Consider the following 102,224-nt stretch of genomic DNA (forward strand, 5'->3'; position numbering starts at 1 on the left):
GTTCTCCGCGGTTCTCTGTCTTTGCGTCGCCGCGACCGCGTGGTTTCTGCTGGCCCGGCGCCTGTCCGGGGCCTCGGTCCCGGGTGGTCTGGGCTTCAGGAGGCCTGGCTGGCTTTCCGTCGCCGAGGCGGGCCTGGGTCTGCGTTTGGGCTTGGGCTTGCGCTTGGGCCGGTGATGCCGGTCCTGCTCCCGGTGCCCGGCCCTGAGCTTGCCCCTGTCCCTGTCCTTGTTGTCCCTGCTGTGCCTGCGGCCCCTGTTGTCCCTGATCCCTCGGCGTCGGCGGGGCCGGGACGGCCCGTCGCGCTTCTCCCATACCCGGAGGCGTCCGTGGCGGCGCCGGCTTGGGGCGCGCGGTGGGCAGACCCCTCGTCTCCGGCTGCGGACGTCGGCTGTGGCGCGGTGTCGCGCCGAGGTCTCCGGGCTTGGGGCCGCCCTTGCGGCCGAGGCTCTCAATGGTCATCAGGCTGCCGCCTTCGTCGCGATCGAGTGTCAGTGGGGACGGGTAGTGTCCTTAGGTATGCCCGAAGGTCACGTGATTCACCGTCTTGCCGGCAAACTCGACTCGGTCTTCACCCCCGAACATACCTCTGAATCGCCGTTGTCCGAGGTCAGCAGCCCGCAGGGGCGTTTTGAGGCCGGTGCGCGGCTGGTGGCAGATCTCCCGTATGCCGGCTCCGAGGCGCACGGGAAGCATTTGTTCATCGGCTTCGGCCCCGATCGTTGGATCCACGTCCACCTGGGTTTGTACGGCAAGTTCCACGTCGCGGAGGAACCGCCCGGCCCGGTGGTGGGCCAGGTGCGGCTGCGGATGGTGGGCAAGTCCGGCCACGCCGACCTGCGCGGGGCCTCGGCGTGCGACCTGTACGGCCCCGACGAGCGCACCGCCATGCTGCGCCGCCTGGGCCCGGACCCGCTGCGCGCCGACGCCGACCCGGAGCTGGCCTGGCGCAAGATCTCGGCCAGCTCCCTGACCATCGCCGAGCTGCTGATGGAGCAGCCGGTGCTCTCCGGCGTGGGCAACGTCTATCGTGCCGAGGTGCTGTTCCGCGCCGGACTCGACCCCTACCGCAAGGGCCGCGACCTCACCCGCGAGCAGTGGGACGGGATGTGGGACGATCTGGTGGTCCTGATGGCCGAGGGCGCCCGGATCGGCCGCATCGACACCGTCTGGCCGCAGCACACGCCGGAGGCGATGGGGCGTCCGCCCCGCAAGGACGATCACGGCGGCGAGGTGTACGTCTACCGCCGCAACGGCCAGCCGTGTCTGGTGTGCGGCACGCCGGTGGCGACGGCCGGAGTGCGCGATCGGAATCTCTTCTGGTGTCCCACTTGTCAGAAGGCCGCAGCCTGAGGGCTAAAAGGATCTTCGAACCCGATGATCGACCGCGTACCGTGACGAGTCGGTGTTCGCAGGGTGACGAAGGGGCCGTACTCCCGATATGGTTCGCGCATGACCGCGGACTCGGGGAATGGGCAGTCCGGCAGACGCACGGCCACCAAGCGGCGCCGGCGTTTCGCCGGCGGCCGACTCGCCGAGGGCAGGACCGGTCGCTGGCTGACCGATCACGCCATGGCCTCGGACCTGTACCTGCTGCCCGCGCTCGGGATGGTGGCGGTCGGCTTCGGGATGCTGACCGTGGCGTTCCCCGAGGCCTGGACCCCGGCGATGCTGGCCCTACCGGTGCTGGCCGGCGGCCTGCTGATGAAGCTGCGCGGGCAGTTGCTCCTGCTGGTGATCTGCATCGCGGTCCTGATGGCCGTGTCCTGGCACCGCGAGCGTGCCGGCGTGGCCTTCGGCTCAGCGCTGGCCGTCTTCGCCACCGCCGCTCTGGTGATACTGACGTCCCGCTCACGGCTCCGGCTCGGCGTGCAGGGCACCCGCGGCGAGGCGATGCTGCTGGACCTGCGGGAACGCCTGCGAGCGCAAGGCCTGGTGCCGCGCCTGCCGGCCGACTGGCACGTCGACATGGCGATCCGGTCGGCCGGCGGCCAGTCGTTCGCCGGCGACTTCCTCATCGCCGCGCTCTCGCACCCGGCGTTCCCGGCGCAGCGGCGCCCCGAGCTTGCGGCGACCGCGATCGGGACGAGCAGCATGCCGGGCGCGTCAGGGGCTGCGAGCCAGATCGCCGGTTCCGCACAGACGGCCGTCGCCTCCGATCCCGACCCCGGCTCCCACGCCGCACCGGCTCCTGACTCCGACGAACCCCCCACCCAAGGCCAGACCCTCGAACTCGGCCTCGTCGACGTCAGCGGCAAGGGCCTGGCAGCGGGCACCCGAGCACTCCTGCTCTCGGGAGCCTTCGGCGGCCTCCTGGGCACCGTCCCCTCCCGCGACTTCCTGGCCGCGGCGAACAAGTACCTCCTGCGCCAGGACTGGGACGAAGGCTTCGCCACCGCCGTCCACCTCGTCGTCGAACTGGAAACCGGCCACTACCGCTTCCACAGCGCAGGCCACCCCCCGATCGCCCGCCTGACGGCGAAAACCGGCCGCTGGTCCACCGAAGAAGCCGAAGGCCCCCTCCTGGGCATCCTCGACGACGCAGAATTCCCCGCCACCGAAGGCTGCCTCGACCGAGGCGACGCCCTCCTCCTGTTCACCGACGGCCTCGTAGAACGCCCCGGCCGCGACCTCGACGAAGGCCTGGACCGCCTCCTCGGCGCCGCCGAAACCCGCCTCACCACCGGCTTCACCGGCGGCGCCGACCGCCTCATCAACGAAGTGGCCCCCAACGTCAAGGACGACCGCGCCCTCGTGGTGGTCTGGCGCACGTAGCGGCGACCGACGCGCGCGGGTGCGAGGCCGGGAACGGCGCGGCGCTCACCGCATCGGACCGGGAACCGGGGTGAGAAGGAGGCACGGAGTGTGCCAAGATAGAGGCACGCGCGGCGCTTCGGTGCCGCGGGTGCGGATGTAGCTCAATGGTAGAGTCTCTGCCTTCCAAGCAGATTGTGCCGGTTCGATCCCGGTCATCCGCTCGCTAGCTACCAGCGGAAACGCTGACGACAGAGGGCCGTCCTGATCGGGACGGCCCTTTTGGGTCTCAGTTTGGGTCTCACCCGTCCCACGTCCACTTCGTCGTTCGTCTGCCCCGGCGGCTTCCACAGGAACCCGTCGAACCCGCCGATGGTGTCGGCAACGTTCCGACGCCAGTAATTCGGTCCGAGCTCGCCGACCGTGACCAGCACAAAGGGCCACCCGATCCGGGTGGCCCTTCCGCGTCTCAGCCTTCTTGCGACCGTTGCGCCTCAGCCCGAGGCGCCGGGTAGGGCCGGGAGCACGCCGCTCTTCTCGTAGTCGCTCATCATCTCGATGCGGCGGACGTGGCGCTCCTCGTTTGAGAACGGGGTGCTGACGAAGACCTCGACGAAGCGCGTGGCCTCGTCCTCGGTGTGCATGCGGGCGCCGATGCTGACGACGTTCGCGTTGTTGTGCTCGCGGCCCAGCCGCGCTGTTTCCTCGCTCCAGGCCAGGGCCGCGCGGATGCCGGGGATCTTGTTGGCGGCGATGGCCTCGCCGTTGCCGGAGCCGCCGATGACGATGCCGAGGGCGTCCGGGTCGCCGGCGGCCTTGCTGGCCGCCAGCATCACGTACGGCGGGTAGTCGTCCTGGGCGTCGAAGGCGTGCGGGCCGCAGTCGACGGCTTCGTGCCCGGCGGCCGTCAGCCAGGTCACGAGGTGGTTCTTCAGGTCGTAGCCGGCGTGGTCGCTGCCGAGGTAGATGCGCATATGGAGGATTATCCCATCCGGAGGCCGCCCGGCCGAGCCGGCCACCCGTTCGGCCGATTGAGATGCGTGGTGCGGTGGTGCACTGTTGTTCTGGTAGTCAATCATGATCGTGGAGTGAGCGGAGTGGCACCGGACCGAAATTGACCGAAGGGGGGACAGCCATGGAGCGATTCTCGAGATTCGTGCTCGCCAACCGGCGCGCGATCGCCGCGCTGTGGCTGGTGCTGTTCCTGGCCGGCGGTTGGTCCTCCTCCATCCTGTCCAAGCACCTGAATCAGAGCTTCACCATCGCCGGCACGCCGTCGGTGGCGGCGAGCGACGCGCTGGTGGCGCAGTACCACGTCGGCGGGGGCTTCGATCCGCTGGTGCCGGTGTTCGTTCTGCCGCCGGGGCAGACCCCGGAGGCGGCCCGGCCCGCGCTGGAGCCCGCGCTCGCCGCTGTTCCCGGGCGCGTCGTCGACTACTACAACACCGGTGACCGCGCCTTCCTCGGCGCCGACGGCCGGACCATGTTCGCCCTCGTCTTCACCCCCGCGATCGGGGACCAGGTCAAGGACGCGAAGACGCAGACCGACGCGGCCCGCGTCCTGCCGCACCAGCTCGCCGCCGCGGCTCCGGCCGGGACCCAGGTGCACGTCACCGGCATCACCCCGTTGTCCTCCAACGGCAGCGGCGGCGGCAACGGCGTGCTGACCGAGGCCCTGCTCGGCGGGGCCGGCGCGCTCATCGTGCTGGCCTTCGTGTTCGGGTCCTTCCTCGCGCTGCTCCCGCTGATGATCGCCGCTGTCTCCATCCTGTCCAGCTACCTCGTGGTGCTGCTCCTGACCGAGTTCATGAAGGTGCAGGCCGTGGTGCAGTACATGGTCGGTCTGATCGGGTTGGGCGTGGCGATCGACTACTCGCTGCTGCTGGTTACCCGGTGGCGCGAGGAGGTGGCGCACGGCGCCGACAACGAGGCCGCCGTGCACCGCGCGATGGCCACGGCCGGCCGGGCAGTGCTGGTCAGTGGGCTGACCGTGGCGCTGGGCCTGCTGTCACTGATCGTGGTCCCGATCCAGTTCATGCGCTCCATCGGCATCGGCGGCATGCTGATCCCGGTGGTCAGCGTGGCCGTAACGCTGACCCTGCTGCCGATCGCGCTCACCGGCTTCGGCCGCCGCCTGGACTGGCCGCACCTGCGGCACGAGGACAAACCCAGCCGCGCCTGGACCGCGTGGGCCCGCTGGGTGGTCCGACGACGCTGGGCGGCCGCCGGCCTGGCGCTCGTCGTGCTGGTCACGCTCGCCGTCACCGCGCTCGGCATCCACGAGGGCGACCCGACGACCGACTCCCTCGCCAAGTCCGGCGACGCCCGCCAAGGGCTCGTGGCGCTGCGTGCGGCGGACATCCCGAGCGGCGTGCTCAATCCCTACGTGGTCCTGACCCCGCCGAACACCGAACCCGCGGTGCTGATGCCGGGCAACGGCATCCACGCGGTCGTGCCCGTGACCACGCCGCCACCCGGTACGGAGAAGACCCCCACCACCCGGTGGCCGATGACGGTCGTCCTCCCCAGCGACGAGGCCGCGACCAGCCAGGGCCAGCACGTCGCGAAGCTCACCCGCACCACCCTCGACCACGCGATCCCCGGCACGCTCGTGGCTTCCAGCGCTCTGGCCAACATCGACAACATCCACAAGATGTACGGCCAGTTCCCGCTCCTCCTGGCCGTGCTGGCCGTCCTCACATTCCTTGTCCTGGCCCGCACCTTCCGCTCTCTGCTGCTCCCAGCCAAGGCGGTGCTGGCGAACCTGCTCTCAGTCGCCGCGGCCTACGGCGGCATGGTCCTGATCTGGCAGGACGGCCACGGTTCGCACGCCATCTGGGGCGTCCCGGCGACCGGCGGCATCCCGTTCTGGATCCCGATGATCGTCTTCGCGTTCCTCTACGGCCTGTCGATGGACTACGAGGTCTTCATCCTGTCCCGGATGCGCGAGGAGTTCGACGCCGGAGCCGGTACCGACGAGGCTGTCGTCGTGGGCCTGGGCCGCACCGGCCGCCTGGTCACCAGCGCCGCCCTGATCCTCTTCCTGGCGTTCGCCGCCCTGGCCAGCGCGCCGCCGACGTTCCTGAAGATCTTCGCCACCGGTCTGGGCGTCGGCATCCTGCTGGACGCCACCGTCGTCCGGGCGCTGCTCGTGCCCGCGCTCGTGTCCCTGTTCGGGCGCTGGAACTGGGTGCTGCCCGGGTGGGCCGCTCGCGTGCTGCGGGTGAGGCCGTCGCCATGAAGTCGCCATGAACAGGAGGTCGATATGGATGCTGATACCGGAGCGATCCGTGGGTCCCGTGAGCAACGACACGCCCGGTACCTCCAGGTCCGTCCTTGTGCCGCCATGATCGTGGCGCTAGCGTCCGCAGAAATTCGCACCGCTAGTTTCCCCGGGACGGCCCAATGAGCGTGCTCACTTTCACCGACCAGTACATCGGCGGCAAATGGATCCCCTCGGCCTCCACCGAGACGGTCGACGTGCTGAATCCGGCCACCGAAGAGGTGATCGCCGCGATCCCCGCCGGCGGCGCCGCCGACGTGGACGCCGCGGTGGCCGCGGCCCGGTCCGCGGCGCGCGCCTGGGGCGCCAGCCACAAGGACTACCGGCTGGAGTTCCTGGGCCACCTGGTCGCCAAGCTCGCCGAGGCGCAGCCGGAGATCGTCGAGACCGTGGTCGCCGAGCTCGGCTGCCCGGTCGGCTTCGCCACCGCGGTGCAGGCCGGGCTGCCGTTGGGCGTGGCCGAGAGCTACCTGCGCATCCTGGCCGACTACGAGTTCGAGGAGCAGGTCGGCAACTCGACCGTCTACCACGAGCCGGCCGGCGTCGTCGGGGCGATCACGCCGTGGAACTACCCGCTGCACCAGATCGTCGCCAAGGTGATGCCGGCGCTGGCGGCCGGGTGCGTCGTGGTGCTGAAGCCGGCCGAGGACACGCCGCTGACCGCGCGCCTGTTCGCCCGGCTGATCGACGAGGCCGGATTCCCGCCCGGCGTCTTCAACCTGGTCACCGGGACCGGCGCGGCGGCCGGGGCGGCGCTGGCCGCGCATCCGGACGTCGACATGGTCTCCTTCACCGGCTCCACCGCGGTCGGCCGGCAGGTCGCCGAGCACGCCGGGCGCGGCGTCAAGCGGGTGGCGCTGGAACTCGGCGGCAAGTCGGCGTGTGTGGTGCTGCCCGGCGCGGACCTGGCCAAGGCGGTCAACGTCGCGGTCGCCAACGTTTTCAACAACTCCGGCCAGACCTGCTCGGCCTGGACGCGCCTGCTGGTCCCCGAAGAGCAGTACGCCGAGGCCGTGACCATCGCCGCGGCCGCCGCGGCCAAGTTCGTGCCCGGCGATCCGACCAGCCCGGAGACCCGGGTCGGCCCGGTGGTCAACGCCAAGCAGCGGGACCGGGTCCGCGGCTACCTGAACGACGCCGTGGGCGAGGGTGCGCGGGTTGTGGTCGGCGGCGCGCAGGCTCCGGACGATCTGCCGACCGGCTTCTACGTGCGTCCCACGGTCCTGGCCGACGTCACCACCGATATGGCTGTGGCCCGCGAGGAGATCTTCGGCCCGGTCATCTCCGTGATGTCCTTCCACGACGCCGAGGACGCGCTGCGCATCGCCAACGCCACCGAGTACGGTCTGGCCGGCGCCGTGTGGGCGGCCAACGACAACGAGGCTGTGGCCTTCGCGCGGCGGATGGACACCGGTCAGGTCGACATCAACGGCGGCCGGTTCAACCTCGCGGCACCCTTCGGCGGCTACAAGGGTTCTGGCGTCGGTCGTGAGCTGGGTCGGTTCGGGCTGGAGGAGTATCTGCAGACGAAGTCGCTGCAGTTCCGCGTCGCCTAGGACGACGTAGGGAGCCGCGGATCAGCGGCAGATCACACGAGCCCGAGGAACCCGGGGTCCCCGACGCCGATCTGCTCCGCGAAGTCCGCGGCTATCCCCAGCACGCCGGCCATCGGCACGGTGCGCCGGCTGGTCGTGGCGTCCTCCGTCGGCTTGCTCCACAGGAACGGGAACACACTGATCGCCTGCGTCGGCCCTGCCGCAGCGGTCTCCTCGCGCCATCCGTCCCAGCGCAGCGCGTTGTAGAACCCTTCGAGTCGCTCGGAAAGCAGCCACGCGAGCCACGCCGAATGCCCGATCTCCAACGCCTCCCACGCCAGCGTGTCCGGCGCGAAGTACGTCATCTGCCCCGGCTGCCCGGGCCGTCCCGAGGCGGCCGGGTCCATGCCGTTCAAAGCGAACACGCCTCCGAGCACGTCATGCGCGACGACCAGCCCGGCCGGCGCCTGCCACCCGGGGTCGAAGGTCTCGGGGAAGCCGTTGACCTGGGCCACGCTCGGCAGGCCGCCGTCGTGCCCCGGGCCGCCGCCGTAGACCCGGACCCAGCCGTCGTCGACCAGCAGGCCGCCGCAGTTCAGGGTCAGTCCGCCGAGCATCGACCGCGCCGTGACCTGGAGTTGGTGGAGCCCGCGGGTGCTCTCGCGGGGGTCCGGGGCGAAGACGGTCAGGGGCATCGGGCAGTCCGCGAACAACGTTTGGAGCTCCGGCCACGCCGGATCCTCGACCTCGATCAGCTCGGTGAGTTCTCGCATCCGCCCGATCATGGCAGATCTGCCCGGCGTTGCCGACCCCGCCGCCGCGCACCCCGGCCCGCCACCGTCCCCGGCCGCGCGATGACGGTAGCGGCACTCCAGATCTCAACCCGAGAAGGATGACCGCTACCATCTCGGCCACGGGGCACCGACACCCCCGACGACCTCGAAAACTCCGGGAGGGCCGAGCATGGCCGCGAAGTGGGCCGCGATGTCCAAGGGCGTACGGATACTGCTCGCCGCAGTCCTTCTATACGTTGCGGAATCGATCCTCATAGTCGCGACCGACGCCGACGCCAACAACGGCTATGCCAGTGTCCTGATCGGCGCGGTCACCTCCGCCTTCGGTGCCTTCCTCGCCGCCGCCGCGCTGCGTACCGACTACCTGAGCGCCCTGCGTCTGCGCTGGCGGCTGCGTTCCGGCGCCGAGCGCGCCACCGCGACCGTGGCCGCGGTGGTCTCCTTCCACAACAGTGACTTCACCTATCCGGTCTTCGAGTACGCGACCCCGGACGGCGCCACCCGCCGGCACGCCGACGCTTCCAGCCGCGCCCTGGAGGTCGGCGCGACGGCCGAGGTGCGCTACCTGCCGGCCGAGGCCGACTTCGCGGTTGGGCCGCTGAGCCGTTTCAACATCACGGTGTTCGCGGTGCTGGCGGCCCTGGGTCTGGTGTTGCTGGTGATGATGCCGCTGATGACGGTGCAGGCCCTGTTCAGCTGACCGCGGAGAGCCGCCGTGACGCACGAACCCGAGGTAACACCGAAGACATCTTCCGACGCCACACTGGCGCGGTGAGCGCACCGATCATCACCGTCGCCGAAGTGCCGTGGGAGCACCCGCAGGCGGCCACGCTGCGTGATGCCCAGCGCGCCGAGATCGACGCGATGTACGGCCCGGGCAGCGAGCCCGGCGTCGCGCCTTCGGCCGGCGACATCGCCCTGTTCCTGATCGCGTACGTCGCGGACGAGCCGGTGGGCTGCGGGGCGCTGCGTCCGCTGGAGCCCGGTGCGGCTGAACTCAAGCGCATGTATGTGGTGCCGGACTGGCGCGGCCGGGGCGTTTCCGGAGCGGTCCTGGCGGCGCTGGAGCAGGCGGCGGTAGTGCGCGGCTGGCGCACGCTCCGGTTGGAGACCGGGCCCAAGCAGGCCGCCGCGATCCGCTTCTACGAGCGCTCCGGGTACGTGCCGATCCCGGGTTTCGGGGCGTATGCGGATGAGCCGACGTCTCACTGCTACCAGAGAGAGCTGTAGCGAGTTCGGGGACCGTTTCCTTCAGGGGCGGCACTCCGGGTTACGATGGGGCTTCGTATCCCGTCCACGCGCGACGCCGCGCCATGACTCGAGGCTGCCGGGCCGGCAGCGCCGCAAGGAGACCAGCAGTGAAGAGCGCTGTCGAGACCCTGGACCCGACTCGGGTCCGGCTCACCGTTGAGGTCCCGTTCGAGGAGCTCAAGCCGAGCCTCGACGCGGCCTACAAGAAGATCGCCGAGCAGGTCTCGATCCCGGGCTTCCGCAAGGGCAAGGTCCCGGCCGCGGTCATCGACCAGCGTTTCGGCCGCGGCGCCGCGCTGGAGGAGGCCATCAACTCCTCGCTGCCGCAGTTCTACGGCCAGGCCGTCGAGGAGAACAAGATCGAGGTCGTCGGCCAGCCCGACGTGGACCTGGCCGAGTTCGAGCCGGGCCAGGACCTGAAGTTCACCGCCGAGGTGGACGTGCGCCCCGAGTTCGACGTGCCGGCCTACGACGACATCGAGGTCGAGGTCGAGGACGCGACGGTGGCCGACGAGGCCGTGGACGAGCGCATCGAGGACATCCGCAAGCGCTTCGGCTCGCTCAAGGAGGTCGAGCGGGAGGTCGCCGACGGCGACTTCGTCACGCTGGACCTGGCCGCCTCGATCGACGGCGAGGTGCTGGAGGACGGCACCGCCAAGGGCATGAGCTACGAGGTCGGCTCCACCCAGCTCATCGAGGGCACCGACGAGGCGATCATCGGCAAGAAGGCCGGCGAGACCGCCACCTTCACCTCCAAGCTGCTCGGCGGCTCGCACGCCGGCGAGGACGCGACCATCGAGGTCACCGTCACCGCGGTCAAGGAGCGCGAGCTGCCCGAGCTCGACGACGAGTTCGCCCAGCTGGCCAGCGAGTTCGACACCATGGAGGAGTTCCGCGCCAACGTCCGCGAGACGTTGGAGCGCTCCGAGCAGTTCGAGCAGGTCGCCTCGGCCCGGGACAAGGTGCTGGAGGTCCTGCTGGAGCGCGTGGACATCCCGCTGCCGAAGTCGGTCGTGGACGCCGAGCTGGCCTGGCGCAACGAGGCCCTGGACCGCCAGATCGCGATGGGCGGCATGACCCGCGAGGGCTTCTTCAAGCTGCAGGAGAAGACCGAGGACGAGTACAACGCCGAGCTCGCCGACGAGGTGCGCGACGGGGTCAAGGCCCAGTTCATCCTGGACAAGCTGGCCAACGCCGAGGAGATCTCGGTGAACGAGGGCGAGCTGACCAACCACCTCATCCAGCGCGCGTCCCAGGCCGGCATGCGCCCGGACGAGTTCGCCCAGCAGATCTCCTCGGCCGGGCAGATCCCGGCCCTGGTCGGCGAGGTGCGCCGGGGCAAGGCGCTGAACCTGGTGCTGGAGGCCGCGAAGGTCAAGGACGCCGCCGGCAACGAGGTCGACGTCAAGAAGATCAACGCCCCCGACGTCGAGGACACCGACGGCGAGAACCCGGACAGCCACGGCCGCGCGCCCGAGGACGAGCACTACGGCCACAAGCACGACTGATCGAACAGCCGGGTGTCGAACACCCGGTACGACGAAAGCCCCGCTCCTGCGCAGGACGCGGGGCTTTCGCGTATGCCGTCAGCGAACAAGGGCCGGGCCGCCGACGCCGTGGGGGACCGGGGCGTTAGGGTCGTCCTAGGACCGGCGGCGATCACGAGTCGAGGGTGTCACAGGGCTCGACGGTGCTCGTTGTACCGGTCCGCGCATTCCGCTTCCGACGAACCAGGCAGGGTGAACCTATGACGACGCCGCTGACCCCGATGGCCCGTGCGGGCGTTGACAGCCCGCTCGGCCTGAGCGACCAGGTCTACAACCGGCTGCTGCGCAACCGGATCATCTTCCTGGGCACCCAGGTCGACGACGACATCGCCAACTCGCTGTGTGCCCAGTTGCTGTTGCTGACCGCCGAGGACAGCGACAAGGAGATCTACTTCTACATCAACAGCCCCGGCGGCTCGGTCTCGGCCGGCCTGGCGATCTACGACACGATGATGTACATCCCCAACGACATCGTGACCGTGGGCATGGGCATGGCGGCCTCGATGGGCCAGTTCCTGCTCACCGCCGGCACCCCCGGCAAGCGCTTCGCGCTGCCGAACACCGAGATCCTGCTGCACCAGGGCTCCGCGGGCATCGGGGGCTCCGCGGCGGACATCCGGATCCAGGCCGAGCGCCTGCTGCGCAGCAAGAAGCGGATGGCCGAGCTCACCGCCCAGCACACCGGCCAGCCGCTGGACAAGATCGAGCTGGACTCCGACCGGGACACCTGGTTCAGCGCCGTGGAGGCCAAGGAGTACGGCCTCATCGACGACATCATGACGCACGCCAACGACGTCCCCGGCGGCGGCGGCACCGCTTCTGAATTGCAGGCCTGAGGCTCCTCGCAGCTCCGCCTGACCCCTACCCGGCCGCCTTCTCCCGGAGGACCCCTTCCATGAACGACATGATCTACCGCGGGCCCGAGCACGACGCCCGTTACATCGTCCCCAAGTTCAGCGAGCGCACCAGCTACGGCTTCCGCGAGTGGGACCCGTACTCGAAGCTGTTCGACGAGCGGATCATCTTCCTCGGCGTGCAGATCGACGACGCCTCGGCCAACGACGTGATGGCCCAGCTGATCACGCTGGAGTCGATGGACCCCGACCGGGACATCTCCATCTACATCAACAGCCCCGGCGGCTCCTTCACCGCGCTCACCGCCATCTACGACACGATGCAGTGGGTCAAGCCCGACATCCAGACGGTGTGCATGGGCCAGGCCGCCTCCGCGGCCGCGGTGCTGCTGGCCGCCGGCACCCCGGGCAAGCGCCTGGCGCTGCCCAACGCCCGGATCCTGATCCACCAGCCCTGGAGCGAGGGCGGCCGCGGCGACCTGTCCGACCTGGAGATCCAGGCGAACGAGATCCTGCGGATGCGCACCGTCATGGAGCAGATGCTGGCCAAGCACAGCGGCCGCGACGCGGACCAGGTGCACAAGGACATCGACCGCGACAAGATCCTCTCGGCCGAGGAGGCCAAGGACTACGGGATCATCGACCAGGTCCTGACCTCCCGTACGGACTCCCTGAACATTCGATGACCGGTTGCGGACACTGATATATCGGCGGAGTGACCCGCCACGGGCCGTGGCATCGGATTATCATTCGATGCCACGGCCGATGCGCTCGCGATTGTCGAGCGCTCACGCCTCGCCGGGGGTATGAGCGGTACCGTCTTGGGGGACAGACTACGAAGCGCCTACCGGCGCCCAGGAGTGGGTCCAGCACCGGGATCTTCACAAAGGAGAAGCTCCACCGTGGCACGCATCGACAACGCCGACCTGCTGAAGTGCTCTTTCTGCGGCAAGAGTCAGAAGCAGGTCAAGAAGCTCATCGCGGGCCCCGGCGTGTACATCTGCGACGAGTGCATCGATCTGTGCAACGAGATCATCGAGGAGGAGCCCGGCGAGCCGGCCGCGGCCCGGGGCTTGGCGGAGCTGCCCAAGCCCAAGGAGATCTACGACTTCCTCGACGAGTACGTCATCGGCCAGGAGAACGCCAAGAAGAGCCTGTCGGTGGCGGTCTACAACCACTACAAGCGGGTGCAGGCCGGGGACTACCAGCGCGAGCGCGGCGGACGCCGCGGCGAGCAGATCGAGCTGGCCAAGTCCAACATCCTGCTCCTGGGCCCCACCGGCTGCGGCAAGACCTACCTGGCGCAGACCCTGGCCCGGATGCTCAACGTGCCGTTCGCCATCGCGGACGCCACGGCGCTGACCGAGGCCGGGTACGTCGGCGAGGACGTCGAGAACATCCTGCTCAAGCTGATCCAGGCGGCGGACTACGACATCAAGAAGGCCGAGAGCGGGATCATCTACATCGATGAGATCGACAAGATCGCCCGCAAGGCCGAGAACCCGTCGATCACCCGCGACGTCTCCGGCGAGGGTGTACAGCAGGCGCTGCTGAAGATCCTCGAAGGCACGGTCTCCTCGGTGCCGCCGCAGGGCGGGCGCAAGCACCCGCACCAGGAGTTCCTGCAGATCGACACCACCAACGTGCTGTTCATCGTCGCCGGGGCCTTCGAGGGCCTGGACAAGATCGTGGACTCCCGGGTGAACAAGCGCGGCATGGGCTTCACCGCCCAACTCCGCTCCCGCTACGACGTCGACACCACCGACGTGTTCGCCGACGTGCTGCCCGAGGACCTGCTGAAGTACGGCATGATCCCGGAGTTCGTCGGGCGCCTGCCCGTGGTCACCTCGGTCCACAAGCTGGACCGCGCGGCCCTGGTCCGGATCCTGGTCGAGCCGCGCAACGCGCTGATCAAGCAGTACCAGCGGCTGATGGAGCTCGACGGGGTGGAGCTGGTCTTCGAGGACGACGCCGTCGAGGCCATCGCCGACCAGGCGATCCTGCGCGGCACCGGCGCCCGCGGACTGCGCGCGATCATGGAGGAGGTGCTGATGTCGGTGATGTACGAGGTCCCCAGCCACTCCGACGTCGGCACCGTGGTCATCACCGGCGAGGTGGTGCGCGAGCACGTGCTGCCCACGCTGGTGCCGCGGGACCAGCGCGCTCTGAACGAGCACGGCCGGCGGACCGGGACGCAGCAGAACCTGAACGAGCGGCGGGACCGGTCGGCTTAGGTTCGGCGCACCTGTCTTGTAAGCAGGCGGTTGGCGGTTCGCTTCGGCGAGCCGCCAATTTCGTTCTGCGGTAGGAATCGATTCCTACCGGGGTAGGATAGGGGTATGGCGACCAAGTTGAGCATCTCCCTGCCGGACGACGATGTGGCGTTCCTGGACGAGCTGAACGCCGCGTCCCGCTCCGCGGCTGTCCACAAGGCCATCGACCTGGCCCGCTCCCTGCGCCTGGTCGACGACTACGCCGCCGCGTACGACGAATGGGTCGGCTCTGGGGACGCCGAGCTGTGGGACACCGTGCTCGGTGACGGGCTCACAGACGTTGAGTAGTTCCGTGCCCGCCATGCGCCGCGGCGACGTGTTCTGGGTCGATCTGGACCCGGCGCGCGGCAGCGAGGCCCCCAAGAGCCGCCCGGCCGTCATCGTCTCCAACGACGGCGCGAACACCGCCACGCACCGCCACGGCCGGGGCGTCGTCACGGTCGTCCCCGTCACCTCGAACACCGCGCGCGTCTACCCGTTCCAGGTCCTCATCAAGGCCGCCGACCACCCGGGACTGCGCGCCGACTCCAAGGCCCAGGCCGAGCAGGTCCGCACCGTCGACGTCTCCCGCATCGGCCGGCGGATCACAGCCCTGAATCCGGAGACCGTGAAGCGTCTCGACGCCGCGCTGCGTCTGCACCTCGCGCTGTAGTCCGATACTCGGCGGAAACGCCTCCTGGGCACCGATAAGCTTGTCTGCGTGAATGAAACCACCACTCCAGCCGCCCAGGGCGCTGCTGACAGCGCCGCCACCACTCTGCCGACCGCGTACGCGCCGGTAGAGGTAGAGGGCGAGCTGTACGAGCGGTGGGTAAAGAACGGCTACTTCACGGCCGACGCGGCCTCCGACAAGGAGCCGTTCACCATCGTCATCCCGCCGCCGAACGTGACCGGGTCGCTGCACGTGGGCCACGCGCTCAACCAGTCGATCCAGGACGCGATCATCCGGCGCAAGCGGATGCAGGGCTACGAGGCCCTGTACCTGCCCGGGATGGACCACGCCGGCATCGCCACCCAGAACGCGGTGGAGCGCGAGCTGGCCAAGGACGGCCTGTCCCGGCACGATCTGGGCCGCGAGGCCTTCGTGAAGAAGGTCTGGGAGTGGAAGGCCGAGTACGGCGGCAAGATCCTGGGCCAGCAGCGCCGGCTCGGTATCTCCCTGGACTGGTCGCGCGAGCGCTTCACCATGGACGAGGGCCTGTCGCGGGCCGTGCAGACCATCTTCAAGAAGATGTACGACGACGGTCTGATCTACCGCGCCGAGCGCATCATCAACTGGTGCCCGCGCTGTCTGACTGCGCTGTCCGACATCGAGGTGGACCACCACGACGAGCCGGGCGAGCTGGTGTCGATCCGCTACGGCGACGGCGAGGACTCCATCGTGGTGGCGACCTCGCGCGCCGAGACGATGCTCGGCGACACCGCGGTGGCCGTGCACCCCGACGACGAGCGCTACCAGCACCTGATCGGCAAGGAAGTGGCGCTGCCGCTGACCGACCGCCGGATTCCGATCGTGGCCGACGAGCACGTGGACCCGGCCTTCGGCACCGGCGCGGTGAAGGTGACCCCGGCGCACGACCCGAACGACTTCGAGATCGGCCGCCGGCACAACCTGCCGATGCCCACGATCCTGGACGAGCACGCGAACATCACCGTGCACGGCCCGTTCCTGGGCATGGACCGCTTCGAGGCCCGCCCGGCCGTGGTCCGCGCGCTGCGCGAGGACGGCCGCATCGTCGGCCAGAAGCAGCTCCTGCGCCCCGTGGGCCACTGCTCGCGCTGCGACACCGTGGTGGAGCCGCGGCTCTCGCTCCAGTGGTGGGTGAAGGTGGAGACGCTGGCCAAGGCGGCCGGCGACGCGGTGCGCGACGGCCGGGTGCAGATCCACCCCAAGGAGATGGAGCCGCGCTACTTCGCCTGGGTCGACAACATGCATGACTGGACGATCTCCCGCCAGCTGTGGTGGGGCCACCGGATCCCGATCTGGTACGGCCCGAACGGCGAGGTCGTGTGCGTGGGCCCGGACGAGGAGCCGCCGTCGGAGCCGGGCTGGTATCAGGACTCGGACGTGCTCGACACCTGGTTCTCCTCCGGCCTGTGGCCGTTCTCCACGCTCGGCTGGCCGGGGCAGACCGCCGATCTGGCGAAGTTCTACCCGACCTCGGTGCTGCACACCGGCTACGACATCATCTTCTTCTGGGTGGCCCGGATGATGATGTTCGGCCTGTACGCGATGGACGGCGTGCAGCCGTTCCAGAAGGTGGTGCTCTCCGGCCTGGTCCGCGACCAGTTCGGGAAGAAGATGTCGAAGTCCAAGGGCAACGGTGTCGACCCGCTGCTGTGGATGGACAAGTTCGGGTCCGACGCGGTGCGCTTCGGCCTGCTGCGCGGCGCCAACCCCGGCGCGGACCAGGCGGTGGCCGAGGACTGGATCGCCGGCGCGCGCAACTTCGCGAACAAGATCTGGAACGCCACCCGGTTCGCGATGATGAACGGCGCGTACGTGCCGGCCGAGCTGCCGTCGGCCGACCGCCTCACGGTCGAGGACCGCTGGATCCTGTCCCGCCTCAACGAGGTGGTGGCCGAGGTGGACGGCCTCTACGAGGACTTCCAGTTCGCCAAGGCCATGGAAGCCCTCTACCACTTCGCGTGGGACGAGGTCTGCGACTGGTACATCGAGCTGGCCAAGCTCCGCCTGCCGATCGGCGCGGCCGCGGACGACCCCGACGCACAGACCACGCGCGCCGTGCTCGGACACGTCCTCGACGTGATGCTGCGCCTGCTGCACCCGGCCGTGCCGTACGTGACCGAGACGCTGTGGACGGCGCTGACCGGCCGCGAGTCGATCGTGATCGCCGAGTGGCCGACCGCCGACCTGACGCGGGTCGACCCGGACGCCGAGGCGGTGATCGAGGCGGTGCAGGAGGTCGTGACCGAGGTGCGGCGCTTCCGGACCGACCAGGGCGTGAAGGACGCGCAGCGGGTGGCCGCCCGGCTGACGCTGACCGATCCGAAGCTGGCCGGGCAGGAGCCGGCGATCCGGCTGCTGAGCCGGCTCACTGCTCCGGCGGAGGGCTTCAGCGCCACCGCGACCCTCGCCGCGACCGGCGGCAAGGTGGAGCTGGACACGTCCGGCACCATCGACGTCGCCGCCGAGCGCAAGCGGCTGGACAAGGGTCTGGCCGCCGCGCGCAAGGAGGTCGAGCAGGCGAACGCGAAGCTCGGCAACGCCGAGTTCCTGGCCAAGGCGCCCGACGCCGTGGTGGACAAGATCCGCAAGCGCCTGGCCGACGCCGAGAGCGACATCGCCCGCCTGGGCGCCCAGCTCGACGCGCTGCCCGCCGCCTGATCGGTTTCAGCGACAGCGATAAGGAACCATCGAGTTCATGGCGAACAATGTCGACCCGGAGCTTCAGGAGCAGTTCGAGGAAGTCGAACACGAGCTCCTGGAGCGCTGGCCGGAGACCAAGATGGACCCCACCCTGGCACGGGTGCGGGCCCTGACCGAGCTGCTGGGCGACCCGCAGAAGGCGTACCCGGTGGTCCACATCACGGGGACCAACGGCAAGACGTCCACCGCGCGGATGATCGAGACCCTGCTGCGCGAGCTCAACCTGCGCACCGGCCGGTTCACCTCGCCGCACCTGGAGTCGATGAACGAGCGCATCACCCTGGACGGGGCGCCGATCCCGCTGCGGCGCTTCGTCGAGGTCTACGAGGACATCCGGCCCTACGTGGACATCGTGGACGCCTCGCAGGAGTTCCCGATGTCCTTCTTCGAGGTGATCACCGGGATGGCGTTCGCGGCCTTCGCCGACGCCCCGGTGGACGCCGCGGTGCTGGAGGTGGGCCTGGGCGGCACCTGGGACTGCACCAACGTCGCCGACGGCCAGGTCGCGGTGATCACCCCGATCGACGTCGACCACGCGCACATCCTCGGCGACACCCCGGCGAAGATCGCCTCCGAGAAGGCCGGGATCATCAAGGAGGACGCGGTCGTCGTGATGGCCCAGCAGCCGCTGGAGGCGGCTGAGGTCATCCTGCGCCGGGCCTCCGAGGTGCACGCCACCGTGGCCCGCGAGGGCATCGAGTACGGGGTCGTGGAGCGCCAGCAGGCGCTCGGCGGCCAGCAGATCACGATCAAGGGCCTGGCCGGCGAGTACACCGACGTCTACCTGCCGCTCTACGGCGAGCACATGGCGCACAACGCGGCCACCGCGCTGGCCGCCGTCGAGGCCTTCCTCGGCGCCGGCCGGGCCCGCACCCCGCTGGACCCGGACGTGGTCCGCGAGGCGTTCGCCAAGGTCACCTCGCCGGGCCGGCTGGAAGTGGTCCGCCGCGGCCCCACGGTCATCCTGGACGCCACGCACAACCCGGCCGGCGCCCGCGCCACCGCGCAGGCCCTGGCCGACGACTTCACCTTCGACCACCTGGTCGGCGTGGTCGGCGCGATGCGCGACAAGGACGTCGCCGGGATCCTGGAGGCGCTGGAGCCGGTTCTGAACGAGATCGTGGTCACCCAGAACACCACCGAGCGCGCGATGCCCGTCGGTGTGCTCGCCGAACTGGCCGGCGAGATCTTCGGCGCCGAGCGGGTCCACGAGGCGCCCCGCCTGGACGACGCCATCGACCTGGCCATGGGCCTGGCCGAGGAGGCGATCCCGGCCGGCACCTCCGCCGGTGCGGGCGTCATCGTGACCGGGTCGGTGGTCACCGCGGGGCAGGCGCGTACCCTGCTGGTGCGGGACCGCGCCGAGCGCGTCGAGGACCGGCACACCTTCGAGGACGTCCAGTTCGAGGACGCCGAGAAGGAGGACTTCGACGACCGCGACCTGGACTTGCTCGGGGAGCGGCGGGGCGGCGAGCGCGACGACGAGTTGTCCGACGCTGGGTTGGATTCTGAAGACGAGTACGGCGGTGACGACCGATGATGGTCCGGCGGATGGCAGCCTCCGTGCTGTGCTTCGAGGTGTTGGTGATCCTCTTCTTCGCCCTGGTGGCGATGAAGCTCTCCGACCTGAGCTCGGGCACGGTCTGGGCGATCTGCGGACCCGGCATGGTGGTGGCCGCGCTGCTGTGCGGGATGCTGCGCAAGCCGTGGGCGTACTCGCTCGGCTGGGTGCTTCAGGGCGCGCTGATCCTCGCAGGCTTCGTGATCACGGACATGTTCTTCGTCGGGGCCTGCTTCGCGCTGCTCTGGTACTGGGCGCTCAAGGCCGGTCGGCAGATCGACACGGAGAAGGCGGCCGCTTACGCCGCCTATGAGGCGGCTCAGGCAGCACAGGCGGCCGAAGAGGCAGAAGCAGAAGCGCCGGCGGCGCAGGCGCCGGCCGCGAGTTCCTGAGCCGCCGCTCGCAGAGCTCGCAGAACGCGGGCGTTGCCGGCTGTTACCCGAGCCCGGCGCCGAATGCCACCACCACGCTGGCGAAGCGCTGACCGCTTCACCAATTCGGGCTAATCAGGCCATTTGCGCCATCCGTCCGGGTATTCCCTCCACATGCTCTACCCCGAGGCCCTGGCCGTGGACCGCCACACGGCGACCGTCGGCTCGCGACGTGATCTGCGCAACCGCCTGGTGGCCGGGGCGGTGGTCGCGGTCGCCGGCGTGTTCGTGGTCTACCTGCTCGCCGTGCGGACCCGGTGGGGGCAGGACTTCGAGAACGCGGCGCTGGCCGGCGCGCGGCAGCACCGCAGCGGGAGCTGGTACGAGGACGCCGATCGCTGGCTGAACCGGCTCACGGCGGAGAGCTTCGGGGCCTCGCTGGTCGTGATCGCGGCGGTCGGGCTGCTGCGGCGGCGGTTTCTGCTGGCGCTGTGCGGGGTGCTGACGGCCGGCGGCGCGGTGCTCGCGGCGCGGTTCATGAAGGGGGCGCTGCCGAGCCGGCCGGTGTTCGGGGCGGATGCGCTCGGCGCGATTCACGCGGCGGGCGGCGCGGCCGGTGCCGGTCACGCGGTCAACGCCGCCACCGCCGCGAGCGCGGCGAGCGCGGTCGCCGCACCGAACGCGGCGGCGCACGACGCCGTCGCCTCGGTCGCCGCCACCATGGCCCACGTCGCCCTCGCCCAAGCCACCTACCAGCCCCCGAACACGCTCCCCTCAGGCCACGCCGCGGCGGCGATGGGGTTGTTCTTCGCGGCCCTCATCGTGATCAGCCGCCGCTGGTACGTCCCGGTGACCCTGCTCGTGCTGCCCGGCGCGGCGCTGGCCGGCGTGGCGACCGTGGCGGCCGACTGGCACCGGCTCTCCGACACCGTCGCCGCCGACCTGCTCGCGCTGGCCGTCGGACTGCTCGGCCTGGCCGTCGTGGCGCAGATCGGCCTGGTGCGTCCGGAGCCGTCACTCGGTCGGAGCAGCCTGGGCCAGCGCCTGCTCTACGCCGCGCTGCTCAGCATCGCGACCGTCTCGCTGGCCGTCGGCCTCGCCTTCTTCGCGCGCTACCACAGCGCGACCTCGGCCCTGGGCCGCGAGGACGCCGCGTACTGGTCCGCGCAGGCGCTCGCCCTCGGCGCGGCGGTCACCGCGGCCGGGATGATGCTCGCGGTGTGCCGGAACCTGGAGTCGGTGGGGACGCGCCCGCCGCCCAGATTGACGATCCAGGCACCCTGATCACCCGTGTGGCGCGCGCCCCGCGCAATGCCGCACTCTGGCCGTCCAGGACCCTGACATAAGCATTCTCACCCGTTCGGGCGTACCGCTTCGGGGTGAATCGGATGCTCCGGGATCTATCGGGCATAACGCTGGTTAGGATCGGTCGCGGGCGCCGCACGTCGCGCCTGTCGCCGACTCGTAGGGCAACGCGCAACACAAGCGACGGCAAGACTTCTGCAACATCCGAGCGACGGAAGATGGGGATCGCGCATGGGCTCCGGGATGGCGGTCATCGGTCGGGACATCGCGGTGGACCTCGGGACCGCGAACACCCTGGTGTACGTACGCGGTCGAGGCATCGTGCTGAACGAGCCCTCGGTGGTCGCGGTGGACACCACGACCGGCGCGGTGCTCGCGGTCGGCGCCGAGGCGAAGAAGATGATCGGCCGCACGCCCGGCAACATCGTGGCGATCCGGCCGCTCAAGGACGGGGTCATCGCCGACTTCGAAGTCGCCGAGCGGATGCTGCGGTACTTCATCCGCAAGGCGCACAAACGCCGGTGGCTGGCGCAGCCCCGGGTCATCGTCTGCGTCCCCTCCGGCATCACCGGGGTGGAGAAGCGCGCGGTCGAGGACGCGGCCAGCGCCGCCGGGGCGCGCAGCGTGCACCTCATCGAGGAGCCGATGGCCGCGGCGATCGGCGCGGGCCTGCCGGTGCAGGAGGCGACCGGCAACATGGTCGTGGACATCGGCGGCGGCACCACCGAGGTCGCGGTGATCTCCTACGGCGGCATCGTCACCGCGCTCAGCGTGCGGGTCGCCGGCGACGAGCTGGACAACGCGATCATCCAGTACACGAAGAAGGAGTACTCGCTGCTGCTCGGCGACCGTACCGCCGAGGAGATCAAGGTGACGGTCGGCTCGGCCTGGAACGTCGGGGAGGAGACCCGCGCCGAGGTCCGCGGCCGCGACCTCGTCAGCGGCCTGCCGAAGGTGATCCTGCTGTCCAGCACCGAGGTGCGCAAGGCGATCGAGGAGCCGGTGACGGCGATCGTCGACGCGGTGCGCGACACGCTGGACAAGTGCCCGCCGGAGCTGGCCGGCGACATCATGGACCGCGGCATCGTGCTCACCGGCGGCGGCGCCATGCTGCACGGCCTGGACGAGCGGATCCGCGAGGAGACCGGCATGCCGGTGCACATCGCGGAGAACCCGCTGGACTCCGTGGTCCTGGGCTCCGGCCGGTGCCTGGAGGAGTTCGAGGCGCTGGCCCCGGTGCTGGGCTCGCTGAACAACCGTCGCCGTCCCGGGCGGAGGTAGTGCGCGAGCGTGCGTGACGACAAGCGGACGAGGCTGCTGCTGGCGGTACTGCTGGCGGCGGCCTTCGCCATGATCACCGTGGACGCCCGGGGCGGGTCCCGCTCGCCGCTGCAGCCGCTGCGCTCCGGCGGCGAGGCGGTGCTCGGCCCGATGACGCGCTCGGTCGCGGCGGTCGAGCGGCCGGTGGGCGACTTCGTGCACGGACTCGGCCACAGCGAGCAGGACCGGAAGCAGATCGCGCTGCTCAAGACGCAGAACGCGGCCCTGCGCGAACAGGCCGAGACCGCCGCCGACGCCCGTGCCCGGGCCGCCGAGCTCGACAAGCTGCTGCACGTCGCCTCGGTCGGCGGCTACCGCACCATCCCGGCCCGGGTGCTGTCCTTCGCCCCGCAGCAGCAGGGCACCTGGTCGGCGACCATCGACACCGGGACCCTGGACGGGGTCAAGCCGGGCATGACCGTGCTCGACGGCGACGGCCTGGTCGGCCGCACCGTGGCGGTCGGTCGCGAGACCGCGACCGTGCTGCTGGCCGACGACCCGCGCTTCACGGTGGGTGTGCGGACCCCGGGCACCGGCGGCGCCGGGGGCGGCCAGGTCGGCCTGGCCACCGGCGGCGGGGCCGGGGCGTTCAGCGTGCAGTTCTTCGACCCGCAGGCCGACATCCCGCTGGGCACCCCGGTGCTGACCTTCGGCTCGGCCGGCGGCACGCCCTTCGTGCCCGGCGTGCCGCTGGGCACCGTGACCTCCGTACAGCCCACGCCGGGGGCGATGACCCGGACCGCGATCGTGAAGCCCTACGTGGCCTACGACGGCCTGCAGACCGTCGGCGTCGTGGTGGAGCCGCCGCGCACCGATCCCCGCGACGCGCTGGTGGCGCACTGACCGCCGCCACCAGGCTGCCTCGCGGCTGCCCCGGACCGACCCCGAAAGAGTGTGACCCTTGAGACTCACCGGCTTCCTGGCCTTGATGTGTGGCCTGGCCCTGGTCCTGGCGCTGCAGGACGCGCTGTTGTCTGCGGCGCGCCTGCCGCTGGCCGCGCCCGACCTGTTGCTGGCGGTGATCGCCGCCATCGGCTTCGCCCGCGGCCCGCGCACCGGCCTGGTCGCCGGCTTCCTGCTCGGCCTGGCCGCGGACGTCTCGCCGCCGGCCGCGCACGCGATCGGCAGCCAGGCGTTCGTGCTCTGCCTGTGCGGCTACCTCGCCGGCCGCGCCGCCGGGGCGGTGCAGGGCACGGTCCTGCGACCGATCCTGGTGGTCGCGTGCCTGGCCGCGCTCAGCCCGTTCCTGTACGCGGGGCTGGACTTCGCGGTCGGCACCGCGCAGTTCCACGGCGTCGCGGCCGCCGCCGCGGCGTCCGCGCTGTACACCGGCGTGCTCGCGCCGTTCGTCATCCCGGTGGTCGGCTTCGTGCTCGGCCGCGGCGAGACCCGCGGCCTGCCCACCCAGCGCTCGCACAGCCGCCTGCCGGGCGTCAAGACTCTGAATCGCCGCGCCTCGGCCGGCAGTACGCAGGTGTTGTAGATGACTTCCGACGGCAGCCGGCTGGCCGACCGGCGGCGCGCGCGGCTGATGGTGCTGCGCGTGCTGGTCCTCGCGCTGCTCGGGACGCTGGTCGCCCGGCTGTGGTACCTGCAGGTCCGCACCGGCCAGACCTTCCGCGACGCGGCCGCCGCGAACGACGTGCGCACCGTGATCACCCCGGCGGTGCGCGGCGACATCCTGGACGACCTGGGCCGCCCGCTGGTCGACAACAAGTCGGCGCTGACGCTGTCCGTCGACCGCAACACCCTGATGGGCACCAAGGACCACGGCGTCTCCACGCTGGCCCGCCTGGCCTCGGTGCTGGGCACCACGCCCCAGGCCATCTCCGACCAGATCCGGCCCTGCACCGCGAAGGTCTCCAAGCCCTGCTGGAACGGCTCGCTGCTGCAGCCGGTCCCGATCGCCCGCAACGTCTCGGTGCAGCAGGCGCTGACGGTCTCCGAGGAGCACGAGCTCTACCCCGGCGTGACCGCGGGCCCGGACACCGTCCGCCGCTTCCCGGCGCCCTACAGTCTGAACGCCGCGCACATCCTGGGCTACATGTCGCCGGTCACCGAGAGCGAACTCGCCGCCGCGACCGCCAAGGGCGAGGTGATGCAGCGCTCGGACCTGGTCGGACGGTCCGGGCTGGAGGAGACCTACGACTCCTACCTGCGCGGCCAGGAAGGCGAGACGCAGGTCTCGGTCGACATCCTCGGGCACGCGCAGTCCACCCTGGCCACCCTCCCACCGGTGAACGGCGACCACCTGGTGACCTCGATCGACGCCCGGATCCAGGCCGTCGCCGAGCGCGAGCTGAACAACGCGGTGAAGCGGGCCCGCTCGCAGACCTCGCCGACCAACGGCAGGCCCTACGTCGCGGACTCGGCGGCCACCGTGGTGCTGGACGCGCGCACCGGCCGCGTGGTGGCCATGGCCAGCACCCCGACCTACGACCCCAACGTCTTCACCGGCGGCATCTCGCAGTCCGACTACGGCGCGCTGACCGACGCCTCGGCCGGCACCCCGCTGCTGTCCCGGGCCTTCCAGGGCCAGTTCGCGCCGGGCTCCACGTTCAAGGCCGTGACCACCGCCGCGATGCTCCAGGACGGCTTCGGCGCCGGCACCTACGACTGCTCGCCGGCCTTCAGGATCGGCAGCCAGAGCTTCACCAACTTCGAGGGCGAGGCCTTCGGGCCGATCTCGCTCAAGCGTGCCATCGAAGTGTCCTGTGACACGGTCTTCTACGGAGTCGCCTACCAGATGTGGCTGCGCGACGGCGGCCTGAAGCCGGTCGCGCACCCGCTGGAGCCCATCGCCACCATGGCGCACGCCTTCGGGCTCGGCGCGAAGACCGGCATCGACCTGCCGGGCGAGGCCAAGGGCGACATCCAGACCCGGGCCGAGAAGCAGGTCACCTGGAACAACATGCACAACATCTGGTGCAAGCGCGCCAAGGACGGCTACCCCGAGCTGCTGGGCTCGGACCCGACGCGGGCGGCGTACCTGCAGTCGATCGCCAAGCAGAACTGCACCGACGGCTACAAGTTCCAGCCCGGCGACGCCGTCATCTCGGCCATCGGCCAGGGCGGCGACCTGGTGACCCCGTTGCAGCTGGCCCGCGTGTACGCGGCCGTGGCCAACGGCGGCACCCTGTACCAGCCGCAGATCGGCCGCGCGCTGATCGCCCCGGACGGCAAAGTCGTCAAGGACCTGACGCCGATCGTGACCCGGAAGGTGCCGGTGTCCGGCTCGACGCTGTCGTTCCTGGAGGACGCGCTGCACGGCACCTCGATCGAGGGCACCGCGGGTCCGGCGTTCGCGGCCTGGCCGGAGAACGTGATCCCGACCTACGCCAAGACGGGAACCGCGGAGGTCTACGGAAAGCAGACCACGTCCTGCTTCGTCGCCTACGCCGGCACCGAGAGCGGGCCGCGCTACGTCGTGGCGATGATGGTCTCCCAGGGTGGCACCGGTGTCGGGACGTCGGGGCCGTCGGTGGAGGCGATCCTGGCCGCGCTGTTCGGCGTGGACATGGGCCACCCGGATCCGAACGGCACGCTGCCGACCGCGCTGCCGGTGGTGCGTCCCGACGGCCTGCTGCCGGCCCTCCCGCCGGCCACCACCCTGCCGACGCCTCCGCCGCCGTCGGCGTCGCCCACCACGAAGCAGTGAGAGCGCCGTGACCCTGAACCCCGCGATCTACAAGGGCCCGGCGGCGATGCCGGTGGCCGAGAGCCGGCGCCGCGCCAGCCGGCTGCGCCGCTTCGACTGGACGCTGCTGGCCGCCGCGCTGGCGCTGTCGGTCTACGGCGCGATCCTGGTGTGGTCGGCGACCCGCGGGCGCACCAGCCTGACCGGCGGCGACCCGCAGTTCTTCCTGAAGCGGCACCTGATGAACCTGGCGATCGGCCTGGTCCTCATGGCACTGACATCGCTGCTGTCCTACGCGTGGGTGCGTGCGGTCACGCCGGTGTTCTACGTGCTGGCGCTGCTCGGGCTGATCGCGGTGCTCAGCCCCCTGGGCTCGACGGTCAACGGCGCGAAGTCCTGGATCGAGCTCGGCGGCGGCTTCTCCATCCAGCCCGCCGAGTACACCAAGGTCGCGGTGGTCCTGGGGCTGGCGGTGGTGCTGACGCTTAAGCCGACCAAGGGCGTGCTGTCCGGCATGTCGGAGCGGGACGACGCGGTCACCCCGCGCCGTATCGCGGCCGCCGGGCTGGTCGCCGGCCTGCCGACCGGCATCATCATGCTGCTGCCGGACCTGGGCTCGGCCATGGTGATCCTGGTCGCCACCGCCGGGCTCCTGGTCTTCGCCGGCACCAGCGGCCGCTGGCTGGTCGCGCTCGGCGCCGGCGCGGCGGTCGCCGCCGTGGCCGCCACCCAGCTGCACCTGCTGGCCCAGCACCAGGTCAACCGGTTCGCGGCGTTCGCCGACCCGCACCTGGACCCGCAGGGCGTCGGCTACAACACGGCGCAGGCGCGCTTGGCCATCGGCTCCGGCGGCGTGCTGGGGAAGGGACTGTTCAACGGCACACAGACCAACGGCCGCTACGTCCCCGAGCAGCAGACGGACTTCGTCTTCACCGTCGCCGGGGAGGAGTTGGGCTTCGTCGGCGGCGTGGTCCTCATCGCGCTGTTCGCGGTCCTGCTGCTGCGTGGCATCGCCGCCGCGCGCCAGTGTGACGACCTGTTCGGCATGCTGGTCTGCGCCGGCGTGGTGAGCTGGTTCGCCTTCGAGACCTTCGAGAACATCGGGATGACCTTGGGGATCATGCCGGTCGCGGGCATCCCGCTGCCGTTCGTCTCCTACGGCGGCTCGTCGATGTTCGCCAGCTTCATCGCCGTCGGGCTGGTGGAGAATGTGCGGTTGCGGTCGACCAGGCCGGCCATCACGGTGCAGTGAAGCGGGGGAGCGTCCCCCGGGCACGCGTTAGGCTGGATCAGCGGCGCCGTCAGCCCGCCACAATCTCCCCGCAAGCCCAAGGACGAGTAATCCGATGCCAGTCGAATCCGTGTTCCCGCAGCTCGAAGCGGTCCTGCCGGGTGTGCAGAAGCCGATCCAGTACATCGGCGGCGAGCTGAACTCGACCGTCAAGGACTGGGACGCGTGCGACGTCCGCTGGGCCCTGATGTATCCCGACGCTTATGAGGTCGGGCTGCCCAACCAGGGCGTCATGATCCTTTACGAAGTGCTCAACGAGCGCGAGGGCGTGCTGGCCGAGCGCACCTACTCGGTGTGGCCCGACATGGAGAAGGTGATGCGGGAGCAGAAGATCCCGCAGTTCACCGTGGACGCGCACCGGCCGGTGAAGGACTTCGACGTGTTCGGCCTGTCCTTCTCCACCGAGCTCGGCTACACGAACATGCTGAACGCCCTGGACCTGGCCGGGATCCCGCTGGAGGCGAAGGACCGGACCGGCGAGCACCCGATCGTGCTGGCCGGCGGGCACGCCGCGTTCAACCCGGAGCCGATCGCCGACTTCCTGGACGCCGCGGTGGTCGGCGACGGCGAGGGCGCGGTGCTGGCGATCACCGACCTCATCCGCGCCTGGAAGAACGAGGGCCGCCCCGGCGGGCGCGAGGAACTGCTGTTCCGCCTGGCCAAGACCGGGAACGTCTACGTGCCGCGGTTCTACGACGTCGACTACCTGCCCGACGGCCGCATCCGGCGGGTCGCGCCGAACCGGCCGGGCGTGCCGTTCCGCGTGGCCAAGCACACCGTCATGGACCTGGACGAGTGGCCCTACCCGAAGCAGCCGCTGGTCCCGCTGGCCGAGACCGTGCACGAGCGCATGTCGGTGGAGATCTTCCGCGGCTGCACCCGTGGCTGCCGCTTCTGCCAGGCCGGGATGATCACCCGGCCGGTCCGCGAGCGCTCCATCACCGGCATCGGCGAGATGGTCGAGGCGGGCCTGGCGGCCACCGGCTACGAGGAGGTCGGCCTGCTCTCGCTGTCCAGCGCCGACCACACCGAGATCGCCGAAGTGGCCAAGGGCCTGGCCGACCGCTACGAGGGCACCAACACCTCGCTGTCGCTGCCCTCCACCCGGGTCGACGCCTTCAACATCGACCTGGCCAACGAGCTCTCGCGCAACGGCCGCCGCAGTGGTCTGACCTTCGCCCCCGAGGGCGGCAGCGAGCGCATGCGCAAGGTCATCAACAAGATGGTGACCGAGGAGGACCTGATCCGTACCGTCACCGCCGCCTACAGTGCCGGCTGGCGGCAGGTGAAGCTGTACTTCATGTGCGGGCTGCCCACCGAGACCGACGAGGACGTCCTGCAGATCGCCGAGCTCGCGCGCAAGGTCATCAAGGCCGGCCGCGAGGCCTCCGGCACCCGCGACATCCGCTGCACGGTGTCCATCGGCGGGTTCGTGCCCAAGCCGCACACCCCCTTCCAGTGGGCCGCGCAGCTCGACGCCGAGGGCACCGACGCCCGCCTGGTGAAGCTGCGCGACGCCATCCGCGCCGACAAGAACTACGGCAAGGCCATCGGCTTCCGCTACCACGACGGCAAGCCCGGCGTCATCGAGGGCCTGCTCTCGCGCGGCGACCGGCGGGTCGGCAAGGTGATCCGCGAGGTCTGGGAGCGCGGCGGCCGCTTCGACGGCTGGAGCGAGCACTTCTCCTACCAGCGCTGGGCCGAGGCCACCGAGGCCGCCCTGGCCGAGACTCCGGTCGACCTGGCCTGGTACACCACGCGCGAGCGCGAGTACAACGAGGTCCTGCCCTGGGACCACATCGACTCCGGCCTGGACCGGGACTGGCTGTGGGAGGACTGGCAGGACGCGCTGGAGGCGGCCGAGGGCGGCGGGAACGAAGTCGAGGACTGCCGCTGGACGCCCTGTTACGACTGTGGCGTGTGCCCGCAGATGGGGACCGAGATCCAGGTGGGGCCGACGGGGGTGAAGCTGCTTCCGCTGACGGTCGTCTGATGTCTCGTCCGCCCCGGGAGAGGACGTGCTTGTCGGGGCGATGATCTCACCGCTACTCTGACCTCACCAGATCCGAACAGAATCAAACGGATCACAACAGTCGGGATGAGGGTGGCGGTGAGCCTCGACATGGGATCGGTCGCATCGGTCGTGGACGACGCACGGCAGGAAGTTGAGCGGAGTTTCGTCGAGCGGTTCGGCGGCCGTCCCTCCGGTGTGTGGGCCGCGCCGGGCCGGGTGAACGTCATCGGCGAGCACACCGACTACAACGACGGCTTCGTGCTGCCGATGGCCATCGACCGCGCCTGCTACGCGGCCGCCGCCCCGCGCGAGGACCGGATCCTGCGGGTCCACGCCGCCCAACTCGGCGAGACCGTCGAGCTCTCCCTCGACGCCCTCGTCGGCCCCGGCTCCGCCGCCGACACCCGCGACGCGGCGAACCCCGATATGACGCCGCTGGCCGAACCCGCCGTCACCGGCTGGGCCGGCTACCCGGTCGGCGTCGCCTGGATCCTGCAGCAGGCCGGCTTCCCGGTCCGCGGCGCCGACGTGTACCTGACGAGCACGGTGCCGGTCGGCTCCGGCCTGTCCTCCTCTGCCGCCCTGGAGTGCGCGACGGCGCTGGCGCTCGCCGGCGTCTCAGAATTCGAACTCACCACCGCCGAGCTCGCTCTGCACACGCAGCGGGCGGAGAACATCTACGCCGGGGTGCCCTGCGGTCCGTTGGACCAGATGTCCTCGGCGTTCGGCCAGGACGGCTCGGTGCTGTTCATCGACACCCGCAGCGGCGAGGTCAAGCCGCAGCCCTTCGATCTGGCCGCGGAGAACGCGCTTCTGCTCGTCATCGACACCCGCGTGTCGCACGCGCACGGCGAGAACGGCTACGCCGACCGCCGCTCCGCCTGCGAGCGCTCGGCGGAGTTCCTGGGTGTCAGGGCTCTGCGTGACATCTCGCTGTCCGAGCTTCCCGAGGCGTTCGCGAAGGTCTCCGTCGGCCTCGGCGAGACGTTCGCGCGCCGGGTGCGGCACGTCGTCACCGAGGACGCCCGGGTCGAGCAGTTTGTCGAGATCCTGCATCAGGAGCCTGTCTCGCTGCCCCGCCTCGGGCATCGCATGATGCAGTCGCACGCCTCCCTGCGCGACGACTACGAAGTCAGCGCCCCCGAACTCGACCTCGCCGTGGCCACCGCCGTCGCGGCCGGCGCGCACGGCGCGCGGATGACCGGCGGCGGCTTCGGCGGCAGCGCCATCGCGCTGGTGGACCGCGACATCCTGCAGGACGTGCAGGACGCCGTGCTGGCCGCCTTCGCAGAACACGGATACACCGAACCGCAGTTCTTCCCCGCCGTCGCCTCGGCCGGCGCGCACCGAATCGCCTGACGGAGACCTCGACCATGGACCTCGATCTGACCAGGACCGTCACCAAGCTCTCGGACGGCAGGGAGCTGATCTACTACGACGAGACCCCCGGCCAGGACCGCTCCGCCGCCGACGAGCGCGATCTGCCGACCGTGTCGACCACCAGCGAGCTGCGGCGCGACCCGCTCACCGGGGAGATCACGGCGGTCGCCGGGCACCGCCAGGACCGCACCTTCCTGCCGGCCGCCGACCAGTGCCCGCTGGACCCCTCGCGCCCCGGGCACCTCAGCGAGATCCCGGCCGCCGACTACGACGTGGCGGTGTTCGAGAACCGGTTCCCGTCGCTGGCCGGCGACACGGGGCGGTGCGAGGTGGTGGTGTTCAGCGCCGAGCACTCGGCGTCGTTCGGTGCGCTGCCGGTCTCGCGGATCCGGCACATCGTCGACGTGTGGGCCGACCGGACGACCGAGCTGGCTTCTCGGGCGGGCGTTGAGTACGTGTACTGCTTTGAGAACCGCGGCGTGGAGGTCGGCGTCACGCTGCACCATCCGCACGGGCAGATCTACGCTTTCACTTTCATCCCGCCGCGGATGCAGAAGATGCTCGACGTGGCCACCGCGTATCACGAGAGCACCGGCGGCTGCGTGGCGTGCGACTCGTTGGCGGAGGAGAAGGCCGACGGCGCGCGGATCATCACCGCGGGCGAGTACTTCACCGCGTACGTGCCCTACGCGGGGCGGTGGCCGTTCCAGGTGGACATAGTCCCGAACCGGCATGTCCCGGACATTCCGGCGCTGACCTCTGTCGAGCGTGATGAGCTGGCGGCCATCGGCAAGGACTGCGTTCAGCGGCTCGACGCGCTGTTCGACGGGCCGATGCCGTACATAGGCTCGTGGTATCAGGCTCCTGTCAGTACCGGTCGTGCCGAGTCGCACCTGCGGTGGCAGCTCGCGGCTTTGCGGCGGGCGCCGGGGAAGCTGAAGTACTTGGCGGGGACGGAGTCGGGCGCGGGCGCGTTCATGAACGACATACGGCCGGAGCGGGCTGCGGCGATGTTGCGGGGCGAGGACGCTTAGTCCTTGGGTGCTCAGTTCTTGGGCGGTTTCGGCGTGCGAATCAGCAGACTGGCATAGACGTCTTCGTCGCCGATCGCGCGGTAGGTGTGGGGTACGTCCGCGATCCATGACGCGTGGCCGCCGGCTGGGATGGTCAGCGGTGCGTCGGGTCGGCCTACGCACGCTGTTCCGGTGAAGACGGTGAGGTATTCGACGGTTCCGGGTGGATGCGCGGGGGACAGCTGCTCGTAGTTGGGGCGGATGTGGAGACGGAAGAGTTCGGTGTCCGTGTCCGCGTCGGAGAAGGTCTCCAGCAGGGTGGCCGAGACTGCCGTTCCGTGAATCGTCTCCAGCGTTTTGTCGCCTTCGCGCGGGGGATCGGGGAGCAACGCGCCGATCGGGACGCCGAGACGGCCGGCGATCGCATACAGAGTCTCGACGGTGGGGTTGCCGCGCGAGCCGTCTTCCAGGCCCGAGAGTGTCGCTTTGCCGACGCCGGCGTCGCGGGCCAGGGCCGACAGGCTGACGTCGCGGTCTTGGCGCAGGCGTCGGATGCGTGCGCCGATCTGGGTCGCGAAGTCCGCGGTCGTGCCGTCTCCCACGTTCGCAACTTACACCGTTCTGCCAGCTGGTAGCTTGTTCCGTGTACGGAACAGGGAGGTTTCGCCTTGACTGTCGAGCAGGTCGGGGAGGCTGTTGCCGGTGGCGGTGTCTCCAGCGATGAATCCGCCGGGCTCGGTCCGACGTTCGGCGCCGGGGTCGTCACCGCGCTGGTCGGTTTCACGAGCTCTTTCGCCGTGGTCATCGCCGGGTTGCGCGCGATCGGCGCCACCGAGCGCCAGGCGGCGTCCGGGCTGTTGGTGCTCAGCGTTTCGATGGGCGTCGCGGGCATCGTCTTCAGCGTTCGCCACCGGATGCCGATCAGCATCGCGTGGTCCACTCCCGGCGCCGCGCTGTTGGTGAGCGTCGGTGCGGGGCGCGCGCACTCCGGGCATGGAGGCGCGACCGGCTATCGCGAAGCCCTCGGCGCGTTCGCGGTGGCAGGGCTGCTGACTCTCATCACCGGTTTCTCCCGCACCCTCACCCGCTGGATCGCGACCATTCCCGCGCCGATCTCGGCCGCGATGCTGGCCGGCGTGATCGCCCCGATCTGCCTGGAGTCGGCGCAGGCGGCGGTTCGCTTGCCCCGGCTTGCCCTTCCCGCGCTCGCGGTCTGGGTCGTCCTCGGCCGCTTCGCCAAGCGCTGGGCCGTCCCCGCGAGCCTCGCCACCGCCTTCATCGGCCTCGCGCTCGACCCGTCCACCCGCGGCCACCTGACCGGCGGCCTGCTCCCGACCCTGACGGCCACCGCCCCGCGCTTCGATATCGGAACCCTGATAAGCCTCGCGCTGCCGCTGTACCTGGTGACGATGGCCTCGCAGAACCTCGCCGGCATAGCCGTGATGCGCGGCTACGGCTACGAACCACCCATCCGCGAAGTCCTGATGGGCACCGGTGCCGCCACCACCCTCGGCGCCCCCTTCGGCGGCCTCGCCATCAACTTCGCCGCCATCACCGCCGCCCTCGCCGCCAGCCCCGACGCACACCGCGACCCCCGCCGCCGCTGGATCGCCGCCACCACCGCCGGCGCACTGTACGTCGTCCTCGGTCTCGGCGCCGCGGCAGCCACGGCCCTGCTGATAGCGGCACCACCACTGCTCATCGAAGGCGTCGCCGGCCTGGCCCTCCTCCCAGCCCTCGGCGGAGCCCTGACCACCGCCCTCACCGACACCCGCTACCGCGAACCGGCGGCAGCAGCCTTCGTCACCACCGCCTCAGGCATCACCGTAGCGGGCATCGGAGCCGCCTTCTGGGGCCTGCTCGTAGGCCTGGCGCTCCTGGCAACATCCCAGTTCCGAAGCCATCAAGTGAACAACACGTGACCGATGGCAACCACCAGCTAGCGCAGGGTGGACCCCAAGACGCCGGATGGATAAGCTGGCACGTCGGATCTCAGCACCCAGATCTACCAACCAGATCTACCAAGGGGAGAAGCAAGGTGTCCGCAAAGAAGCTCACGGCAGCCGCCGCGACAGCCCTCGCCGCAGCCACTTCTTTGGCGGTACCGGCTCACGCGAACGTCACGCCGGCCACGTTCCCTGGGCTGAACGGGAAGCTGACCGTCTCGACCGGCGACAACCAGCTGCACATCGCCAGTGGTACGAGCAGCAGCACTCAGGCGATGCCTTCGTTTAAAGTCTCTGACGCAGAGTGGTCGCCGGACGGAAGCCGTGTCGCCTACGTCGACGGGTGGGGCTCCCTGATCACAGCCCGCTACGACGGCACCGATCCCATATCCGTCGCGTCGGGCCTGAGTGCTGATTCGCACCCGACGTGGATGAACGGCGGCAGCCAGCTCGTCTACGCCCGGGGCGGAAACCTCTATCAGGTTCCGAGCCTGGGCGGAACGCCGCAGATTCTGTCCGCCGGACACCAGCAAGGCGATCAGGACTCGGTTCCGCAGGGTGGGGCAAACGGTGTTCTGGTCTTCCAGCGTATCAGCGGTGTGAGCCACGCCCCGTCGGTCTGGATCTACAACGGCTACACCGGCAATGCGCAGTTGGTGCGGAACACCGGCGGCGGTACGCAGCCCTCGCTCTCGCCCGACGCCAGGACGATTGTCTTCGTCGCCTACGACAAGCAGTCGCCGACACCGGTCCGGCAGATCTGGACTGTCGGTGCTGATGGCTCGAACCTGACTCAGTTGACGTTCGACACTGGTCCGTCCATCGACAATGATCGCCCGGCATGGTCGCCTGATGGCTCGACTATTGCCTTCAACGCTGAGAACGCCGGTGAGATCCGGACCATTGCTCCGACCTCGAATGCGTCGGAGCACTCCGCCGGTCCGTTCCTGGGCCGGATTTCCTGGCAGGCCGACGGCGACACCTCGAAGGCGCCCTCCGCCTCCAACCCCGTCAACCTCGTCGAGCGCCTCGACGGTCCGGACCGCATCGGTACCGCGAACCAGGTCTCGGGCTGGTCCTACGGGAACCAGCAGGCGAACGTCGTCGTGCTGGCCCGCCAGGACATCTTCGCCGACGCGCTGGCCGGGTCCGCGCTCGCCGCGCGGTTCCACGGGCCGCTGTTGCTGACGCCGACCGGGAACCTCGACGCCCGGACGCTGGGCGAGCTCAAGCGGGTCCTGAAGCCGGGCTCGTTCGTGTACGTGCTGGGGCAGACGAAGGCGATCTCGGCGAACACGTTCAACCAGGTCGCCGCGGCCGGGTTCCGGCCGACGCGGATCGGCGGGCAGGACCGGTTCGAGACCGCGGTGGACATCGCTGAGACGATCGTCCCCGACTACACGCACAATCCCGTCACCATCCTCGCCGCGACCGGGCTCAACTTCCCCGACGCGCTCGCGGCCGGTGCGGTGGCGGGTTCGCGGCCGAACACCGTCGTCGTGCTCACCTCCGACACGAAGATGCCGTCGGAGACCCAGGCGTTCCTGAACGCGGTGCCGCAGCGGACCGTGTACGGCGTCGGCGGCCAGGCCGTCAGCGCGCTGAGCTCCGTGCGGATGGCGGCGGCGCAGGTCTACGGTGCGAACCGGTTCGTGACCGCCTCGATCGTGGCGCACACGTTCTTCGGCGGGCCGCAGGTGGTCGGGATCGCGACCGGCTTCAACTTCCCCGACGCGCTGGCCGGTGGCGCGCTCGCCGGCAGTGTCGGTGGCCCGCTGCTGCTGACCGGCCCCACCGGGCTGCCCAGCGAGACGGAGGACTACCTGCGCAACGCCTCGGGCTCGGTCTCGGACGCCATCCTGTTCGGCGGCCCCGCGGTCATCACCGCGGACCAGGAGAGCCAGGTCGGCGAGCTCATCAGCCAGCCCGGCCAGTGGGAGTTCGCGGAGAACAACCCCTCCGCCCACACCGGCCCCCGCTAGGCCTTGCAGCACGTTCCTCCAGAGGGCGACGACGCCACCCGGCGTCGTCGCCCTCTGGGCGTCCCCGCTGACTACCCACAGTGACCGCCGCCCCGAACCGGCTATCCTGAACAGTCAGCAAAGCCCGCACCCCCGAGGAGACCCAACCCCCGTGGCCCGCATGCCCGACGGTCCTCCGCCGCCGCCGACCGTTCAGAAGCTTCGGATCCGCTACGCCAAGCGTGGGCGGCTTCGCTTCACCAGTCACCGTGACATTCAGCGTGCCTTTGAGCGGGCGTTGCGGCGGGCTCGGGTGCCGATGGCCTACTCGGCGGGGTTCACGCCGCATCCGAAGGTGTCGTGGGCCGGGGCCGCGCCGACCGGGGTGGCCAGTGAGGCCGAGTACGTCGAGATCGGGGTCACGCGGGCTTTGGTGCCGGCGGAGCTGGCCGCCGCTTTGGACGGCTCGCTGCCTGCTGACCTGGACATTCTGGAGATCGTGGAGGCCGCCACTCCGAACCTCATGGAGCGGCTGGAGGCTTCCGTGTGGGAGATCCGGCTGCCCGGGGTCGAGCCGGCGGCGGCGGTCGCTGCGGTCGCCGCCTTCGTCACCGCGGACGAGGTGCTGGTCGAGCGGATGACCAAGAACGGCGTGCGCACGTTCGACGCGCGGGCCGCCGTGACCGGGATCGAAGCCGCCGCGGCGACTTTTGTTTCCGCAGGTGAGAGCGGTGTCGGCGAGGGTGACGGGCACGGGGATCGACCCTGTGCGATACTGCGACTAGTCGTGCGGCACCTGACACCCGCCGTGCGGCCCGACGACGTCCTTACCGGACTCGCTCGTGTGGCAGGCCTGGTGCCGCCCGTCCCTCCCCAGGTGACGAGGCTGGCGCAGGGGCCGCTGCGGGACGGGTCCGACGCGACGCCGACCAGTGTGAGCGTGGAGGCGCTGTCCGATCCCCTGGATCCGGACCGGGTCGCCGCGGGGTCGGCGGGCGACCGGTGAGAAGGCCGGTGACGTCCAGAGCTCGACCCAACCAGACTTCTCGTCAGGTCGGCGGCCGGCCGGCGACAACGCCGGTCGGACCGACTGGACGAGGCGAAGACCACAACAGCCACCTGTGTGGCGCCGCAGAGCACCCGGATCTGTCAGGGATTCGCCGGGGAGTGCCCATCGCCCGCTGATCAGCGGGGACGATGTGGGGCACCGCTTCGCGTGCGCCCGGGGGCATGACGGGAGAACCGCCCGGATGCTCGACAACGAGCCCACCGGCGTCCCCGGCGAACAGCCGGACCAGACGTCAGACGCGCAGGACGCGGCCACCACGGCCGCCACGAACGAAGGCGAGGCGCCCCAGCGCCAGCGCCGGAGGGCGGCCAGCCGCCCGGCCGGCCCGCCGGTGCCCCCGGAGGCGGGCTCCGAGGCCGCGGCCTCGGGCGATGCCGCCGAGCCGGAGAGCAAGCCCAAGCGGGCTCGCAAGACGGCGGCCAAGAAGGTCGCCGCCCCGGAGCCGGCAGCAGAGGCGGCCGAGGCCGCAGACTCTGCCGACGCCCCCGCTGCCAAGAAGGCGACGCGTACTCGTACGCGCAAGAAGGCTGCCGAGGCCGAGCCCGTGGAAACGGGCCAGGCGCAGGACGCAGGCGCCGGTGCTGAGCTGGCCGCCGCCGCCGAGGAATCCGGCGCGACCGCGAAGACCACGCCGACGCGTACCCGGCGGCGTGCCACGTCGGCCGGTACCGCTGTCGAGCAGGCGGCCGCTGCCGAGACCGGTGAGACGAGCGCCGCGAGTGAGGCCTCAAGCGGCCCGGTCGCGTCCGCCGAGCAGGCCGACACCCCGACCACCGCAACTACCGCGCCCCGCACCCGCACCCGACGCCGCGCGACCTCCGCCGGCACCAGTGCCGAGCAGGCGACCGCCGAGGCGCCCGCCGCCGCGCACGAGCCCGAGACCGCCGGTGAGCAGTCGGCCGGCGGCCAGACCGCCGCCGAGACCGCCTCCCGCCCCGGCCTCACCTCACCCTTCGCGAACCCCTTCGCGGCCCCGCAGCTCCCGGCCACGGGCGCCAAGGTGGCCAAGAAGACCGCCCCGGCCCAGGAAACCCCGGCCGAGCAGCCCGCGAAGGCCGACAGCACGCCGGCCACCAAGGCTGCCAACGCTGCCAACGCCGCCCAGGCCGACACCGCCGCGCAGTCCGAGCCCGAGCAGGACTCCGACACCAAGCCCAAGCGCACCCGCCGCCGCGCCGCGTCCGCCCCAGCGGGCCCGCCGCGTGCGCAGGAAGCCGCGGAGTCGCAGCACGACGAGCCGGACGAGCAGCCGGTGGAGCAGGACAGGCCAGCCAAGCAGGACCGCCCGGACGGCCGTACCCGCCAGGGCCGGCAGTCCCGCCAGTCCAGGCAGGACCGCCAGGACAAGGACCGGGGCGACCGGGGCCAGCAGTCCCAGCCCGCCGCCGCCCAGGACACCGCGTCGGCCACCGCGCCGGCCACCACCCCCGCCGCCGAGCCCGTCGACCTCGACAGCCTCTCCCCGGCCGAGCGCGCCCGCGCCATCATCGCCGCCCGCGCCGCCGCGCCGGCCGCCGGCGTCCTGTTCCAGGCGCCCGACCTGGCCATCGTCGCCGCGCAGCAGGCCGCCGCCAAGGCGGCGAAGGCCGAGGCGACCGACGCCGAAGCCGAGGAGGAGCCCGAGGCGGAAGCCGAGGAGGAGCCGGCCCCGACGCGCCGCACCCGGACGCGCAACCGCAACCGCAATCGCGCCGAGCAGGCCGAGGCGCCCGCCGAGAGCGCCGAGGCGGAGGTCGAGGACGACGGCGACGAGGACGACGAGGGCACCGGCTCCTCCAGCCGTCGCCGCCGTCGGCGGCGCCGCCGGGCCGGTGGCGAGTCCATCGAGCCGGGTCCGGACGACCCGCCGAACACCGTGGTCAAGGTCCGCGAGTCCCGCGTCCGCAGCCGGGACCGCAAGGGCGGCCTGGTCTCCGACGACGACGTGCAGGGCGTGCGCGGCTCGACCCGCCTGGAGGCCAAGAAGCAGCGCCGCCGCGAGGGCCGGGACACCGGCCGCCGCCGTGCGCCGCTGATCACCGAGGCCGAGTTCCTCGCCCGGCGCGAAAGCGTCGAGCGGGTCATGGTCGTGCGCCAGAGCGGCGACCGGACCCAGATCGGGGTGCTGGAGGACGGCGTCCTCGTCGAGCACTACGTCAACCGCGCGCAGTCCGCGTCCTACGTCGGCAACGTGTACCTGGGCAAGGTGCAGAACGTGCTGCCGTCGATGGAGGCGGCGTTCGTCGACATCGGCAAGGGCCGCAACGCCGTGCTGTACGCCGGCGAGGTCAACTTCGACGCGGCCGGCATCACCGGCCAGGCCAAGCGCATCGAGAGCGTCCTGAAGAGCGGCCAGGCGGTCCTGACCCAGGTCACCAAGGACCCGATCGGCCACAAGGGTGCCCGGCTGACCAGCCAGATCTCGCTGCCCGGCCGCTACCTGGTCTACGTGCCCGAGGGCACCATGACCGGGATCAGCCGCAAGCTGCCGGAGAACGAGCGCAACCGCCTCAAGGCGATCCTGAAGGCGGTCGTCCCGGAGAACGCTGGGGTCATCGTCCGCACCGCCGCCGAGGGCGCGACCGAGGACGAGCTGCGCCGCGACGTGGAGCGGCTGTCCGCGCAGTGGGAGGAGATCCAGCGCAAGGCGGCCTCCTCGGCCAGCTCGGCTCCGACGCTGCTGTACGGCGAGCCGGACCTGACCGTGCGCGTGGTGCGCGACATCTTCAACGAGGACTTCAGCAAGCTGATCGTCTCCGGCGACCAGGCCTGGGACACCATCCGCGAGTACGTCGGCGGGGTCGCCCCGGACCTGGCGCCGCGGCTGGAGCGCTGGACCTCCGAGCAGGACATCTTCGCCGTGCACCGGGTGGACGAGCAGCTGGCCAAGGCGCTGGACCGCAAGGTCTGGCTGCCCTCCGGCGGCTCGCTGGTCATCGACCGCACCGAGGCGATGGTCGTGATCGACGTCAACACCGGCAAGTTCACCGGCTCCGGGGGCAACCTGGAGGAGACGGTCACCCGCAACAACATCGAGGCGGCCGAGGAGATCGTCCGCCAGCTGCGGCTGCGCGACCTCGGCGGCATCATCGTCATCGACTTCATCGACATGGTCCTGGAGTCCAACCGCGACCTGGTGATGCGCCGCCTGCTGGAGTGCCTGGGCCGGGACCGGACCAAGCACCAGGTGGCCGAGGTCACCTCGCTGGGCCTGATCCAGATGACCCGCAAGCGGGTCGGCCAGGGCCTGCTGGAGGCCTTCTCAGAGACCTGCGACAAGTGCAACGGCCGCGGGGTGCTGGTGCACATGGAGCCGGTGCCGGTCGGCCACGGCCACTCGCCGGAGGACGCCGAGCGCGACGGCCGGGGTCCGCAGGGCCGCGGCGGCCGCCAGGGCGAGCAGGGCCGCTCCGAGGGCCAGAACGGCGCCGAGGACGAGCACGAGGGCGGCCGCGGCCGGCGCAAGCGCCGCAAGTCGCACGGCCACGCCGACCGCCAGCAGCACTTCGACCCGCAGTACGACCTGGACGGCGTGCCGGAGGAGTTCCAGGACTTCGCCGACGGCGAGCACGCGGACGCCGGTCCCGTCACCGTGACCAAGGTGGCCCGGGTCGCCGCGGTCGACGCCGACCACGACGACGCGGCCCAGGACGACGCGGCCCAGGACGAGGCCGCCGAGCTGTCCGAGCACAGCGACGTGGAGCACATCCCGAGCCACGAGCACGTGGTGGCCCCGGTGGTGACCCCCGCCGACGTGGTCGCCGCCGAGGAGGCCGACGTCACCGAGCGGCTGGCCGCCGGCGACGCCCAGGCGCACACCGTCTACGTCCCGCACGCCGGCGGCGATGTCAGCGTGGCCGAGGCGGACCGCGAGGAGACGGAAGCCGAGGCCGCCGAGCCGGTCGCGGTGGCCGTGGCCGCCGCGACAGCCGCCGAGGCCGGCGAGTCGGCCGAGGACGCGCCCAAGCGGCGCGGCCTGCGGGTCCGGCGCGCGGCCAAGCGTCCCGCCGGTCCGCCGGCGGCGCACAGCTGAGAGCACGGCTGACAGTGCGGTCCGCACCGGGCACCACGAAGCCCGGTGCGGACCGCACGGCCCAGCAGCACCAGCTGCCGGGCCGGCTCGGATCGGCACCGGCGGTGCCGACTGGGTCTCGGTTTGACCCTGAGGCGTGGACTTCCGTACCCTTGAGCTTCGGCATGCGATACGTGTGCCCGGCATCCGTAGGGCCCCTGCGCAAGCAGCGGCGGCCCGGATGATGATCGGCTCGATGGGTCGTCAGTCCGTATACCTCGCAAGAAGTGGCGGACGCTCGTGACCAGCGACTGAGTTGGTCAAGAAGAGTGGACAGCAGACCTGATCGACCCACAGTCGACGAGAAGAGAGTGAGTTTCGCGGTGTACGCGATCGTCAAGAGCGGCGGACGGCAGCACAAGGTGGCTGTCGGCGACGTCGTCGAGGTGGACCGCCTCCCGGGCGCCCCGGCCGGCCAGGAAGTGGAGCTGTCCGCGATCCTGCTCGTCGACGGCGACGCCGTCACCTCCGACCCGTGGGTCCTGGAGGGCGTGAAGGTCAAGGCCGAGGTGGTCGAGGAGACCAAGGGTCCGAAGATCCACATCCTCAAGTACCGCAACAAGACCGGCTACCGCGTGCGTCAGGGCCACCGCCAGAAGCACACCCAGATCAGGATCACCGCCATCGACGGCGGCAAGAAGTAAGGGCGGGCTGACACATGGCACACAAGAAGGGCGCATCGTCCTCCAAGAACGGCCGCGACTCCAACGCCCAACGCCTCGGCGTGAAGCGCTTCGGCGGCCAGAAGGTCAACGCCGGCGAGATCATCATCCGCCAGCGCGGGACCCACTTCCACCCCGGTCTGAACATGGGCCGCGGCAAGGACGACACCCTGTTCGCGCTGGCCGCGGGCAAGGTGGAGTTCGGCACGCTGCGCGGTCGGCGCGTCATCTCGATCGTCCCGGTGGCCGAGTAACCGCCACCGGCGACACACTGCTTCGAGGAGCGGGCCGGGGAATTCCCCGGCCCGCTCCTTTGCGTTGTAGTACCTATACGGAAAGCAAGGAGGCGCTGACCATGGCGACTTTCGTCGACCGCGTGAAGCTGCATGTCACGGCCGGGAACGGCGGCCACGGCTGCGCCTCGGTCAGGCGCGAGAAGTTCAAGCCGCTGGGCGGCCCGGACGGCGCCAACGGCGGCCGCGGCGGGGACATCGTGCTGGTGGTGGACTCGAACACCAACTCGCTGCTGGACTACCACTTCTCGCCGCACCGCAAGGCCGGCAACGGCAAGCCCGGCGGCGGTGACTTCCAGACCGGCTCCAACGGCGCCGACCTGGTGCTCCCGGTGCCCTCCGGCACCATGGTCAAGGACGCCTCCGGCGAGGTGGTCGCGGACCTGGTCGGCGGCGGCACCCGGTTCGTGGTGGCGCACGGCGGCGTCGGCGGCCTGGGCAACGCGGCGCTGGCCACCTCCAAGCGCAAGGCCCCCGGCTTCGCGCTGCTCGGCGAGCCCGGCGAGGAGGGGGAGTTCACGCTGGAGCTGAAGTCGGTCGCGGACGTCGCGCTGGTCGGCTACCCCAGCGCCGGCAAGTCCTCGCTGATCGCCGCGATGTCCGCGGCCAAGCCGAAGATCGCCGACTACCCGTTCACCACCCTGGTCCCGAACCTGGGCGTGGTCAGCGCCGGCGAGTCCGTCTACACCATCGCCGACGTGCCCGGCCTGATCCCCGGCGCCTCCGACGGCAAGGGCCTGGGCCACGAGTTCCTGCGGCACATCGAGCGCTGCGCGGTGCTGGTGCACGTCCTGGACTGCGCCACGCTGGAGACCGACCGCGACCCGATCTCCGATCTGGACGTCATCGAGGCCGAACTGCGCGCCTACGAGGACTCCCGCGACGAGAGCGAGTGGGGCGTGTACGGCCGGCTCTCCGAGCGCCCGCGCCTGGTCGTGCTGAACAAGACCGACATCCCCGAGGGCAAGGACCTGGCCGACATCGTGCGGCCGGAGCTCCAGGCCCGGGGGCTGGACGTGTTCGAGGTCTCCGCGGTGTCCCGCGCGGGGCTGCGCGAGCTGTCCTTCGCGCTCGCGAAGATCGTGGACACCGCCCGCGAGTCCCGGGTCGAGCCGGAGCCCGAGCGCATCGTCATCCGCCCCAGGGCGGTCGACGAGGTCGGCTTCACCATCTCCTACGACGAGGCCGAGGACGCCTACTTCGTGCGCGGCACCAAGCCCGAGCGCTGGGTGCGCCAGACCGACTTCAACAACGAGGAGGCGGTGGGCTACCTGGCCGACCGGCTCAACAAGCTCGGGGTCGAGGTCGAGCTGGTCAAGATGGGCGCGAACGAGGGCGACACGGTGGTCATCGGCGACGGCCCGCGCGCCGTGGTCTTCGACTGGCAGCCCTCGATCCCCACCGGCGCGCTAGGCGTCACCGCCACCGGCGGCCGCCGCGGCGAGGACCCCCGCCTGCACCTGCACGAGGAGCGGCCCACATCGCGAGACGCCGAGTATCGCAAGGCGCACCGGCGCCGTGCGAATGGGACAATCGATGTGTTCGCCCCCGAGGACGACGAGTAACCCGCCACCTGCGCGGGCAGCCGACTGGAAGCCACGGGGAAGCCCACGAGAAGCTGAAAGTAAGGGTTCTGAGCAACCGTGTCCGGCCAGCTGCGTGAAGAAGTATCCGCCGCCCGGCGGATCGTGGTGAAGGTCGGCTCCTCGTCGCTGACCACCGCCGTCGGCGGTCTGTCCGGCGAGCGGGTCGACGCGCTGGTCGACGCCATCGCCTCGCGCCTGGAGGTGCCGGGCACGCAGCTGGTGCTGGTGTCCTCCGGCGCCATCGCCGCCGGCCTTGCGCCGCTGGGCCTGCGCAAGCGTCCCAAGGACCTGCCCACCCAGCAGGCCGCCGCCTCGGTCGGGCAGGGCCTGCTGGTCGGCCGGTACACGGCCTCCTTCGCGCGCTACGGCCGCACCGTCGGCCAGGTGCTGCTCACGGTCGACGACACGACGCGGCGCTCGCACTACCGCAACGCGCACCAGACGATGGCGCGGCTGCTGGACATGAACGTCCTGCCGATCGTGAACGAGAACGACACGGTCGCCACCCACGAGATCCGCTTCGGCGACAACGACCGGCTGGCCGCCCTGGTGGCGCACCTGGTGCACGCCGACCTGCTGGTGCTGCTCTCGGACGTGGACGCGCTCTACGACGGCGACCCCGCCAAGCCCGGCACGTCGCAGGTCGCCGACGTCCGCGGCCCCGCGGACCTGGCCGGCATCTCCATCGGGGGAGCGGGCCGGGCCGGGGTCGGCACCGGCGGCATGGCCACCAAGGTCGAGGCCGCCCGGATCGCCACCGAGGCCGGCATCCCGGTGGTGCTGACCTCCGCCGCGCACGCGGCCCGTGCACTGCGCGGCGAGGTGGTCGGCACACTGTTCCACCGGACCGGTTCCCGCACGCCGACCCGCTTGCTGTGGCTGGCACACGCCGCCGACACCCGCGGCTCGCTGCGGCTGGACGCCGGTGCGGTGAAGGCGATCGTCGAGCGCCGGCTGTCGCTGCTGCCGGCCGGCGTGACCGGCGTCGAAGGGTCCTTCAACGCCGGGGACCCGGTGGACCTGGTGGACGACGCCGGGGTCGCGGTCGCGCGCGGCCTGGTGAACTACGACGCGAGCGAGCTGCCGGAGCTGCTCGGGCGCTCGACGCGAGAGCTCGCGGCGGCGCTGGGTCCGCAGTACGAGCGGGAGCTGGTGCACCGGGACGACTTGGTCGTCCTGCGCTGACGGTGCCCTCTGTCAGCTCCCGACCCGGAACACCGGCCAGCACACCTCGGTACGCCACCGCGCCATATCCGGGGTGTCCCGCTGCCCGACGAGGTAGTACTCGCGGATCGGCCCCTGGACGGCCAAGGCATGCCGCTCGACATAGCTCGCCAGGGCGCCGTAAGCCCGGTCGGACTCGATCGGCGGCCCGGTGTGCTCGATGATCGCCAGCTCGGCCGCCGGCACCGTCGCGGGCCGGACCCGGCCCATGGCACGGACCGGAACTTCGCAGGGGACGAAGATGGTCACCTCGCCCTGGTGGTCGGTGAACACCGCGTCGGTGAACAGGCCGCCGGCCGGTCCGGACGGGGTCAGACCCTGGCCGCCGACCGTCGCGTACAGCTCGCCCAAAGCCCCGAGCATCCACGCGGCGCCGTCTTCCATCGCCACGGTCTCGGTGATCGCTGCCGCCTGCACGGCCGGCGTCTCGCGCAGCGTGATGTCCGGGACGGCGTCGGATTCGCCGGGCGCCAGCAGGTCCCGCAGCGAGGACACGGCGCGCTGCGTCCGCCCCAGCTCCGCCTCCAGCCGGTTCAGGTGCGCGGCGATGTGCCGGTTCCGGGTGTCCACATCGGGGGCCTTCATCACCGTCCGGATCTCCTCCAGGGGCATCCCCAACTCCCGGAACCGCCGGATCACCTGCGCGGCGGGGATCTGCGCGGTGGAGTAGCGCCGGTAGCCGGTGCCGGGATCGATCTCGGCCGGCTCCAGCAGTCCGACGTCGTGGTAGTGCCGAAGCGTCTTGACGGTCAGGTGGGTGGCGCGCGAGAAGTCGCCGATGGACAGGAACAGGGACATGGTCCGATTGTGAGGCCTCCCCCTACCGGAGAGTCTTGCCGGTTCGCGGCGCTTGACCCTCCGGCGACCGGCGGTCCGAGAGTCATGGCCATGACGAACTCCACCAAGAACACCACCGGAAACCTCACCACCGAACTCCAGACCGTCGTCGACCGCTACCTCGCCGTCTGGTCCGTCGGCGATCCGGCAGACCGCGCGAAGGCCGTCGCGGACCTGTGGTCGGACCGCGGCATCGAATACGTCGAGGGCCAGCAGTACATCGGCCACGCCGCGCTCGTCGAGCGGGTCGCCGAGGCCTACGAGGCCTTCGTCGCGAACGCCGCCTACACCGCCGTCGGCGGCGAGGACGCGGCGGTTCACGGCGACGTCGTCACCTTCACCATCCGGCTGGACCACGCGCAGGGCCCGGACCGCGGCGAGACCGCCTGGTCGGCCCGGGTGTTCCTGGTGCTGGACGAGGACGGCCAGATCCGTGAGGACTACCAGCTGACGGTCCAGCCGCTGGCGGCGTGACCGGGGCCGACGGGGGCCGGCCGGGGCGTCTCGACAGGCGAAATCCTCTCGGGGACGCCCCCGCTCGGCCTACGCTGGACCCATGACGGACCTGCAGACCGAAGTCCTGGACACCGCCCGCCGGGCCAAGAAGGCCGCTGCCGACCTGGCCCAGCGACCGCGGGGCCAGAAGGACGCGGCCCTGCACGCCATGGCCGACGCGCTGGTCGCCCGCACCGCCGAGATCGTCGAGGCCAACGGCCGCGACACCGAGCGCGCGCGGGAGGGGGGCTCGGCGGCCGGGTACATCGACCGGCTCACCCTCACCGGCGCGCGCGTCGCGGCCATCGCCGACGCGCTGCGCCAGCTCGCCTCGCTGCCCGACCCGGTCGGCGAGAGCGTGCGCGGCGGTGTGCTGCCCAACGGCATCGAGCTGCGGCAGGTGCGGGTGCCGCTCGGCGTGGTCGGCATCATCTACGAGGCGCGGCCCAACGTCACCGTGGACGCCGCCGGCATCTGCCTGAAGTCCGGCAACGCCGCGCTGCTGCGCGGGTCCAGCTCCGCCAAGGACTCCAACACCGTGCTGGTCGCCGTGATGCGGGACGCGCTGGTCGCCGCCGGCTTCCCGGCCGACGCCGTGCAACTGGTGCCCGGCGACTCGCACGAGGCCGTGAGGCACCTGATGAACGCGCGCGGTCTGGTCGACGTGCTCATCCCGCGCGGCGGCGCCTCGCTGATCCGGTCCGTGGTGGACAACGCGCGGGTGCCGGTGATCGAGACCGGGACCGGCAACTGCCACGTCTACGTCGACGCCTCCGCCGACCTCGACCAGGCGCTGAGCATCCTGGTCAACGCCAAGACCCAGCGGTACAGCGTCTGCAACGCCGCCGAGTCGCTGCTCGTGCACACCGACGTCGCCGAGGCGTTCCTGCCGAAGGCGCTCGCCGCGCTGGCGGAGAAGGGCGTCACGGTGCACGGGGACAAGCGGGTCGCGGCCTTCTCCGCGGCCGTCGTGCCGGCCACCGACGAGGACTTCGCCGCCGAGTACGAGTCGCTGGACTTGTCGGCGGCGGTGGTGGACTCGCTGGATGCCGCGATCGACCACGTCAACGCCTACAACACCGGCCACACCGACGTGATCGTCACCCGCGACCTGAACGCGGCCCGCGCCTTCCAGCTGCGGGTGGACGCCGCCGCGGTCGGGGTGAACGTCTCCACGCGCTTCACCGACGGCGGCGAGTTCGGCTTCGGCGCGGAGATCGGCATCTCCACGCAGAAGACCCACGCGCGCGGCCCGATGGGGCTGCCGGAGCTCACCTCCACGAAGTACCTCATGGTCGGCGACGGCCAGATCCGGGAGTGATCCGGGCGGGCGGGCACTGAACCAGGTGTGCAACGGAGCCGGATCAAGTAGCCTTTCGCCCATCATGTCCGTGTCGCGGTCCGGGGGAAGTGGGCCGTGCCTGAGCTGGGTTGGGGAAGGCCGTCCGTGGCCGAGGACAAGAACCAGAACCGCGACGACCCTGGCGAAGCGCCGATACTCTCCGAGCAGGAGTGGGCTGAGTTCGAGCGCTCCTTCACCAAGGAGTCGACGAAGACCGCGACCTACAAGGAGCCTTCGGCCCGCCAGCGCGAGCTGAGCGAGAAGTGGCGCAGACAGCGCCCGCACGACGGCGGCTGGCGCACCGACGGGACGCCGACCGACCTCGGCGAGGTCCCGGCGCCCGTCCGCGACAAGAGCGCCCCGATCGACTACGGCACCAGCCGCCGCCGGCGCTGGCGCCGGAACGTGGCCTGGGTGGTCCTGGCCGCGCTGGTCACCTCGGCGATCATCGGCGTACCGCGGCTGTTCTCCTCCTCCAAGGGCGGGAACGACCGGAACCCGAACGTCCCGCCGGCCTCCGGGACCCCGGGCGGCTCGGGAACCGGCGGCGGCAGCAGCGCGAGCGCGTCGGTGTCGGCGTCCGGGCAGGACGCGGTGCGCTTCTCGGTGTCGGGACGGGACTACCAGCTGGTGATGCTCGCGCCGGAGGGCGGGAAAGGCGTCTGACGCTGGAGGTGGAACGGCGGCGGCGCCTTGAGTGCCGCCGGGTGCCGCCGAACGTGCTGTTCTGGGCGCCTGTTTAAGGCGCCTGTTCTAGGCGCGGTCCGGTGTCGGTGGCGCGTGCTACACCTGTTTACAAGGGGCGAAAAAGTCCTAACAAAATGCCCGGCCGGCATCCCCAACTTTTCGCTACGCACGCTCCGCCGACCGCCGACCGCCGCAGCGAAACGGCCCCGATTCCCATCAGGAACCGGGGCCGCTCGCGTCGTCGCTCAGGTCAGCGCATCAGACCTCAGTCCTCAGCACCCTCATCCGGCGCACCGGCGCCCTCACCGCGCGACGGACCCCACTTGCGGTACATGGTCTCGCCGATCCGGCTCCCGACCCCGGCCACCTCGTCGGCGAACCCGCGCACCTTCGTCAGCAGCGGGTCGGTCGTCTTCTCGAAGTTCTCCTTGTACTGGTTCGCCGCCGCCTTGGCCTCCTCGCGCACGCTGGCCTGCGGGTCGTCCTCGCGGCGCGGGTAGTCGCCGGACATGACGCGCTGGTAGTCGCCGGACTCGACCCAGCGGGTCAGCTCCAGGGCGCGGATCGAGGTGTAGGGGTGCGTGCGCTCGCGCAGGCTCATGATCTTCAGGATCGACTCGCGCAGGCCGCCGCCGCCCTCGTGTTCGCGGGCCTGCTCCAGGAACGCGACGGGGTTCATCTCCGCCAGGTGGGAACCGCCGGCCAGCTTCATCAGGGAGCGCATGGCGGCGTCCAGGTCCTGCTCGACCAGGAGGCCGGCGCGGTCGCAGGAGAGTTCGGCCTTGCGGAACCACTCCAGCAGGGCGTTGATGAACATGTCGATGCCCCACTTGCCGATGGGCATCCAGGACAGCTTCGTGGCGAAGTTGGTCAGCCAGAACAGCATCGTGCGGTAGACCGCGTGGCCGGACAGGACGTGGCCGGCCTCGTGGCCGACGATGAAGCGCATCTCCTCTTCGTCCATCAGCTCGTACAAGCCGGTGGTCAGGACGATCGTCGGGCGGTCCATGCCGATGGTGAAAGCGTTCGGGACCGGGTTCTGGACGACATACATCTCCGGCATGAAGCCGATGTCCAGGACGTCGACCGCGTCCTCCAGCAGCGCCTGCAGGCGCTGGAACTGCAGGTCGCCGACCTTGACGCCGTCGGCCAGCAGGGACAGCCGGATCTTGCGCTCGTCGATGAAGCCGGACAGCTTGCGCAGCAGCATGTCGAAGCCGTCGATCTTGCGCAGCGCGACCAGCGCCGTGCGGTCGGCGGGATGTTCGTAGGCCCGGGAGCTGATGCCCGGGAAGCGCTTCCGGCTCCGGTCCGGCGTGTTCTCAGAACCTTCGCGATCCGGCATCGGGAACCCCCTCGTAGACGTCTCTATAGCTCACAGTAGACCCGGCACAGCCCTCGCGGGGCGTTCCCGTGACCGCCGGTGGAGCTCTCAAGATAGGGACGTCCGGACCTGCTGGGAGGTTCCCCGGGGCCCCGGCGTAGTGTGGACGCCATGCGCGTCCTTCACTCGATCTATCTGGCGGACCCCAGCCCGTTCCCCCAGAACACGGCGCCCCACACCGCGGGCTGGCTGCGGTGGTTCGTGCTGGGCGCGGTGATCACCGTCGTCCTGCTCGCCTGGGCGTGCCTGCGCGGCTATCGGAACCACGACTCCGAGGGTGAGTAGCCGGGGGGTCGGCCCGGGGGAGTAGCCCGCGCGGCTGACGGCGCCCGCTCAAGCGGGCACCCTGCCGGGATTCCGATCGGCCGGACCCCCTATGCTGACGTCCATGTCCGCACTCTCCACCGCCACGCAGGCCGCGCACGCCCTCCTCGCCGAGGGTACGACGGCGCCCGAGCCGACGCACCACGGCATCAACCCGCCGCTGAACGGCGCGATCGTCCTCGGCGTCCTGCTGATCCTGCTGTTCGTCACCACGCGTCTTAACAAGGATCGCTAGTCCCACCACCCCGGTCCGACCGGGTAGGGTGACGCGCCATGACCTCTCATCCGACGCCTGAGCCGCAGGCCGCCGGGGCGACCCGACGGCGCCGGACGCGGCTGGGTGTCATGGGCGGCACCTTCGACCCCGTCCACCACGGCCACCTGGTCGCGGCCAGCGAGGTCGCGAGCCTGTTCGGGCTCGACGAGGTGGTGTTCGTCCCGACCGGTGAACCCTGGCAGAAGTCCGAGCGCCGGGTGTCCGCGGCCGAGGACCGCTATCTGATGACGGTGATCGCCACTGCCTCGAACCCCCGGTTCTCGGTGAGCCGGGTGGACATCGACCGCGGCGGGCCCACCTTCACCACCGACACCCTGCGGGAGCTGTCGGCCGAGCGCGGCCCGGACACCGACCTGTTCTTCATCACCGGCGCCGACGCCCTGGAGCAGATCTTCTCCTGGCGCGACCCCGAGGAGCTGTTCGACCTCGCCCACTTCATCGGCGTCACCCGGCCGGGTCACCGGCTGGCCGACCCGGGGCTGCCGCCGGGGAAGGCCTCGTTGGTGGAGGTGCCGGCCATGGCGATCTCCTCCACAGGCTGCCGTGAACGCGTCCGGCACGGGGAACCGGTCTGGTACCTGGTCCCCGACGGAATCGTCCAGTACATCAACAAGCGGGGGCTCTACCGGGACACCCCTGGGACAGGGACGACATGAGCTGGCCGGGGGAGAACGATCCGCCGACGAGCGGGGGCTCGGGAGGGCGCGGCCGACGGCGCCGCGCCGACAGCCCCCCGGAGGACCCTTATGTGGCCCCGCAGAGCCCCGGCACCGGGCGGCGCGGATCGGGGGAGTACGAGCGGCCGGCGGAGTACGTGGAGCGGGCCGAGCAGGAGGCCGCAGCGTACGACCAGTACTCCGGGTACACGAACCCCTCCTACTACCAGGGCGGCGCGTATCAGGGCTACGCGCAGGGGGAGCAGTACCAGGAGCAGTACCAAACGGATCAATACCAGCAAGATCCGTATCAACAGGGCGGGTATCAGCAGTACCAGGCGCAGGATCCTTACCAGGCGCAGCCGTATGGATACGGGAACGCCGGTTATCCCGAGGCGCCGGCCCAGTACCAGAATCTCGACTCTTCGGGTTTCTACCAGCCCACACAGCCTCCGCAGCAGCCTTCCTACGAGTACGACCCCTACGGCCAGGCCCAGCAAGCGCCGTCCTACCAGCCGTACCCCCAGCAGCCCTCCTATGAGGAGCCTGCCGCTGCGCGCGTGTCGGCGTTCCCGACGATGCCGGAACCTGTCGCGGGCTTCGTGCCGGACCCCGAGCCGATGCCGGCGCGCGTCGTCGCCACCGAGACCGCGGCTGAAGCCGCCTCGGACGCCGACAACACCGGCGATTCCGGCGACTCCGAGGGCGAACTGACCAACTGGCTCCACTTCGTCGGCAACGACGACCGCGCCGAGCGGGCCCGGCGCCGCCGTGTCCAGCTGCTGTCGCTGGCCGCAGTCCTCGTGCTGCTGGTCGTCGGCGGCGGGGCGTGGTTCCTGCTCAACGGCGGCGGCGGCGTGAAGGCCACTCAGACCACGGTGCTGCTCCAGGTGAAGGACAGCAACGGCGACGCGGTCGGCAACGTGGTCCTGGTCGCGGACAAGAACGAGGTGGCCGGCAAGACCGATCCGGCCGGCCGGGGCGCGGCGCTGCTGATCCCCGCCGAGCTGAGCGTGGAGTCCGCCGCCCTGGACAGCCAGCCGTTCGGCGGCTCGATGCCGAGCGCCGCGCCGGCCGGCAAGGACGCGCTGACCACGCTGCTCGGCGTGAACGTGGACGGCGTCTGGTCGATGGACGAGCTGACGTTCGGCGCGCTGCTGAACAACCTGGTCGGCGTGAGCGTCAACGTGGACCCGGCCTCCGCCGCCGCGGTCCTCGACCAGAACGGCAAGCCGCTCTTCCAGGCCGGCACCCAGGACATGACCGGCGACAAGGCCGCCTACTACGCGGTCTACCACCCGAAGGGCGAGTCGCCGGACAAGCAGCTGGCCCGGTTCGGCCAGGTGGTGCAGGGCATGCTGGCCAAGATCCCGCACGAGGCCGGCACCACCACGGCGGTGCTCAACAGCCTGGCCGCGGTCCCGGACCCGGCGCTGCCCAACAACAAGCTGGCCGGGATCCTGACCGCGCTCGGCGCCGAGGAGCAGGGCAGCCGGTTCTCCGAGCAGACGCTGCCGCTGCGGTCCGACGGGACCGGGGTGATGGACCTGGACAAGGCCTCCGGCGTGGTCAAGGCCCTGCTGAACGGCGCGTCCAAGGCCAAGGACAACGGCGGGCTGACCCGGGTCTCGGTGGCCGACGCCACCGGCCGCGCGGACACCGTCTCCAGCCGCGCGATGGCCGAGTCGAAGCTGGTCGGCGGCGGCTACACGCCGGTGGACCAGGGCGTGGTGCAGCAGGCGGCGAACACGTACGTGACCGTGCCGAACCAGGACGCGATGTCGCTCGGCAGGCAGATCGCGCTGGCGCTCGGGCTGCCGGACAGCGCGGTGCGGGTCACGCCGTTCGACACCACGCTCACCGACGCCCGGGTGGTGCTGGGGGCGGACTGGACGCAGATCGGGCAGGTGCCGGCCGACCAGCCGACGACGCCGAGCGCGCCGAGCGGGTCCGGGACGGCGACCGGAACCGGCACCGGGACCGACTCGGCGACCGGCGGCGGCCCGACGGACGGGACGAAGTCCAGCAACGGCCGGGCCTCGCACCGGCCGACGGCGACGAACTCGTCCACCGGCTGAGGCCACCGGTCGCGCCTGCCGGCGGGCTGGGCCGTCGGCGGGCCGAAGCCGCCGGCGGCCTAAACCCGACGGACCGGCCGGCTGAGCATGAGATCCTGGTAGTCGCCCAGAAAGCGTCCACGAACGGAAGACTTCATGACCGCAACCGACCGCGCCCGGGAGCTCGCCATCGCGGCGGCCCAGGCGGCGTCCGACAAAGTGGCCGACGACATCGTCGCGTACGACGTGAGCGACGTCTTCGTGATCACCGACGCCTTCGTCCTGGCCTCCGCCAACAGCGACCGCCAGGTGCGCGCGATCGTCGACGGCATCGAGGAGCGGCTGCTGGAGATCGGCGCCAAGCCCGCCCGGCGCGAGGGTGAGCAGGAGGGCCGCTGGGTCCTGCTGGACTACATCGACATCGTGGTGCACGTGCAGCACGCCGAGGAGCGGACGTACTACTCGCTTGAGCGGCTGTGGAAGGACTGCCCGCTGATCGAGCTGCCGGAGTCGGTGACGAACGGCCGGAGCGAGCGGCCCGCCGGGTCCGTGGCGACGGTCGGGGCCGAGGCCGAGGATGTCGCCGACGAGTTCGCCGACGACGCCGACGACGAGTTCGCCGACGACGCCGAGGTCGCGGAGGACGACCGACCAGCCGCCGGGTTGGGCGCGTGAGCACGAACCAGGACGGCATAGGGGCTGGCGCTGCGGCGCCGGCCCCGGCTGCCGCTTCGGGCGCTGGGGTCGCGGCTGCGGTCGCTGCCCCGGTTGCCAACGCCGGCACCGCCGGTACCGCCCCGATGATCGCCACCGCCAGCACCGCCGCGCTCGCCGCCGCCACCTCCGCGGCGGCCCAAGCGGCCCAGGCAGCCATCTCGGCGTCGGCCGCGCGCGACCACGAGCCGACCGAGACCGCGCCGTCCGGCATGGACCGCGCCGCGAGCGTGAACGGCGCCCGGCAGATCGTCCTGTGGCGCCACGGCCGCACCGCCTGGAACCTGGAGCGCCGCTTCCAGGGCCAGACCGACATCCCCCTGGACGAGGTGGGCCTGGCCCAGGCCGAGCGCGCCGCCCGCGTCCTGGCCGGCCTCGGGCCCAACGTGATCGTCGCCTCCGACCTGATCCGGGCGACCCGCACCGCCGAGGCCCTGGCGCACCTCACCGACCTCCCGGTCAGCCTCGACGAAGGCCTCCGCGAAACCTACGCGGGCACCTGGCAGGGTCTCAACGACGACGAGATCATCGCCCGCTACCCCGAGGAGTTCGAGTCGTTCCGCCGCGGCGAGCCGATCCGCCGGGGCGGTGGCGAACTGGAGACCGAGGTCGCCGACCGCGTGGTGCCGGCCATCCTCCGCGGCCTGGAGAAGGTCCCGCCGGGCGGCACCCTGGTCGTCGCCACCCACGGCGGCGCGGCCCGCGTGGCCCTCGGCCGCATGCTCGGCCTGCCCCCGGAGCTGTGGGGCGCCCTCGGCGGCCTGTCGAACTGCTGCTGGTCGGTCCTCGGCGAGGCCCGCCGCGGCTGGCGCCTGCTGGAACACAACGCCGGCACGCTGCTGGAGCCGGTGATCGGCGACGACGAGTAGACGGGGCGCCGGCGGCGGAGCGTGGCCGGTGGTGCGCTTGTCTCGGCTGGGCCCGGTGGCTGGGCGCGGCCAGCGGTGTGCTTGTCCCGGCGGTGCGCTGGCGGCGGAGTGTGGCCGGTGGTGCGCTTGTTTCGGCTGGGCCCGGTGGCCGGGCACGGTCGGCGGTGCGCTTGTCTCGGCGGTGCGCCGACGGCCGGCGTGGTCGGCGGTGCGCCGGCGGCGGGGTGCTGGTGCGGCCGGAGTTGGGTGTGCTTCGCGCGCAGCAGCGAGGCGCTCGGATCTGGTGCGGTTGGGTGCTGGTGCGGCCGGACCTCGGTGTGCTTCGAGCACGGCGGTGAGGCGCTCGGACCTGGTGCATCTGATGGCTTGGCGCTGGTGCAGCCGGAGTTCGGTGCGCTGGCCGGCTGTCCCGCATCGCGAGCGGCGGCGGCCACATCCGTCCGCGCGGTTCTAGCCTCGTGGCCATGCCGGCTCCCGAACTCCGCCCCGCCACCGTCGCAGACCTCGACACCGTCCTGGCCTTCTGGCAGCTCGCCGCCGAGGACGCGCACCGTCCCGCCGACAGCGCCGCCGCGGTCTCGGCGCTGGTCGCTCGCGATCCCGAGGCCCTGATCCTCGCCGTCGACGCGGCCACCGGCGAGCTGGTCGGCACCGTCATCGCCGGGTGGGACGGCTGGCGCTGCCACCTCTACCGCCTCGCCGTGCACCCCGGCCGCCGCCGCGCCGGGATCGGCCGCCTGCTGGTCGACGCCGCCGAAGCCCGCTTCCGCACGCTCGGCGGCACCCGCGCCGACGCCATGGTGCTCGACGAGAACGACCTCGCCCACCACGCCTGGCGCTCCGGCGGCTACGCGCCGCAGGCCGAGTGGTCTCGCTGGGTCAAGCCGTTGTGAGCTGATCCCGGCTACCTCGGCTACCTCGGCGATCCCGGCCATCCCTGCCATCCCTGCCATCCCGGCCAGATCCCCGATGTCGCCGACTCACCTCCCCGGCCCTTTCCCGCGCCCCGCCGGTGCGGCACGCTGGAACGGTGACGGCCGAGATCTTCCACCCCCAGACCTACACCGCCGCCGTCCCCTACGCCCGCTTCGCCGAGCTGCGCCGCACCACCCCGGTCTGCTGGATCGAGGAGTCGGCCGTCGGCGCCTGGCCCGCCGGCCCCGGCTACTGGGGCGTGTTCGCACACGCCGACGTCAAGCGCGTCCTGCGCGATCCGCAGACCTTCTCCTCCCACCTCGGCGGCACCCAGATCCGCGATCCGGAGACCGCCGACGACCTGGCCTTCGTGCGTGCCATGATGCTCAACCAGGATCCGCCGGCGCTGTCCCGGCTGCGGCGCATCGTCGCGGCGGCGTTCACCCCGCGGGCCGTCCGAGCGCTGGAGGAGACGATCGCCGAGCGGGCCCGCGTCCTCATCGACGCCGTATTGCCCGCCGGCCACGCCGACTTCGTCGAGGTCGCCGCCGACCTCCCGGTGTGGACGCTCGCGCGCGTCATGGGCGTCCCGGACGAGGACCGCCGCCTGCTCTACGACTGGGCCAACCGAGTGATCGGCTATCAGGACACCGACTACGCCGGCCTGACCACCGCCGACGCCGCGGCCCTCAGCCCCCTCGGCCGCGCGGCGCTCGCAGAACGCCCCGCCATGATGACCCGCCCCGACGGACGCCCGCTCAACCCGCGCTCACGGGCAGGACTGGCGGACATGTACGCGTACGCGCACGGCCTCGCCGCGGCGAGTACAGATACTGACGCTGCTCCTGACGCCGCTGCCGCGACCCTCGCCGCCGCCCGCACCGCCGCCCCGGCCCCCGCAGCCCCGACCGGCATCGTCGCCCGACTCCTCGCCGAAGGCCTCACCGACGCCGAGTTCGAAAACATGTTCTTCCTCTTCGCGGTAGCCGGCAACGAAACCCTCCGCAACGGCATCCCCGGCGCCCTCCTGACCCTCCTCCAGCACCCCGACCAGCTCGCCGACCTCCGCCGCGACCCCGAGGCCCGCCTCGACGCCGCCGTCGACGAACTGCTCCGCTACTGGCCTCCGGTCATGCAGTTCCGCCGCACCGCGACCTGCGACGTCACCCTCGGCGGCCGCGCCATCCGGGCCGGCGACAAGGTCGTCGTCTACCACGCCTCCGCGAACCGCGACGAGACCGTCTTCCGCGACCCCGACCGCCTCGACCTCACCCGCAACCCGAACGACCACGTCAGCTTCGGCTTCGGCCCGCACTACTGCCTCGGCGCGCACCTGGCCAAGACCCAGATGCGCGCGATGCTCGGCCAGGTCCTGACCCGGATGCCGCGGATCCGTCCCGACGGCGACCCGGTCCGCCTGACCTCCAACTTCCAGAACGGCCTCAAGCACCTGCCGGTCCGCTGGGACTAGCCGGCGGGGACCAGCGGCGGTAACCGCCGGTCGAAACAGCTCAGCGCCCTGAGTTCTCCGCGAGCCACGCCACCAGCCGATCGACGAAAGCAGCCTGCGCGCTGTTGACCTTCTCCCGCGCGGCCTCCACCCCGAACCACTCTCCGCGATCCACCTCCGGGTACTCCCGCCGCACCCCCGACCGCGGCGGCCATTCGAGCTCGAACAGGTTGCTCACCAGCGTCGTCACGTCGAAGTCGGCCTCGACGCCCCACGCCGTGACCACCTTCCCGCTCTTCTGCCGCACCGACCCGAGCTCCACCAAGCGGTCCCGCGCCGCGTCGACCTCCGCGCCGGTCTCCTCGCGCAGCTCGCGCACGGCCGCCGCCAGCGCGTCCTCGTCGTCGGTGTACTCGCCCTTGGGAATCGACCACCATCCCGCGTCCCGCTTCGTGAACAGCGGCCCGCCGGGATGCACGAGCAGCACCCGCAGCTCGCCGTCCTCGATCTTGTACAGCAGGATGCCCGCGCTCTGCTTCACCGCGCCACCTCGATGACGAACCTTCCGACTCCGACGCCGGTCTCAGTCGAGACAGAACTCATTGCCCTCAACGTCCTGCATCACCATGCACGACTCGTTCTCCTCGTCGGCGGGCAGCAGCCGCACCTTCGACGCTCCGAGCGCGATCAGCCGCGCGCACTCGGCTTCGAGCACGGCGAGCCGTTCCGCGCCCACGAGGCCGGTGACGGTCCGCACGTCGAGGTGCACCCGGTTCTTCACGACCTTGCCCTCCGGCACGCGCTGGAAGTACAGGCGCGGGCCCTCGCCCGAGGGGTCGACGCAGGCGGCCCACGTCCCCCGTTCCTCCGGCGGCAGGGTGAGCTCGTACTCGGCCAACGTGGCGAAGCCCTCCGGCGCCGGCGGGAGGACGTACCCCAGCACCTCGCACCAGAACTGCGCGACGCGCTGCGGGTCCGCGCAGTCGAAGGTCACTTGGAAATGCTTGATCGACGGCATCGGGCCAGCATTTCACACGGAGTGAACCACCGTGGCGATCAGAGCGATCCGCGACGCTTATAGGCTGCGCGCCATGTGGGATCGGAACGCCGCCGCGGCGGCCCTGACCAAGGTGCGCGCAGCCCATCGCGGTGACGTGTCCGTCGGGCCCGCCGACGCGGATCCGGACCTGGTCGTCGAGGTCGGCGACCCGATGGACTGGTCGTTCTTCGACGGCATGACCACTCCCGCCGGCGGGCTGTGGCCCCGTTGGATCACCTACGTCGGGGACGACACCTCGGTGTTCGCCTGGGCCCGGGAGCGACACGTCGAGGGGTTGAAGTTCCGGCCCGTCACCTCGGGCCTGGTCCTCGACGTCTCCGCCGCGCACATCGACGAGCTGGTCATCGACCACGGCGACCTCCCGGTCACCGTCGAGGGCGTTACCGGGGGCCACATCAGGACCCTGACCTTCGTCGGCGAGCCGTCAGCGCTGACCGTGCTCGCGACGCCGGGACAGCCGCCGGAACCGTTGCCACGCATCACCCTCCGGCTGCCCCACGCCCCGACCCCGAACGGCGTCCCCGCTCCCGCCGACGGCTCGGCGGGATCCCGCGCCCTGCCGCCGATCCCCGGGCTCGGCGACGTCGAATCGCTGGAGATCGCCACCGCGCCCCTGGACGTCCCGCTCGATCTTCGCTCCCTGACACAGTTCCGCCGCTTGCGGAAGCTGAGCCTGAGGGGCGCGATCGCGCGCCCGGAAGCGCTCGCGGACCTGGCGCTCACGGAGCTGAACCTGCGCATGGCCCCGGACCTGACCGGGCTCCCGCCGCTGGCCACCTGGCCGGAGCTGGCCTCGTTCCTGACCTGGAACATCGACGCGGTAACCGGCAGGCAGCTTCGCGCCGATCTGAAGAAGCGCGGTCTGACGGCCCAGTGGGAGACCACCGACGACGGCGCCACATCGGCCGCGCAGGTCTGGAGCGTCAGCCAGCTGCGCACCGCCTCCTGGTTCGTGACCGAGTCCGGCCTGCCGTTCGCGGCGTGGTCGCGGAAGCAGTCCAAGCCGGCGGTGGCCGCGTTCAAGACCGCCGCCCGGCAGCTCGACGCAGCAGCAACCGCGACCGCGACCGACCGGCTTGCGGTCGCGCGGGACGCGATCGAGGGTTTCACCCGCGCCCTCAACGAGATCGGCGACCTGGAGACGCCGGAGCGCGAGGACGCCGCGACCGCGGTGCTCCAGCTCGCCCGGCTGGCCGTCCCGCCGGTGCCCGACGCCGAGGCGCTGGCCTGGTTCGACGAACTGCGGGACTTCTAAGGGGTAGGGACTCGGAGGACCGCGAGCACAATCCGCACACGACGACGGGATGACCGCGATGCCTCTTGAAGGTGAGTACGAGCCGAGTCCGGCGCAGTGGGTGCGCGAACAGGTCGAGCTGTATGAGAGCTCAGACGGCACACAGGGAGGGACGCTCTGGGACACAGGCCTGCCCATCGTCGTCCTCACGACGCGCGGTGCCAAGACCGGCAAGATCCGCAAGATCCCGCTGATGCGCGTGGAACACGAAGGGTGCTACGCGGCCGTGGCCTCGAAGGGCGGCTTCCCGCAGCACCCGGTGTGGTACTTCAACGTCGTCTCCGACCCGCGCGTGGAGCTCCAGGACGGCGCCGCGCGCCGGGAGATGACGGCCCGTGAAGTCACCGGCGAGGAGAAGGCCGAGTGGTGGGAGCGCGCGGTCGCCGCGTATCCGGCGTACGCCGAATACCAGGAGAAAACCGATCGTGTGATCCCTGTCTTCGTTCTGGAGCCGCGTCCGGCCGGCTCTTGATACGAAAGTTTGTTCGAGTAGGATCCCGGTCGTGGAACCGCTCATCCCCTTAGCCCGTGCCGTGGCCTCCGAGGTCGACCGCCTCGGAGGCTTTCCCGCCGCCGTACACATCGACGGCCGACGCTCCGTCGTCGTCATCGAGGGCCTGTCCGGCCCGGAGACAGCCGCCCGCATCCAGCTCGCGCTGGGGCGCGTGCGGTTGCGCGTGGAGGCCGACGGCGCCGGCCGGCTGCGCGTCTACCCGAGTTGAGCGGCGTCCCCGCGGGCCCCTGGCGCGACGCCCGGCGCCTCCCGCGCCCGCCCCGCGACGCCCGCCGCGTCGAGCCGCGCGAGAGCACGATCTGGGTTCGCGTCGACGGTCGCTGGCTGCCCGGCCACATCCAGTGCTGGTTCACCCACCGCGGCCGCTGGGCCTGCTGGCTGTCCTACCAAGCCGACCCGGCGCACCCGACGGTCGCGGCGATGTGGGGCCTGTTCGCCTACGAGCCGATGGCCATCCTCAGCCGCGCTGCCCACCCGACGCCGCCGGAGCCGCCGGAGCCTGCGCGAGAGCCCGGGCCCGGCGCGCGCAGAGCTCAGCAGAAGCGGTGAGCCGCCTCGGCCGCGAGAGCTACGCGGCCCCGGCCGCGAAAACACGCGGCCCCGGCACGGAATCCGTGCCGGGGCCGCGCGAGTCCTGTCTAACCGCTACGGAATAGTCCACTTCTGAGCGTTGGTGCCGTTGCAGTCGTAGATCTGAACCTGCGTACCCGATTGCGTGGTCGCACCGGGGACGTCCAGACACTTGTTGGACTGCGGGTTGTACAGCGATCCGTTCGACTGCGGCTCAAACACCTGCGCTCCGGTGCCGTTGCAGTCGTAGAGATCGACCTTCGTCCCGTTCGTCGTCCCGGCCGCGTAGATGTCCAGGCACTTGCCCAGAACATGCAGCGTGCTCCCGGCCTGCACCACGGACCACTGCTGCGCCGCAGTGCCGTTGCAGGTGTAGATCTGCACGGGGTTGTAGTTCGCGGTGCTCGAACTCTGGTCGTCCAGGCAGATGTTGGAGCCGACGCCGGAGTAGATCGGGCCGCTGCCCGGCGGGGGCGGCGGCGGGCCGCCACTGCCGCCGTTGGTCGTGTACGCCGCGACGTAGTCGACCTGCATCGTGCCGCCGGAGGCGGTCGAGCCGGTCGGTGTCGTGCAGTTGCAGACCCCGTTCGGGAAGCCGCCGCCCATCGCCAGGTCGAGGATGATCGACAGGTTGTGGTCGTAGGCCTGCTGCCAGGTCGAGGCGCCGACCTGTCCCTCGCTCACCGAGAAGTACTGGTTGCCGTCGAGGTAGAAGGTGATCGACTCGTTCGAGGTGTTGGTGCGGTCCAGCACCATGGAGTAGGTGTGGAAGCCGCTCTGACAGCCGCCGCAGGCCCGCAGCCCGCTGCCGATGCCGTTGCCCTCGTTGCAGACGCCGCCGGGGTAGGTGCCGCAGTGGATGGTGCCCGCGACCTCCGACAGGGCGTTGACGTCCTCCATGATGTCGATCTCGCCGTTCTCCGGCCACTGGCCCGGCCCGAGCATCCAGAACGCGGGCCAGTACCCCAGGCCCCCGGTCGGCTGCTGGATCGAGGCGCTCACCATCAGCTTGCCGCCGGCCGGCGCCCCGACGTTGGCCGAGGTGGTCTGCACCCGGCCCGAGGTCCAGTTGCTCCCGCCGCCCAGCGCGGTGATGTCGAGGTTGCCGTTGCCGTCCAGATGCACGTTGCTGGTCGAGTTCGTCATCGTCTCGATCTCGCCGGTGCCGAAGTTCGAGCCCGGACCGGTGTCGTACATCCACTGACCGTCGATGCCGCTGCCGGCCGCACCGTTGAAGTCGTCGAGGAAGACCTGGTTCCAGCCCGACGGCGGTGGGGGCGCCGAGGCCTGGGCCACGCCGTCGGGCGCCGAGGCCCAGGCCAGAAGCGCCACGGCGAGCGGCGCGGCCACGGCGGCCAGGCGCCGGAAGCGTTTGCGGGCGGTGCGGGGTGGTGATTGCTGTGGGGTTGCGGACATGGGGGTTCTCCAGGGTTGACGCACCACGAGGACTCGCGGACCAGGTCCGGCCGGCCGTGTCGGGCACAGCCGGTTCTGGGTGTCCGCGAGGTCTATACCATTGCGCGCGCAAGCTTCATGAAAGCGCTCTCACCGAACGCTGTCCACACCAGGGGACGAAGAATCTTGAACTTGTTCCGGGGTGGGCCTTACCGCGAGGCTCGGGGCTGCGCCGGAAGCCGGGCGCCGCCAGGACTTCGTCAGATGCCTGAGACGGGACGGTTCAGGGGTACTCAACCTGTTTTGAGAGTTCCCGACCTCGCTCGTTTGTACCGGAACTGTCACGAAGCCATGATCGGCCGATTTCCGCAGCAACCTCAGCGCACCATGTGACGTCTAGGTGGATGTATGGAATCCTGGAAGGCTTGGCGTGCGGTTTCGCACGGAAAACGCCGGTCTGGTGGTGTTCCGTACCCGGAAGAAGTCAACCGCTTTATACGTGGTCAGAAACCTGTCCACTCCAAGGAGGACTCGTGGCACGTGAGCACGGCCGGGGTGGTTCTGCGGGGGTCGCCGCCGGCGCCCGCCGCGTCACCGTCCGGCCCGCGTGGCGCCGCGCCGCCCAGCTGACCGCGGTCGCCGCCGCGGCCACGCTGCTGGCGGCCGGCTGCGGCAGTTCGTCGGGCTCCAAGCCGTCGGCGATGAACCCGGTCGCCAACGGGAGTTCCGCGCCGGCCGGCGCGGCAGGCGGCTCCAGCACGCCGGGGGGTGCGACGACGTCCTCGTCGCCCGCGACGCCCCTCGTGCTCAGCGCCAAGCCGGCCGACGGCACCTCGAACGCCGACCCCTCCGCGGGCATCCAGATCAGCGCCGCCGGCGGGAAGATCGAGTCGGTGACGGCCCAGGACGCCAAGGGCGACAAGGTGGCCGGCACGCTGGCCGCCGACGGCTCGGCCTGGACGTCCACCGGGACGCTGTACATATCCAGCAGCTACACCGTGACCGGCAAGGCGCTGGACTCCAGCGGTGCCGAGAAGACGATCTCGGCGAAGTTCACGACCCTGACGCCGCAGAAGCGGCTCGGGCTGCAGAGCTACTTCCCGGACGACGGGGAGACGGTCGGCGTCGGCCAGCCGATCTCGGTGAACTTCACCAACCCGCCGAACTCCAAGGACCGCGCCAACGTCGAGAAGGCGATGACGGTCACCACCACGCCGCACGTCGACGGCGCGTGGAGCTGGATCACCTCGACCCAGGTCGACTGGCGCCCGCAGAGCTACTGGGCGTCGGGCACCAAGGTCTCGGTGGCGATGAACCTCAACGGCGTGAAGGCCGGCGACGTCACCTACGGGTCGTACAACAAGAACTTCAGCTTCACCATCGGCCGCGACCAGCGGGCCGTGGTGGACACGAAGAACTACACCATGCACGTCTACCAGGACGGCAAGGACGTCAAGGAGATCCCCACCGACACGGGGATGGCCGGGTACAGCACCTGGGGCGGCACCATGGTGGTGCTCGACAAGGAACCGATGATCGAGATGAAGTCCTGCTCGGTGCCGGGCTTCAGCTGCACGCCGGGGGTCGGCAACTACTACGACCTCAAGGTCTACAACGACGTGCACCTGACCGACTCGGGGACGTACATCCACCAGGCGGAGTGGGACAGCCACATCGGCACGGACAACACCTCGCACGGCTGCATCCACCTGAGGCCGGCGGACGCGACGTGGTTCTACAACTTCATCAACATCGGCGACCCGGTCACCGTCAACGGGGAGCCGGACCAGGTCCACAACGGCAACGGATACACCGACTGGAACGAGAGCTGGCAGACCTGGCTCTCCGGTTCCGCGGCCGGGGTTTCGACCGCCGGGCAGTGAACAGGGTCGAGCATTGGCTGAGTGCTAAGCCGAGTGCTTAGCTGAGTACGACGAAGCTGGCCGTTCGCGCAGGTGCGCGGACGGCCAGCTTCGTCGTTGCTCGACCTGATCCGGGGCGCGGCGCGCGAGGGCCGGTGGGACGCGGCCCTGGTGAACTCTTTCGGGTTCGGCGGGCACAACGTGATGGTCGCTTTCACGCAGGTGTGAGCTGCGCCCGCATGCAGCGCCGCCCGCCCACAGATACTCGCCGCAGCGCCGCGCCGTCTGCCTGCCCGCGCCTGCTCGCCTGCTGCGCCGTCTGCCTGCCCGCGCCTGCTCGCCTGCTGCGCCGCCTGGCTGCCCGCCCCTGCCTGCCCGCTGCGCCGCCTGGCTGCCCGCCCCTGCCTGCCCGCTGCGCCGCCTGGCTGCCCGCCCGCGTCCGCTCGCTGCGCAGCCTGGCCGCCTGCGCCGGCTTGCCCGCAGCGCCAGCTGGCCGCCTGTCCGCCCGCCTTTCGTGGCTGCCGGGCTGTGCGACTGCGGGCTGCCGACCGCGGCGATGCGAGGCACACGGGCATGCGGGATTGCGTGAGCCACGCGGCGTGCGGGGCGCGCTGGCGTGCGTGAGCTGAGCTGCGCCGCCTGCGAGCGTGTAAGGCTCCTGCCATCCAAGGCTGCGGCTCCCGAGCCCGCCGCAGCCCCGCCGCCGACCGGCGCCCTACTCGAAGTCCACCTCCACCAGCAGGTCCGCCGTCCGCTCCGGCTCGGCGAGCATCGCCGACACCAGGTGCCGCTGGTCCCAGCGGCCGGCGGCCCAGGCCAGGCCGCGGGCCAGGCCGTCGAAGGTGGAGGTGTGCACCACGCCGTCGGCGACGCGCCAGTCGACCTCTGTGCCGTCGGCGAGGATCAGGTCGTCGTGCTCGACGTATGTGCTCGGTGCGTCGGGGAGCAGGGCTCTGACCGCGTCGGGGACGTCGCGGGTCTCGCCGGGTTCGTCGACTCCTGCGTCTATCGCCTCCGAGGCCAGGTCCAGGTCCAGGAGGTCGGCCAGGGCGGTGGCGTGGCGGAGGGGGATCGGGAGGTAGGGCCGTCCGGCCAGCAGTGGCAGCAGGTCCGGGGCGTCCACGACCACCACGTCGTCCGCGTCGGCGACCACCAGCTCGCCGTCCAGCGTGGCACGCAGGTGGTCCGGCGGGGACACCCGGTCGGTGGGGATCTCGGCCAGCGTGCAGTACAGGTCCGTGAGCTGGCTCCTGGTCACCGTCCGGTCCGGGTCGGCGAGGCGGTCCAGCAGTTCGTCCGGACCGCCGGCGGCGGCCAGGAGTTCCAGCGCCGTGGTCTTGACGCCCAGTGCCGTCAGGAACTCCGGGTCGTTGGCGAGGGCGCCGGCGTCGGCGGGGTCCAGCGGATCGTAGAGTCCGGCCAGGGCGGTGTCGTCGCCGGCGACCAGATCGGCCGGGCACTTGTCCGCCAGCACCGGCATGCGGCCCAGCCACCACGCGGTCGGCGAGGGCACCGTCAGCTTGCCGCCGTCGGCCAGGGACAGCCGCGCCGGCCGGAGCACCGCCTGACGCAGTGCCGGCGTGCGCGCCAGCAGCTCCAGCGCCCGCGGCCACGCCTCCGGCCGCACCGTCTCCAGCCCGGTGACGGCCGCCAGCTCGGCGAGCACCACCGGCGCGGAGTCCGGCGGACACACCGACTCCACGTGCTCGGCCCAGTCTTCGAACCCCTCCAACTCCGCCAGCTCGTCGTCGAGCGTGTCGGGGTCGAGCAGCACGTCGGTGTCCCGCAGCACCGGGAACCCGTCGGGCACGCCGGCCGCGTGCAGGACGGTCGAGCCCCAGCGCGCGACCCACTCGCCGTCCACGAACCCGTACAGCTCGGGGTCGACGATCCCCGCCAGCGCCGAGTCGGGTACCAGCAGCTCCCCGGCCGGGGTCAGGCTGCCGTCGGCCTCGGGCAGCAGCAGCCGGCCCAGGCCGAACCGCTCGCCGGGACGCGGATCGGCGGCCCGCACCAGTGCCAGCACCGCCTCGGCCACGGACACCGGATCGGACGACGCGTCGTCGCCGAGCGGTACCGGGTCGTACGCGCCCTCCACCGCCTCCTGCACCGCCGGATCGGCCAGCATCACCCGGGGCTCGGCAGGCTGCGCGCCCAGCCGCTCCAGCAGCCGCGCACCGTCGCCGAGCGCGTGCGGGTGGATGACCCGCAGCCCGAGCGGAGTGAGCGCGGCGAGCGTGGCGTCGTCCAGCCCCGTGGCCGGACGCAGCGTGCCCCGCGGCCCGCGCACCGTACGGCCGTCGGCCAGCGGGACCGGCAGCGCCGACAACGCGTCGAACGCCAGCGGATCGTCGCCGGAGACCGCGTCCAGCGCCGTGTACAACGCGGCCCACCACTCCGGCCGCCGGTCGAGCCCGGAGACGGCCTCGACCACGTCCCCGAGCCCGATGCCGCGCACGCCGAGCGTCGAAAGCGCCGCCTGGTCCCGCTCGTACCCGGCCGGCAGCAGCCCCGGGATCACGTCTTCGAGCGCTGCGACCAGAGCCTCGGAGTTCGGGCTGAGGAACACGGCGTCGCGCGGGACGAGAAGCTCGGGGCCGCCATCGACAGCTACAGCGTCGCCGATCTCAGGGTCCGCTTCCGGAACAGCCGCCGCCGGCAGGAAGGCCGTCTGCCCCAGCAGCGTGACGATCCGCCGCCGCAGCTCGGCATCGACCGGGCCGTCCGCGATCGGCCCCGGAACGAGCCGCAGCAGCCCCGGCGTCTTCGCCGGCCAGTCCCGCACCAGCGCCGCATAGGCGTCCGCGGCCCGGTCCAACAAGAACTCCGTCAACGCCCCCGGCGCCAGCCGCCGCCGCGTCGGATCCAGCGGCAGCGTCGCGATCAACAGCGCCGGCAGCCCCAACGGCTCGTCCGTCGGCGTCGGGCCGTGGAACACCGGAAGCGTCGCCGGCCGGCGCGGCTCCTCGGCGGCGTCGCACGGCACCGCCCACATCAGCGCCCAGCTCGGCCGCGCACGCTCCTCGGTCGGCCGGTCCGCCAGCAGCTCCGGCGTTATCCGCCCGCTGGCCGTGACGGTCCGCCACCGCGACTCCTTCGAGCCGTCGGCGACGGTACACACGCCGTCCGCGTCGCGGGCCGCGGTCAGCCGGCGCACGTCCCCGTCGATGTCCACAACGATCTCCGACAGCGACGGCAACGCCAGCAGCAGCGCGTCATCGAGGCCGGCCAACAGGTTCGCGACCAGCTTGCGGGCCGCGTCGTCGCGCAGGGGGAGCACGACGGCGGTGTCAAAGCCCTGCGGCGGCTGCTCGTCGATCGGGAACGGCAGCCGCAACACCGGAGTCCGGCCGCCGCGCCGCGCCAGTTCGGCCTGGAGCCCCGCGCTCTTCTCGGCGGCACGCTCCACTTCCCGGCGCGCGTCGGCGGCCGAGAATCGGACGCTGCCGTCGCGGGACAGCATCGACGGCGCGTCGCAGACCGCGAGCACCGCGGCGAAGCCGACGCCGAAGCGCCCGACCGGGGAAGCCGCCGCGGTCGCCGCAGCCGCTGCCGCCGCAGAACCCTCAGCCGCAGAACCCTCAGCCGAAGAACCGTCAGCCACAGCCCCCGCATCCCCGACCTTGCCCGAGGCCCGCAGCGTGGAAAGCCCGGTCACCCCGTCCGCGTCCAGCGGCGCCCCGACGTTGGCCGCGGTCAGCGTCTGCCCGGCCAGCGTCAACCGCAGCCGGCCGGGCACGCCGGCCCGCAGAGCGGCGTCGGCCGCGTTCTGCGCCAACTCCACGACGACGCGGTCCCGGTACCCGCCGAGGACCAGGTCCTCTTCCAGGTTGGCGTCCTCGCGGAAGCGCACGGGCGAGGCCACCCACGCCTCCAGCACCCGGGCCCGGATCGCTGCTGTCTCAAAGGGATCGTTCACGCGCGGATTCTAGGTCCCAGCGAGGACACCCCGCAGGCGTCACGCCGCCTGGCTCCCCGCCTCCGCGACGTACCCGGTCAAGCACTGGTGGCAGATGATGTCGACCATCCGCTCGACGGAGTAGTCCCGCCACCGCGTCACCGGCTCCACCAGCATGCGGTTGCACAACGTGTGCAGATGCGGCGGGTCGTCGGCGTCGTCGATGCGCACGACGTGCCAGAACTGGTCTTCGGTGCTGTCCGTGTCGAGCTCCCGATCACGGGCGAGTTCGTACGTGTAGCGGCTCACAGTCGGCACTATCCGCCGGTTCGCACGTGGCGGCACCCCGGGGGCACCGTTCGGGTGGCGAAGATATGAAGGCCAGACTTGTAACCCCGCGACACGGCCAACCGCCTCCGCATCGCCATCGGGGCCTTCAAGCGCCGCGCGCAGGGGGCCGCCGCGCAGGGGGAGCTGAGCAACCCGCAGCTCACCGCGCTGTCCCGGCTCGACCGGCTCGGTCCGATGACCACCACCGGCCTGGCCCGGCGCGAGCAGATCACGCCGCAGGCGATGGGCGCGACGGTCTCCAGCCTGGAGAAGCTCGCCCTGGTCGCGCGCAGCGCGGACGCCAGCGACGCGCGCCAGTCGATCCTGAGCCTGACCCCGGAAGGCCTGGCCGCCGCGCACTCGGGGCGCAACGCCGTGTCCGACAAGGTCACCGCGATCCTGGAGGAGTCGTTCACCGACGCGGAAGTCGAGATCCTCTCCGTCGCCGCCCCGCTGATCGAGCGTCTCGCGGAGCTGCTCTGACGCGCTCCCCGTCATCGCCGCCGGGGCCGCCTGCCTGATCGGCGTCGCCGGCACCCTGTTCCCGGTCTCAGTCCTCGATCGTGCTCTCTCTGGGAAGACCGTGGTCTAGCGTTTCCAACGGCATCTCGAACCACACGACTTTGCCGTTCGCCGTCCGACTCACGCCCCACCGCAACGCCAGCTGGCTGACCAGGAACAGCCCGCGCCCGCCCTCGTCGAGGTCTCCGGCCTCCAGCAGGATCGGCAGGAAGTGGTCGTCATCCCGTACCTCGCACAGCAGCGTGCGCGTCCGCAGCAGCCGCAGCTCGATCGGGCCGTGCGCGTAGCGGACGGCGTTCGTCACCAGCTCGGTGGCGAGCAGTTCGGTGGTCTCCCGGACGCCGTCGGGCAGGTCCCACTCGGCCATCGCCTGCCGCACCAGCCGGCGGGCCTTCGGCACCGTCGGCGGCAGCGGCGACAACAGCCAGTTGGCTATGTTCTCCGCCGGGATCCCCTTCAGGCGCGCCGCCAGCAGCGCGACGTCGTCCTCGTGCTTGTCCCGGTCGAGCATCGTCAGCAGGGTGTCGCACAGCGTCTCGGGATCGGCCGACGGCCGGGCGGCCAGCTCCAGGCACTCGCCGAGGGCCGCGATCCGGTCCTCGATGTCGTCGCCCCGGGCCTCGACCAGGCCGTCGGTGTAGAGCACCAGGACGTCGCCGTCGCGGATCGGGATCTCGGCGGTGTCGAACGCCACGCCGCCGACGCCGATCGGCGCGCCGCTGGGCACCTCGACCCGCTCCACCGTGCCGTCGGCCCGCACCAGCATCGGCGCCAGGTGCCCGGCGTTGGCGATGACGCAGCAGGAGGCGATCGGGTCGTAGACCGCGTACAGGCAGGTCGCCAGATGGTCGTCGCCGAGTTGCAGGGCCAGGCTGTCGAGCTGGCGCAGCAGCTGTCCGGGCGGCAGGTCCAGCGCGGCCAGCGTCTGCACCGCGATCCGCAGATGCCCCATGACCGCCGCCGAGCGCACGCCGTGCCCCATCACGTCGCCGATCACTATCGCCACCCGGCTGCCGGGCAGCGCGATGGTGTCGAACCAGTCGCCGCCGACCTCGACCGCCGGATTGGCCGGCAGGTACCGGTGCGCGACCTCGATGCCGGCCGGCGTCGGCGGGGTGGTCGGCAGCACCCCGCGCCGGAACTCCGCCGCCGTGGCGACCTGGCCGCGGAACAGCCGGGCGTTGTCCACGCCCAGCGCTGCCTGCGCCGCCAGCTGCCCGACGGTGAGCACGTCGACCTGGTCGAACTCGGCCCGCTCCGGTCGCCGGGTGAGCGCCACGCACCCGAGCACCCGGCCGCGCACCACGAGCGGCACGGCCAGATAGGCGCGGTCGGCCACCAGCGGATACAGGTCACCGGGGGAGTGGGACAGGGCCATCGCCTCGGCCCGGTCCGGGGTGACGCGGTCCAGCCACACCGGGACCCCGGTGGCCATCGCCTCGTGGCACGGGCTGGTGTCGTGCATGATCTGCACCGCGCCCTCGGGCACCAGGGACAGCCAGCGCTCCGGCGGCTCGTCGTGCGCCACCGCCACCCGGCGCACCAGGCTCGACGCCGTCGCCCCGGGCGCCGGCGGGGCCGGGGCGCCGTCCACGAACAGCGCGTCCAGCAGGTGCACGGACGCGAAGTCGGCGAGCCGCGGCACCAGCGCCGCGGCGAACTGGCCCGCGATCGCGACCATGTCCGTGCCGGCTCCGATCCGCTCGGTCGCCTCGTTCAAAAATGACAGGTGATCGCGCAGATCCACCGGCCCACATCCCAGCTCGTGGGTGTCGCGGCCCACGTCCCGTCCCCGTCGGTCCCCTTCGTACGTCAGCACCCTGCTGTGCCCGTGCTCAGATTCGTGCACTGATCTGTTGCTCTCGCTCCGCCCGATTACTGGTGTGCGGAGTCTAGGACCGCGAGTCCAGTTTGCGGCAGAGGAAGAACATCTGGATCTCCGGCCGGGCCGAAGACGTCTCCGGCGAGTAGGAGAGTACCTGCTCTTGTTCAATGGTGAATCCGGACTCTGCCAACACCGCCCGCAAATCATCGCGCAGATATCCAGTCACCCGGAACCGGCTCTCCAGGAACGCGATCGGGACGTCGTCCACGTCCCCCTCGACCATCCCCAGCGCGAACCAGCCGTCCGGGACGAGGACGTCACCGATCTGGCCCAATGCGGTACGCACCTTTTCACGCGGTAGGTTGAGCAGGACGAAGAACGCGGTCACCGCCTCGAACCGGGGCTCTGACGAGAGTTCCATCACATCCCCGAGGACGAACTCCGCCTCCGGCACGTTCTTCCGGGCCATCTCGATCATCCGCGGGGAGATGTCGAGCCCTGTGACGTGGCACCCGGCGTCGGCCAGCTGCCGCGCGGTCGGCAGCCCGGTGCCCGAGCCCACGTCCAGCACCCGCGCCCCGGGCGCGAGCCGCTCCAGCAACGTCGAGACGACCGCGAGCTGACCCTCCTTGTGCGGGAAGGCCTCGTCGTACCGCGTGCTGATGGCGTCGAAGGCGCGGGCCTGCGCCTGCTCCCGCTCGATCCACGCCTGATCCGGCCCCCCGGACGAGCCCGGCTTCCCGATGACCATGTGACCCCTCGACTCACAGCACTCGACTCGCGACACGCGGACCCTTGGCGGACCGGTCGCACATGACCACCGGCCTCCGTATTATCAGGGGTCTTCATTTCCGTGGGAAAGGGTGGGACTGATGCGCGATGACGCGCAGCACAGCCGTCGCTCGTTCATCCGCGCCGCGAGTACCGGGATCGGAGCGCTGGCCGTCGGCTTCGACGCCACGTCCCGGGCCTGGGCGGCGGAGGCTCCGGCAGGCACGCCTGGCGCCGCGGGCACCGCAGGCGCCGGATCGGACTTCCGGCACGTGCCGCACCTGGACGGCCGCCTCCTGATCGACCCGGCGGACCTGAAGCCCTACGAGGACGACTACGGGCACCTGGTCCACCGCACGCCGCGGGCGGCGCTGCTGCCCGGCTCGGTCCGCGACGTCGCGGCGATGATCGCCTTCTGCGGCCCGCTCGGCATCCCGGTGGCCCCGCGCGGCCAGGGCCACCAGGCCTACGGCCAGGCGCAGGTCGAGGGCGGCCTGATCATCGACCTGGGGCCGCTGGACACCATCGCGATCGACACGCGGGCGAACACCGCGACGGTCGGCGCCGGCGCGGTCTGGAGCGCGGTCCTGGCCGCGAGCCTCGCCCACGGCCTCACCCCGCCGGTGTTCACGGACTACATCGAGCTCTCGATCGGCGGCACCCTGTCCGCCGGCGGCCTCGGCGGCGCCTCGCAGCAGCACGGAGCGCAGGTCGACAACGTGCTGGAGCTGCAGGTCGTCACCGGTACCGGCGAGATCCGGACCTGCTCCCGGACCCGCGAGGCCGACCTGTTCCACGCGGCGCTGTCCGGCCTCGGCCAGGTCGGCGTCATCACCCGCGCGGTGATCGAGCTGGTGGCCGCGCCGACGTCGGTGCGCAGCTACTCGCTGGTGTACCCGACGGTCGCGGCGCTCACGGCAGCGCAGCGCGTGGCGGTCGGCGACGGCCGCTTCGACTGGTTGGAGGGCACGATCCTGCCGGACGGCAGCGGCGGCTGGCTGTACATCCTGGGGGGCTCCGCGTTCTACGACGCGACCCCGCCGGACGACAACGCCCTGATCGGCGACCTCGGCTATGTCGGCCCGGCGCAGATCCAGGACTCGCCGTACCAGGCGTTCGTCGACGACCTGGCGCCGACCGTGGCCGCCCTGAAGGCGAGCGGGGAGTGGTACGACCCGCACCCGTGGTTCAACGGATTCCTGCCCGACGCCGCGACCGACGCCCTGGTCGCCGCCACCCTGGCCGCCACCACCCCGGCCGACCTCGGCGCGAGCGGCCTGGTGCTGCTGTACCCGGTGCCGGCCGCGAAGCTGACCACGCCGCTGCTGTCGGTCCCGGACAGCGACCTGGTGTTCCTGCTCGCGGTGCTGCGGACGGCGGCGCCCGACGGCGGCGCGCTCCCGGCCCCGGCGCTGCTGCAGGCCAACCGCGACCTGTATCTCCAGTTTCAGGCCGTCGGCGGCACGCAGTACCCGGTCGGCGCGATCCCGATGACGGCGGCCGACTGGCGGAAGCAGTACGGCGCACGGTGGGAGACGTTCCGCGCGGCGAAGCAGCGCTTCGACCCGTTCGGGATCCTCGCTCCGGGGCAGGGCATCTTCGCGCCCGCGCACTGAACACCAGCCTTTCAGTCGTCGTGGACGGCTGCGAGTCACAAGGAGTACCGCCAACTTTCGTCTGTCATTTCCGTTGTCCGCAAGGCGAGTGAAACTATCCTTCACAGGGCCCTGATGGAGTGCTATTGAAATCAGTGCGCCATCTCGAATCCCCACTCCCTGTGGAGGCACTCAGTGCTGACCAGCTACCACGCGCGCGGATCGTCGATCCGCCGCGGCCTGCTCACGGTGACGGCCGCGGTCACCGCGCTCGTCACGCTCCTGGCCACCAACGCCTCGGCGACCGCCGCCGACCACTACGTCGCCCTCGGCGACTCCTACTCCTCGGGCGTCGGCGCCGGCAGCTACATCTCGGCCAGCGGCGGCTGCGACCGGAGCACCAACGCCTACTCGCAGCTGTGGGCGAACAGCCGGCATCCGGCCAGCTATGTCTCCGTGGCCTGTTCCGGCGCCACCACGCAGGACGTGCTCAACAGCCAGATATCCGCACTGAGCAGCAGCACGACGCTGGTCAGCATCACCATCGGCGGCAACGACGTCGGCTTCTCCTCGGTGATGAAGACCTGCGTGCTGGACTCCGACAGCGCCTGCCTGAGCGCCATCAACACCGCCACGAACCAGGCCAGGACCATCCTGCCGGGCCGCCTGGCGACCACCTTCGCGGCGATCCGGCAGGCCGCGCCCTCCGCGCACGTCGTGGTCCTGGGCTACCCCGAGCTCTACGACCTGAGCCACTCCTGGTACTGCCCCGGCCTGTCCGGGACCGACCGCAGCGCCCTGAACAGCGCCGCCGACCTGATCGACACCCAGATCTCGACCGCGGCCCACAACGCCGGCGACACCTTCGCCGACGTCCGCGGCAATTTCCACGGCCACGAGCTGTGCGACTTCTTCAACGAGTGGCTGCACTCGGTGGACGTCACCGACGTCAGCGACTCCTACCACCCGACCGCCTCCGGCCAGAGCGGCGGCTACTACGCGGCGTTCAGCGCCGTCGCGCCGTAGTACCGCGAACTGAGGTCTGATTCTCGGCGGCCGCGGCGATCATCCCAACGATCGCCGCGGCCGTGCCGTCTCCCGCCTCACAGGCCTCTGCCGGCCCGGCCCGCGGTAGTCCCTCAGACCGAAGGCGTCGAGCTTCCCGCCTCGCCCGCGTCGATCCCCGCCGCGACGCCGGCATGGTGGGCCAGCTGCTCCTGCAGCTGCTCGCCCTCGATGTCCGGGTCCGGCACGTACCGCGCGAACCACTGCGGGTGGTACCAGAACCCCGACTTCGCCAGCGCCATCACCGCCGGCACCAGCGTGAGCCGTACGACGAACGCGTCCAGGAACACGCCGGCCGCGAAGCTGAAGCCGATCGCCTTGATGGTCGGCGTCGGGGACACGATGAACGCCACGAAGATCGAGAACATGATCAGCGCCGCCGCCGTCACCACCCGCGAGGCCGTCCCGGCGCCGCGCCGGACCGCCTCGACCGCGTTCCCGTTCTTCGTGAAGTCCTCCTTGATGCGGCTGACGACGAAGACCTCGTAGTCGCTGGACAGTCCGAAGATGATCGCGATCATGATGATCGGCAGGAAGCTGATGGTCTCCGACTTCGTGATGTTGAAGATCTTCTCGCCCCAGCCCCACTGGAACAGCGCGACCTGCGCGCCGAACGCCGCGCCGACCGACAGCAGGAAGCCGATGATCGACTTGATCGGCACCCAGATGGTGCGGAAGGCGAAGGTCAGCAGGATGAACGCCAGCCCCACCACGACGATCAGGAACACCGGCAGCGCCGAGGACAGCTTGGAGGACACGTCGATGTTCGAGGCCGTGACGCCGCCGATCAGGACGTTCGCCCCGCTGCCGGCCGCGATCGCCGTGCGGTTGTCCCGCAGGTGGTGCACCAGGTCGGCGGTCGCCGGGTCGCTCGGCCCGGTGGTCGGCACGACGCGGACCACCGCGGTGGTCCCGTTCAGCGCCAGCGGCGTGGACGCCGCGACCCCCGGCTGCTTGGCCAGCCCGGCCGCGATCTGGTTCACCTGCTGCTGCGACTGCACCCCGTCGGCCACGACCAGCAGCGGGCCGTTGAACCCGGGCCCGAAGTTCGCGGTGGTGATGTCGTAGGCCTTGCGCGAGGTGTCGCCCTTGGGGTTCGACGACGCACCGGGCAGGCCGAGCTGCACCCGCGTGGCCGGCGCGGCCAGCAGCAACAACAGCGCGACGCCGCACAGCAGCACCGGGATCCGGTGGTGCACGACGAACCGCGCCCAGCGCCAGCCGTGTGCCTTCTCCGGGTCCTCCACGGACTGCCGCGCAATCTGCTCGGAGTGCGCCTTGCCGAACGGGAAGCGCGAGAAGTTCTTCAGCTTGTCGCCGGCGAACCCGAGCATCGCCGGGACCAGCGTCAGCGAGATGATCATGGCCAGCAGCACCGCGCCGGCGGCGGCCACACCCATGATCGTGAGGAACGGGATGCCGACGACGGCCAGCCCGCACAGCGCGATGATGACCGTGCCGGCGGCGAACACCACCGAACCGCCCGCGGTCCCGGCGGCCAGCCCGACCGCCTGGTCCGGCGGCATCCCGCGCAGCAGGCCGTCCCGGTGCCGGGCGATGATGAACAGCCCGTAGTCGATGCCGCAGGACAGCCCCAGCATGATCGCGACGGTCGTCGAGGTCGAGGCGATGGTCATCACCGCGGCCAGCGCGGTGACCGTCATGACCGTGGTCAGCACGCCGATCACGGCTGTCATGATCGGCAGCCCGGCCGCCACCAGCGACCCGAACGTGATCACCAGGATGATGAAGGCGATGATCAGGCCGACGAGCTCGGGCAGCTCCGAGGGCACGACCCGCCACCCGGGATACACGCTGCCGTTGTACTCGACCTGCACCCCCGCCGCCTGTGCCGGGGCCACGGCCTTCTTCACCAGGTCGAGCGTGGAGTCCTTGATGTCCGGCGGCTGCGCGCTCCACTGCAGGTTCCCCAGCGCCACCTGGCCGTTCTGCGAGATCGGCCCGCCCTGGAACGGGTCCGCCGACTGCACGACCCCCGGGACCTTCCCTAGGTTCGCCACGGCCTGCTCGATCCCGGCCTTGGGCCCGGCGTCCGTGACGTGCGTATCGCCCGGGACGGCGAACACGACCGTGGTCTGCGCGCCGCTGAGCGCGGGCAGCTTCACCTTCAGCAGGTCCGTGACGCGCTGCGACTCGGTACCCGGGATGGTGAACTCGTCGTTGGTCTTGCCGCCGCTGGCCCCGGCCACGACGATCATGCCCACGACCAGGATCAGCCAGATCGCCAGCACCAGCCGTCGGCGGAAGAAGGCCCAGCGTGCGACGCGGAACAGGTAGGTGGACACACACGCAGCATCCGGTGCGGCCGGGGTGTGCGCAGTCCGGGATGAGCCATCCGGGAGCTTCTCGGGGCTGGTTCGGTCCGGCTGAGTCAGGCTCGTGCTCAGCGTCAGATCGCAGAGATGTTCGATCTGGGTCGCGCGGTAGCGCCGGAAGACGCGGCAACGCCGGAAAACAACGAAGTGGCGTCCTCGTTCCCAAGGGCGCCACTTCCATTGCGGCTCCAGGCACGCCGTCCCGGCGCCGAAGCGCCGGTCAGTCCCTCGGCGGGCCCGGTGAAGTTCTCCCGATTCTATCCGCGTCAGCCCAGCTCGAACGAGGTGATTCCGTAGACCGAAGCCATTTCGATATCGCGCACCGGTCCGGTGTACATCCGGGCGGTCTCGAAGCTGGGCTTCATCCCATAGCGCTCGGCCAATGCCACTGCCGCCGGGTTCGTCTCGGGCACGTCCAGCGCGACCTCCAACGAGCGCGACGCCTGCGGCCCGTCGGCCGCCGACAGGCCCGCGATCAGGGCTCTGAACAGAGTCTCGGCGACCTCGGGGGTGTCAGCGAACAGCGGGCCGATCTTTGCGAACGCCGGAGCGGGTCGGATGACGCCATAACCCACGAGCTCGCCGTTGGACACGGCCGCGTACCCGACGTGCCCCGGAGCCGACAGCCAGCGGTCGAGGAACACCGGACGCTCGGCCGGGAAGCGGCCGCCGTCGTAGGCCTCGATCGCGGGCCGGCCGATTTCGGCGACCGGCACCACAGACGGCGCGGACCCGGCGCCGGAACCCGACCCGGATCCGGCGCTCGCCGAAAGGTCTGCCGGCGCGGGCCCGACGTACCGGATGTTGCGATGCGCCAGCCGGAACCCGGACCGCCGGTAGTTGTCCTGCTGCTCCAGCACGCCGTCCAGCCCGATCACCCGGTCTCCCGCGTGCGCCAGAGCGGCCTGCCAGGTGGCGTATCCATGCCCCTGCCCGCGGAAGTCCGGGTGTACCAGGTAAAACCCGAGGAACGAGAAGGTCTCCCCGTAGTTCACCACCGACACCGCCGACACCGGCTGCCCGTCGATCCGGCCCACGAAGAACCCGTCAGGGTCCTGAGCCAGGAAACACCCGCCGTCGGCGGGGCCGGGATTCCAGCCCTCGCCGGCGGCCCAGGACTCGAAGACCGGCCAGTCGTCCGCACCGGCCCGGGCGATCTCCAGTCCGGTCTTCGAATCCTGATTCATCTCTACAGATCCTCTTCCATGGCCGCCAGCTCCTCCGGCGTGCCGTAGCTGATCGGGCCCCGGTACGTCCGCCGGGCCGTCATGAACCACCATACGGTCGCGATGAAGAGCACCACGGCCAGCGCCACCGGCGCGTAGTTGAACGTCTTGTGCGTGATCGGGTACGACTGCGGCAGCAGGAACAGGACGCTGCTCAGCGCGATCCACACCACCGCGATCGTCGTCACCGGCCGGCTCCAGCGGCCCAGGTGCCACGGACCGCGCACGAAGTCCTCGCCCCGGCGCAGCCGCAGGAAGATCGGCACGCCGTAGGAGCCGAACAGCCCGATGACGTTGACCGAGACGATGGCCTGGAACGCGACCGTGTTCCACAGCGAGGGCACGCCGAGCACGAACGCGCCGACCGCGGCGAACCACACCGACTTCACCGGCGTGTGGGTCCGCTTGCTGACCGAGCGCCACCACTTCGAGCCGGGGATCGCGCCGTCGCGGGAGAAGGCGAAGATCTGCCGGGAGTTCGAGGTCATGTTCGCCAGGCCGCAGAAGAAGATCGCGCCGCAGACCACCAGCAGCAGGATCTTGGCGGTGGTCAGGCCGAGGGCGTCGACGAAGATCTGCGCCGCCGGCTCGTTGGCCGAGGACTCGTTGCCGTAGTTGCCCGGCGACATCGAGAACGTCAGGGCCAGGATCAGGACCAGGCCGGCGATCCAGGAGAACGCGATCGAGCGGACGATGCCCTTGGGCGCCGACACCGCCGCGTGCGTGGTCTCCTCCGACATGTGCGCCGAGGCGTCGAACCCGGTGAACGTCCAGCTGGTGAACAGCAGGCCGATCATGCCCGCGTAGAGGCCCGACTTGAACCCGGTGCCGTTGACGAAGTGCGTGAAGGCGAAGCTCGCCGAGTTGTGGTGCGAGGGGAACACGATCAGGTAGAACGTGATCACCACGCCGCCGGCCAGCAGCCACGCGACGCTGATCTTGTTCAGCAGCGCGACCAGCCCGACGGTGTAGGTGTTCAGCAGCGCGTGGATCAGCAGGATCGCGCCGTAGATCCCCAGGATCTCCTTGGCGTTGGGCGTGTAGCTCGGCCACTGCAGGGTGGCCAGCGCCACCACGAAGTTCGCCAGCGCGAAGTCGGTGGCCGCGGTGCCGCCGATCTGGCCGATGAAGTTCAGCCAGCCGGTGAACCAGCTCCAGCCCGCGTTGTGCCGCTTGGCCAGCTTCGCCGACCAGTAGTACAGCGCCGCCGAGGTGGGGAAGCCGGAGGTGATCTCGGCCATCGCGGCGCCGACGAACAGCACCAGCAGGCCGACGCCGAGCCAGCCGAAGACCATGATGCGCGGCCCGCCGGAGATCATGGCCAGGCTCAGCGCGGTCATCACGCCGGAGATGAAGTTGATGATCGTCGCCGAGATCGCGAAGTTCCCGAACGCGTTGACCCGCCGGGCGAGCTGGCGTGGGTAGCCGAGCTCGCGCAGTGTCTGGTCGTCGTCGGGCATCTCCAGCGAACTGCCGCGACGGCTTGTCGATGTGGCGGAGGTCGCCATCTGCCGTACCTCTTTTGGGGGGAAGGGGGGTGCGAAGGACATGCCACGCGAGGGCGAACGCGGCCGGCGGTTCAGAGTTCTGACATACAGCGCTCCCGGGCCATCGCCAGAACCTGTTCCGGATTGCCGTGCAGGGACCACGGCGTGGTCATCGCGTACGGTCCGATGACGTCGAAGACCCGGGCCGCCGGCCGCCACTGCGAGCCGGCCCACAAGGCGTGCGCCAGGTGGTGCAGGTCCGGCAGCAGTACGCCGTTCCCGCCGCTCGGGAGGAACCACTGGGTATAGCAGCGTTCTGTCTCCTGCTCCGCGTACGCGGTCGACCAGTTGCGGTAGGTCAGCAGGACTCTGTTGAGATCGTTGCGCTCCAACTGCTGGCGGAACGCCTCGATGAAGGCCACCAGCTGGAGCACCAGCAGCGCCGACCCGCTCGGCGCCTGACTGCTGATCCAGTGCGCGACCCCGGACACCGCGGACACCGACCCGCCGCTCTTCGGCCCGACCGCGGCCAGCAGCCGGTGGTGCGCCTCGCGGTTCCACGGATCGCGTTTCCACAGCTGGCCCATCGTCTGCCACGGGCCGGACACCTGGAGCTCCGGCGGACCCGGGATGTTCTGCGGCGCGGCCGGGGCCAGGTGGAGCAATGCGATCCAGGGCAGCGGGTCCTCCGGGAACCGCTCGGCGGTCTCCAGGCACTGCGTCCGCGCCAGATCGACGAGCCCGTCGGCCTTGGGATGGCGCGCGCGGTGCGCTTGCAGGGCCCTGATCACGTTGGCCCGCAGCCGCAGCAGCGCCGCCTCCGGGCTGTCCGGCTCCTCGGCCAGCCAGGCGGTGTCCACCCCGTTGGACGCCGCGATCTGGGCCAGGATCAGGTAGCGGTAGTCGCGCACGTCCTCGCCGGCGTGCCGGTCGGCCAACAGTTCACCGGCCAGGGCGTAGCGGCCGACCCGCAATTCCTGGGTGGTGGTGGCCAGCCGCCGGTCCAGACCCGCCGGATCCCAGACCAATTTGAGGTGGCTCTCGCCCGACCCCCTGCGCTTCACCACGGAAGGACCTCTCCCGGCGCCGAGGTCCCGCGGGGGATCACCGCGGCCATCCGTGCGCCGGCATGGGCAAACAGGCCGCACAGTGTCTGCGCACCGCCTGCCACCGCCTCTGTTCTCCCCTGATGTCAGGGCCCGAATCTGAACGCGGATTACCCAATCCGAAAACGCCCGGTTCGGGAAGCGCACCGACCGTGCGGCGACCATGCAAGGACCATGCGACAGCAGGCCTGACCTATAAGTATGCTGACCGATATCGCTGACTGTCCGCATACCGTCGATCGCAGTCTGGAGTGCGCACGAAAGGGGGACATTCATGGCCAAGCCCAGGCAGTCCAGGCTCCGCCGGGCGGGTCTGGCCCGCGCCCGCGAGGCGGCCGGGCTCACGCAGGAGGCGTTCGCCGTGCGGGCCGGGGTCGAGGTGTCCACGGTCGTGCGCTGGGAGAGCGGATGCACCACGCCGCTGCCCGGGAAGCGGCCGCGGATCGCGCGGGCGCTCGGCGTCGGGCTGCAGGATCTGGAGCGGCTGTTGTCGCCCGAGGGGCCGCTGACCTTCGCAGGGGGCTGGGAAAGCACCGACGACGGCCGGCTGGCGGCGATCGCGGGGGTCCGCGAGGAGGTCGCGAAGCTGGCCGCCGAGTACGAGGCGCGGCCGGAGATGGGCCTGGTGGTGCGGGCCGCGGGATTGCTGGGGCGGGTCGAGGCGCTGCGCGCGGCTGAGGGAGCGGGTTCGGCCGGTTCCTCTGTTTTCTCAGATGTTTTCTCAGATGGCGCGTATCCCTTGGGCGGCGCGGTTGAGGCGTCTTTGTACGCGCCTTCGAACGCGTCTTCATCATCGGAGCGGTTCTTGATCGGTGCCTCGCTGTCGGACGTCGCGACGGGCACGACCACCGCGCCGTCGACTCAGCCCGCGCCGTCCGCGCAACCCGTGACATCCGCGACCGGCGTCCCCGTCCCGGTCCTGCCCGCCGGCTCGCCGTACCCGGCCGGCTCCGTCAGCCCCATCCGCTGGCGCCGCGACCTCGACGTCGCCGAAGCCGAAACCGCCCTCCTGGTCGGCCGCCTCATGTCGGACGCCGCCGGCCGCCGCGACTCCTCGACCGCCGAGGAGTTCTTCGACCGCGCCGCCCGCCGCGCCGGACAGGCGGGCGACTCCGTCCTGCAGGTCACCGCGACCCTGCGCGCCGCCTTCGTCGGCCTCTACGGCGGCGACCCGCGCGCCGGAGTCCGCCGCTGCGTGCAGGCCGCCGTCATCGCCGCACCGGTCAGCGAGGCCCTGTTCGCCCTGGCCCGCCTGCACGCCGCCGAAGGCCACGCGATCCTCGGCAACGCCGCCGAATGCGACCGGGCCCTCACCACGGCCCGCGGCGCGATGGCGGCCATCAGCCCCGACGACCCCGCGCCCGGCGTCTGCACGCCCCGCACCTACCAACGCCTGGCCGGCTCCGCCTACCTGGCCCTGGGCCGCCACACCGAGGCGCGCGTCGCCCTCACCGAGGCGGCCGTCCGCTACGAGCCCGGCAAGGTCCTCGCGCTGGTCCTCGGCCACCTGGCGCTGGCCTGCCTCGGCGAAGGCGACACGGACGCGGCGCTGCGGCACGTCCGCACCGCGATCGAACTGGCCGAGGCGACGCAGTCGGTGGGCGCGCTGGCGGTGGCGTCCCGGGCGGGACGCGAGATCGTGCGTGCTTCCGGCGGCGCGCAGCCCGAGGCGCTGGAGATCGTGGACCGGCTGCTGACAGTGCTCGCCTCTTGATCTCGACCGCGGCAGTGCCCTGATAGTCCTGCCGGGCGGCGGTGATACCGCTGGCGGTATCGAGTACCGGATCTACCGCGTCCGCTAGCCGACGAGCTCCAACCCTCGCCCCAGCACCGCCGAGTTCGCACTCACCACCGGCACCCCCAACTTCCGCTCCACCTCCGCGGCGGCGTCCAGGGTCCGGAAGCCGCTGCCGGGGATCAGGATCGCGTCGGTCGTCGGGGTCGCGGCGGCGAGGATCTGGTCGCGGAGCGCGGTGTGCGGGATGTGGCCCTTGGCGCCGCGGTCGAACAGGTCCTGGCGGGTGCCCGTGTCCCAGGCCGGTCCCAGGTCGTAGCGGTGGGTGCGGATGTCCGGCGGGAGGCCCAGGTACGCCGCGGTGCCGGCGACCGTGCGGTCGGTGAACCACGGCGGGGCGATCAGCAGCGGATCGGACGGGTTCAGGGCACTGAGACGTTGCCGGACCGCCTCGCCGGCGGTGAACGCCGGGACGCCCGTCGCCGCCTTCACCGCCTCGGCGAAGCCGGTGTCGAACGGCGTCCCGCCGAAGACGCTCACCGACACGAAACACAAGGCCAGCGCGTCGGCGCCGGCGTCGCGGAGATCGGCGAGCGTGCGGCGGACCCCCGCGCTGAGGAACTCCTCGACCGATTCCCCCAAGTACTCCTCGCCGGGGGCGCGCTGCAAAGCAAAGCGTCCCGTGACGATCTCCACCCCGGGCGGCGCGGCACGCCAGATCTCCGCCTCGGGCACCGGATCGTTGTGCACGACCAGAATGCCGAGACGCCGTACCCCGCCGCCGCTCATCGCGCGCCCCGCGGACCCCGCACCGCCGTCACCGCGCCCGCGACTAGAGCGCCGACCGCCGCGAACGCCGCCGTCGTCAGGAACGCGTTCCGGTACGTCCCGGCCGCCGACGGCGACCCCATCACCAGCACCAGGATCGCCAACGACGCCGCCGCGCTCATGTACTGGCTGGTCGTCAGCACCGCGCCGGCCGTGCCCTGATCCTCGTCGCGCAGGCCGCCGGTGCCGGTGACGAACATCGACGTGTACGTCAGCCCGTGCCCGATCCCGGACACCACGATCCCCGGCAGCATGTGCGTCGCGTACCCGGTCCCGCCCGCCGACGCCGCCAGGATCGCCAGCCCCGCCGCGTCCAGCACGAACGCGATCGTCAGCAGCCGCACCGATCCCACGCGCGCGATGAACTGGCCGGCGAGCATGTTGCCCGCCACGATGCACAGCGCCAGCGGCAGGAAGCCCAAGCCCGCGCGCAGCGGGCTGTAACCGTAGCGGTTCTGCAGAATCAGGGTGATGACGTAGAACTCCGCGCCCACGCTCGCCATGTACAGCGCCGTCGAGGCCGCGCCGAGCCGAAGCATCGCGTTGGAGCGCAGCGCGCGGTCGATCAGCGGCGCCGCCGACGTCCGCTCGTGCCACACGAACCCGGCGACCAGCAGCACCCCGCCCACGCCGAAACCGACCGTCCGGCCGTCGGTCCAGCCGTGCACCGCCGCGAACGTCAGGGCACTGACGACAGCCAGCGACGCCGTCGTCGCCAGCACCGCCCCGGCCGTGCTCAGCGCCCGCTGGTCCCCGCGCCGGCCGTCCGACGGCAACAGCCGCGGCGCCGCCACCGCGCACACCACCGCCACCGGCAGGTTCACCAGCATCGTCCAGCGCCACGACGCCGACGTCAGCACGCCGCCGAGCAACGCCCCGGCGGCCAGCCCGGACGCCCCGATCGTGCCCCACACCGCCAGCGCCTTCTCCCGCGCCGGCCCCGCCTCGAACGTGCGGTTGATCAGCGCGATGATCGCGGGCTGCATCAACGCCGCCCCCAGCCCCTGCGCGCCGCGCGCCGTCAGCAGCAGCCCGCCGGAGTTCGCCAAACCGCCGGCCGTCGCCGCCAGTCCGAACAGCACCAGCGCCGCGATCAGGATCCGGCGCGCGCCATAGCGGTCCCCGGCGCGGCCGCTCACGAGCAGGAACCCCGCGAACAGCACGGCATAGGCGGACACCACCCACTGCAGGGTGTCCGCCCCCAGCTTCAGGCTGTGTCCGATGCTGGGCAGCGCCACGTAGATGACGGAGTAGTCCAGTGCGATCAGGAACTGCGCCAGCGAGAGCAGCAGGAGCCCGGCGGTCCGGGCGGATGCTGATGACGTGTCGCGGATGACGGATACATCAGAGTTCTCATACGTGGTCACGGTGACACCTCGGTGTGGGGGGAAACGGTGGTGAGGGGACGGTGTTCTTCGGGAAGGAGCAGCGGGGCGAGACCATCAGAGGTCTGAGCGACCTGCGCGGCGCCGGCTGCGCGCAGGTCCGGGACGGACGCGACGCCGTACGCGACACCGACGCCGCGCATCCCGGCGGCGACGGCCATCAACATGTCGTCGGTGCTGTCGCCGACCACGACGCAGTCGGCGGGTTCCACGCCCAGGGCTTTCGCCGCCGCGAGTGCTTGGTCGGGCGCGGGCTTGCCGGGGACGCCGGCGACGAAGCCGACCGTCACCGGGAAGTAGGGCGCGAGCCCGGCGGCCTCCAGGAACTCCGAGGCACCCGCCGGCGACTTGCTCGTGACGACCGCGATCGGCCGGCCGGCGGCGACGAGTTCGTCGAGGAGCCCGCGGATCGCCGGGAACACCAGGTCCGCGGCCTGCGGCACCACCTCGTCGGCGAACCGCGCGCGGAACTCGGAGACCGCGACGCGCACCGCGGGGGAGTCCTCGTCCGCCGCGAGGAGTTCGGCGAAGAGCCCTGCGATGGGCCGTCCGACGCTGGCTGCCAGCTGGTCGGACGGCGCGAGCGGGCACATGTCGGCGAGGATGCGGGCGATGGCGCCCGGGGTGTCGGCGAGCGTGCCGTCGAGGTCGAACAGGACGGCGGTCATGAGGCCGCGCCTCGTGCTCCGGCTAGGACCTCAGCCGCCTCGGCCGGCCCAGCCGGCCCAGCCGCTCCGGCCGCTCCGGCCGTTTCAGTGGCGACGCCGTCGGCCGCGGCGAGCCGTTCCTCGAACAGCCGCACGGCGAACTCGGCGCCGAGCCGCGTCGTCGACAGCAGCACCTCGCGGTTCGCCGCCGACGTCTGCCCGCCGGAGTTGCGGGCCAGTTCCTTCAACAGGAACGGCGTGATGTCCGGCCCGGTCACCCGCGCCTCCCGCGCCGCGACCTCCGCCTCGGCGATCCGGGCCTCCAGCACGTCGAACGGCACGCCGTGCTCGGCCGCGATCGGATGCGTGACGAGGAACCCGCCCTCGACCCCGGAGTCCCAGTGCGCCAGCACCGAGCGCGCGATCAGGCCGAGGTCGTCCAGCCGGTGCGGATTGGGCCGCCCGGAGGAGACGCTGACGTACCCCGGGAACTCGTCGCAGCGGTAGCCGACCACCGGCACCGAGTGCGTCTCCAGCCATTCCAGCGTCAGCCCGGCGTCCAGGATCGACTTCACGCCGGCGCAGACCACCGCCACCCGGTTCCGCACGAAGGCGGGCAGGTCTGCGGAGACGTCGAAGCTGGTCGCCGCGCCCCGGTGCACCCCGCCGATGCCGGCGACCGCCAGCACCTCGATCCCGGCCAGCCGTGCACCGTGCACGGCCCCTGAGACGGTCAGCGCACCGACGCCGCCCCCGGCCGCGACCCGGCCGATGTCGCGCACCGACGCCTTGACCGCCTTCGGATCCTCGGCGATCCGCTGCAACTGCTTGTCGGTGAGCCCGACGTGCAGCGCTCCGTCGAGCACCGCGATCCGGGCCGGTACCGCGCCGCCGGCGCGGGCGGCGCCGTCCACGGCCTGCGCCGACTCCAGATTGGCCGGGTAGGGCAGGCCGCCGGCGATGACCGAGGTCTCCAGGGCCAGGATCGGGCGGCGGCCCAGGGCGTCGGCGACTTCCGGGCTGATGGTCAACCGGGGCATGGTTGCTTGTCCCTTCTTCGGTGGACTGGTCTTCGGGGAGTGGTTCGGCCGGGTCAGGTGGGCGAGCCGGATCCGGCGAAGCGGCCTCGGCTCGGCACCCGCAGATCGGGGGTGACCATCGCGGGATGCGCGCTCTGGATCAGCTCTCTGATGCGGTCCGGAGTCGGGTCGGGATGCAGGCGCACATCACCCAGGAATTCCATGCGCTTCAGCCCCTGCGGATCGAAGGCGTGGTGGATTCCCTCGAACTCCAATGGCGCGATCCCGTATATCCGGCACAGCAGGCGGTTGAAGACCGGAGTCACCTTGACCCATCGGCCGTCGAGCTGGATCTCGACGTACCAGTGCAGGAACACCTCCCCGCCGACCAGCGCGGTGAGCTCCGGTGAGGACAGATGGTTGCGGACCAGGCTTGAGGCCAGCCGTGACGGCACCCCGAGGCGCCGGACCGCGGTCGCGTACAGGATCGACTTGTGCAGGCAGAAGCCGCGCCCGGCTTCGAGCACCGCGCTGCCCGCCAGATCCGCGTCGCGCAGGCCGGTATCGAAGACCTCGTAGTCGATGCCGTCGCGGACCGCGTAGAACAGGGCCCGGCACTGCTCGCGGACATCGGCACCGGCCGCACCACGCGTACCGCCGGCACTGCCCGGCGCCACCTCGGCGACGAACTCCACGATCCGCGGCGACTCATGATCGAGCACCGGCGTGGCCCGTAGCGTGAACTCGATCTCCGATTCGGCTTCGGGCTCTTCATCAACTCCGGACTCTGATGTGAATTCGGTCTGAGATATCGCGTTCATGGCCTCACCGCCCCGTCTTCCGGGTCCGCAGCCCCAGCAGCGCCGCCAGCCGGTCCCGCTGGATCTCGCTGCTGCCGGAGTAGATGGTCGCCGCGACGTTGTCCCGCAGCTCCTTCTCCACGCCGTACTCGCTCATGTAGCCGGCGCCGCCGAACAGCTGCACCGCCGCCGACGCCGAGGCCACCGCCGCCTCGCTGGCGACCAGCTTGGTGATGGCGATGTCCAGGGCCACGTCCTGATGGCCGGTGAGCGCCGCCGCGGTGTGCTCCAGCCACATCCGGCTGGTCTCGTAGCCGATCTTCAGATCGGCGATCCGGTGCGAGACCGCCTGGTTGGCGGCGATCGGCGCACCGAACTGCTCGCGGGAGTTGGCGTGGCCGATGACCCGCTCCAGACGGCCGGCCATCTGCCCGACCGTCGCGGCGAACGAGTACAGGATCTCCCGCTTCATCACGTAGTCCAGGACCAGCAGGCCGCCGCCCTCGTAGCCGAGGAGGTGGCCGGCCGGGACCCGGACGTCGTCGAGGAAGAGCTCGCACATCGGCGACGTGCGCAGCCCCATCTTCGAGATCGGGGCGCCCCGGACGACGCCGGCGGCGTCCGTGGGCACCAGGAACGGCGACAGCGCGGTCGCGCCGGAGCCGGTTTTCGCGTAGACGACGATCACGTCGGCGATCGGGCCGTTGGAGACGTAGGCCTTCGCGCCGGAGAGCACGTAGTGGTCCCCGTCGCGGCGGGCGGTCGTCCGCATCGCCAGCGCGTCCGATCCGCCGCCGCTCTCGGTGATGGCGTGCGCGCCGATCAGCTCGCCGGCGCACACGCCGGGCAGGTACCGCTCCTTCAGCTCCGCCGACCCGAAGCGGGCCAGCGGAGTGCCGGTGCTGGCCAGTTGGGTGGTGGCGCTGAACACGAGGCCGGCGTCCAGACAGTGCTCGCCGAGCGACCGCAGGACACTGACGGTCTCAGCGATGTCCAGACCCGCACCCCCGTACTCGGTCGGGAACGGCAGGCCGAACAGCCCGACCTCGCCGAGCCGCCGCCACTTGTCGGGGCGGAAGCGGTGGTCGCGGTCGTCGTCGAGGTGCCCGTCGCTCAGCTCGGCGCCCAGGTGGGCGATCAGGTCGGCGAACGCGGTGCGCTCGTGCGTGGTCGCCGTCATCATCGGATCCCTTCTCGCGGCCTCGTCCAACGGCCGCCTCTCAGTAGCTCAGTAGGCGGAGAAGCCGTCCGGGCTCAGGCGGTGCTGCTCGTCGCCCCGGATCGGGGGGTTGAAGACGCTGATGAGCTCCAGGTCGCCGTGCTCGGCGGCGCGCAGGATGTGCGCGTCGTTCTGGTCCAGGGCGTAGAGCACACCGGGCACGAGCTTGTGGCGCAGCTCGCCGTCGGCGCTGACCACCTCGCCCTCGCCCGAGATGCAGTAGCAGGCCTCGATGTGGTTCCGGTACTGCAGGCGCGATTCCGAACCGGCGCGCACCACGGTGTGCGCCACGGCGAATCCGACGCCGTCGGCGGCTATCAGGAGACGGTGACTGCGGCCGTTGCCCCAGTCGACGGCGTCGACGGAGTCCTTCTCGCGGATGATCATGTTTGCCGGGCTTTCTCGGTCAGGGCTATCGGGATGGGGCTTGCGTGTGGGCTTCTATGAACTCGGCGATCGCGTCGATGCTGCGCAGTCGCTGCGGATCAAGGTCGAGCTCCTCGATCGGCAGCGCGAAGCGGCGGCCGATCCAGGACAACAGGGAGACCAGGGTCAGGCTGTCCAGGACTCCGCCTTCGAGCAGGTCGTAGTCGGACGGGATGTGGTCGGCGTCGGGGGCATGGGTGGTGACGAGGTGGTCGTGGACGACGGCGGCGACACTCGTTGCGGTGGTCACGGAGCGGCTCCTTCGGTGAGCAGGGCACGGATCCTGGCCCGGTCGGGCTTGCCGGTGGAGGTGCGCGGCAGGTCCAGGGAGAGCAGGTGGTAGCGGCTGGGCACCGCGGCGGCGGCCAGCCGCCGGCGACAGTGCCCGCGCAGCGCGAGGGTGTCGAGCGCGGCGGTGGGGCGGTCGGGGTTTCCAGCGGTGGCGGAGCCGTCGGTAGTGCCGGGGCCGGTTTCGGTGTCGTTGCCAGGGCCGGGGCTGTCGGATCGGTCGGCGCTGCCGGACCGGTCGGACCGGTCGGCCGAGCGCGGCAGCACAGCGGCGTGCAGCACCTGGCCGGCCACCGCGTCCGGCACCGTGAACACCACGGCCTCGGCCACGTCGGGGTGGTCGGCGAGCACCCGCTCGACCTCGGCCAGGCTGGTCCGGACGCCGTTCACCTTCACGATGCGGCTGATGCGGTCGACGAGGTGGTGCACGCCGTCCGCGGTGCGGCGCACGATGTCGCCGGTCCGGTAGAAGACCCGGTCGGAGTCCGGCAGCCGCACGAACGGTGAAGACTGCGGATCCTCCTCGGGATCTCCCTGACGCAGGTACCCCGGGGTCTGGAACGGCGTGCTCACCAGGAGCTCGCCTTCGGCGTACCCCTCGCTGGTGGTCGTTCGCGTGCCGCGGTCCTGGATCCTGGCCTCGACGCCGGGCAGCGGACGGCCGATCGGGACCCGCCCGGCGTCGATGTCCGCCTGGACCACCCGGTGCCGGAAGCTGTCGTTGGTCTCGGTGCAGCCGTACAGGTTCCACACCTCGGCTCGGGGAAAGGTGCGGCGCAGCCAGGACCAGTGCTCGACCGGGAAGCTCTCGCCGGTCAGGATCAGGTGCCGGACCAGCGGCTGCGGCGGCAGATCGGCCGTGGCCAGCAGGCGGACCAGCAGCGGGACCGCCTGCACGACCTCAGGGCTCTGCTCGACCAGGATCCGGGCGATCCGGTCGGCGCGGGCGGCGTCGTCGGGCCGGACCAGGACGGTGGTGCCGCCGTGGATCAGCGTGCCCCACACGTCGAGCAGCGACAGGTCGAAGTTCAGCGGCGCGTAACTCAGGACCCGGACACCCGGGCCGATGCCGAACGCGTCGGCGGCCCAGCCGGCGAAGCGCTCCAGCGCCGGCGAGGGCAGCGGCACGAGCTTGGGGACGCCGGTCGAGCCGGACGTGCTCAGGATCAGGGCGGCGCGGCGGTCCGAGGCGCGGTGTGACTGGCGCACGACGGTCGCGCGCAGCGACTCGGCGTTCCGCTCGTCGGCCTGGACCGTGTAGTCGGCAGCGGCCCGGCCCAGCAGATCGGCCTGCAGCTCCGAGCCCAGCCCGCGCGGCGGGATGAACACGGTCGCGCCGGTCTCGGCCAGCGCGAGCGTCGCGGCCACGGCGTGCGCGGACTTGTCCGCCAGCAGCGCGACGGTCTGCCCGGGCCGCACGCCGTCCCGCTCGAACACGCCGCGGTGCGCGGCCACCTGCTCGGCGAGGTCGGCGTAGCTCCAGGTGCGCGTACCGTCGACGACCGCCGCCGCCCGGTCCCGCCGGGCACTGATCGCGACTTCCCACATGGCTGCCTCCCGCCGATGAATCCGTTCACTGATTCGCTTCGGATAGATCGTCTCGGCGTCGGCTACCGTCCGGCGACCGTGCCGCTACCGTCCCGGGACCGCCGGGCGCCGCTGAGCGAAACGCCCGCTGCCTCAGCGCTACTCCTCGGCTACCCTGGATGATCGAGAGCCGGTGTTCGGGGGTAGGCCGTGGTAGACCCGCCGAAGACCGGGCATGTCTATCGAGTTGAGGGGGAATCGTGGGCACGCCCGATCTCGACATCTGGATCCTCGGCCCGCTACGCATCCGCCTCGGCGGCCGCGAGTCGACGCTGCGCGGCACCCGCGTCTGCCGCCTCGCCGCGCTGCTGAGCGTGAACGCCGACGCGGTGGTGCCGTACGAGCGGATCGTGGACGTGCTGTGGGACGACCCGCCGGAATCGGCCCGCCAGCAGGTGCACAACGTGGTCGGCACCCTCCGCCGCGCCCTGGGCGGCGGCCTGGTCGCCACCGAGGGCGCGGGCTACCGCCTGGCGGTCCCGCAGTCGGCGGTGGACGCCTACCGCTTCCAGGCCGCGACCGCCGAAGCCCGCCAAGCCCTGGCCGCAGGCCACGACGAACAGGCACTCAGCACCCTGAACAAGGGCCTGGCCCTCTGGCGCGGCCCGGCCCTGACCGGCCTGCGGGACTCCCGCCTGGCCAACGCCGCAGCCGTCCTGGACGAGCAGCGCCTCGACGCGGTCGAAGCCGCGACCGCCATCCGCCTCCGCCTCGGCGAAGCAGCAGCCACCCTCGGAGAACTGACCGCCCTGGTCGACGAACACCCCTTCCGCGAATCCCTGCGAGCCCTCCTGATGCGCGCCCTCCACGCCTCCGGCCGCCAGGCCGACGCACTGACGGTGTACGAACAGGGCCGCCGGATGCTGGCCGACGAACTCGGCCTGGACCCCGGGCCGCAGCTTCGCCGCGCGCACGAGGGAGTGCTGCGCGGCGACGCGGCGGAGCCGGGTGAGGCGGCAGACGGGGAGTCGCGGGAGTTGGTGCCGGTCGGGCGGGCACGGCCTGCGCCTGAAACGTTGCAGCAGCCTGCACCAGGCCAGAAACCTGGCCAGAAACCGCAAAGCGCGCCCGAGCCGCAGCTGGCCGCTATCGCAGCCGACCAACGACCGATGCCCGCGCACTTGCCGCAGCCAGCCGGGACTACGCCTGATCCGGGACCGCGGCCCGGTTCTGAGCAGCAGCCTTCTGAGTCCGGATCGTGGCCGCTGTCCGCGCCCGCTCCAGTGACCGCGCCGCCAGCACCCACCACTCCCGACCTCCGACCATGGTCTGGTGTCGAGCAGCGGCGCTCGCCGACCACTTCCCCGCTCGCCCTCGCCGATCCGACCTGGCCCGCTCACGATCCGCTGGTCCGCGCCGTCGAAGCATTACCCCTCCCGGTCCTCCAGACCGCCACCCCCGTCCCCGCGCCCCGCGTCGACCGTTCCTTCCTGCCCCGCGACCTCGCCGAGTTCATCGGCCGCGAGCGCCAGATCCGGGACCTGGTCGCGCAGGCCCGGGCCGGCGGTCCCGCGCCGCAGGTCGCTGTGATCGACGGGATGGGCGGCGTCGGGAAGTCGACGCTCGCCGTGCACGTCGCGCACCGCCTGGCCCCGCTCTTCCCCGACGGCCACTACTTCGTCGACCTGTCCGGTTTCTGCGCCGTCACTGAACCGGTCGAGCCGGCGCAGGCGCTCGAAGCGTTGTTGCGTGCCAGCGGCCTCGCTCCGGAGACGCTGCCCGAGGGCTTGGACGAGCGCAGCGCGCTGTGGCGGGCCCGGCTGTCCGGCCGCCGTGCTCTGGTGCTCCTGGACAACGCGCGCGACGCCGCCCAGATCAGGCCCCTGCTTCCCGGCTCCGGCGAGACCTTCGTCCTGATCACCAGCCGCCGCCGGATGCCCTCGCTGGAGGGTGCCGTGCCGATCCCGCTGCAGGTGATGAACCCCGGCTCGGCCATCGCGCTGTTCAGCCGCATCATCGGCACCGACCGCGCCCGCGCCGAGCCGGAGGCGGTGGCCTCGGCCGTGGAGCTCTGCGGCCGCCTCCCGCTGGCGATCCAGGTCGCCGCCGCCCGCCTCCGGGACCGCGCCACCTGGCCGGTGGAGCGCGTCACCGAGCAGCTCGCCGGGCACCGCACCCGCTTCCTGGTCGCCGGCGACCGCGACGTCACCGCCATCCTCGCCTGGTCCTACCACCAGCTCCTGCCACTGCCCAAGCGCCTGTTCCGGCTCCTGAGCCTGCACCCGGGACCCGACTTCGACGCACACTCCGCCGCCGCCCTCACCGGCGCGCCCCTGCCCGACGCCGAATCAGCCCTGGAATGCCTCTTCGAGGCCAACCTCCTGCAGGAGCGCGCCCCCGGCCGCTACCACCTCCACGACCTCGTCCACGACGTCGCCGCCGAACTCCAAAGCGCCGACGGCGAAGCGGACGAGACCCTGCACGCCTCCGAGCGCCTCATCGACTACTACCTGCGCACCGCGACCCAATGGTGCGCGATCCTCGACTCCGGCCAGGCCCAAGCCCAGGCCCCAACCCCCGCGCGGTCGCAGGACCCGTATACGAAGCGCGCCAAGAACCCCGAGCACGCCGAACGCCTCCTGGAGACCGAGCTCGGCAACCTCGTCGCGGTCCGCCGCCTGGCCATGGCACTCGGCTGGCGAGAGCGGGCCGAAGAGCTGGCGCGCGTGCTCAGTCCCCACTTCGGGCCGGTGTGAGCCGGTGTGAGCTGCCGTGATCAGTACGCGCACAACGTCCCGGCCGCCGGCAGCGTCCGATCGATGAGGTAGCTGTTGGCATTGCTCGCCGCGCACGGGCTGGTGATGTAGGTGCTGTAGTCGTCGCCCTCGATCGACAGCACACTCGATCCCGGCAGCTGGGCCGCCAGCCCGAAGGCCCAGGAGTACGCGGACAGCGTCTGGTGCGTCGACTCCAGGATCAACGCCGGCGGCGCGTGCTTGACCGGGCTCGTCGGCGCCGTGCCGTGCGCGGCGACAGGCCAGCCCAGGCACCCGGTCATGTTCGTCCACGACTGCACCAGGCCGCCCAGATGCGGCGAGGTCTGACGCGCCAGCATCTCCAACTGCGCGAGCCCGGCGTACGTGGTGGCCGCCGGCGGCTGGTCCAGGCAGGCGGAGACCTGCAGCTGCGTGTGGTCGAGAGTCTTGTCGACGTCGTGGGTGAACGCGGTGGCGTCGCCGGCCAGCGCCTGCTGGATCGCGGTGCCGAGCGTGGACCAGGCCACCGACTTGATGACGAGGAAGTCCTGGGTCGCGGCCTGGATGTCCTGCCCGGTCAGGGTCTGGCCGGTCCCCTTGACGACGATCGGCGTGCGGTCGGCCTTCGCGACGAGCTGGTCATAGACGGCGGCGACGTCCTGGCCGTGCAACGCGCAGCCGGCAGTGTCGTGACACCAGCCGGCGAAGCGGTCGAAGGCCTGCTCCGCGGTGGCCATCTCGGTGGCCAGCCGCTCGGTCGGAGGCAGGGCGTCGTCGAGCGCGGTGTCGAGCAGCATCGTGCGCAGGCGGCCGGGGAACATCTGGGCGTAGGTGCGGCCGAGCAGATCGCTGTATTGGATGCCGTACCAGTTGAGCTGGGTCTCGTGCAGGCCGACGCGCAGCCGCTCGAAGTCGCGCGCGGTGCCGGCCATGTCCATGTGGGTCAGCAGCGGACCGTTGGTCTTCAGGCAGTCGGCGGCGAAGGCCTGGTTGTTGGCGACCAAGGCGTCGAACTGCGCTTGGCTGGCGGGCAGGTCGGTGATCCCGGAGGCCTTGGCGGGCCGCGTGCAGTGGATGCCCTGGCTGTGGCCGACGCCGCGCGGATCCATGGCGATGACGTCGAACCGCCGGCCCATCGGCGTCTGGGCCAGCCCGAAGCGCAGCGCGTAGCGGAACTGCTCGATGCTGGATCCGCCGGCGCCGTCGTTGAGGACCAGCGCGCCGACGCGGTGCGCGCTGTCCGACGCGCGGTGCCGCACCATCGACAGCGAGACCTGCGGCCCGCCGGGGTGCGCGTAGTCGACGGGAACCTTCATGGTCCCGCAGTCCATGCCGGCGAAGTCCGGGTCGGTGCACGGCTGCCACACGATGCCGGCCGTCGGGTTCGACCGGTCCGCCGAGGCGGGCAAAGCCGACAAAGCAGGCAAGGCGGAGGCGGCCGCCGAGGTCGAGGAGTTGGCGGCCGCGGCAGTCGGGATCGCGACGGCCGCCACCGCCGTCGCGGCGGCTGCCAGCGCGATGTACCTGCGCGGCCTGCGGATGTCGGTGGCGCGGGGGAAGAGTCTCATCGTTCTTTCTCTCTGTCGCTACTGAATGTGTGACTGGTCAGTCAATCCTGACCGCAAAAGAAAGCCGGGCTGGCGGCCCGGCGCGAAACGCTCCTGTCCAGGTGGTCACTCCTCCGGGGAGTAGAAGAAGAGTGAGCCGACCAGGGTCTTGGCCCACGCGGCGTCCAGCAGCTGGGCGTCCAGGGCCAGAATCTGGTGGCTGAGCGCGCCGATCGCCATGAACTGCTGCACCTGCTCCGGCGTCCCGCCGGTGACCGAGCGCACGAACTCGATCTCGCGGTCCGCGCCCCGTCGCAGTGCCTCCTTGACGGCCGGCACGTCGCACGCGCTCTGTCCGTGCAGCTGCACCATCAGCAGGTGGCGGTCGCGCATGAGGTCGGCATAGGCCATGCCCAACGCCTGGAACAGCTCCTCGACCCCGCCCGACGTCTCGGCCACGGCACGGCGGAACCGGGCCAGGATCTGGTCGACGCCATGGTCCAGGACCGCGACGAACAGGTCTTCCTTGGTCGGGAAGAGCCGGAAGACGTACGACGTCGAGATCCCGGCGCGCTTGGCGACCTCGGAGGTCGGCGTCCCGTAGTATCCGCGCTCAGCGAAGACGGGGATGGCCGCCTGCAGGACCTCCTCGCGGCGGGCCTCCGCGGTCGACAACCGTCGCCGGGATCGGGGGGCGTCGTCTTCCATGGAGGTGAGTGTTCACTCACTCACTCCGCAAGTCAAGCCAGCCGCAGCACCAGCGCCCCGGCGATGATCGCGGCGAACGCGACCACCTTCGGTGCGGTGATCTTCTCCTTGTAGATCACCGATCCCAGCACCACGGTCCCGATCGACCCGGTGCCGGTCCAGATGGTGTACCCGACGCTCACGTCCAGCGTGCGCAGCGCCAGGCTAAGCGTGAAGATGCCGCCGGCGGCGGCCAGCAGCGTGAACACCGACGGCCACAGGCGGGTGAATCCGTGTGTGGCGTTGGTGCCCAAGGCGAACGCGACCTCGAAGACCGAGGCGATGAGCAGGTAGGTCCAGGCCATGATGTTGCTCCTTGCTCAGGCCGCAGCCAGTTTGTCGGCGATCTTCAACCCCAGCACTCCGCCGATGATCAGCCCGAACGCCACCACCTTCGCCGGCGTCACCGCCTCGTGGAACAGCGCGGTCCCGAACACGACGGTCCCCACCGACCCGATCCCGGTCCACACCGTGTAGCCGACCCCGACGTCCAGGGTCTTCAGCGCCAGGCTCAGGAAGAAGATCCCGCCCCCGGCCGCGGCGATCGTCAGCAGGGACGGGGCGAGCACGGTGAACCCGTGCGTGGCGTCGGTCGCGAGCGCGAACACGACCTCGAAGACGGACGCGACGAGCAAGTAGGCCCAGGCCATCGGAATGAATCCCCTCCACTTTTGTTACATGTACATGCAAGTTCTTGGTCGACAAAAAGCATGCACGTACAACTAAAGTGGTGTCAAGCAGCCGGCCCGAGGAGTGAACCCATGCCATCGCAGGTGAAAACCGCGAAGCCCAGCTCAGACGCCCATACGTGGAACCGCCTGCTGATCCTGCACGCGCACGTCGAGGGCAAGCTGGCCGCCGTCCTGCAACGCCGCCACGGCCTCGGCCTGTCCGAATACCGCGCCCTGGGCTTCCTCGACGAGGCCGAGCGAAGCGAGCTGCGCATGACCGAACTGGCCGACCGCCTCGGCCTGAACCAGAGCTCGGTCACCCGCCTGGTCGGCCGCCTCAACACCGCCGAGTTCACGTACCGCGACCTGTGTCCGGACGACAAACGCGGCGCCTACACCGTCCTCACCGACGCCGGCCGCACACGCTACCGCGAGGCGCGCGCCACCTACGACGCCACGCTCAGCGCTGCCCTCGACGAACTCGCCGCCGCCGATCCGGGCCACGCGACGATCGTCGCGGCCGCTCGGAGCGCCGCGTAATACCGCGCGTTACTGCGGCGTACGCTCCTCGACGTACCCGCGAAGTCCGACTTCGAGCCGATGACGAAGCAGTTCACCGAAAGCGACGATCTCACCATGGCGACGGATGAACTGGGTCTTGAAGGCGTGGACGGTGCTGAAGACCTCGCGGAGGAGCAGCGCGACACGGTGCACATGCCACGCCGCCCTTGGCACCGTCGCGTCCTGCGTCGGGCGGCAAAAACGGTCGCCGTCATCTTCGTGACGCTGACCATGCTCTCCGTCCCCTACAACGCCTACACCGCAGGCACGGTCGCCCCACCTCCGGGCCTGTCCTACATCACCGCCGACGGCATCCACACCCGTTACGAGACCTGGGGTACCAGCGGCTCGCCGATCGTCCTCGTCCACGGCGCCTTCGAGGACTCGGACACCTGGCAGAACCTGGCCACGCTGCTGGCACAGGACCACCGCGTCTACGCCCTGGACCTCACCGGCTCCGGCTACAGCCAGCGCGTCTCGCCCTACACTCCGCAGCACATGGCCGCCCAACTCACCGGCCTGGTCGCCGCCCTGCACATCGACCGCCCGGTCCTGGTCTCGCACTCCAGCGGCGCGGCCGTCGCCGCCGAAGCGGTGCTGGAATCGCCCCAGACCTACAGCGGCCTGATGTTCCTCGACGGCGACGGCCTCCCCATCCCGAGCCCCGGCGTCACCTGGATCCTGGGCCCGCTGCGCACCTCCGTCCTGCACCTGGTGCTGCGCTCCGACTGGGCCATCCGCACGATCTACGCCTCGGAATGCGGACCGTCGTGTCCGCGCCTCGACGCCGCCGGCGTGGAGCGGTTCCGTCGGCCCTATCAGGTGGCCGGCGCCGAACAAGGACTCTGGGACACCCTCGACACCGTCGGCGGACCGGGACTCCCTGCCTCACGGCTGTCCCAACTGAAGCAGTTGTGCCTACCCAAGGCGGTCACCTTCGGGGCCCAGGACTCCATGTTCGCGGCCGACGCGCCCGAGAGCGTCGCCGCGAACATCGGGGCGCCGGCGCCGACCGTCGTCCCAGGCGCCCACCACCTGTCCCTGACCTCGCATCCGGCCCAGGTGGCGGCATCGGTCGAAGCGCTGGTGGCCCGAGCCGCACCCGGCTGTTGAGTCCCCACGAGACAACAGCCGGGTGCGGAGCCATCCGGGATCAGCTCACTGTGATCGCGTCCAGGTCCGGTGCGTAGGCCGTGTCGTTGTGGAACTTGATCGTGTTGGTCCCGGCGTTGAGCTGCACCGTCACGCTCGCGGTGGCCGGGGTGGCGAAGCTGGTGCCGCTCAGGTTCTCCACGATGTCCGGCCCGCCGTTGACGCTGATCGAGAAGCTGCGGGTGCCGTTGACCAGATACGCGACCGTGAGTGTGTGGCTCCCGGCTGACGGCTCGGTGATGCCGTTGACCGTCACGTAGTTCGCCGCGCCGTTACCGATGTACCCGACCTTGTTGCCGCCGGAGCAGGCCGCGCACGTGGCGACCCGCGCGGCCCCGGCGATGGTGTTGCCCGACGCCTCGGCCTCGATCGTGACGCTGCCGCCGCCGCTGCCCCCGGGCACCGCCCTGATCAGCTTCACCGCGCCGGGACCGAGCGTCACGCTGTACGTGCCGCTGATGGTGCCCAGCGAGGCCCCGCTCCACAGGTCGGTCGCGGTGGCGCTGCCGGACATGCCGGCGGCTGACAGCGGCACGCTCACCGTGGTCGATCCGGTGTTGCTGGAGTTGAACAGGCCGATGACGACGCCGCCGTCCTTCTCCTTCTTGCTGTACACCTGCTGGTTGCCGTTGTTCACGATGCGCGAGGCATCGATCGCGTCCTGGTCGACAGCCAGGACGCGACCGTTCTTCAGGTAGCCGAGCTCGGTCGCGTTCAGTTTCGTCAGATCGGTGCCCAGGATCAGCGGGCTCGCGCCCAGTGCCCACAGGCTCATCTGGGACTGTTGCTCGGCGTCGGTGAGGCCGGTCGACGAGCCGTTGCCGACCTCCAGGGAGTCGTAGTCGTTGAACGCGCCGGGCCCGCCGTCCGGCTGCCACGAGGCGACCTGCCCGAACCGGCTCTGCACATGGGCCCAGTCGGTGAGCGTCCCGGCCGTGGTGCAGCTGCTGTAGCACTCGATGTCGCCGCTGGTGCGCCAGCCGTTGGCGTACTGCTGCCAGGTCGAGGCGCTGCCGATGGCCAGGTTGTTGGACAGCTCCAGCTGGATCGGGCGTCCGGTCTGCACGAGGGCCTTGGACCAGGCCTGGATGTCGGGGACGTCGGAGGTGCCGACGCCGTCGATCTTCACGTAGTCGACACCCCAGGCCGCGAACTCGTCGGCCCAGGAGTTGATGAACGCCTGCGCCCCGGGCTTGGTGTAGTCGATGCCTACCATGCCCTTGCAGTTGTAGTTCTTCTCCGCGGTCGTGGTGGCGATGTCCTGCACGTGGTACGACGTGCCGAGGATCGCGCTGTTCTGCGCGACGGCCTGCTTGGAGACGCCGGGTGTGACGTAGAGGCCGAACTGCAGGCCGTCGGCGTGGACGTGGTCGGCGACCGCGTTGATGCCGTTGGTGGTGCCGGACGGCGGGAACTTCGTGGCGTCGGTGACCCAGCGGCCGTTCGCGTCGACGTTCGGGCCCTGACTCCCCGGGCACTGGTACCAGAAGTCGTCGACGTTGACGTACTGGAAGCCGGCCGCGGCCAGTCCGGAGGACTTCATGGCGTCGGCCTGGGCGTCGATCTTCGCGGCGGTCGGGTCCTTGCGGACGGAGCTCCAGCTGGACCAGCCGAGCGCCGGGGTGAGGCCGACGCCGTTGTTCTCGGCGTGCGCCGGGGCGGCGGTGCTGAGCGGTGGGAGCAGGGCCGCCACCACCGCCAGGCCGACGGCCGCAGTCCACGCCTTGATCCCGGCTCTGTTCCCGGCTCGGTTGCTTCGCGGGCGTCGCCTCATCGTGACTCCTGCTAGTAAAGTTGGTTTACTCGGTTCGCAGCGCAAGCTACTGCGATTCCGGGGATGCGTAAAGGGTCGGATGAATGATCTCAACGTTCGATGATGGATTCGCAGAAAACCCTGTTGAACTCAAGTGATCTTCGACCACCGTTGCCGAAACCTCGGATGTTTGCTTGACTCCGCCGCATGACGAAGCGTTCTGTGCCGCTCGGTATCAGATCCTTGATCCGGATCCGGCTCACCATCACTGGATTGGCGACCATCTCCCTGCTCGGCGGCGCGGGCCTGACCGCGGTCGGTCGAGCCAGCACCGGTACCGGTACCGGCACCCCGGCGGCCGTCGTCGGCCAGGTCTACGTCTCACCGACCGGCAGCGACAGCAACCCGGGGACCGCGGCGGCGCCGGTCCAGACGATCGGTAAGGCGCAGACTCTGGTCCGCGCCCTGGACCAGAACATGACCGGCGACGTGCGGGTCGTCCTGGAAGACGGCTTCTACCGCATGAGCAGCCCGCTGACGCTCACCGCCGCCGACTCCGGCACCAACGGTCATAACGTGATCTGGACCGCGGACACCGGCGCGCGTCCCGTCCTGGCCGGGTCGGCTCAGGTCACCGGCTGGCAACCGATGAGTGCCGGGAGCCCGATCTGGGTCGCTCAGGCGCCGGCCGGGCTCCAGACGCGGCAGCTCTACGTCAACGGCGTCCGCGCGACGCGGGCGACCGGCGCGCTGCCCAACGCGCTGAGCGGGCAGAACTCCACCGGGTACAGCGGCGGCGGTTCGGCGATGGCCGCGTGGCGGAATCCCAGCGGGGCCAAGCCGCAGCTGGAGTTCGTGTACCGGGGCGGGCTGGGGGCGTGGACCGAGCCGCGGTGTCCGGTGGCGTCGTTCAGCGGCTCGGCCGTCGTCATGGCGCAGCCGTGCTGGACGAACTCGACGGCGCGTGCCGGGTCGTTCCCGGACGGCCGGGCCTACAACCTGGTCGGGCGCAGCTCCATCACCGAGCAGCCGACGAGTGTGGAGAACGCCTTCCAGTTCCTCGGCGCGAAGACCCCGGGGCAGTGGTTCCTCGACCAGGGTGACAGCAAGCTGTATTACGTTCCGCGCTCCGGCGAGACGATGAGCTCCGCCGATGTCGAGGCGCCGGTGTTGCAGAGTCTGGTCACCGGTGGCGGCACGGCCACGGCGCCGCTGCACAACGTGGTCTTCTCCGGGATCCAGTTCTCGTACGCCACCTGGCTGGGGCCGCAGTTTCATACGCAGGGGACCAGCGACGGCTTCTCCGAGATCCAGGCGAACTACCAGGTGACCGGGGCGAAGGGGGCGGCTTCGCAGGGGCTGTGCCATGTGCCGCCGTCGAGCTACAAGCTCGGGGCGTGTCCTTATGGGGCGTGGACTCAGATTCCGGGGAACGTGTCGCTGACGTACGACCAGAACGTTCAGTTCACCGGTGATGCGTTCGTGCACCTTGGTGCGGCTGGGCTGGCGCTTGGCGATGGCTCGCAGAACGACGTGGTCAAGGGTGATGTGGTCACCGACGTGTCGGGGAACGGGATTCAGCTCGGGAATGTGGACATGCCGACGGCTACGGGGGCGTCGCAGACCTCTGGTAACTCGGTCACTGACAATCACGTCTTCGATGTTCCGGTGGAGTTCCGGGGTGGTGTGGGGATCGATTCCGGATACACGGCGCATGACAGCGTCAGTCACAACCAGGTCGACCACACGCCGTATACCGCGATCTCGCAGGGGTGGGGTGGGTGGCCGGACAAGGAGAAGGAGGCGCCGCAGGCGAACTTCTCGCATGACAATGCCATCTCGAACAACCTCATCTTCGATCACATGAGTGTGCTGAACGACGGCGGTGCGATCTACACGCAGGGCATCACGGGCAGCTCGCTGGCCAACGGCGAGCACGTGTCGGGCAACGACATCCATGATCAGACCGGTAGTGGGCACGTCATCTACACGGACAACGGCTGCACGTTCGAGACCATTACGGGGAATGCGGTCTACAACGATCCGAAGGCTCAGGCGTGGGCTTCTCGGCACACCGACTATGCGCCGGGTGCGAGCACGACGTATGACCCGACGGATGTCGAGGGGAACTACTTCGAGAATCCCTCGGGGTACACCAGCGGCGGGGGCGTCACGGTCGCTAACAACACGACGATCAGTGGGGCGTCGCAGGTTCCTGCTTCTATTGCGGCTAATGCGGGGATCGAGTCTGGTTATCAGGGCGTGCTCGGGTGGACGCAGGCGCCTTTGCCGCCGGTTGGTGCGAAGGCTGTCGCTGGCGACGGCTATGTGTCTGCGGCGGTGCCGGGGTCGGTGTTGGTGCCGGGGCCGGTGCCGGGGCCGGGGTCTGCGGCGGGGCCGGTGCCGGTGACCGTGGCGGTGAATTCGGGCTCCGCTGGGTCTGTCGGGGCGGGTTTCGCAGGGTTCAGTTTTGAGAAGGACCGGGTCGGTGCCGGGATGTTCGACCCGCACAACACCAACCTCGTCAACCTGTTCCGGCTGTTGGGGCCCGGCTATCTGCGGGTCGGCGGGAACCTGGTCGACATCGTGAACTGGAACGCGGCCGGGGCCGGTGGGTCGGCGTCGGAGGTCGCGCCGGCGGACGTCACGAAGTTGGCAGCGTTCGCCAAGGCGGCCGGGTGGCGGGTGATCTACGGGATCAACCTCAAGACGAACACGCCTGCCAACGCGGCGTCGGAGGCGGCGTTCGCGGCGCATGCGTTGGGGAGCAGCCTTGTGGCGTTCGAGATCGGCAACGAGCCGAACGTCTACGACAGCGAGGCCGCGTACGAGGCGTCGTTCAACGCCTATGCCGCGGCGATCCGGGCCAAGGTCCCGCAGGCTGTGTTCGACGGGCCGGGTACCTACCGGCACGGTTCGTGGGACGCGCAGTTCGCGGCTGATGAGAAGGGCAAAGGCCTGGCCATGCTGTCGATGCACATGTACATCGGCAGCAACACCACGGCGTCGATCGCGGGGATGCTCGCCTCCAACCCGGGCAGCTTCGCGACCGACGAGGCGGCGATCGCCAACGCCAAGTCCGCGAACGGCATCCCGCGCTGGCGCATGACGGAGGCGAACTCGTACTTCCACGGCGGCGCCGCGGGCGTGAGCGACGTCGAGGCGGCGGCGCTGTGGTCACTGGACTTCATGGAGGGGCTCGCCGCGGAGGGCGGAGACGGCGTGAACTTCCATGGTGGGACGTCGTCGCAGTTCACGCTGAACTACTCGCCGATTGTCTTCAACGGCCTGACGCCGACCGGCGTTCAGGGGGTGTACTACGGCGCGCTGCTGTGGAGGCTTGCTGGGGCCGGGACGTTGCACACGGCTTCGGTGAGTGGGGGGAGTGGGGTGTCGGCGTGGGGGATCGGGGGCAACGTTGTGGTGGATAACAAGGGGGCGTCGGCGATTACGGCGAATGTTACGTTGGCGGGTTCGGGAGCGGGTGCGGGGGTGTCGGGGGAGGCGTATGTGCTGACCGCGCCTTCGCTTACGTCGAAGGCGGTCACCATCGGGGGTTCGACGGTCGGCGCCGATGGGGCATTCGCGCCGGTGCCGAAGGCGGTCGCGGTTCACGGGCGGCAGTTGACGGTGAGTTTGCCGGGTGGGAGTGCTGTGGTGGTGGTTGTGCGGTAGGGGTGGTTGCGGTTGCTGCTTCAGTTGCTGCTGCAGTCGTGGTCGTGGTTGTAAGTCTGGCTACGGTCGCGGCTGCGGCTGCGGCTGCGGTCGTGGTCGTGGTCGTGAGTCTGGCTGCGGTCGCGGTCGCGGCTGCGGTTGGTCTGGGGTCTACAGGCGATTTTTAGGCGCCTCTGACTTATGTGTGGGTTGTTTGGGTGGGGTTGCGCGCGTGCACGCCGTGTCCGATCTAGGGTTTTGGACTGTCTAAGGTTCAAAACG

The 102,224-nt window shown here is 70.9% G+C and carries 86 protein-coding genes and 1 tRNA gene; 57 read left to right on the forward strand and 30 right to left on the reverse strand.

Annotated elements, in window-relative coordinates; translation table 11 throughout:
- Nucleotides 1-517 precede the first annotated feature (517 nt).
- The 3 genes from ABH935_RS35655 to ABH935_RS35665 all read left to right on the forward strand — a co-directional run bounded on the left by ABH935_RS35655 (nucleotide 518) and on the right by ABH935_RS35665 (nucleotide 2,976).
- Nucleotides 518-1,351 carry an Fpg/Nei family DNA glycosylase gene (locus tag ABH935_RS35655; protein WP_370382375.1) on the forward strand — a complete coding sequence of 278 codons (834 nt, stop codon included), beginning with the start codon at nucleotides 518-520 and terminating at the stop codon, nucleotides 1,349-1,351.
- Nucleotides 1,352-1,450: 99 nt separating this feature from the next.
- Nucleotides 1,451-2,773, forward strand: a complete 1,323-nt coding sequence (locus ABH935_RS35660; protein ID WP_370382376.1) for a PP2C family protein-serine/threonine phosphatase — start codon at nucleotides 1,451-1,453, stop codon at nucleotides 2,771-2,773.
- Nucleotides 2,774-2,905: 132 nt separating this feature from the next.
- Nucleotides 2,906-2,976: transfer RNA gene (locus tag ABH935_RS35665), tRNA-Gly, on the forward strand.
- A 270-nt stretch (nucleotides 2,977-3,246) separates the two neighbouring features.
- On the opposite strand, the gene ABH935_RS35670 is transcribed toward ABH935_RS35665, so the two are convergent.
- Complete coding sequence (locus tag ABH935_RS35670) at nucleotides 3,247-3,726, reverse strand: ribose-5-phosphate isomerase (RefSeq protein WP_370382377.1); 480 nt, start codon at nucleotides 3,724-3,726, stop codon at nucleotides 3,247-3,249.
- A 161-nt stretch (nucleotides 3,727-3,887) separates the two neighbouring features.
- Here ABH935_RS35670 and ABH935_RS35675 point away from each other — a divergent pair, with 161 nt between their 5' ends.
- Both ABH935_RS35675 and ABH935_RS35680 read left to right on the forward strand, forming a co-directional pair.
- Nucleotides 3,888-5,993, forward strand: coding sequence for an MMPL family transporter (locus ABH935_RS35675; protein ID WP_370382378.1), 2,106 nt, complete (start codon nucleotides 3,888-3,890; stop codon nucleotides 5,991-5,993).
- A gap of 164 nt (nucleotides 5,994-6,157) precedes the next feature.
- Nucleotides 6,158-7,591: an aldehyde dehydrogenase family protein gene (locus ABH935_RS35680; RefSeq protein WP_370382379.1), complete on the forward strand. Its 1,434-nt coding sequence runs from the start codon at nucleotides 6,158-6,160 to the stop codon at nucleotides 7,589-7,591.
- Between the two features lie 32 nt (nucleotides 7,592-7,623).
- On the opposite strand, the gene ABH935_RS35685 is transcribed toward ABH935_RS35680, so the two are convergent.
- Nucleotides 7,624-8,343 carry a DUF2625 family protein gene (locus tag ABH935_RS35685; RefSeq protein ID WP_370382380.1) on the reverse strand — a complete coding sequence of 240 codons (720 nt, stop codon included), beginning with the start codon at nucleotides 8,341-8,343 and terminating at the stop codon, nucleotides 7,624-7,626.
- A 190-nt stretch (nucleotides 8,344-8,533) separates the two neighbouring features.
- Between ABH935_RS35685 and ABH935_RS35690 the strand changes: the two genes are divergently transcribed.
- From ABH935_RS35690 to galT, 20 genes are all read left to right on the forward strand, one after another.
- Nucleotides 8,534-9,064, forward strand: a complete 531-nt coding sequence (locus tag ABH935_RS35690; RefSeq protein WP_370382381.1) for a hypothetical protein — start codon at nucleotides 8,534-8,536, stop codon at nucleotides 9,062-9,064.
- A gap of 71 nt (nucleotides 9,065-9,135) precedes the next feature.
- A complete protein-coding gene (locus tag ABH935_RS35695; protein WP_370382382.1) occupies nucleotides 9,136-9,594 on the forward strand; it encodes a GNAT family N-acetyltransferase in 459 nt (152 codons plus the stop codon).
- 128 nt (nucleotides 9,595-9,722) lie between these two features.
- Nucleotides 9,723-11,123, forward strand: a complete 1,401-nt coding sequence (gene tig / locus ABH935_RS35700; RefSeq protein WP_370382383.1) for a trigger factor — start codon at nucleotides 9,723-9,725, stop codon at nucleotides 11,121-11,123.
- A gap of 239 nt (nucleotides 11,124-11,362) precedes the next feature.
- A complete protein-coding gene (locus tag ABH935_RS35705; RefSeq protein WP_370382384.1) occupies nucleotides 11,363-11,998 on the forward strand; it encodes an ATP-dependent Clp protease proteolytic subunit in 636 nt (211 codons plus the stop codon).
- Between the two features lie 59 nt (nucleotides 11,999-12,057).
- Nucleotides 12,058-12,702 carry an ATP-dependent Clp protease proteolytic subunit gene (locus ABH935_RS35710; RefSeq protein WP_370382385.1) on the forward strand — a complete coding sequence of 215 codons (645 nt, stop codon included), beginning with the start codon at nucleotides 12,058-12,060 and terminating at the stop codon, nucleotides 12,700-12,702.
- Between the two features lie 216 nt (nucleotides 12,703-12,918).
- On the forward strand, nucleotides 12,919-14,250 hold the full coding sequence (gene clpX, locus ABH935_RS35715) for an ATP-dependent Clp protease ATP-binding subunit ClpX (protein WP_370382386.1): 1,332 nt from the start codon (nucleotides 12,919-12,921) through the stop codon (nucleotides 14,248-14,250).
- A gap of 105 nt (nucleotides 14,251-14,355) precedes the next feature.
- On the forward strand, nucleotides 14,356-14,577 hold the full coding sequence (locus tag ABH935_RS35720; protein ID WP_370382387.1) for an antitoxin: 222 nt from the start codon (nucleotides 14,356-14,358) through the stop codon (nucleotides 14,575-14,577).
- Nucleotides 14,578-14,590: 13 nt separating this feature from the next.
- Complete coding sequence (locus tag ABH935_RS35725) at nucleotides 14,591-14,941, forward strand: type II toxin-antitoxin system PemK/MazF family toxin (RefSeq protein WP_370382452.1); 351 nt, start codon at nucleotides 14,591-14,593, stop codon at nucleotides 14,939-14,941.
- 48 nt (nucleotides 14,942-14,989) lie between these two features.
- On the forward strand, nucleotides 14,990-17,638 hold the full coding sequence (locus ABH935_RS35730; protein WP_370382388.1) for a valine--tRNA ligase: 2,649 nt from the start codon (nucleotides 14,990-14,992) through the stop codon (nucleotides 17,636-17,638).
- Nucleotides 17,639-17,675: 37 nt separating this feature from the next.
- Nucleotides 17,676-19,220 carry a folylpolyglutamate synthase/dihydrofolate synthase family protein gene (locus tag ABH935_RS35735; protein WP_370382389.1) on the forward strand — a complete coding sequence of 515 codons (1,545 nt, stop codon included), beginning with the start codon at nucleotides 17,676-17,678 and terminating at the stop codon, nucleotides 19,218-19,220.
- Between the two features lie 11 nt (nucleotides 19,221-19,231).
- Complete coding sequence (locus ABH935_RS35740; RefSeq protein ID WP_370382390.1) at nucleotides 19,232-19,633, forward strand: DUF4233 domain-containing protein; 402 nt, start codon at nucleotides 19,232-19,234, stop codon at nucleotides 19,631-19,633.
- A gap of 153 nt (nucleotides 19,634-19,786) precedes the next feature.
- Nucleotides 19,787-20,896, forward strand: coding sequence for a phosphatase PAP2 family protein (locus ABH935_RS35745; RefSeq protein ID WP_370382391.1), 1,110 nt, complete (start codon nucleotides 19,787-19,789; stop codon nucleotides 20,894-20,896).
- Between the two features lie 264 nt (nucleotides 20,897-21,160).
- Nucleotides 21,161-22,198 (forward strand): rod shape-determining protein, encoded by a 1,038-nt coding sequence (locus ABH935_RS35750; RefSeq protein ID WP_370382453.1) that lies wholly within the window; start codon nucleotides 21,161-21,163, stop codon nucleotides 22,196-22,198.
- 9 nt (nucleotides 22,199-22,207) lie between these two features.
- The gene (gene mreC / locus ABH935_RS35755; RefSeq protein WP_370382392.1) at nucleotides 22,208-23,080 is read left to right on the forward strand and encodes a rod shape-determining protein MreC; all 873 of its coding nucleotides are present in this window, start codon (nucleotides 22,208-22,210) and stop codon (nucleotides 23,078-23,080) included.
- 58 nt (nucleotides 23,081-23,138) lie between these two features.
- Complete coding sequence (mreD, locus tag ABH935_RS35760; protein WP_370382393.1) at nucleotides 23,139-23,720, forward strand: rod shape-determining protein MreD; 582 nt, start codon at nucleotides 23,139-23,141, stop codon at nucleotides 23,718-23,720.
- Nucleotides 23,721-25,895: a penicillin-binding protein 2 gene (gene mrdA / locus ABH935_RS35765; protein ID WP_370382394.1), complete on the forward strand. Its 2,175-nt coding sequence runs from the start codon at nucleotides 23,721-23,723 to the stop codon at nucleotides 25,893-25,895.
- Between the two features lie 7 nt (nucleotides 25,896-25,902).
- Nucleotides 25,903-27,126 carry a rod shape-determining protein RodA gene (gene rodA, locus ABH935_RS35770; protein WP_370382395.1) on the forward strand — a complete coding sequence of 408 codons (1,224 nt, stop codon included), beginning with the start codon at nucleotides 25,903-25,905 and terminating at the stop codon, nucleotides 27,124-27,126.
- Between the two features lie 94 nt (nucleotides 27,127-27,220).
- The gene (locus ABH935_RS35775; RefSeq protein ID WP_370382396.1) at nucleotides 27,221-29,158 is read left to right on the forward strand and encodes a TIGR03960 family B12-binding radical SAM protein; all 1,938 of its coding nucleotides are present in this window, start codon (nucleotides 27,221-27,223) and stop codon (nucleotides 29,156-29,158) included.
- A 111-nt stretch (nucleotides 29,159-29,269) separates the two neighbouring features.
- Nucleotides 29,270-30,538, forward strand: coding sequence for a galactokinase (galK, locus tag ABH935_RS35780; RefSeq protein ID WP_370382454.1), 1,269 nt, complete (start codon nucleotides 29,270-29,272; stop codon nucleotides 30,536-30,538).
- 14 nt (nucleotides 30,539-30,552) lie between these two features.
- Nucleotides 30,553-31,593 (forward strand): galactose-1-phosphate uridylyltransferase, encoded by a 1,041-nt coding sequence (galT, locus tag ABH935_RS35785; protein ID WP_370382397.1) that lies wholly within the window; start codon nucleotides 30,553-30,555, stop codon nucleotides 31,591-31,593.
- An 11-nt stretch (nucleotides 31,594-31,604) separates the two neighbouring features.
- Here galT and ABH935_RS35790 read toward each other — a convergent pair whose 3' ends face one another.
- Nucleotides 31,605-32,174: a helix-turn-helix domain-containing protein gene (locus ABH935_RS35790; RefSeq protein ID WP_370382398.1), complete on the reverse strand. Its 570-nt coding sequence runs from the start codon at nucleotides 32,172-32,174 to the stop codon at nucleotides 31,605-31,607.
- 66 nt (nucleotides 32,175-32,240) lie between these two features.
- Between ABH935_RS35790 and ABH935_RS35795 the strand changes: the two genes are divergently transcribed.
- From ABH935_RS35795 to proB, 8 genes are all read left to right on the forward strand, one after another.
- Complete coding sequence (locus ABH935_RS35795) at nucleotides 32,241-33,494, forward strand: benzoate/H(+) symporter BenE family transporter (protein ID WP_370382399.1); 1,254 nt, start codon at nucleotides 32,241-32,243, stop codon at nucleotides 33,492-33,494.
- Between the two features lie 116 nt (nucleotides 33,495-33,610).
- Nucleotides 33,611-35,500, forward strand: a complete 1,890-nt coding sequence (locus tag ABH935_RS35800; RefSeq protein WP_370382400.1) for a cell wall-binding repeat-containing protein — start codon at nucleotides 33,611-33,613, stop codon at nucleotides 35,498-35,500.
- A gap of 160 nt (nucleotides 35,501-35,660) precedes the next feature.
- A complete protein-coding gene (locus tag ABH935_RS35805; RefSeq protein WP_370382455.1) occupies nucleotides 35,661-36,485 on the forward strand; it encodes a TIGR03936 family radical SAM-associated protein in 825 nt (274 codons plus the stop codon).
- A 244-nt stretch (nucleotides 36,486-36,729) separates the two neighbouring features.
- Complete coding sequence (locus ABH935_RS35810) at nucleotides 36,730-40,560, forward strand: Rne/Rng family ribonuclease (RefSeq protein WP_370382401.1); 3,831 nt, start codon at nucleotides 36,730-36,732, stop codon at nucleotides 40,558-40,560.
- 362 nt (nucleotides 40,561-40,922) lie between these two features.
- Nucleotides 40,923-41,243, forward strand: a complete 321-nt coding sequence (rplU, locus tag ABH935_RS35815) for a 50S ribosomal protein L21 (RefSeq protein ID WP_370382456.1) — start codon at nucleotides 40,923-40,925, stop codon at nucleotides 41,241-41,243.
- Nucleotides 41,244-41,257: 14 nt separating this feature from the next.
- Nucleotides 41,258-41,515, forward strand: a complete 258-nt coding sequence (gene rpmA, locus ABH935_RS35820; protein WP_370382402.1) for a 50S ribosomal protein L27 — start codon at nucleotides 41,258-41,260, stop codon at nucleotides 41,513-41,515.
- A 101-nt stretch (nucleotides 41,516-41,616) separates the two neighbouring features.
- Entirely contained in the window at nucleotides 41,617-43,119 is a 1,503-nt protein-coding gene (gene obgE, locus ABH935_RS35825; protein ID WP_370382403.1) for a GTPase ObgE, read from the forward strand.
- A 78-nt stretch (nucleotides 43,120-43,197) separates the two neighbouring features.
- Complete coding sequence (proB, locus tag ABH935_RS35830) at nucleotides 43,198-44,325, forward strand: glutamate 5-kinase (protein ID WP_370382404.1); 1,128 nt, start codon at nucleotides 43,198-43,200, stop codon at nucleotides 44,323-44,325.
- A 12-nt stretch (nucleotides 44,326-44,337) separates the two neighbouring features.
- On the opposite strand, the gene ABH935_RS35835 is transcribed toward proB, so the two are convergent.
- The gene (locus tag ABH935_RS35835) at nucleotides 44,338-45,162 is read right to left on the reverse strand and encodes a MerR family transcriptional regulator (RefSeq protein ID WP_370382405.1); all 825 of its coding nucleotides are present in this window, start codon (nucleotides 45,160-45,162) and stop codon (nucleotides 44,338-44,340) included.
- 90 nt (nucleotides 45,163-45,252) lie between these two features.
- On the opposite strand from ABH935_RS35835, the gene ABH935_RS35840 reads away from it, so the two are divergent.
- The 3 genes from ABH935_RS35840 (at nucleotide 45,253) to ABH935_RS35850 (ending at nucleotide 47,704) form a co-directional block, all read left to right on the forward strand.
- Complete coding sequence (locus ABH935_RS35840) at nucleotides 45,253-45,675, forward strand: nuclear transport factor 2 family protein (RefSeq protein ID WP_370382406.1); 423 nt, start codon at nucleotides 45,253-45,255, stop codon at nucleotides 45,673-45,675.
- Nucleotides 45,676-45,757: 82 nt separating this feature from the next.
- Nucleotides 45,758-47,017 carry a glutamate-5-semialdehyde dehydrogenase gene (locus ABH935_RS35845; RefSeq protein ID WP_370382407.1) on the forward strand — a complete coding sequence of 420 codons (1,260 nt, stop codon included), beginning with the start codon at nucleotides 45,758-45,760 and terminating at the stop codon, nucleotides 47,015-47,017.
- Between the two features lie 96 nt (nucleotides 47,018-47,113).
- Nucleotides 47,114-47,704 carry a hypothetical protein gene (locus tag ABH935_RS35850; protein ID WP_370382408.1) on the forward strand — a complete coding sequence of 197 codons (591 nt, stop codon included), beginning with the start codon at nucleotides 47,114-47,116 and terminating at the stop codon, nucleotides 47,702-47,704.
- 286 nt (nucleotides 47,705-47,990) lie between these two features.
- On the opposite strand, the gene ABH935_RS35855 is transcribed toward ABH935_RS35850, so the two are convergent.
- The gene (locus ABH935_RS35855) at nucleotides 47,991-49,070 is read right to left on the reverse strand and encodes a M48 family metallopeptidase (protein ID WP_370382409.1); all 1,080 of its coding nucleotides are present in this window, start codon (nucleotides 49,068-49,070) and stop codon (nucleotides 47,991-47,993) included.
- 150 nt (nucleotides 49,071-49,220) lie between these two features.
- Here ABH935_RS35855 and ABH935_RS35860 point away from each other — a divergent pair, with 150 nt between their 5' ends.
- From ABH935_RS35860 to ABH935_RS35895, 8 genes are all read left to right on the forward strand, one after another.
- On the forward strand, nucleotides 49,221-49,394 hold the full coding sequence (locus ABH935_RS35860) for a hypothetical protein (protein WP_194916861.1): 174 nt from the start codon (nucleotides 49,221-49,223) through the stop codon (nucleotides 49,392-49,394).
- A 103-nt stretch (nucleotides 49,395-49,497) separates the two neighbouring features.
- Nucleotides 49,498-49,668: a hypothetical protein gene (locus ABH935_RS35865; protein ID WP_370382410.1), complete on the forward strand. Its 171-nt coding sequence runs from the start codon at nucleotides 49,498-49,500 to the stop codon at nucleotides 49,666-49,668.
- Between the two features lie 38 nt (nucleotides 49,669-49,706).
- Nucleotides 49,707-50,366: a nicotinate-nucleotide adenylyltransferase gene (nadD, locus tag ABH935_RS35870; protein WP_370382411.1), complete on the forward strand. Its 660-nt coding sequence runs from the start codon at nucleotides 49,707-49,709 to the stop codon at nucleotides 50,364-50,366.
- Nucleotides 50,363-52,444, forward strand: a complete 2,082-nt coding sequence (locus ABH935_RS35875; protein WP_370382412.1) for an LCP family protein — start codon at nucleotides 50,363-50,365, stop codon at nucleotides 52,442-52,444. The genes nadD and ABH935_RS35875 overlap by 4 nt, the downstream gene beginning before the upstream one ends.
- A gap of 135 nt (nucleotides 52,445-52,579) precedes the next feature.
- The gene (gene rsfS / locus ABH935_RS35880; protein WP_370382413.1) at nucleotides 52,580-53,098 is read left to right on the forward strand and encodes a ribosome silencing factor; all 519 of its coding nucleotides are present in this window, start codon (nucleotides 52,580-52,582) and stop codon (nucleotides 53,096-53,098) included.
- A gap of 251 nt (nucleotides 53,099-53,349) precedes the next feature.
- Nucleotides 53,350-54,006 (forward strand): histidine phosphatase family protein, encoded by a 657-nt coding sequence (locus ABH935_RS35885; RefSeq protein WP_370382457.1) that lies wholly within the window; start codon nucleotides 53,350-53,352, stop codon nucleotides 54,004-54,006.
- A gap of 464 nt (nucleotides 54,007-54,470) precedes the next feature.
- On the forward strand, nucleotides 54,471-54,899 hold the full coding sequence (locus ABH935_RS35890) for a GNAT family N-acetyltransferase (protein ID WP_370382414.1): 429 nt from the start codon (nucleotides 54,471-54,473) through the stop codon (nucleotides 54,897-54,899).
- Between the two features lie 137 nt (nucleotides 54,900-55,036).
- Entirely contained in the window at nucleotides 55,037-56,392 is a 1,356-nt protein-coding gene (locus ABH935_RS35895) for a cytochrome P450 (RefSeq protein ID WP_370382415.1), read from the forward strand.
- 40 nt (nucleotides 56,393-56,432) lie between these two features.
- Here ABH935_RS35895 and ABH935_RS35900 read toward each other — a convergent pair whose 3' ends face one another.
- Nucleotides 56,433-56,912 (reverse strand): NUDIX domain-containing protein, encoded by a 480-nt coding sequence (locus tag ABH935_RS35900; RefSeq protein ID WP_370382416.1) that lies wholly within the window; start codon nucleotides 56,910-56,912, stop codon nucleotides 56,433-56,435.
- Between the two features lie 42 nt (nucleotides 56,913-56,954).
- Nucleotides 56,955-57,389 (reverse strand): VOC family protein, encoded by a 435-nt coding sequence (locus ABH935_RS35905; RefSeq protein WP_370382417.1) that lies wholly within the window; start codon nucleotides 57,387-57,389, stop codon nucleotides 56,955-56,957.
- 31 nt (nucleotides 57,390-57,420) lie between these two features.
- Between ABH935_RS35905 and ABH935_RS35910 the strand changes: the two genes are divergently transcribed.
- From ABH935_RS35910 to ABH935_RS35925, 4 genes are read left to right on the forward strand one after another with little or no spacing between them, the layout of a single operon-like run.
- Nucleotides 57,421-58,686 (forward strand): hypothetical protein, encoded by a 1,266-nt coding sequence (locus ABH935_RS35910; RefSeq protein ID WP_370382418.1) that lies wholly within the window; start codon nucleotides 57,421-57,423, stop codon nucleotides 58,684-58,686.
- A gap of 58 nt (nucleotides 58,687-58,744) precedes the next feature.
- The gene (locus ABH935_RS35915) at nucleotides 58,745-59,197 is read left to right on the forward strand and encodes a nitroreductase family deazaflavin-dependent oxidoreductase (RefSeq protein WP_370382419.1); all 453 of its coding nucleotides are present in this window, start codon (nucleotides 58,745-58,747) and stop codon (nucleotides 59,195-59,197) included.
- Between the two features lie 31 nt (nucleotides 59,198-59,228).
- Nucleotides 59,229-59,447, forward strand: a complete 219-nt coding sequence (locus tag ABH935_RS35920; protein WP_194910627.1) for a hypothetical protein — start codon at nucleotides 59,229-59,231, stop codon at nucleotides 59,445-59,447.
- A complete protein-coding gene (locus ABH935_RS35925) occupies nucleotides 59,444-59,788 on the forward strand; it encodes a hypothetical protein (protein WP_370382420.1) in 345 nt (114 codons plus the stop codon). Before ABH935_RS35920 ends, ABH935_RS35925 begins: the two co-directional genes overlap by 4 nt.
- 96 nt (nucleotides 59,789-59,884) lie before the next feature.
- Here ABH935_RS35925 and ABH935_RS35930 read toward each other — a convergent pair whose 3' ends face one another.
- Nucleotides 59,885-61,225 carry a ricin-type beta-trefoil lectin domain protein gene (locus tag ABH935_RS35930; protein ID WP_370382421.1) on the reverse strand — a complete coding sequence of 447 codons (1,341 nt, stop codon included), beginning with the start codon at nucleotides 61,223-61,225 and terminating at the stop codon, nucleotides 59,885-59,887.
- A gap of 512 nt (nucleotides 61,226-61,737) precedes the next feature.
- Here ABH935_RS35930 and ABH935_RS35935 point away from each other — a divergent pair.
- Nucleotides 61,738-63,087: an Ig-like domain-containing protein gene (locus tag ABH935_RS35935; protein ID WP_370382422.1), complete on the forward strand. Its 1,350-nt coding sequence runs from the start codon at nucleotides 61,738-61,740 to the stop codon at nucleotides 63,085-63,087.
- A gap of 694 nt (nucleotides 63,088-63,781) precedes the next feature.
- Here ABH935_RS35935 and ABH935_RS35940 read toward each other — a convergent pair.
- The gene (locus ABH935_RS35940) at nucleotides 63,782-66,985 is read right to left on the reverse strand and encodes a molecular chaperone Hsp90 (RefSeq protein ID WP_370382423.1); all 3,204 of its coding nucleotides are present in this window, start codon (nucleotides 66,983-66,985) and stop codon (nucleotides 63,782-63,784) included.
- A gap of 39 nt (nucleotides 66,986-67,024) precedes the next feature.
- Entirely contained in the window at nucleotides 67,025-67,273 is a 249-nt protein-coding gene (locus tag ABH935_RS35945) for a hypothetical protein (protein ID WP_370382424.1), read from the reverse strand.
- A 165-nt stretch (nucleotides 67,274-67,438) separates the two neighbouring features.
- On the opposite strand from ABH935_RS35945, the gene ABH935_RS35950 reads away from it, so the two are divergent.
- Nucleotides 67,439-67,777: a MarR family winged helix-turn-helix transcriptional regulator gene (locus ABH935_RS35950; RefSeq protein ID WP_370382458.1), complete on the forward strand. Its 339-nt coding sequence runs from the start codon at nucleotides 67,439-67,441 to the stop codon at nucleotides 67,775-67,777.
- Between the two features lie 67 nt (nucleotides 67,778-67,844).
- Here the strand turns inward: ABH935_RS35950 and ABH935_RS35955 are convergent, their stop codons facing one another.
- On the reverse strand, nucleotides 67,845-69,563 hold the full coding sequence (locus ABH935_RS35955) for a SpoIIE family protein phosphatase (RefSeq protein WP_370382425.1): 1,719 nt from the start codon (nucleotides 69,561-69,563) through the stop codon (nucleotides 67,845-67,847).
- Between the two features lie 145 nt (nucleotides 69,564-69,708).
- Nucleotides 69,709-70,392 (reverse strand): class I SAM-dependent methyltransferase, encoded by a 684-nt coding sequence (locus ABH935_RS35960; RefSeq protein ID WP_370382426.1) that lies wholly within the window; start codon nucleotides 70,390-70,392, stop codon nucleotides 69,709-69,711.
- Nucleotides 70,393-70,513: 121 nt separating this feature from the next.
- On the opposite strand from ABH935_RS35960, the gene ABH935_RS35965 reads away from it, so the two are divergent.
- Together ABH935_RS35965 and ABH935_RS35970 are read left to right on the forward strand one after the other, a co-directional pair.
- On the forward strand, nucleotides 70,514-72,028 hold the full coding sequence (locus tag ABH935_RS35965) for an FAD-binding protein (RefSeq protein ID WP_370382427.1): 1,515 nt from the start codon (nucleotides 70,514-70,516) through the stop codon (nucleotides 72,026-72,028).
- A gap of 174 nt (nucleotides 72,029-72,202) precedes the next feature.
- Nucleotides 72,203-73,033: an SGNH/GDSL hydrolase family protein gene (locus ABH935_RS35970; RefSeq protein WP_370382428.1), complete on the forward strand. Its 831-nt coding sequence runs from the start codon at nucleotides 72,203-72,205 to the stop codon at nucleotides 73,031-73,033.
- Nucleotides 73,034-73,146: 113 nt separating this feature from the next.
- Here ABH935_RS35970 and ABH935_RS35975 read toward each other — a convergent pair whose 3' ends face one another.
- From ABH935_RS35975 to ABH935_RS35990, 4 genes are all read right to left on the reverse strand, one after another.
- On the reverse strand, nucleotides 73,147-75,378 hold the full coding sequence (locus ABH935_RS35975; protein ID WP_370382429.1) for an MMPL family transporter: 2,232 nt from the start codon (nucleotides 75,376-75,378) through the stop codon (nucleotides 73,147-73,149).
- A gap of 296 nt (nucleotides 75,379-75,674) precedes the next feature.
- On the reverse strand, nucleotides 75,675-76,595 hold the full coding sequence (locus ABH935_RS35980) for a GNAT family N-acetyltransferase (RefSeq protein WP_370382430.1): 921 nt from the start codon (nucleotides 76,593-76,595) through the stop codon (nucleotides 75,675-75,677).
- A 2-nt stretch (nucleotides 76,596-76,597) separates the two neighbouring features.
- Nucleotides 76,598-78,142, reverse strand: coding sequence for an amino acid permease (locus ABH935_RS35985; protein ID WP_370382431.1), 1,545 nt, complete (start codon nucleotides 78,140-78,142; stop codon nucleotides 76,598-76,600).
- A gap of 71 nt (nucleotides 78,143-78,213) precedes the next feature.
- The gene (locus ABH935_RS35990; protein WP_370382432.1) at nucleotides 78,214-79,188 is read right to left on the reverse strand and encodes a hypothetical protein; all 975 of its coding nucleotides are present in this window, start codon (nucleotides 79,186-79,188) and stop codon (nucleotides 78,214-78,216) included.
- Nucleotides 79,189-79,501: 313 nt separating this feature from the next.
- Between ABH935_RS35990 and ABH935_RS35995 the strand changes: the two genes are divergently transcribed.
- Nucleotides 79,502-80,941: a helix-turn-helix domain-containing protein gene (locus tag ABH935_RS35995; RefSeq protein WP_370382433.1), complete on the forward strand. Its 1,440-nt coding sequence runs from the start codon at nucleotides 79,502-79,504 to the stop codon at nucleotides 80,939-80,941.
- Between the two features lie 84 nt (nucleotides 80,942-81,025).
- On the opposite strand, the gene ABH935_RS36000 is transcribed toward ABH935_RS35995, so the two are convergent.
- The 9 genes from ABH935_RS36000 to ABH935_RS36040 are packed head-to-tail and all read right to left on the reverse strand — an operon-like array spanning nucleotide 81,026 to nucleotide 89,122.
- Entirely contained in the window at nucleotides 81,026-81,751 is a 726-nt protein-coding gene (locus ABH935_RS36000) for a hypothetical protein (RefSeq protein WP_370382434.1), read from the reverse strand.
- Entirely contained in the window at nucleotides 81,748-83,157 is a 1,410-nt protein-coding gene (locus ABH935_RS36005) for an MFS transporter (RefSeq protein WP_370382435.1), read from the reverse strand. The genes ABH935_RS36000 and ABH935_RS36005 overlap by 4 nt, the downstream gene beginning before the upstream one ends.
- A complete protein-coding gene (locus tag ABH935_RS36010) occupies nucleotides 83,154-83,843 on the reverse strand; it encodes an HAD family hydrolase (RefSeq protein WP_370382436.1) in 690 nt (229 codons plus the stop codon). The genes ABH935_RS36005 and ABH935_RS36010 overlap by 4 nt, the downstream gene beginning before the upstream one ends.
- On the reverse strand, nucleotides 83,840-84,862 hold the full coding sequence (locus ABH935_RS36015; protein ID WP_370382437.1) for a pseudouridine-5'-phosphate glycosidase: 1,023 nt from the start codon (nucleotides 84,860-84,862) through the stop codon (nucleotides 83,840-83,842). The genes ABH935_RS36010 and ABH935_RS36015 overlap by 4 nt, the downstream gene beginning before the upstream one ends.
- Nucleotides 84,863-84,915: 53 nt before the next feature.
- Nucleotides 84,916-85,662, reverse strand: coding sequence for a transglutaminase family protein (locus ABH935_RS36020; protein ID WP_370382438.1), 747 nt, complete (start codon nucleotides 85,660-85,662; stop codon nucleotides 84,916-84,918).
- A gap of 4 nt (nucleotides 85,663-85,666) precedes the next feature.
- Nucleotides 85,667-86,821 (reverse strand): acyl-CoA dehydrogenase family protein, encoded by a 1,155-nt coding sequence (locus ABH935_RS36025; RefSeq protein WP_370382439.1) that lies wholly within the window; start codon nucleotides 86,819-86,821, stop codon nucleotides 85,667-85,669.
- Between the two features lie 48 nt (nucleotides 86,822-86,869).
- A complete protein-coding gene (locus ABH935_RS36030) occupies nucleotides 86,870-87,247 on the reverse strand; it encodes an ectoine synthase (RefSeq protein WP_194910589.1) in 378 nt (125 codons plus the stop codon).
- Nucleotides 87,248-87,272: 25 nt separating this feature from the next.
- Complete coding sequence (locus ABH935_RS36035; protein ID WP_370382440.1) at nucleotides 87,273-87,536, reverse strand: acyl carrier protein; 264 nt, start codon at nucleotides 87,534-87,536, stop codon at nucleotides 87,273-87,275.
- The gene (locus ABH935_RS36040; RefSeq protein WP_370382441.1) at nucleotides 87,533-89,122 is read right to left on the reverse strand and encodes an AMP-binding protein; all 1,590 of its coding nucleotides are present in this window, start codon (nucleotides 89,120-89,122) and stop codon (nucleotides 87,533-87,535) included. The genes ABH935_RS36035 and ABH935_RS36040 overlap by 4 nt, the downstream gene beginning before the upstream one ends.
- Before the next feature lie 239 nt (nucleotides 89,123-89,361).
- Here ABH935_RS36040 and ABH935_RS36045 point away from each other — a divergent pair, with 239 nt between their 5' ends.
- Complete coding sequence (locus ABH935_RS36045; protein WP_370382442.1) at nucleotides 89,362-91,857, forward strand: BTAD domain-containing putative transcriptional regulator; 2,496 nt, start codon at nucleotides 89,362-89,364, stop codon at nucleotides 91,855-91,857.
- 20 nt (nucleotides 91,858-91,877) lie between these two features.
- Here the strand turns inward: ABH935_RS36045 and ABH935_RS36050 are convergent, their stop codons facing one another.
- From ABH935_RS36050 to ABH935_RS36065, 4 genes are all read right to left on the reverse strand, one after another.
- Complete coding sequence (locus tag ABH935_RS36050; RefSeq protein WP_370382443.1) at nucleotides 91,878-93,425, reverse strand: alpha/beta fold hydrolase; 1,548 nt, start codon at nucleotides 93,423-93,425, stop codon at nucleotides 91,878-91,880.
- 105 nt (nucleotides 93,426-93,530) lie between these two features.
- Nucleotides 93,531-94,112 carry a TetR/AcrR family transcriptional regulator gene (locus tag ABH935_RS36055; RefSeq protein WP_370382444.1) on the reverse strand — a complete coding sequence of 194 codons (582 nt, stop codon included), beginning with the start codon at nucleotides 94,110-94,112 and terminating at the stop codon, nucleotides 93,531-93,533.
- 32 nt (nucleotides 94,113-94,144) lie between these two features.
- Entirely contained in the window at nucleotides 94,145-94,456 is a 312-nt protein-coding gene (locus ABH935_RS36060; RefSeq protein ID WP_370382445.1) for a multidrug efflux SMR transporter, read from the reverse strand.
- A 15-nt stretch (nucleotides 94,457-94,471) separates the two neighbouring features.
- Nucleotides 94,472-94,801, reverse strand: coding sequence for a multidrug efflux SMR transporter (locus ABH935_RS36065; RefSeq protein WP_370382446.1), 330 nt, complete (start codon nucleotides 94,799-94,801; stop codon nucleotides 94,472-94,474).
- A 111-nt stretch (nucleotides 94,802-94,912) separates the two neighbouring features.
- On the opposite strand from ABH935_RS36065, the gene ABH935_RS36070 reads away from it, so the two are divergent.
- Together ABH935_RS36070 and ABH935_RS36075 are read left to right on the forward strand one after the other, a co-directional pair.
- Nucleotides 94,913-95,362 carry a MarR family winged helix-turn-helix transcriptional regulator gene (locus tag ABH935_RS36070; RefSeq protein WP_370382447.1) on the forward strand — a complete coding sequence of 150 codons (450 nt, stop codon included), beginning with the start codon at nucleotides 94,913-94,915 and terminating at the stop codon, nucleotides 95,360-95,362.
- Nucleotides 95,363-95,458: 96 nt separating this feature from the next.
- Nucleotides 95,459-96,496 (forward strand): alpha/beta fold hydrolase, encoded by a 1,038-nt coding sequence (locus tag ABH935_RS36075; RefSeq protein ID WP_370382448.1) that lies wholly within the window; start codon nucleotides 95,459-95,461, stop codon nucleotides 96,494-96,496.
- A gap of 40 nt (nucleotides 96,497-96,536) precedes the next feature.
- Here the strand turns inward: ABH935_RS36075 and ABH935_RS36080 are convergent, their stop codons facing one another.
- Nucleotides 96,537-98,309 carry an alpha-galactosidase gene (locus ABH935_RS36080; RefSeq protein WP_370382449.1) on the reverse strand — a complete coding sequence of 591 codons (1,773 nt, stop codon included), beginning with the start codon at nucleotides 98,307-98,309 and terminating at the stop codon, nucleotides 96,537-96,539.
- Between the two features lie 186 nt (nucleotides 98,310-98,495).
- Between ABH935_RS36080 and ABH935_RS36085 the strand changes: the two genes are divergently transcribed.
- Nucleotides 98,496-101,963: a hypothetical protein gene (locus tag ABH935_RS36085; RefSeq protein ID WP_370382450.1), complete on the forward strand. Its 3,468-nt coding sequence runs from the start codon at nucleotides 98,496-98,498 to the stop codon at nucleotides 101,961-101,963.
- Nucleotides 101,964-102,224 lie beyond the last annotated feature (261 nt).

The organism is Catenulispora sp. GAS73, assembly GCF_041262085.1.
GTDB lineage: Bacteria > Actinomycetota > Actinomycetes > Streptomycetales > Catenulisporaceae > Catenulispora.

Coding starts and splice junctions, on each gene's coding strand:
- ABH935_RS35655 (WP_370382375.1), top strand. CDS start 518: ATGCCCGAAGGTCACGTGATTCACCGTCTTGCCGGCAAACTCGACTCG.
- ABH935_RS35660 (WP_370382376.1), top strand. CDS start 1,451: ATGACCGCGGACTCGGGGAATGGGCAGTCCGGCAGACGCACGGCCACC.
- ABH935_RS35670 (WP_370382377.1), bottom strand. CDS start 3,726: ATGCGCATCTACCTCGGCAGCGACCACGCCGGCTACGACCTGAAGAAC.
- ABH935_RS35675 (WP_370382378.1), top strand. CDS start 3,888: ATGGAGCGATTCTCGAGATTCGTGCTCGCCAACCGGCGCGCGATCGCC.
- ABH935_RS35680 (WP_370382379.1), top strand. CDS start 6,158: ATGAGCGTGCTCACTTTCACCGACCAGTACATCGGCGGCAAATGGATC.
- ABH935_RS35685 (WP_370382380.1), bottom strand. CDS start 8,343: ATGCGAGAACTCACCGAGCTGATCGAGGTCGAGGATCCGGCGTGGCCG.
- ABH935_RS35690 (WP_370382381.1), top strand. CDS start 8,534: ATGGCCGCGAAGTGGGCCGCGATGTCCAAGGGCGTACGGATACTGCTC.
- ABH935_RS35705 (WP_370382384.1), top strand. CDS start 11,363: ATGACGACGCCGCTGACCCCGATGGCCCGTGCGGGCGTTGACAGCCCG.
- ABH935_RS35710 (WP_370382385.1), top strand. CDS start 12,058: ATGAACGACATGATCTACCGCGGGCCCGAGCACGACGCCCGTTACATC.
- ABH935_RS35720 (WP_370382387.1), top strand. CDS start 14,356: ATGGCGACCAAGTTGAGCATCTCCCTGCCGGACGACGATGTGGCGTTC.
- ABH935_RS35725 (WP_370382452.1), top strand. CDS start 14,591: ATGCGCCGCGGCGACGTGTTCTGGGTCGATCTGGACCCGGCGCGCGGC.
- ABH935_RS35735 (WP_370382389.1), top strand. CDS start 17,676: ATGGCGAACAATGTCGACCCGGAGCTTCAGGAGCAGTTCGAGGAAGTC.
- ABH935_RS35740 (WP_370382390.1), top strand. CDS start 19,232: ATGGCAGCCTCCGTGCTGTGCTTCGAGGTGTTGGTGATCCTCTTCTTC.
- ABH935_RS35745 (WP_370382391.1), top strand. CDS start 19,787: ATGCTCTACCCCGAGGCCCTGGCCGTGGACCGCCACACGGCGACCGTC.
- ABH935_RS35750 (WP_370382453.1), top strand. CDS start 21,161: ATGGCGGTCATCGGTCGGGACATCGCGGTGGACCTCGGGACCGCGAAC.
- mrdA (WP_370382394.1), top strand. CDS start 23,721: ATGACTTCCGACGGCAGCCGGCTGGCCGACCGGCGGCGCGCGCGGCTG.
- ABH935_RS35775 (WP_370382396.1), top strand. CDS start 27,221: ATGCCAGTCGAATCCGTGTTCCCGCAGCTCGAAGCGGTCCTGCCGGGT.
- galT (WP_370382397.1), top strand. CDS start 30,553: ATGGACCTCGATCTGACCAGGACCGTCACCAAGCTCTCGGACGGCAGG.
- ABH935_RS35805 (WP_370382455.1), top strand. CDS start 35,661: ATGCCCGACGGTCCTCCGCCGCCGCCGACCGTTCAGAAGCTTCGGATC.
- ABH935_RS35810 (WP_370382401.1), top strand. CDS start 36,730: ATGCTCGACAACGAGCCCACCGGCGTCCCCGGCGAACAGCCGGACCAG.
- rpmA (WP_370382402.1), top strand. CDS start 41,258: ATGGCACACAAGAAGGGCGCATCGTCCTCCAAGAACGGCCGCGACTCC.
- obgE (WP_370382403.1), top strand. CDS start 41,617: ATGGCGACTTTCGTCGACCGCGTGAAGCTGCATGTCACGGCCGGGAAC.
- ABH935_RS35835 (WP_370382405.1), bottom strand. CDS start 45,162: ATGTCCCTGTTCCTGTCCATCGGCGACTTCTCGCGCGCCACCCACCTG.
- ABH935_RS35840 (WP_370382406.1), top strand. CDS start 45,253: ATGACGAACTCCACCAAGAACACCACCGGAAACCTCACCACCGAACTC.
- ABH935_RS35845 (WP_370382407.1), top strand. CDS start 45,758: ATGACGGACCTGCAGACCGAAGTCCTGGACACCGCCCGCCGGGCCAAG.
- ABH935_RS35855 (WP_370382409.1), bottom strand. CDS start 49,070: ATGCCGGATCGCGAAGGTTCTGAGAACACGCCGGACCGGAGCCGGAAG.
- ABH935_RS35860 (WP_194916861.1), top strand. CDS start 49,221: ATGCGCGTCCTTCACTCGATCTATCTGGCGGACCCCAGCCCGTTCCCC.
- ABH935_RS35865 (WP_370382410.1), top strand. CDS start 49,498: ATGTCCGCACTCTCCACCGCCACGCAGGCCGCGCACGCCCTCCTCGCC.
- nadD (WP_370382411.1), top strand. CDS start 49,707: ATGACCTCTCATCCGACGCCTGAGCCGCAGGCCGCCGGGGCGACCCGA.
- ABH935_RS35875 (WP_370382412.1), top strand. CDS start 50,363: ATGAGCTGGCCGGGGGAGAACGATCCGCCGACGAGCGGGGGCTCGGGA.
- rsfS (WP_370382413.1), top strand. CDS start 52,580: ATGACCGCAACCGACCGCGCCCGGGAGCTCGCCATCGCGGCGGCCCAG.
- ABH935_RS35885 (WP_370382457.1), top strand. CDS start 53,350: ATGGACCGCGCCGCGAGCGTGAACGGCGCCCGGCAGATCGTCCTGTGG.
- ABH935_RS35890 (WP_370382414.1), top strand. CDS start 54,471: ATGCCGGCTCCCGAACTCCGCCCCGCCACCGTCGCAGACCTCGACACC.
- ABH935_RS35905 (WP_370382417.1), bottom strand. CDS start 57,389: ATGCCGTCGATCAAGCATTTCCAAGTGACCTTCGACTGCGCGGACCCG.
- ABH935_RS35915 (WP_370382419.1), top strand. CDS start 58,745: ATGCCTCTTGAAGGTGAGTACGAGCCGAGTCCGGCGCAGTGGGTGCGC.
- ABH935_RS35930 (WP_370382421.1), bottom strand. CDS start 61,225: ATGTCCGCAACCCCACAGCAATCACCACCCCGCACCGCCCGCAAACGC.
- ABH935_RS35960 (WP_370382426.1), bottom strand. CDS start 70,392: ATGGTCATCGGGAAGCCGGGCTCGTCCGGGGGGCCGGATCAGGCGTGG.
- ABH935_RS35965 (WP_370382427.1), top strand. CDS start 70,514: ATGCGCGATGACGCGCAGCACAGCCGTCGCTCGTTCATCCGCGCCGCG.
- ABH935_RS35980 (WP_370382430.1), bottom strand. CDS start 76,595: ATGAATCAGGATTCGAAGACCGGACTGGAGATCGCCCGGGCCGGTGCG.
- ABH935_RS35985 (WP_370382431.1), bottom strand. CDS start 78,142: ATGGCGACCTCCGCCACATCGACAAGCCGTCGCGGCAGTTCGCTGGAG.
- ABH935_RS35995 (WP_370382433.1), top strand. CDS start 79,502: ATGGCCAAGCCCAGGCAGTCCAGGCTCCGCCGGGCGGGTCTGGCCCGC.
- ABH935_RS36000 (WP_370382434.1), bottom strand. CDS start 81,751: ATGAGCGGCGGCGGGGTACGGCGTCTCGGCATTCTGGTCGTGCACAAC.
- ABH935_RS36010 (WP_370382436.1), bottom strand. CDS start 83,843: ATGACCGCCGTCCTGTTCGACCTCGACGGCACGCTCGCCGACACCCCG.
- ABH935_RS36015 (WP_370382437.1), bottom strand. CDS start 84,862: ATGCCCCGGTTGACCATCAGCCCGGAAGTCGCCGACGCCCTGGGCCGC.
- ABH935_RS36020 (WP_370382438.1), bottom strand. CDS start 85,662: ATGAACGCGATATCTCAGACCGAATTCACATCAGAGTCCGGAGTTGAT.
- ABH935_RS36025 (WP_370382439.1), bottom strand. CDS start 86,821: ATGACGGCGACCACGCACGAGCGCACCGCGTTCGCCGACCTGATCGCC.
- ABH935_RS36030 (WP_194910589.1), bottom strand. CDS start 87,247: ATGATCATCCGCGAGAAGGACTCCGTCGACGCCGTCGACTGGGGCAAC.
- ABH935_RS36040 (WP_370382441.1), bottom strand. CDS start 89,122: ATGTGGGAAGTCGCGATCAGTGCCCGGCGGGACCGGGCGGCGGCGGTC.
- ABH935_RS36050 (WP_370382443.1), bottom strand. CDS start 93,425: ATGAGACTCTTCCCCCGCGCCACCGACATCCGCAGGCCGCGCAGGTAC.
- ABH935_RS36055 (WP_370382444.1), bottom strand. CDS start 94,112: ATGGAAGACGACGCCCCCCGATCCCGGCGACGGTTGTCGACCGCGGAG.
- ABH935_RS36060 (WP_370382445.1), bottom strand. CDS start 94,456: ATGGCCTGGACCTACCTGCTCATCGCCTCGGTCTTCGAGGTCGCGTTC.
- ABH935_RS36065 (WP_370382446.1), bottom strand. CDS start 94,801: ATGGCCTGGGCCTACTTGCTCGTCGCGTCCGTCTTCGAGGTCGTGTTC.
- ABH935_RS36070 (WP_370382447.1), top strand. CDS start 94,913: ATGCCATCGCAGGTGAAAACCGCGAAGCCCAGCTCAGACGCCCATACG.
- ABH935_RS36075 (WP_370382448.1), top strand. CDS start 95,459: ATGGCGACGGATGAACTGGGTCTTGAAGGCGTGGACGGTGCTGAAGAC.
- ABH935_RS36080 (WP_370382449.1), bottom strand. CDS start 98,309: ATGAGGCGACGCCCGCGAAGCAACCGAGCCGGGAACAGAGCCGGGATC.
- ABH935_RS36085 (WP_370382450.1), top strand. CDS start 98,496: ATGACGAAGCGTTCTGTGCCGCTCGGTATCAGATCCTTGATCCGGATC.